Consider the following 115,343-nt stretch of genomic DNA (forward strand, 5'->3'; position numbering starts at 1 on the left):
GCTCGTCGTACGAGTAGTTGTGGATGACGCGGGCGATGAGCTCCTTGCCGGTGCCGCTCTCGCCCGTAATCAGCACGGTGGCGTGGCTGCCCGTCACCTTGCCAATCTCCTTCACCAGCTGCTGCATCAGGGGACTGGTGCCCACGATGTCGCCCAGGCGCACCGCGGCGTTCTCGCGGTTGACCTCGTCCGCGCGGCGCGACAGCTGGCGGTACTCCAGCGCGCGCTCGACGACGAGGTCCAGCGCGGCCGGGTCCGGGAAGGGCTTGTGGATGTAGTCGAACGCTCCGGCCTTCATGGCCCGGATGGTCGTCTCCATGTCGTGGTACGCGGTGACGAGGATGATGCGGGCATCGCCGCACAGCCCCTTCATCTCCTCGATGATCTCCAGGCCCGTGCGGTCCGGGAGCATCATGTCGAGGATGACCACGCTGGGCATGGTCTCCTGGGCCGCGCGCAGGCCCGCCGCGGCGCTGGTGGCGGTGGCCACCTGGTAGCGCGGCTGGTTGTCGTGCTCGATCTCCTCGAAGTGCATCTTCAAGGTCTCGAGGAGCGACACGTCGTCGTCGACGATGAGGAGGGTCTCCATGGCGTCCCTCTCAGGTGGCGAACGTCAGCGTGAACACCATGCCGGGCTCCGCGCTGCCCTCGGCGGCCACGTCTCCCCCTTGCCCCATCATCACCCGGCGCAGGGCCGCCAGCGACAGGCCCGCCCCTCGGGCCAGCCGCGAGCCGAAGGGCTCGAACAGGGTGCCGCTCTCCTCGGGAGGCAGGGCGGCGGCGGGGTCCTTGAGCACCATGAGCACGCGGCCCGGTCCGCCCCGCTTCAGGGCGACCTCCACCGGGCTGTCCTCGGGGCGGCCCATGGCCACGTTGAGCAGCACCTGCGCCAGCACGGGCCGCAGCCGGTTGGGGTCCACGCGCACGCGCGGCAGCTCCGCCTCCTCGTCCACGCGCACCTCGATGCGCCGCTCGGCCAATTCCAGGGCGACCATGCCCTGGGCCTCCTGGAGCACCGAGCGCAGCGCGTGCGCGTCCAGGTTGGGCGTGGTGTCGCGGCCGTACTCGGACAGGAGCCACAGCATGCGCTCCATGGTGCGGATCTCCCGGTTGGCGATGGTCAGCCGCCGCTTGTCCCGGTCCGACAGCGCGGTGTTCCGCGCGAGCGTCTGCACCGCCATCTTCACCGAGGACAGGGGGTTGCGGATCTCATGGCTGAGCGACGAGGACAGCCGGGAGATCTGCACCGGCGGCGCGCCCTCCAGCAGCACGTTGAGGTCCTGGACGCACGCGCAGGCCTCGCCGTCCTCCTGACCCAGCGTGAGCCTCAAGGGCGTGGCGTCCTCGCCGCCCAGGTGCGCGGAGACGAACTCCACGGCGCGGCGGTCCTCACGCGCGACGCGGTCCAACTCGCGGGCGCGCTCCTGGGAGATGCCCAGGGCCACGTGGAGCGGGCGGTCCACGAGTGACTCGGCGGGGTGGTGGAGTATGGCGGCGCAGTCTCCCTGCGCGCGGGTCACCCGCAGGCCTGGAGACCAGGCGAGCAATGCGGCTTGCAGGAGGTGGGCGTTCATTGGTGGGTCCCGAACATAACGAGTAAGGTTCCGCGCTGTCCCCTTATGTCCCTCATCGCGCGTTTCCCGAAGAACCTTGTGTCGGCCCTCCTCTTCCTGTCGGGAGGCACCGCGCTGGTCTACGAGCTGGTCTGGTCCAAGTATCTCGGGAACGTCCTGGGCAACAGTGGTCAGGCGCATGCCGTGGTGCTCGCCACCTTCATGGGCGGCCTGGCGCTGGGTGCATCTGTCTTCGGGCGGACAGCGGACCGGGTGAAGAGCCCGCTGGCCCTCTACGGCGTGCTGGAGCTGGGCGTGGCGCTGTACGCGCTGGCCTTCCCCTACGTCCTCGACGCCCTGGGGGCCCTGTGGCTGGCGGTGGCGCCCAGCGTGCCGGACGGGTGGCGGGTGGGGCCCCGGCTGCTGGTGGCCGCGCTGTCCCTGGTGGTGCCCACGCTGCTGATGGGCGGCACGCTGCCGGCGCTGGTTCGTCATTTCGCGGACAGTCTGTCGGGGGTGCAGCGGGAGCTGGCGCGGCTGTACGCGGTCAACAGCCTGGGCGCGGCGCTGGGCGTGTTCATCGCGGGCACCAGGCTGGTGCCGGTGCTGGGGCTGTCGGCCTCCGCCAAGCTGGCGGCAGGGCTGAACATCCTGTTGGCGGTGGCGGCGCTGCTGCTCGCGCGCAGGCACCCTCCGGCGCTCGCGCCCGGACAGGCGGCGCCGGTGGCGGAAGGGGCCCAGGACGTGGCCTATCCCCGCGTGGCGGTGCGCGCGGCGCTGGTGGGCGTGCTGCTGTCGGGCTTCACGTCCATGCTCTACCAGGTGACGTGGATCCGCCTCTTGTCCATCGTCCTGGGCGCGTCCACGTACGCGTTCACGCTCATCCTGACGGCGTTCATCCTGGGCATCGGCCTGGGCAGCTTCTGGCTGATGACGCGGGCACAGAAGGTGGACTCGCTGCGCGTGTACGGCTTCACGCAGGTCGCGCTGGTGGCGAGCCTCTGCGTCGCGCTGCCCCTGTACGTGCGGCTGCCGCACCTGTTCCGCTCGGCGCAGTGGATGATGACGCGCTCGGTGGACACCTGGCCCTTGTTCCAGTTGCTCACGTTCGGCTTCTGCTGCCTCGTGCTCCTGGTGCCCACGTTCTTCATGGGCGCGGCCTTCCCGGCGGCGGCGCGTGTGGCGACGGCGAAGGTGTCCGAGGTGGGGCGCGAGCTGGGGAGCGTGTACCTGTGGAACACGGTGGGCACCATCACCGGCTCGGCACTGGGCGGGCTGGTGCTGATGCCGTGGTGGGGCATGGAGGGCAACTTCGTGGCGGGCGTGGTGGCGAACCTCGCCGCCGCGGCGCTGGCCTTCCACGCGCTGTCGGGCCGTCCGCAGAGCCCCGTGCGCGCGCTGTGGCCGGTGGGCGCGGCGGCGCTGTTGGCCGTGGTGGTGCTGGGCAGCATGAGCGGCTGGTCCGTGCGGCTGTCGGGCATCGCCTCCATCCGCTCGCACCAGAAGCCGCCGGACAGCTACGCGAAGCTGGTGGCGGACACGGAGAAGAACTTCCAGCCCGTGTTCTACCGGGACGACACCTTCGCGACGGTGCTGGTGGCCGACTACCCGAAGGACCACCTGCGCTTCATGAAGCTCAACGGCAAGATTGACGCCTCCAACGGCAGCGACGTGGAGACGCAGGTGATGGCCGGCCACCTGGGCGCGCTGCTCCACGCGCGCGAGCCGAAGAACGTGCTCCTGGTGGGCGCGGGCGCGGCGATTACGGCGGGCAGCGTGCTGGCGCATCCGGTGGAGCGGCTGGACATGGTGGAGATCGCCCCGGCGGTCATCGACGCCGCGCGCCTGTTCAAGGATGACAACCGCAACGCGGTGGATGACCCGCGCACGCGCGTGCACATCGACGACGCCAAGACGTTCATGGCGCTGGCGGACCGCAAGTACGACCTGGTGGTGAGCGTGCCCTCCAACCCGTGGGTGGCGGGCGTGTCCGGCCTCTTCACGCGGGACTTCTTCCAGACGGTGGACCGGCACCTCACCGACGACGGCGTGCTGGTGCAGTGGATCCACACCTACGAGAGCAACGACGAGCTCATCCGGCTGGTGGTCCGCACCATGCGCGACACCTTCCCGCACGCCACCACGTGGCTGGGGCCGCAGGACCTGGTCATGGTGGCGAGCCGCAAGCCGCTGGCCCTCGACGTCGAGCGGCTGGCCCGGCGCATGGCGCTGCCCGAGGTGCGCAAGGACCTGGAGCGGGTGGGGCTCACGGACGTGTTCTCGCTGCTGTCCAAGCAGGTGCACAGCGAGGAGGGGCAGCTCGCCTTCGCGGGCCCGGGGCCCATCAACACGGACGACCACAACCTGCTCGAGTACGCCTCGCCCATCGCCTTCTTCGTGGCGAACCTGGATGTGCGCGTGAAGGACGAGCGGCGCTCCCCGGACGGAAGCTCACGGCTGTTCATCGAGGACTACCTGCGCCAGCACCCGCCCACCTCCGAGCAGGCGGAGCGGCTCTACCGGAACATGGAGCGCTACCACGCCGCGAATGACCCCCTGGTCCGGGGCGTGGCCTCGCTGTGGCGACAGGTGGCGCCCGACAGCCGCGGGGCAGCCGTGGCCCTGGCCCGCGCCGCCCTGGCCCAGAAGGACTTGTCGCTGGCCGCCTCCCTCCTGGAGCCCGAGGTGCGAAAAGGTGGGCGTGAGCCGGAGCTGATCGCCGCGTACCTGAAGCTCGTGGCCGAACAGGCCTGGGCCACGCGCACGGTCTGGACGCCGGTGGATGCGCGGGAGGCGCTCGCCCTGGGACGGCAGGCCGCCGCCGAGCACCCCCAGGACGAGGAGCTGTCACGGGCGGTGCGGAACCTGTGCGATGCTCTCCCTGCCTCCGCGTGCACCCGGGATTCTCCGCCCGTTGCGGCCCCGGTCGGCCCCTGAGCGGGCCTCCAATTCTCAAGAAGTGAGCTATTCGCCCGGAATCACAGGAGATTACCCCCATCCTCCCGATGACGGATGGAGGTGCAGGTGGGATCTCCTTTAGGGTGCGTTTCAACCCCGAGTAACAGGGTGTCTTTCCCGTCTGAACCCCAGGAGACTTCCATGAAGGCGATCTCGAAGAAGAACCAGCTCCGCAAGGCTCGTGGTCAGGGCATGACCGAGTACATCATCATCGTTGCCCTCATCGCGATCGCCGCCATCGGCGTTGTGACGCTGTTCGGTGACAACATCCGCAAGCTGTTCGGCGCCTCCGCGGCCGCCCTCGCCGGCAACTCCGACGTGGACAACGACGGTCAGTCGTCCAACGTCGCGCTGAACAAGAAGACGATGAAGGACTTCGGCAAGAACAACGCCTACTGAGTCCCTCGGGTCTCGTGAGGAGTTGCCTCGCGGCGCTTCCTCCGAATCATGTGGCGGGTGTCCTCCTCACGGATGGCCCCGCCATGTTTCTTTGTGCGCTTCAGGCTCGGCTGCGGTGCGAGGGGCCTGACGACGCTGACGTCCAGGATGCCCTCCTTGAGCGAGCCCATCTCGGTTGAGTCCGCCACGCTGCGACGTCGGGTGGTGTTGTACCGGACGCTGTCGCTGCTGCTGACGGTGTTCCTGGTGGCGGTGCTGTTCGCGGTGAAGCGCGCGATGACGGTGCCCGAGGACCCGGACGTCGAGGTCTTCGACGTGCCCGCCGTCTTCGAGTCGCTGGCGAAGAAGAACCCCGACGCGGCGGACATCTCGGACACGTTCTTCTTCGCCGACGGCGCGACGGTGCACCTGCACGTCATGGGGCGGGGGCAGGCGTGCCCGCTGCACATCCACCGTCGCACGCACGAGGCCACGGTCATCGTCGCGGGGCAGGCGGAGGTGCAGCAGATCTGGGGGCAGGAGGGGGCGCTGACGGAGCGACGCGGGACGCATCCTCCCGGGGACTTGATTGCCTCCGAGCCCTTCACCGGGCACGCGTGGTTCAACCGCGCGGAGGACCAGATGCTGGGCAACCTGGTGTTCGCCGCGCCGCGCTTCGATGGGAATCTCTACATCGACGCGGAGGACGCGCGGATGCAGCGGGGGCCGGAGCCCTTCACCTTCACTCCATTGCAGGCGCTCGCGGAGCTGGCGGAGGCGGGCGGGGAGGCGGCCATCGTGAAGCTGCCCGCGTTGGAGGGGCGGATGTCCAGCGTGGTGCTCGCGCGGGGGGCGCATTCGCTGGAGGCGACACGGGCGGAGCCGGTCATCGTCTACGTGGCGGAGGGCTCGGGTGTCCTCACCGCGGACGAGGAGAAGCCCGTGAAGGTGGGGCAGTTGTGGGTGCTGCGTCGGGGCGCCTCGGTGCGCGTGACGGAGGGCTCGCCGCTGATGCTCTACGTCTTCCGTCCGCCGATGGACGCTCCCGCGAGCGTGGCGCGCGGCGACTGAAGCAGGGGCTTGCTCGAGGCGCCGGTAGCTTCGTGCACGCCCGGGGTTGACCCTCACGCGACGTGAGGCCTTAGTCATCTCATCCGAGGTGGAGAGAGATGGCCCTTACAGTCAGCCAGGTGGCCCGTCTGGCGAAGGTCAGCGTCCGGGCGTTGCATCACTATGACGACCTGGGCTTGTTGAGTCCCTCGGGGCGCAGCGAGGCCGGTTACCGGCTGTACACGCAGGTGGACCTGCGGCGGTTGCAGCAGGTGCTCTTCTTCCGGGAGCTCGGCTTCCCGTTGGAGGAGATCCGCCGCATCCTGGGCGACCCTCACTTCGACCTCCGCGCGGCCTTGCTCATGCAGCGGCAGTTGCTGTCCGAGCGGGCCTCGCGACTGGACGCCCTCCGGCGCACGGTGGACCAGGCGCTGGAGGCACTCGAGCAGGGGAAGCACATGGACAGCGAGAAGATGTTCGAGGCGTTTGGGGACTTCGACCCGTCGAAGTACGAGGCGGAGGTGAAGGAGCGCTGGGGTGACACCGAGGCGTACCGGGAGTCGTCCCGACGGACCTCGCGCTACAAGAAGGAGGACTGGAGTGCCATCAAGGCGGAGCAGGACGGCCTCCTCGGGGCACTCGCGGAACAGCTCGAAGCGGGGCGCGTGGCGACGGACCCCGAGGTGCTGACGCTGGCGGAGGCGTATCGCCAGTTCATCTCGAAGTGGTTCTACCCATGCTCACACGTGATGCAGCGGGGGCTCGGAGAGATGTACGTGGGGGACTCGCGCTTCACGGAGAACCTGGACCGCGTGAAGCCGGGGCTCGCGCGGTACCTGCGGGATGCCTTCGTGGCGAACGCGGAGCGGCACGGCGTGACGTCATGAGACGCGTCACGCGCGGCGTCTCGCCCTGAGCCACACGAAGCCGAGCCCCGCCCAGCCGAGCAGTGACAGGGCGAGTCCCAGCCGGAAGCTCGTGGGCGCGTAGTCGAAGTGGACGCGGTGGGCGCCGGGAGTCAGGCGCACGGCGCGCAGGGCGTGATTGGCGCGGTGGATGGGGGTGTCCTTCCCGTCCACCGTCGCGCGCCACCCGGGGTAGTAGCTGTCCGAGACGACGAGGTAGCTGTCGTCACACGCGCTGACGTCGAGCTCCAGGTGCTGGGCGGTGCTCTTCTCGATTCGCACGGAGCCTCCGGCGCACTCGGGCTGGTCCAGGGGCTCGCCGGTGGCGAGGAAGGCGATCTCCCGGAAGGGGTGGTCCTCGTCGAGGACGGCCTCCAGGGCTTCTTCGTCGGAGACGACGCGGGCGCGCTGGACGAGGAACGCGCGAGGCAGCGCGGTGCGCGAGCGGGACAGCGTGGTGCCGTCCTCGGCCTGATGGAGCAACTCGAGGTCCTCGAAGGGGGGCGGCCCCTTGCGGATGTAGTGTGTGACGCCCGCGAGGTCGTAGGCGCCGCGCTCTCCCGCGAGGTGGAAGACGTCCGAGCGCAGCGGCTCGGGGGCGCCATAGCCCTCGAGGGCGAGGAGGCGTTCCTCGACGAAGCGGTTGGGGATGAGGCGGTCGAGGCTGCGCTCGATGGTGTTGGTGATGCCGACGCGCGTCGGGTCCTCGGGTCCCTCGATGTCCGCGCTGATGCGTCCCTGGAAGGGCTCGGGCAGGAAGGCGCGCAGGGAGAAGGGCTGCTTCAAGGCCTCCCAGGGCGTGTACCTGGGAACGCCGAGCAACGAGTGCGCGGCCGCGAGCTCCAGCACGGCGAGTGCCGCGAGTCCGTGTCGCACGCGGCGCGGGCGGGCGAAGGACCACGGCAGAAGGAGCACGGTGACCACGGCGAGACCGAGCGCGAAGGGCACCCAGGGGGCACCGGCTTCAGCGGAGGCGCGCATGGGGAGCATGCGGACCACGGGTCCGCTCGCGGCGATGGCACCGCCCATGAGGACGAAGGCCACGGCGGCCTTCACGCGCGAGGGAGGCAGCTTCCGCGCGAGCCGGCCCAGTGCATCCAGCCCGAAGGCCGCGAGCACGGAGAGACAGAAGGCGGTGCCGACGAAGTACTTCGCGGGGTAGCGGAAGAGGGAGAACGGCGGCACGGACTGGAGGACCCAGGCCGCGGGAGGGAAGTGCCGCCCCAGGCTCAGCAGCACCAGGGCGAGTGCTCCGATGAGGAAGGGACGAGCGCGCCGTGGACCGTGGAGCCCACCGACGATGGCGAGCGTGCAGGGCAGGGTGCCCAGGAACAGGTTGAGGATGAACCACTGGTCCTTGCCCCAGTACCTGTCACGAGGCCAGTCCGCGAGCGGCCACACCGACGAGAGCACCTGCGGCCACGACACGGACCACGCGAGTTGCTCCGACCAGCCACCCTGCGCGCGCAGCGAGTTGAGCGCGAACTCGGCCGTGGGCACCAGGACCACGGACGCGAGGATGGCGGAGAGGATGAATCCACCCGCGACGGCCACCACGGCGAGGACTCGGGAGCGGAGACCCCTCCGTGAGGCCCGTGATGAACGTGGCGAGGCGGTGGTGACGTGGAGGGTCTGCTCCGGCTCGGAGGTGGAACTGGATGCGACGTGGGGCGCACTCTCGAACGCGGACGCAACCTGAGAGGCAGAGCCCGGGAGCGGGCCCTGCGCGGCGGGGCGTCCGACAGAGACATCCTCGTCGGATGCTGACGCGACCTGAGATGAGGGGCTCGTGAGGGAACGCTGCGCGGCGGGATGCCCGACCGAGGCCTCACCTTCGGATGCGATCTGCGATGAGGGGCTCGCGAGCGGGCGCTGTGCGGCGGGATGCTCGGCGACGTGAGCCGTACCCTCGGTCGCGGATGCGCCTGTGGGGTGCTGCCCCGTGAGCGCGAGTCTGGCAGCCGATTCTCCCTCGGCCTGGGCCGAGGCTTCGCGGGACGCCACGACATGTTGCGATGACACTGAAGCCACGGAGGGCGCGACGCGTCCCTCAGTTGAGCGAGGCGTCACGCTGCCTTCGTGCTTCGACGGGCCGAGGCTCGCGGCATGAGATGCCGAAGGTGCTGTGCCTGTTCCCCGCGCTCCAGGTGACCTCGTCGCGCCGACGAAACCGGCCACGAGCACCGCGATGATTCCCTGCCACAGCGTGGTCTCCGGCGAGCCGGCGAACAGGGACAGGGTGGAGAAGATGGCGAGGCGGGTCAGCGGCCCGCGTCCGGGCTGGAGCGCGAGGTCATACGCCGCCAGGAGGATGAACCCACTCCAGGCCGCGGCATCCACGACGTTCTGCTGGATGCCCAGGTCCGTCATCATCGGCGACAGACCGAACATGGCGCCCGCGACGAGCGCCGCGGGCCACGAGGCGCGCAGCCTCCTCGCGAGCAGGAACACGCCCACCGCCGCGAGCGCCGCGTGCGCGACGTGCATCACCGTCATCGAGACGATGTGCCCGGAGACGAGCACGGCCACCCACCGTGGCGGATAGAACACCTGCGAGTAGAGCGTCGCGGCGAACGGCTGTCCCAGCCGCATGTACGGCGTCCACAGGGGCAACTCCCCCGTGCGCAGGGACTCGAGCAGGAAGGCGGAGTCGGGGAAGAAGATGCGGAACACGTCGCGGCCCGCGAGCACCTCACCGCGCAGCACGGGGCTGTAGTCGAGCGCGAGCATCGCCACGAGCCCGACGAGGGCGAGCGCGACCTTGCGTCCCTCGAGTCTCCGCGTCGTCATGGCTGGCCCGTCGCGGTGGGACGCTCGCGAATCCACAGGACGTAGTTGCCGTCCCGAGCCTCCTCCCGCCAGCCCCCGAGCACACGGAGGTTGTCGAGCAGGATGTTCCCCGGGTTCTCGATGTCCCAGAGGAGGTAGTCAGGGTCATAGCGAGCCAGCGCGTCCTCCCAGCCGGGCTCGCCCCAGACGAGCTTGTCGTAGTCCTCGTGGATGGACATGGGGAACGGGTCGTTCCGGCTGTCGATGAACACCTTGTAGTCGGCGCCCGCGAAGAACGAGATGGGCCCGCCGATGACGAAGGGGTTGAGGACCTTGCCCGGCGGGTGCTTGCGCAGCGCCTCGAACACCGGGATGGGGATGACGGAGCGCTTCACTCCCTGGTCGAAGGGCAGCGGGTGCTGAGCGTGAATCACGACGAGCCCCAGCAGCGCGAGCGTGGGCCAGAGTCCGCCACCGGCCTTGGCGCTCCATCCGGCCGTCCACGCATCCACCCGACCCCAGAATCGCTTCCAGGCGCTGACCGCCGTGTCCGTGGTCTCGCCCGCGACGCGCGTCAGCGCCGCATGCTCCAGCAGCGCGAGCGCGAGCAGCACGGCCGCGAAGGGCGCATGTCGCTGGACCTTGATGGCGGCGAGCCCCAGCACGAAGGTGGGCAGCAGGATGGCCACCTTGCGGACGCGGGACTGGCCGACCGCGAAGCAGGCCGCGCCGCCGAGCGCGAGATAGGCCCAGCTCGACGCGAGGTCGAGGTTGAGGGGCCGCCACTCGACGATGGTCTGCGTGGAGGCGAGGAGCGAGTGGTGGATGGGGTACAGGTAGATGTTGATGCCATCGGGCCCCAGGCCTGCGGCGAGGAACGCGGCCACGCTGAAGCCGACGGCCTTCAGTGAGCGCCGGAGCGACTCCGGGGTGCGCTCGTCGAGGTACTGGCCCACGGTGGTGGAGCCGAGGAGCGCTGGGCCCAGCAACCAGCTCCCGTGGACATTGGCCCAGATGGCGCCGAGGAAGGGGAAGACCCAGAGGATGCGGTCATTGCCCGCGCGCCACGACTGGATGGCGAGGACCGCGACGGTGAAGAGCAGGTGGCCCAGGTGGTACGGCCGCTCCTGGGGCCAGGTGGGGCCGTAGACGACGAGCAGGGCGGCGAGCGTGGCGACGGCCAGCAGGCCGCGTCGACCCGAGGCGGCGCGCTCGAGGACCTTCCACAGGAGCATGAGGTTGAGCGCGACGAGCCCCGCGACGAGCAGCGCGGGACCCGCGGCGCCGAGCAGGCGGATGAGGCCGACGCAGAGCACGCCGAAGCCCCACTCGTGAGGCACCCAGCCCGCGGTCCCCGTGACGCTGAAGGGGTCCACTCGGGTGAAGCCGTTCTTCAGGACGAACTGGCCCCCGGCGAGGTGGAAGAAGAGGTCGAAGTTCTTGAGCGGCGACATCCCGAGCCGCACGGTGAGCACCAGTGCCGCCAGAGCCGCCGGTCCTGGGAGGAGGAGGGACCGCGTTCTCATGTGGGCCGCAGCCTACAGTGCTCCCGGGCCTCCTGCGAAGGCGCGCTCGATGGAGCCGACCGAGCAAGCTCGATAGCTGCCTGCCGCGGTAGGGCAGCTCCTTCCCAGGGCTATCCAGGTTGGCCGGGCGGCCCTTCGGTTTCATTGGGCGAGTGCATGCAGGAGATTGACGTAGTTGTCTGTCCAGGCTCGTCGACCCAGGAGGTCAGGAGACGACTCCATCGCCTGGAATGGAAGCTCTTGCTCGAGGATGCTCGTGACGGTGCTGTCAGGGCTCATTGCGAACCACAGGCTCGGTGAGCGGCCCGTCGCGAGTTCGTCGGCGGTCAGGGTCTCGTTCTGACTGACGAGTCCCTGGACGCCCAGTTCAGTGCTCAGGCGGGTGAGGACTGGGATGAGGTTGAACAGTCGGCTCGAAACGTGAAAGAGCAGAATCCCCTCTGGCTTCAACTTCCGGAGATAGAGGTCCAGCGCTTCACGGGTCAGCAGGTGTGTTGGGACGAAGTCGCTGGAGAACGCATCAAGGACGATGATGTCGTAGCGAGCATCCTCGGCTTCCTCGATGCGCAAACGCGCATCGCCAGTAATCACGCGGATCTGCGCTTGGCTCGTGTTGAGCAAGCTGAAGTACTGCCGGGCGAGTCGTTCGACTTCTGGGTCGAGTTCATAAAAGTCCCAGGACTCACCGCGCCGGCCGTATGCGGCGAGACTCCCGATGCCAAGTCCCACAACGGCAACCCGACCTCGCCCAATGCGCTCCGCGGCGAGCACGCGACCCACTGGAGAACCGCGGTGATAGTACGAGAGCGGTTCTCCGCGTTCATCCGGGTGGAGGTTCTCGACTCCATGAACGGTGCTGCCGTGCTGAAACAGTCGCAGTGTCCCTGTGTCCTTGACGGTGTAGTGACCATAGAAGGTCCGGGACCCCTCGATTCGCCCTCGAGCAAGCATCCACCCGGAGAGCGTGAGGATTGCGATGATGAAAAGAGCTGCTCCGCCCGAAACGTAGGGCGCGAGTTTGGGGCGAGGCACCCCTTGGGCCTGACGCATCACATCGCGCGCCGCCAGCCCGGCCAGGAGAAGAAGTCCGGCCAGTCCGTGATCCAGATAAGGAAGCGCCAGGGAGCCGAGGGTCAGGGGGACGATCAGTGCAAGTAATAGAGTCCCGGCCAATCCTCCGAGAGAAACGTGCAGGTAGAAGGAGCCCAGAAGGCGAGGGTCGCTTGGGCGGCTCCACACGAGGTTTCCATGCATCAGCAAGCAGCCTACCCACAGCACGGTGCTGTGGAGGACCAGCGACGGTATGGATGTTTGTGCCCGAGCCAGTGCGAAGACGGCCGCGATGACGGCGATGGCCAGACTTCCTACAGCCAGCCGGTTCAGCCCCGCTTCGGTGGGCGGTCGCTTGGAAAAGCAAATAACGAGTGTAAGCAGGTAGAGTGAGAGGGGGAGAATCCACAGCAGCGGGATGGATGCGTCCAGGGTGAGGACGTTCGTGACTGCAAGTAGCAGAGCGTTGGCGCTTGCTGAAAGCAGCATCCAGGTGACTCGTGATGAGCGCGGAGCCTGAAGGCGGGGCTCTGCGTTGGGGGACGTCTCCGCTGTTCTGTCGGTGGGGGCTCCAGTTCGAACCTGCAGGATACAAAGCCACGCCAGGAGGACAAAGCACCCATAGCCGACATACCAGACCAGGAGTTGCACTTCGAGGTCGAGTGCTGGCTCCACCAGGAAGGGAAAGGATAGAAGGGCCAGAAGGGCCCCTGCGTTGGATGTCCCGTAAAGGAAGAACGGATCAGCCCTTGACGGGTGCTCCGTTCTTGTAAACCACCCCTGTGCAACGACGCTTGTTGTTGACAGAGCCAGGAACGGCCATCCCAGGGATATCGTCAGCGTGAGGAGAATGGCCGCGACGGGTGGCAGGTCGAAATGATGCAGTCGGAAAGGAAAGACGACCACCGCGAGCAGCACGAAGATCAGATGCGCCCAGCGATAGCTTCCCTGCTGAACCGCCAGAGTCACTCTGCTTGAGTAGAAGTACCCGAGCACCAGAACGGCTTGATAGAAAACAAGGCAGGTTGTCCAGATGGCCGCGCTGCTGCCGTAAGAGGGGAGGAGCCGCTTGGCGAGGATGAGCTCGACCTGGAAGAGGAGAAAGGAGCCAAGGAAGACCCAGAGGTGAAAAAGAATGCCGATGTAGGTGCGGGCGAAGGATTTCTGGGGAGGAGCTTCCATTGGTTTCCCTGTAAAGTCGGATGGTTCGGTTATCCCAGCGAGGCATCGCGCTGGCAAGTCCCTTACTGCTCCTCGTGTGCGCATTCGATTCGCGTGCTGAGCGGGCGCGTTTCTGCAGGGCGGGGGCAGTGATCCCTGCTTCTCAATAGAAGACTCGATGGGCTGCCTATCCAGGTGTGCCATGCGAACCGCAACCTGCAGGCCGGCCATTCACGGGCGTCGGATGCGTCAGAGGTTTGGAGCGTGAGGGTCGAAACTTACGACTTCATGAATCGCAGAGGAGGCGATGTCCTCTCGCGGTGTGGGTTCTGTTCACCTGATGCATGCGTATCGTGGTGGCAAATATGCGTGACGTGGGAATGCGGGGATTAGTTGACTTGCGTGTGAAGGGAGCGATATGTGAACTATTGGACAAAGATTCGTGAGGTCTTGCCTTGGAGACGCTGTGACGAACCGAATTACTCTGTTGATTGGAGTCATGGCGGTACTGGCCGGGTCGTGTAAGGAGCCATCACCAGAGATGGTGACGCAAGAGGCTCCTATCGAGGAAGTTTTTGGAGAGCATCGCCAGAAGGCGGCCTCCGCGCGCGCCACGGGTCTGGGGGAGGATTGCTCTAGCTCAGGCGAAGCCGGGTGTGTGTCGGGCGTGTGTCTTCATGTCAAGGCGGCGCCAAGTACGGGGTACGTCTGCTCTAAGGGCTGTCGAGCGGAAGCTGAATGTCCGGCGGGATGGAAATGCGGAACGGTCCATCCGCAAGCTGCGACAGGCGTTTGTATTCCTCCCTCGGATTGGATGCCTGTCCTGACCGAAGTGAGAGGGGCGGATAAATGATACTGGGCGCCCTGCTGGCAGTGCTGGTTTCAACGTCTCCCCCTGCGAAAGTGGAGGCGAGGTTCGTGACGTTTGGGAGGTCAGGAGAGTGGGTGGCATTGGAAGTGCATTCGCGGAAGCCCGAGCGGATTGTCCTTCCGCCGCCCTATAGAGCGAGGACGCTGACTCTCTCGACAGATGGGCGGTACGTGGTCTTCACCGCGTATGATGAGACGGCGCGGAACGATTTGATGTATCGCTGGGAGTGGCGCTCGGATACGGCGCCGGTACGAATCGGAAGGGAATTGGGCTTTCACGCTGATCCGGCACTCAGTCCGGATGGCAAGTGGGTCTACTACGCGCACCATCCGCAAATGGGAGGGCCACCGGGGCAGCACCAGCCGCAAGCCAATGCCCAGCTATATCGCGTGAGGATGGACGGGACGGAGGTGCAGGCGATGACGGATGAGGTGGGGTGCCATCTCAGTCCGACGTTTCGGCCAGATGGAGAACTCCTCTACGTGCATACGCTGTGCAGCGTGACGAAGAAGAGTTTGCATTTGATGAAGAACGGAGTGGTGCAGCCGGAAGTCCTCGCGGCGGAAGATTTGAATGAGCCGGCGTTCTCCCCTGATGGGAAACGACTGGTCTTCGTGGCGAGGGATGGGCCGCATGCAGTCCTCAAGGAGTGGACGTCGTTGAAGCGTCCCGCCCGGGTGTTGCACCGCCTGCTGTTGGCGGAGGATTTTCGTGCACGCGCGCAATATGGCGTCGATGGGCGAGAGATATTCTTTCAGGATGAGCAGGCGGTGATGGTGCTGGCGGGTGGGCGTGTGACACGACTCTTTGCGGTGGGGGAAGTGCCTTGAGACAGATTATCCAAGGTGTGTGCGTGGTGGCAGTGGTGATGCCGGCGCTGGCGTTGGCGCAGTTCTGCCCGCAGGACGTCATTCCGCGATGCCAGGATTCGCAAGGCAATCCTAGCGGAGGTGGGGGAGGAGGAGGTGGAGGTGGGAATGGGCCGCCGCCGATGCCGAAGATTGAGGCGCCCGGTTTCCATGGGGACCCGGTGAATGTGTCGGACGGGTACTCGTACCTGCGGGAGCAGGACTTCGAGCTGAAGCTGAGCCAGGGGAGCCTGCCGTTCATCCGGATGTACGTGTCGCCGGCGCGCTCGTATGCGTACTCACGTTTCTCGGAGGGGTTCCTGCCGAGCACAAGCAACAACTACCTCGCGCGGCCGTTTGGAGAGCACCGGAATGGGGGAAGCCTCAACTGGTGGCACAACTTCTACAGCGCCGTCTACAAGTGGTCCGCGTCGGGAGCAGAGGCGGAAATCCGGGACGTGGACGGGTTTCGGAATACGTACCAGTTGAGCAGCAAGGCGGCGGTGTCTGGGCGGTGGTACGTCAACGATAACAACAAGAATGCGGCGGACCGGTTGTGGCAGGACGTGGCGACGGTAGGGACGTGGCCGCAGAAGTTCGTCTATTACCGGGAGGAGAGCGGGAGGTACGAGCATGAGGCGGTGTACGTGCACCCGGACGGGACGGGGGCGCGGCACTACTTCCTCACGCGCATCTTCGACACGGAGTACGCTCCGACGGGGGCAACGGAGATTCCGCGCGCGGTGGTGACGTACGCGGTGCCGGTGACGTCGGGAGGGACGACGCCGGACACGCTGTGCCCGGTGGGAGGCGCGGGGTCGACGCCCGGAGTGCCGTACATCAACACGGTGACGACGCGAGACGGGACGGTGCTGCGCTTCTACTACCAGCGGCTGGTGAATACGCGAGGGCGTACGGAGTGCGTGCTGGACCACATCAACGTGGAGTCGCAGGAGGACGGTGGTGCGACGGAGAAGACGCTGGTGCAGTACCAGTACAAGCCTGCGTCGAATTTCCTGGTGAAGGTGGACTACCCGCAGACGGGGCGGAGCATCGAGTACACGTACCCCGTTTCAGGGAATGCGACGACGACGTTCGAGCGCAAGGAGGGCGGAGCGCTGACGAGTCGACACAGCTACTACTACAACGGGACGGTGGCGACGCGGGACGAGGGGGAGGGGCACGACTTCACCATCAACGACGTGACGAGCAGCAACCCCGGGGTGGCGGATGCGTGCACGCTGGTGCACGGAGGGACGCGTCCGACGCGAGAATTCGTGGACTCGAAGGCGGGGTTGGGGACGGGGGCGAATGGGGCGACGACGATGACGTCGCGCTTCGTGTCGGCGCCGGCGCACTACCAGCACCAGACGTGGCGGCTGAACTCGATGGAGGAGCGATGCGACGGGACGTCCTGCCCCGGCTTCGTGGGTGGGATTCAGAAGTGGGAGTACGAGTGCCCGCTGGCTCCCGGGGACACGTCGACTATTCCGGCGATGCCGAAGGCACACAAGGACCGGCGCAATGCGTGGGAGTTGTACACGCACGCGGCGGTGCCGGACGCGGGAATGATCGAGGGGGACGCTGGGGTGCCGATTCAGCACATGAAGTCGCTGACGAGGCTGGTGGAGGGGGCGCAGGACTCAAGTGGGACGGGGGCGTTGGCGCAGACGGATTTGAAGTACACGCTGGGTAGCACGGGGCGCGCGGCGCCGGCGTACGAGAGGCTTTTGGAGAGGCTGGAGGTACCGAGCGTGCTGGCGCCGGGTGGTGGGGTGGCGCAGACGCAATTCGTCTACGACACGGCGACGAACCGGCTGAAAGCGGAGTTCCGGACGGGGTGGACGCAGGTGTGGAACAACACCGCGGGGGCGTGGCAGGTGGTGAAGAAGCGGGTGGGCCTCTTCCATTACGGAGCGCCGCAGTGCGGAGGGGTGGGCACGGCGGATGCTCAGGGGCGGGAGTTGGAGACGCACGGCCCATGCTTCGTGGATGAGACGGCGGACGTGGCGACGATTACGGGTTGCCCGGTGGGGACGGTATTCCCCGTCGTGAAGTACGAGTACTGGGCGACGACGGAGACGGGGCACAAGCGCAACCAGTTGAAGAAGAAGTCGGTGCTGCCGGGTGGGTGCGGAGGGGCGACGTCATTGGAGACGCAGTACCTGGACTACGACGTTTACGGCAATGCGACGCGAGTGCAGGACTTCAACGGGGTGGTGGTGGAGCGTCAGTACAACCAGAGTCAGTTGACGCGGCAGAGTGTGGTTGCGGGGAGCGTGACGACGACGACGCAGGTGAGCTACGACAACGGGAGGCTGAAGGCGATTCAGCACCCGCAGGGCAACTACGACGTCTTCTGCTACCGGACGGGGACGACGACGGGGATGGGGTGCGTGGGAGGGACGCCGACATACCTGCTGCAGTGGAGGGCGAAGGGGGCGGACGCGAATGGGGCGAGTTGGACGGAGAAGGTGGAGTACGCGTACTGGCCGGACGAGACGGTGAAGACGGAGACGTACCTCTCGTGGACGGGCAGCGCGGCGGAGACGCGGCGGGTGGTGACATTCGCGGCGGACGCGCGCCGAAACCCCACCTACCAGGGGTTGGGCAACCTGCCGTCGCCGGTTGCTGCCACGCGTCTGTTTGACGCGAATGGAAACCTGACGGGGGTGGGCTTTGCCTCGAATGCGGCGCCCGCGGTGTGCGGAGGGCCGGACAGCGCGGGGCAGCCCGTGTCGACTCTCTGCGCTTCGCTGGGGTACGACAGGTTGGACAGGTTGGCGAAGCTGGACGAATTCCCTTCCACGGGGGTGAGTCAGCGCACGTGCTTCTCGTACGACGTGCAAAGCAACGTGACGGCGGTGCGGCAGGGGTGCGCGGTGGGCACGGGGAATGAGTGCGGGAGTTGCACAGCGGAAAGCCCCGCCAGCGAGTATGCCCATGACGACTTCGGCAACCTGGTATGGGCGAAGCTGCCGCACACTCAGGACGGAGTGGGAGGGGCAGGGACGACGCGGTACGCATACAACGCGCTGGGGCTGCTGGTGGAGAAGGCGTCCCCAGAGATGCAAGCGCACGGGGAGAGGGTGTCGCAGGAGTACGACGCGGTGGGCCGGCTGCTGAGGCGCAAGCGCCACTTCATCTCCTCGTCCAGTACGCCGGCGGTGCAAAACCTCTTCGTCCTCTCATACGACGTGACGGACACGGGGGATGCGACGAGCACACCGCCGGTGGATTGCCCGCAGCCTGCGAATACGGGGGGGCGGCTGCGCTACCAGCACGACTCCTTCGGGCGCACTTGGTACCAGTACGACGCGCACGGCCGACTGGCTGGCGAGGTGAGACTGCGCGAGGGGCAGACGGGGTGCGCCTCGGCGGGCCTGAATGACAAGCCGCACACCTTCTACACGTACACGGCCAACGGGAATGTGGACGTCGTCACCTACCCGCATGGCCGGGTGGTGAAGTACGTGTACGGGACGGGGGCGGCGGCGGACAGGGTGCAGGCGGTGGACGTGAGGCTGTGGGGCAGCTCGGGCTTCACGGACACGCGACTCATTCAAGGCGTCGTCTGGGAGCCCTATGGGCAGCTGAGGGGCTACCAGGTGAATCACCCGACGACGAGCAACAGCAGCGCGGTGGAGTACATGCTGGGAGGCAGTGCCGGGGAGGTGCCCACGGCGTGCCCCGCGTCTGCGCCGAGTGTGTCGGGTGGGGATTTGACGGGAAGGCTGAGGGCGCTGCGGGTGTCGACGGGGACGCTGACGCCAGGGGCGGGGAGTGGCGACATCTACAAGCGGACGTACACGTGGAGTGGGGACCAGGTGTCGCAGGTGGACACGTGCGTGCTGGGTGCGACGACGCCACGAGTCGAAACCTACGGGTACGACAGGAGCCTGAGGCTGGTGACGGCGGGGAGGCCGACGGGGAATGTGGCGGCGACGGGAGGTGCGTACACGAGTCGGAGCTACGGGTACGACAGTCGAGGCAACCGCACCAGCATGTCCGCGGACGGGACGGCGTATGCGTACACAATGGCGTCGGCGCCAGCGGTGGACAGGCTGGCGGAGTGGGGGAAGACGGCATCAGGGAGTCTGCTGAGGTATGCGCTGGCGCATGACGCGGACGGGCGGGTGACGTCGCAGCGGTGGGCGCCTGGGGTGAGTGGGACGCCGGTGTATGTGCAAGGGTTCGAGTATGGCGTCGACGAGGGCGCGCAGACTGGCGTCGCGACGGACACCGTCTTCCGGGCCGTCAATCGCAATGGACTCATCTACAACTACTTCTACGACGCGCAGGGGCGGAGGCGACTAAAGGCGTACCCCGGAGGGACGAAGGACGAGTACTTCAACAGCTACGGGCACAAGCTGCTGACGGACCGGGGGAGTGACGGCTTCGCGACGGCGGTGGGGCACTACACGACGGACGACTATGTATGGCTGGGAGGCAAGTCGGTGGCCGTCATCCGCGCGAAATTCAGCAGCGCGTGGGCGCGCCAGGCGGACGGGGTGGGCAGCTGCACGCGCAACGAGGAGGCGGTTGCGTGTGGGGTGTACTTCCCGGTGGTGGACCACCTCGACAAGCCGGTGGTGATGCTGGACGCCTCGAGGCGAGTGGCGGGGGCCGCGGACTATGACCCGTTTGGGCACGTCAACCGGGTGTCGCAAGTGGCGGAGACGGCGCACCCGTACACGAGCGGAAGCAGCGTGAGTCTGGGGACGCTGACGCAGCCGGTGAGTGCGGGAGTGGAGGTGGTGAGGATGCGTGCGCTGTACCACCTGGTGGATACGCAGAGTGGTGCGGCCAGCGTCAGCTTGGTGGATGTGGACACGACGGCGAGCCTGCATTCCACCTCGGAGGTGAGGAAGGGGAATGTCGTGACGCCGTGGGTGCAGCCGGCGAATGGGCGGGTGGAAGTGCGTTTTGCAGCGAGCGGGGCGGCCGCGTCGGGCTACCAGGGCGTGGTGCTGGAGGGGTACGAGTATCAGCGGTACCAGTCTGGAGCGCAGCCCTTCTGGATTCCGCTGCGTTTCCCGGGTCAGTACCACGATGACGAAACGGGATTCGCTGAAAATTGGAATCGTTTCTATAATCCATCGATAGGTGGATACCTCCAGGCAGAGCCGGTCCTTCAGAACCCAGACGTCGTAGCGATGTACGCCCAGCGGGGAGAATCACTGCCCACGTACGCCTACGCACAGAACAACTCCATCAACAAGGTGGATTTGAATGGACGAAATCCGCTCGTCATTCCTGTCGGGATTGGATTGGCCCTTGGGGAAGCCGCAGTTGCGACTGGTTTGATTGCTGGCGGCGTCTACTGCATTGGGACGCAGTGTCTGGGTGATCTCCACTGGCCCTGGGATGACCCTCCGGTTCCAGATGCTCCTCCCAACAATCCATCAACTCCACCGAATGTGTGCGAGATGGGCAAGGGCGGCAAGGGCCGCGTAACGACAACCCCAATCCGTGAAGAGATCGGTATACTCCCAAAGGGAACTGACCTCTGCAAATACCTCAAGGAGAGAGAGAAAGAGGCGCGGCGTGCACGGAATTCGAGCCTAGCGCGGGAGTATCACGCTGCATGGAAGGAGTACTGTCGAGGTCATCGTGGCTAAGCGTGCGCAAGAGAAGTGGTTTTCGGCCCACATCGTCTTGGTGATCGTACCGAAGGTACGTGCCAAACGGGTAGCCGTGGATGTCTGGGAAAACATCGTTCTCGTTAAGGCGGTGAACGCGGCCGCAGCCAAACGAAAGGCAGCCAGTATTGGTCGGCTTCACGTTCGACGAAGCAAGATAGATGCTGATATTGAGTTTCGCGGCGTTCGAGCCGTTGTTGACGTGCTGCCCTCGCTAACCGGCAAAGCCGAGTGGAATGAGATTCTTGAAAGTGGCGCGGAGGTCTCGTGTAATAAGTTGCAGTTCGCTTCATCGCGAGAGTTCTCGAAATTCATGAAAATGATGAAAGCCAAGGTTGAATTGCTTTGGTAGGAAAACAGCCGCCGTCCGATACGAAGAATGAACTCGGTGGTGCAATAGGATCCGAGTCGTATCAGCCCCGAGAACCGAACACTTTCGAGGGCCGATGAGCATCGCAGCTAGGCCCTGTCTGTTGGATGCACGGCTGCCGGTTTGTCCTCCGTAGGGAGGCAAGCCGGCGTGATGCGCTACGAAGTGAACGAGTGACAGTGGAGGGCCTTGCCCCCTCTGCTGCCGCATCAGGGCCAGGGTGGTGCATGGAATGACCACCGGCTCATTCTCAACGAGACCGGTGAAACTCCAACTTCGACCTACTGCGTTGTTGAGTGCTGCTCACTATCTGGAACCACTGTCCGCACGAAATGCGGGAGAGTCACGGAAATGCGCTACTCCCATCCAGGGCCTGCCATCGACTATTGGGCGAGGGCAAGTCCGCGTTGGTGGCCCGGGATTCCCGGATTTACTCCGCTCCCGTCCTCCTGGCCCCATGCTATGACAGATGCCGGACATGGAAGGTCGCCTGCTGCTGAAGAACTGCGCTGTGTTCCGAGCGGATGGTCGGGTCCGCCGTGGCATGGCCGTGGTGGTCGAAGGTGGCGTCATCCGTCGCGTCGCTCCCGACGCGCAGGTGCCGGTGTTGCCGGGTGACTGGGAGGTTGCCTGTCGCGGGCGCCTCGTTGCTCCGGGCCTGGTCGACAGCCACTCGCACCTCGTCAACGGGCAGTTGTTGCCGCCCAATGGCCAGTTCCTCCTCCTGCCGCCTCGCGAGCGACTGGAGCGCATGCGCCGCGTGGCCCGCCTCGTGTCCACCGAGGACGTGGAGGCCCTCACGCGCTTCGCCGCCGCGCGCGCCCTGCGAGATGGCGTCACCCTGGTCGTCGAGCACCTCGCCTGCTCCGATGTCGCCGGGGGGCTCGCCGCCCAGGCCCGCGCCGCCGAGAGCGTCGGCCTGCGGCTGGTCACCAGCCATGCCACCCACAGCATGGACGGCGCCTCCCAAGCGGATGCGTGGCTCGACGCCAACGCGGACTTCGCCCGCCGTCATGCGAAGCACCGCCTCGTGCGCGGCGCGCTCGGCTTCCACGCCTCGTACACCTGCGAGGACGCGCTCCTGTCGCGCATCTCCCGCCTGAGCGCGGAGCTCGACGTCCCCACCGTCTTCCACCTCGCCGAGAACGAGGACGACCTCAGCACCACCTACGCACGACATGGTCAGCGCGTGGTGCCCCGGCTCGACTCGCTCGGGCTGCTCGGCCCCCGCGCCATCGCCGGCTACGCCCGCGCCCTGGACAGCGCCGAGGCCACCCGCCTGGAGCAGACCGAGACCTTCGTGTCCCTCGCGGCGCGGGGCGTGCGCACCCTCGAGCGTGGCACGGACCCGATGGAGGCCATCCTCCTGCGCCTGCACCTGCTCGGCCTGGGCACCGGCGGCCACGGGACGCTCCAGGATGAACTGCTCGCGGCCCTCGTCGGCGTGCTGCGCATCTCCCGCGCGGGGCACCTGCCCGACGTGGACAGCACGCTCGCGCACCTGCTCGTCAGCGGCCCCGCGGAGCTGTGCACGCGCCTGTTCGGTCTTCCCTCGGGCACCGTCGAGGAGGGCAGCCTCGCCGACCTCGTCGTCTACGACTCGATTCCCGCCGCCGATCCCGAGACGGGCTACTCGCCCTATCTCATCGGACAGCTCGCCCGCTCTCCCGTCGCGTGGACCATCGTCGATGGCCGCGTCCGCGTGCGGGAGGGACAGCTGCTCGGCACCGACTACGTGGACCTGTCCCTCGCCGCCACCGAGGCGCTCGAGCGCGTCTGGTCCCGCGCGCGGCTGGGAAGCTGATACAGGGAGGGCCCATGCCCACCCTCGTGGACACACTGCGGACCGCGCAGGCCCGGCGCGGCCCCCTGCTCGATGACCCTCGCACCACCGCCTTCCGCGTCCTGAATGGCGAGGCGGATGGCGTCCCCGACGTCACCGTCGACCGCTTCGGTGGACTCTACGTCGCCAGCCTCTACCGCGACCTCTCCACCTCGGAAGAAGAGGCCCTCCTCGACGCCGCCATGGCCGCGTGGGCCCCGACGAGCCTCTATCTCAAGCGTCGCCCCCGCGAGGCACGCGTCCTGGCCAACGTCGCGAAGGAGACGCTCGCCCCGGAGAGCGCCGCGCGCGGTGAGCCCGTCGAGTCCCTGACGGCACTCGAGAACGGCCTGTCCTTCCTCATCCGCCCTGGTCAGGGACTCTCCGTCGGCCTGTACCTGGACATGCGGGACACCCGCGCGTGGCTCCTGAAGGAAGCGCGCGGCCTCACCGTGCTCAACCTCTTCTCGTACACCTGCGCGTTCGGCGTCGTCGCCACCGCGGCCGGCGCGAAGCGGGCGCTCAACGTGGACGCAAGCCGCCGCGTGCTCGAGTGGGGCGAGGAGAACGCGCGCCTCAACGGACAGTCCGCGGACCGCTATGACTATGTGGCCGGGGACGTCTTCGACTGGCTCAAGCGATTGGCGAAGAAGGGCGAGACGTTCGACCTCGTCATCGCGGACCCTCCGTCCTTCTCGAACACGAAGGAGGCCCGCTTCTCCGCGGCGCGCGACTACGCCCGACTGGCCGAGGCCGCCGCTCGCGTCGTCGCTCCCGGAGGCCGGCTGGTCGCCTGCTGCAACCATGCGGGCCTGCCCCTGAAGCGCTTCGAGACGATGGTGGCCGAGGGCATCGCCCTGGCCGGGCGACAGGGGAGGGGGCTGGGTTCGACGGGGCCTTCTTCCCTCGACTTCCCGAGCCCTCCTGGCCAGGAGCCGGCCTTGAAGGTCCACGTCGTCCAACTTCGTTAGCGCGACGTGCCCTGGCGCGGGTTAAGGTGCAGGGTCCATGTCTCCCGCCGCACCGCAGCAGCGCGAAACCGGTCGCTTCGGCAAGTACCGGCTCATCGACCGCATCGCCGTCGGAGGGATGGCGGAGATCTTCCTCGCGCACCAGGAAGGTGAGGACGGACGCGAGTCGCCCGTCGTCATCAAGCGCATCCGCCCGCACCTGTCCAAGCACGCGGCCTTCGTGAAGATGTTCCTCAACGAGGCCCGGCTCGCCGCCCAGCTCAACCACCCCAACGTCGTGCAGATCCACGACCTGGGCAAGATCGCGGAGAGCTACTTCATCGCCATGGAGTACGTGGCGGGCCGCGACATGCGCCGCGTCGTCCCCAAGGCGGAGGCGCTCGGCATCCCCTTCCCGCTGGTCTACGCGGTGAAGATCGCCTCCTGCGTCTGCGCGGGCCTGCACCACGCGCACACGAAGGCGGACCTCTACGACAACCCGCTCAACATCGTTCACCGGGACGTGTCGCCGGAGAACATCGTCGTCGCCTTCGACGGCTCGGTGAAGATCCTCGACTTCGGCATCGCCAAGGCGGCCAACCAGGTCAGCCAGACGCGCACGGGCGAAATCAAGGGCAAGCTCAGCTACATGAGCCCCGAGCAGTGTCTGGGCAAGGCGCTGGATTGCCGCAGCGACGTGTTCTCGCTCGGCGTCGTGCTCTACGAGTGGCTCACGGGCTTCAAGCTCTTCACGGGCGAGTCCGAGGTCGCCGTGATGCGCAGCATCACCGAGGGGAAGATCTACGCGCCCTCGTACTTCCGCGAGGACCTGCCCGAGCGCGTCGAGGTCATCCTGATGAAGGCGCTCGAGAGGGATCGCGAGCGCCGCTATCAGACGGCGGCGGAGATGCAGAAGGACCTGGACGCGTTCCTGGACGCGTACGACTTCACGCCCACGCCGCTGCACCTGGCCAACTTCATCAAGCAGCTCTTCGAGGAGGAGCTCCAGGAGGAGCAGCGCCGCCAGCGCGCGCGCCAGGCCACCGCGCCCACCTCCGAGGAGGCGCTGGAGCTGTCCGAGGTCGTCGGCGCGCTGGACACCGCTCCGCCGCCCGTGTCCGAGCCTTCCCCCGCCGTCACCGCGCCCCTGACGATTCCGCCGGGAATCGCCGCGCTCGCGCCCGGTGGTCCCGAGGAGTGCACCGAGCCGCGCATGCTGGCCGTGCCGCTCACCGTGGAGCAGTTGGAGGCGCTGGAGGCCGTGGCCCGCCGCAACAACGTGCAGCCGGGCCGCATGGTGGCCGAGCTCCTCGAGTCCTGGCTCAAGTACCGCTGACATGCCTCGGTTGAAGCTGACGCTCGAATACGAGGGCACGCGGTACGTGGGCTGGCAGGTGCAACCCAATGGCCGCTCCCTCCAGGCCGTGCTCGAGGAGTCCCTGGGACGGCTGCTCGGAGAACAGGTGTCCGTGCGCTCCGCCGGACGCACCGATTCGGGCGTGCATGCCACGGGGCAGGTCATCTGCTTCGACACCGAGCGCGCGCTGCCGCTGAAGGCCTATGTGCAGGGCCTCAACAGCCTCCTGCCCGAGGATGTCGCGGTGGTGAGCGCGGTGGAGGCGCCCGAGGGGTTCGACCCGAGGCGCTGGTCCCGGGGCAAGCGTTACCGTTACCGGGTGAACAATCGCCGCACGCGCTCGCCGCTCTTGCGCACGACGCACTGGGAGGTGTTCGCGCCGCTGGACGTGGAGGCGATGCGGAGGGCGTCGGCGCACCTGCTGGGCCGGCATGACTACTCGGCGTTCCGGGCGTCGGACTGCCAGGCGAAGCACGCGGTGCGCGAGGTGCGCCGGCTGTCCGTCGAGGGCGAGCCGGGTGGGGCCATCAGCTTCGTGGTGGAGGGGACGGCCTTCCTGAAGCACATGGTCCGAAACCTCGTCGGGACGCTGGTGGAGGTGGGCAAGGGCCGTCGGTCCGAGGCGTGGGTGGCCGAGGTGCTGGCCTCGCGGGACCGGAAGAAGGCCGGGCCCACCGCGCCGCCCCAGGGGCTGGTGCTGGAGGAGGTCTTCTATGCGGACGGCCCGCCTCCTCGCTCAGCGGGGGGCGAGGCGGACGCGGACGAGGACGAGGGCTGAAGTGGAGTAGGCTGCCGGCCGTGAGCCCCAAGACCAGTGCCCTCGAGCCGTTGCGCGTTCGAATCCGTCGTTTCCAGTTCATCGTGGGACTGGGTTTCATCGCGCTGGTCGCGGGCTCGACGCTGAGTGTGTCGCTGACGCTGCGGCTGAGTCAGCGGGTGCAGTCGCTGTCCTTCGGGCCGCTCAAGATTCTCGTCGCGGTGCTGCTGGAGAACCTGTGGGTGCTCGCGGTGCTGCCGGCGCTCTGCTACGGCGCGGGCCGGGTGATGGAACTGCGGCCGTGGAAGACGGCGGCGGGCGCGGCGGTGTCCGGCGCCACCTTCGTCCTCGCGCTGGGCTTCGTGCAGGGCGGCGCGGATGCGCTGTGGCTGGGCGGCCTGGGCTCGGTGCTGAACGTCTTCGCCTTCGTGGGCGGCGTGGTGCTCAGCGCCCGTGCGCTGAAGCTCGGCCGGGACGCGGCGGCGAAGCAGACGGAGAAGACGCAGGCGAAGTCCGAGGCCCGCAAGTCCGAGTACGACGAGTTCCTCCGTGCGGCGGAGCAGGGCGGCGCCCGGCTGGAGCAGCGCGAGGCGCAGGGGACCTCCGGCGCCGCGACGGCAGCCACCGTGGAGGGCGCTTCGACGGGAGCTGCCTCCGCTCCGAGCACCGAGACGCTGGGCTCCGCTTCCACGAGCGCAGTGGCGACTTCCGGTGTCTCGACTCCCACCGCGGTCGACTCGCTCGGCGCGTCCATCCTCGGGCAGGAGAACGCGCCTGGCGCGGTGACTCCCGTTGCGGCGGATGCCTCGGCCACAGGCGCGGTGGAGGCGCTCAGCGCATCCACGTCGAGCGAGGAGCCGGCCGCTCTGTCTGACGCGGCGACGGCTCCGAGCGCGGTGGAAGCGCTCGGTACCTCGACGGCGAGCGCCGTGACAGTGGGTTCCCTCAGTGATGGGCTTCCCGGGCAGGTGATTCGCCTGCCCGAGCAGTCCTTGTCATCCTCGGCCCCCGCCGCTTCGGATTCGCAGAAGCCCTCCGAGGCCTGAGCAGCCTTCGAAGCGGGGCTGTCCGAGGGACGGCGTGACAGGCCTGTCCCGGTGACTCCCGTGAACGGGGACTCCTCACCCGCCACGACGCCCGGTCCTCCCGGGCCATCGTGACGGGGAGCCCGACTCAGGTCCCGACGGCGCTCGTGGGCGTCGACGGTGCGGCGGGCGAGGAGGTGTGGGCCTCGGCGGCGTCGGCCTGGGCGATGCGCTCGTCCAGCTCCGCGGTGAGCCTCGCGAAGGCCTCCTTGCCGATGGTCGCCGACTGGTACGCCTTGAGCAGCGACTCCTTCTCGACGATGAGCACGCGGCGGATGGCCTCCTGGTGCTCCTCCTCGTGGAAGCGCATCGACTGCTGCTTGAGCTGCGCCAGCTCCGCCTCCATCACGCGCTCCTTCTCCTGGTAGTCCTTCTCGACCTGGCTCACCACGTCGCCGGGAATCTCCCGCGAGCGACGCATCGCCTCGAGCGCGGCCATCGCCGCGTGGATGGCACCCAGTCGACCGCGCGCCAGCTCGTACTGCTCCTGGTACTCGTCCTTGAGGCCCGTGATGCGCAGCTTGCGCAACAGCGGCGCCATGGTGAGGCCCTGGAACACGATGGAGAGCACCACCACGCCGAACGTCATGTTCACGAGCAGCTCGCGGTGCGCGAAGTCCGCCGGAAGGCTGAGCACCAGCACCATGGAGATGGCGCCGCGCAGGCCGGCCCACGTGAGCACCGCGCTCCAGGACCACGGCATGCGCTCCGACGTGAGCTTCAGGATGGCGGACACGCCGTACACCACCACCGCGCGGCCCGCGATGACCGCGAAGTAGGCCGCCAGAATCGGCTTCCACGACGCGAGCAGCGAGGTGAGGTTCACCTCCAGGCCGATGAGCAGGAACACCACCGAGTTGAGCGCGAAGGACCAGTACTCCCAGAAGCTCTCCACCGCGACGCGCGTGGTGGGGCTCATACCCTCGTGCGTGGCCCAGTTGCCGCACAGCATGCCGGCCACCACCGTCGCGATGACGCCCGAGTAGTGGAAGTTCTCCGCGATGACGAACGAGCCGTACGCCGCGATGACGGTGCAGGTGATCTCCACCATCGCGTCATCCACCTTCTTGATGACCCGCGCGGCCACGTAGCCCACCGCGCTGCCCACCACCATGCCCATGCCGGCGACCTTGATGAAGTCCATCACCGCGCCGCCCACCGTGAACTGGCCGCCCATCGCCACCGCCACCACCAGCGTGAACAGCACCACGGCGGTGCCGTCGTTCAGCAGGCTCTCACCCTCCACCAGGATGAGCAGCCGCTTGGGTGCGCCCAGCGACTTGAACAGGCCCACCACCGCAATCGGGTCCGTGGAGACGATGACCGACGCGAACACCATCGCCGGAATCATCCCGAACCCCGTCACCACGTTCATCCCCTCCACCCAGTGCGACAGGATGAACGCCGTCAGGCCCGCCGACGCCGCCACGCCCGGAATCGCCATGGCGTGGATGGTCAGCTTGTTCTTCCAGAACTTGCGGAACTCGAGGTGGAACGCCGCCTCGAACAAGAGGCCCGGCAGGATGATGGCGAAGAGCAGCTCCTTGGTGAGGTGCGGTGGCTCGAACAGATGCACCGCGCCCAACGACAACCCCGCCACCACCAGGGCCACCGTGTAGGGAATCTTGAAATACCGCGCCGCGATGGCCACCGCGGTCGCGACTGCGAAGATGAGGACGAAGGCCAATTCGAAATGCATCGTTCCTTGCCTGGTTTGACGTCAAAACTTCAAAGGAACGGACCATAACCCAGATGCCCCGCGTGGCGGGGCACCCAGGTGCAGATGGCGTGGCGGGTGCCTGTCTACCCGGTCCCCAGCAGGGGCTCGAAGAGGGCGTGAGGGTCCAGCCCCGGAGGCAGGCCGGAGACGCCGCCGTCGTTCACCTCGATGACGGCCCAGCCGCCGTCCTGGAGCATGGCGACGTCGAGGGTGAAGAAGGGTGAGTCGATGCGGCGTCCCAGCGGCTCGAAGGATGAGAAGTCGGGGACCTCGACGTCGAACTCATGCTGAGGCTCGGCGGCGAGCAGGCGGCCGTGGCCGAAGAAGAGGCGGAACTCCAGGTGGGCGGGGCCGGTGGGCGTGCGGCCGTAGACCTTGAGGGGCAGGTACTTGCGCACGACGAGCCCCCGCTCGAAGCGCTCGCCGCGCTCCTCCACGAGGTTCTCGCACGTGCGCGAGAAGTCCTCGAGCGTGGCGCCGGCGGGCACGTGGCAGGCCTCCTCCCAGCGCTCCTTCGCGGACTTCACGTGGTCCTTGAGAATCCACGGCGGAGGGCCGAGCACGCGGGCCGCTTCGCTCCAGGCCTCGCGGGCCACCGTGCCCTCCGTCCAGATGGAGCGCGCGGTGTAGCGCGCGAGGCGCGGGTACCAGAGGGGCAGGTACAGCGCGGCGGCGTACTGCGTGGGCGTGGTGGTGAGCCGGTGGCCGCGCTCGGAGAGGGCCTCGTCGAGCGAGGTGTACTCCTCCTCGGTGAGCATCCAGCCCCGGTAGAGCAGGCGCAGGGGGCCTTGGTGCGGCACGGCCTCGAGCGCCAGCTCGACGTTGCCGTTGAGCAGCGCGGCCAGGTCCACCTGGTACGTGTCGAACCCCAGGGCCTCCGCGGCCTCGGCTTCCACGTCGAAGGTGTCGTGCTGGGAGGGATTGCGACCGAACAGCAGGGCGCGTGCAATGCGAGCCATGGCTAGTTCCCTCCCTGTCGCTTCGAGTCGTCCTCCGCGGCCCCGAGGTCGAGGCTGGCCAGCAGCCCTTCGGGAATCCGTCCGCCGAAGAGGATGTCCAGCGCGTGGCGCGGGGTGGGGGACTCGAGCGGACCCTCGCAGCGGCTGCAAGAGAGGGCCTCACCGACGCAGCGCTCGCACCAGAAGCGCCGGCAGGAGGGGCAGTGTCGGTAGTGGGTGGCGAAGTGCTCCGGCTGGGCCGCGGCCACGGGATTTCCCGCGGGGTCCACCGAGAGCGAGATGACGCGAGGACAGCCTCCAGCACATTCAGCGATGGGCATGCGCGGCCTTTCGTCGAGAGCAGGGAGCAAGGGCGCAACCCGGACGCGGGCACATGGAGTGCCTGACGTGCTGGCGGAAGATTCTCACGCGCGAGCGCACGCACGACTTTCGACGAAGGCTGGAGGCTTCCACGTACGCGACTGCGTGGCACGGTGACTCCTGACAAGCGGCCCGCAACAGCGCCCGCAGCAGCGGGAGGTGGATGTCGCCGTGTCCCCAGGTTCAATGGTCCGCGCGCGCGTGCGGCGTGACAGTGGCACCGGGTCGACCGCGGGCCTCGGGTCCACCCGAAACCCCATTCCTGGAGCATGCATGAGCACGCTGACGCGTCGTCTGGGTGTCTGGCTGTCGAAGAGTCTGTTCTGTGCGGCGCTGGTGGCGCCCGCGGGCGCGGTACTCGCCGCGGAGCCGGTGAGCGTCATCTGTGAGCTGGGGACCTCCACGCGGACGTTCTCCCCCGCGGCGACGATGACGCCCCGGGACATCGACGTGACGACCTCATCGGCCTTCAGCAACTGCCTGACGGTGCTGGGACAGGTCGTCCTCAACGGCAACGTGACGACGGGGCCCTATGAGCGCACCGGGCTGACGTGCTCGAACCCGCTGGCCACGGGGGCCGGTGAGGCCACCATCACCTGGAACACCGGGGAGTTCTCCCGGTTCGACTACACGTCCGTCGACGTCAGCGTCGCGGGCCTGACGACGGTGGTGACGTATGCCGGGACGGTGCTGCACGGGAAGTACTACGGCGCCACCGCGACCTGGACCATCGCCTACACGACGGCGCTGTTGAACCTGGCGTGCATGAACCCCGCGGGCGTGTCCTCGCTGGGCGGCGTCGCCCAGCTCACCATCACCCGCGTGCTCTGAGTCGTGAGGCCGTCGCGCCCGCCACCGGAAGGATTCGGGGCGGGCGCGGGCACTGTCACGGGTAGCAGGCCGCCTGGCGCAGGCCGGTGTCCTCGGGCAGGCCCAGGGACACGTTGAAGTTCTGCACGGCCTGGCCGGCCATGCCCTTCACCAGGTTGTCCAGCGCGGCCATGACGGCGACCGAGCGGCCCTTCGTCGCGACGGAGATGTCGCAGAAGTTGCTGCCGGTGACGGCGGCGATGCGCGGGGTGCCCTCGACGATGCGCACGAACTTCGAGCCCTCGTAATAGCGGCGGAACTTGTCCGTCAGCGACTGCGTCACCACCGCGCCGCCGTGCTCGGGCCACTCGAACTGCACGGTGGCGAAGATGCCGCGCACCATGGGCGCCGAGTGCGGCACGAAGGCCAACCGGTGGCGCTGCGCGCCGTGGGCCACCAGCATGACCTCCACCTCCGCCTCGTGCTGGTGCTCGAGCGGCTTGTACGCGCGGAAGTCGTGCGCGCGGGTGGGGTGGTGCGTGCCCTCGCCCGGCAGCGAGCCGGAGCCGGACGAGCCCGTCACGCCCGACACGGCCAAGAGGCCCAGCCCCGGCGTGGACGCGATGGGCAGCAGGGCCAGCTGCACCGCGGTGGCGAAGCAGCCCGGGTTGGCGATGCGCTTGGCGCCCTTGAGCGCCTCGCGCTTCCACTCGGTGAGGCCGTACGTGAAGGTGCCCAGCAGGTCCGGCGCGGGGTGGGGCTTGCCGTAGGCGCCCGCGTAGCGGCCCGGGTGGTCCAGGCGGAAGTCAGAGGACAGGTCCACCAGCAGCACGCGCTCGGCGAGGCCGACCTCGGCCCACTTCTTCTCCAGGCCGAGGAACTGGGTGGCCAGCTCCCCGTGGCCCAGCGCACTGAAGACGACGGGCTGCTGCGAGTCGGCCAGCCAGCGCCAGTCCGGCTCCGCCTCGAACTTCGCGTCCACCAGTCCGCGCAGGTGCGGGTGCACCTTGTGGATGGGCTCACCGGCGTGGTGCCGGGACACCACGCGGATGCCCGCCACCGCCGGGTGGCCGGAGAGAATCCGCAAGAGCTCGCCGCCGCCGAAGCCGGAGGCGCCCAGGATGTAGATATGTGCCCGCGTCATGACTTCCTCCCCACGCCCAGCTTCGGCGTGAGCTTCTCCAGGATGAGACCACCCAGCGCCGCCGCGTCCGCGCGGGCGTTGCGCGCCGGAACCCCGACAACCTGCTCCACGAAGCGCACGCCCACCGCGTTGTCCGTCGCCGGCCCCGCCAGCACGTCCACCTCGATGCCGTACGTCTCCTTCAGATGCCGCACGCCGCCGGCCGCGCCCACCGGGTCGTTCGCGCACATCACCCACGCGCCCGCCAGGCCCTTGAGCTCCGGGTCCGCGAGAATCGCCTGCACGCCGTACTCACCCATGATGCCGTCGCCCGTCTCCGCGACGATGACGTCCACGTCCGCCGACGCCAGCTCGCTGAACAGCACCCGCGCCACCCGCGCCGCCGTGCGAGGCCCCGTGCACACGATGCCCGCGTCCGTGAAGTCCATCACCACGTCCGCGCCGGAGTCCTGCATGCTCAGCGTGTCGCGCATCAGCGACACCCCCGTGAGCTTCGCGCCGCCCACGCGGTAGCCCGCCTGCGCGAGCTTGCGCACCATGGCGCTGGCCGCGTACGTCTTGCCCGCGTTCATGCACGTGCCCACCACGTAGACGACGGGGCACTTCACCATCGTCCCCGTGCCCTTGAGCGCGCCCGAGGAGATGTGCGCCGGCTGCCCGTTGCGCGACAACAGCTCCGGGAACTCCAGCACCTGGCCCAGCACCTCCGCCTCGAAGGGCATGCCCACGCCGGGGTTGTGCGAGGTGCACTTGCCGATGACGCCGCCCATGTTCAGCACATGCAGCCGCTGGCCCACGGTGACGGACTCCGGCACCACGCCCTCGTAGCCGTGCAGCGCGTTGCGGTGCCCCAGGGCGCCCACCATGATGTCGCCCGCGTGCAGCGTCACGAGCCGGCCGTGGCAGTCCTCCAGCTGGTTGTAGACGCTCTTCTCGCCGTGGATGCGCACGGCGACGACGGCGCCCTCCTCGGCCTTCACCTCGGGCGTCAGGTGCACCGTGCGCCCCAGGCCCAGGTTGCGGGTGACGCTACCGACCTTGTCGACGAAGACCTTCATGTCAGCCTCCCTTCGCCTTGTGCGAGAGCATCTGCGCCACGCCGTACAGCTTGGCGAAGCCAGCGGCCTCCGAGCCCGTCCACAACACGTTCGCCTCTCCGTACGTCGCCACCTTCGCGTCCATCAGCGAGTACGGCGAGCGCACGCCCTCCACCACCAGCGTCCGCGGGTGCAGCACCAGCCGCACCTCGCCCGTCACCCGCTCCTGCGAGGAGGTGAGGAACGCCTCCAGGTCCTTCACGAGCGGGTCGAAGAAGTGACCCTCGTGGAGCAGCGAGCCGTAGAGGTTGCCCACGGTCTCCTTCCAGAAGAGCTGCTTGCCCGACAGCACCAGCTTCTCCAGCTCGCGGTGCGAGGTGATGAGCAGGTGCGCGGCGGGCGCCTCGAAGCCCACGCGGCCCTTGATGCCCAGGATGGTGTCACCCAGGTGCACGCCGCGGCCGATGCCGTACTGCCGGCCCAGCACGTTGAGCGCCTCCACCAGCTCCACCGGGCCCAGCGCCTTGCCGTCCAGCGACGTGGGCACGCCCTTGTCGAAGCCCACCGTCAGCGTGCGGGGCTTCAGGTCCGTGGGAATCTCCCCGGAGGGGAACGCCGCCTCGGGCAGCGCGCTCCACGAGTTGAGCGTCTCGCTGCCGCCCACGGACGTGCCCCACATGCCCTCGTTGACCGAGTAGGAGCCCAGCTTCGGCGGCATGTGGATGCCGCGCTCGGCCAGGAACGACAGCTCCTGCTGACGGCTCAGGCCCAGCGTGCGGATGGGGGTGAGCAGCTCCAGGTCGCCCGCCAGCGAGCGGAACGCCACGTCGAAGCGCACCTGGTCGTTGCCGGCGCCGGTGCTGCCGTGCGCGAGCGCCTGCACGCCCTTCTCGCGCGCCACGCGCACCACCTCCACGGCCTGGCAGGCGCGCTCGGCGGAGACGCTCAGGGGGTAGACCTGGCCGCGCAGCACGTTGCCGGCGATGAGGTAGCGCAGGTAGCCCTCGAAGAGGGTGCCGCGCGCGTCCACCTTGATGTGCTCCACGGCGCCCAGCTTCGCCGACAGGGCCGCGATGTTCGCCAACTGCTCGGGCGGGAAGCCGCCCGTGTCCACCGTGACGGTGGTGACGTTGTAGCCCTGCTCTCGCAGGTACACCGTGCAGAAAGCGGTATCGAGTCCGCCGGAGAAGGCCAGCACCACGTTCTTCTTGCTCATGTCGTCACTCCTCGCGGGGAATCGTCGTCACACATCCCAGACGCGCTCGGCCGCCGTGGCCAGGGCGCGGTGGGTGTCGTCGAGCCAGGCGCGCTGGGCGCCGAGCTCCTCACGGGCCTGGGCCAGTCCCAGGTTGCCGGCGCCACCCAGGTGGGTGGCCGTCAGGGCCTCGCGGTCCGGGTGGAACGTGCCGTCCGCCAGCTCCCGGCCCACCTGCCGGTACGCGTCGCGGAAGGCCTGTCCCCCAGCCACCAGCGTGTACGCATGGTGGGCCGCGTAGAGCGTGTCGTCACAGGCGGCCAGCGCCGCGTCCGCCTTGACCTGGAGCACCGGCACCAGCCGGGACAGCACATCCAAGAGCGAGCGGCTGGAGGACAGCGCCGCCAGGGTGGGGCGCTTGAGCAGCTGGAAGTCACGGTGGTAGCTGGACGGCAGTCCGCTCGCCACGGCCTCCACCTGGTGCAACAGCCCCCGCAGCTCGCGGCACCGGCCGCGCGCCAGCTCCACCACGTCCGGGTTCTTCTTCTGCGGCATGATGGACGAGCCGGTGGTGAAGGCGTCCGGGAGCCCCAGGAAGCCGAACTCGTCCGTGCTGTAGAGCTGCACGTCCCACAGCCACTTCTCCAGCGTGCCCGCCACGCTGCAGGCCCATGTCAGCACCGCGGTCTCGTGGCGACCGCGGCCGTTCTGCGCATCGATGGGACTTCTCTGCACGCGACTGAAACCGAGCAGCGACGCGACGTATTCACGGTCGATGGGCAGGGGCACGCCGAAGCCCGCGGCCGCGCCGAGCGGACACCTGTCCAGCCGGCCCCACACGCCGCGCAGCGCCTCCAGCTCCTCGAGCAGTCCCTCCGCGAAGGCCATGGCCCACATGCCGAAGGTGGAGGGCATGGCGCGACGCAGGTGCGTGTAGCCCGGCAGGGCCACGTGCTGGTTCGCCTGGGCGAAGTCGAGGAACGTCTCGGCGAGCTTCACGGCGCCCGCGCCGAGCGCGAGCACCTCCTCGCGCAGGAACAGGCGCACCGCGAGCAGCACCTGGTCATTGCGCGAGCGCGCCAGGTGGATGCGCTTGCCCGGCTCGCCCACGCGCTCCACCAGCGCCGCCTCCAGCGCGGTGTGGCCGTCCTCCTGCTCGGGGCGGATGGTGAACTGGCCCGCGCGGGCCTCGTCGTGCAGCGTCTTGAGCGCGCGCACGAGCACGCGGGACTCCTCGGCCTTCAGGAGCCCCACCTTGCCCAGCATGCGCGCGTGCGCGGCGCTGCCCAGCGCGTCGTGCGGCGCGAGCGACAGGTCGACGATGGGGTCGTCGCCCACGGTGAAACGGTGGATGACCGCGTCGAGCGCGGCGCCCTTGCCCCACAGGGTGTCAGCCACGGGCCACCTCCTCGAAGTAGCCGCGCAGAAGGCGCGTGTAGAAGGCGGCGCCGGCTTCCAGCTCCGCCCGGGTGATGTACTCGTCCGCCAGGTGGCTTCGCAGCGTGTCCCCTGGGCCCACCTTCACCGCGGGCAGCTCGCCCAGAAACGCCCAGTCGGACGTGGTGCTGGAGCCCACCGGCGCCTCGCCCGACGCCGCAATCGCCGCGCGGACGATGGGCTGATGGTCCGCCGTCGCCTTCGGCAGGTAGCGCGCCGAGTGCACCTTCACCTCGCTCTGGAGCGCCTCGCCCAGCTCCTTCGCCACCTGCGCGTGGTCCATGCTCGGCGTGGTGCGCAGGTCCACGAAGAACTCACATGCGTCGGGCACCTGGTTGCGCGCCAGGCCCCCGGTAATCTGCGTCACCTGCGCCCGCGCCTCACCCAGCAGCGGATGCGACGGGAAGCGCAGCTCCGCGAGCTTCGAGATGTCCCCGGCCGCCATGTGGATGGCGTTGACCGCCTGGGCCTTGTGCGCGTGCGCCACGTGCGCGCTCTTGCCGTGCGCGGTGCAGCGCAAGAGCAGCATGCCTCGCTGGGCCGTGCAGGGCTTCAGGCTCGTCGGCTCGCCCACCACCGCGGCGTCGAGCGGCCCCAGCTCGGGCAGCAGCGTGCCCAGGCCCTGGCCTCCGGTCTCCTCCTCGGCGGTGAAGGCGAAGACGACTTCGCCGCCCTGGGGCGCGCCTTCGGCGAGCAGGGTGCGGGCCGCGACGAGCATCCCCGTCACGCACCCCTTGGCGTCGTTGCTGCCCAGGCCGTACAGGCGGTCCTCGCGCCACTCGGGCGCGTGGGGCGCGTACGTCCACCCGGCACACGGCTTCACCGTGTCCAGGTGCGAGTTGACGAGCAGGCGCCGGGGGCCGCTGCCCACGGAGAACCACACGTTGTGGCCCTTGCGCTGGACGCGCGCACCCCAGCCCTCCGCCCACCCGGACACCGTGTCCGCGATGAGACGCTCGTCACCCGACACGCTGGGGATGGCCACCAGCGCCTGGAGCAGCTCCGCCGTCTTCATCCCGCGTTCCCGGCGGCCGTCTTGGGCGCCTTCTCGCGGACGACCATGGTGCCGCTGCCCTCGTTGGTGAAGACCTCCTCGAGCAGCGCGTTGGGCGCGACGCCGCTGACCAGGTGCACGCTGCCCACCCCGCCCACGAGCGCGTGGCGGATGGCGTGCGCCTTGGGACGCATGCCGCCGGAGATGGCGCCCGTGTTCTCCATGGTCGCCAGGTCCGTCAGGTTCGCCAGCGTCACCAGCGACGTGGGGTCGTTCAGGTCCTTGAGCAGGCCCGGCACCTGGACCAGGAAGAAGAGCTTCTCGGCCGACAGGGCCACCGACAGCGCCGCCGCCACGGTGTCCGCGTTGGTGTTGTACACGGCGCCGTCCACGCCGCCGGAGAGGGGCGCGATGACGGGCACGTAGTCGGCCGAGCGCAGGTGCTCGACGACGCGCGTGTCCACCGCCTCGATGTCACCCACCAGCCCGTAGTCCACGAGCTTGCCCTCGGTGGCGCCGGGCTCGGTCACCATGACGGGAGGACGCTTTCGCGCCTTGATGAGGCCCGCGTCCACGCCGCTCAGTCCCACCGCGGGCACACCCGCCGCCTGCAGGTCCGCGAGCAGGTCCGTGTGCAGCTTGCCGGCGAGCACCATCTTCGCCGCGTCCAGCACCGGCGCGGACGTGACGCGGCGGCCCGCCACCTTCTCCACCGGCAGGTGGAGGGCGTCACAGAGCGTGTCCAGCTCCGGGCCGCCGCCGTGCACGACGACGGGGCGGATGGAGAAGGTCCACAGCAGGGCGATCTGCTCGCACGCGGAGCGGCGCAGGCGCGGGTCGCTCAGCATGGCGCCGCCGAGCTTCACGACGAACGTCTTGCGACGGAACTGCTGCACATAGCGCGCGGCGTTGCGAAGCGCGGAGTACGGGTCGGGCGACAAGGGCACGGGAGACCTCGAAAGGAAGAAGGGTGACGGGCACGCCTCGAAGGGCGCCGCTTTTCAGAGGGACTGCGAGCGCATCCAGTGCAGGAGGGCGCGCTGGACGTGGAAGCGGTTGCCCGCCTCGTCCACCACGCGGCTGCTGGAGTGGTCCAGGACCTCATCGGCGACCTCCACGTTGCGACGCACGGGGAGGCAGTGCAGGAAGGCGGCGTCCTTGGCGGCGCGCGACATGGTGCGCAGCGTGGGCATCCAGCCGGAGTACGACGCGAGCAGCGCCGTGACGTCGTTGGGCGAGAAGGCCGCCGCGGCCGTCGGGCCCCAGGACTTGGCGTAGACGGCGCGGCTGCCGGCGAGCGCCTCGTCCTGCTCGTGGGTGTAGGTGATGCTGCCGCCGGTGGCCTTGGCGTACGCCTCCGCCTCCGCGCGCACCGCCGGGTGCAGCTCGAAGCCGGGCGGGTGGGCCACGCGCACCTCGCAGCCGGCCGCGGCCGCGCTGAGCAGGAACGAGTTGGGCACCGCCTTGGGCAGGGGCTTGATGTGGGGCGCCCACGTCAGCGTCACCGGCAGCTTCTTCGTGGAGCCGAACGTCTCGCGCAGGGTGAGCACGTCCGCCAGGCCCTGGCAGGGGTGCTCGCGCGCGGACTCCATGCTGACCACGGGGACGGTGGCCCACTTGCGGAACGCGTTGATGATGGGGTCGACCTCGTCCTCCTCGTCACCGCCGCCCTGCGAGAAGGTGCGCACGCCCAGCATGTCCACGAAGCGCGACAGGACGGGCGCGGCCTCCTTGAGGTGCTCGGCGCGGTCCAGGTTCATCACCGCGCCCTCGCGGTGCTCGAGCTTCCACACGCCCGCGCCCACGTCCAGGATGATGGCGTTGCCACCCCCGCGCAGCATCACCGCCTCGAACGAGGTGCGCGTGCGCAAGGACGGGTTGAAGAACACCATGCCCAGGATGCTCCCCGGGAAGAGCGCGCCGGGGGCCTTCTTCTTCCAAGCCTCCGCCTGAGAGAGGACGGCCTCCACACCCGCGGGGCCGAGATCCTTGATGTGGGTGACGTGCTTCATGGGCCTGCGCTCCCCGGCCTGGACCGGTGCATAGGTGGATGAATATGCACCTTCATGCGTGCATTTCCGCGAATGGGGCGCGGATATTATGCAGAAGGACGCGGCGCGCAAGAGTATTGTTCCCGCAATCTTTCATGCGGGTTCCTTGCATGGAAATTCACGTGCATGCATGGTGGAAGGAATGAACCTGGACGACGAAATCCTTCGGCTCATCTCGGAGCGGGAGATCAGCGATCAGGCCGTCTTGCAGGAGCTGTTGGAGGCGGAGGGGCAGGCGCCGAGCCAGTCCACGCTGTCGCGGCGGCTCAAGAAGCTGGGCGTGCAGAAGGTGGGCGGGCGCTATCAGCGCGCGTCGCTGACGGAGCCGGTGGCGACGCCGGAGCGGCCGCGCGTGAGCATCGTCGAAGCCCCGCCGAACCTGCTCGTGGTGAAGACGAGCCCCGGCTATGCGCCGGTGCTGGCGCTGGCGTTGGACCGCGAGCCGGAGGTGCCGGGGCTCGCCGGCACGGTGGCCGGTGACGACACCATCTTCGTCGCGGTGACGGACCCGTCCCGCCTGCGAGAGGTCCGCTCCGTCGTGGAGCGCTTGATGCTGCGCAGCGCCTGAGCCTCGAGGGAACGCTGGGTGCAGGGCTGTGCGCGCGGGAGGCTGGCCCTGGGCGAGGCTTGCGCTCGCGTTCCAGGCGATGCAACCTTGGAGGGAGGTTCAGGCAGGGACGACCTAGGACGTCAGACCCCCGTGCTACTTCGTGGGCATGACCATGGAATCGGGGTGGGGCGTCGGGGTTTATCGGAGTGAGGGCACCGTGGAGAAGAAACCGGCCACCTATGCGGACCTGGAGGCGCTCCCCGAGACGGTCATCGGGGAGCTCATCGACGGCGTGCTGCATGCCAGTCCCAGGCCGGCGCTTCGGCATTCGTTGGTGTCATCGCGTCTGAACGGTGAACTGAGCGGTCCCTATGACAAGGGGAGAGGCGGCCCCGGTGGCTGGTTCATCTTGTTCGAGCCGGAGCTCCATCTCTCCGGCGGAAACGTCCTCGTCCCGGACCTCGCTGGATGGCGGCGCGAGCGGATGCCGGGGATTCCCAGCGGGGTCGGCTGCACCGTCGTTCCGGACTGGGTCTGCGAGGTGCTCTCCCCGTCGACCTCGCGGCTGGACCGCTTCGCCAAGCAGCCCATCTATGGTCGTGAAGGCGTGAAGCACCTGTGGCTCATCGATCCGAAGGTCCGGACCCTGGAGGTCTGGCGACTGGAGGGCGCGGGGTACCAGAAAGTCGCCCAGCATGAGGGGCTGGCCAAGGTGCGCGCGGAGCCATTCGAGGCCATCGAACTGGAGCTGGGTTTCCTCTGGGACGAGGGGTAGCGCGGCACGCGGTTACAGGGCGGTTACACCTTTCACCAGGGCTCACTCGTTACTGTCCCAAGCGTGCTCACCAGGGCACCGCCGTACGAAAGGACACACGATGAAACCGGCCCTCAAGCTCCCCATCATCCTCGGCTCGGCCGCGGCGCTCGCGGTCTCCGCGCTCCTGTTGGGCAAGCCGTCCACGGACAATGCTCCCGCCCCCGTTGTCGCGACGCCTCCGGTCGCTCCACCTGCTCCCGTCGCGGTGGTGCCCGCGGCTCCCGTGGCGCCTCCCTCGCCCCAGTTCGTGGACCCGAAGGCGGCGCCGGTCATCCAGATCGCGCTCCTGCTCGACACGAGCGGCAGCATGGACGGGCTCCTGGACCAGGCGCGCACCCAGCTGTGGAACATCGTGAATCGCTTCGTTAAGGCGAAGCGTGGCGGCGTGGCGCCCCGGTTGGAGCTGGCCCTCTACACGTACGGCGACACCACCCCCGGCGCGAGCTCGAGCGAGATCCGCCAGGTGACGCCGTTCACCTCGGACCTGGATGCGCTCTCCGAGCGGCTGTTCGCCCTGCGCACCTCCGGCGGCTCGGAGCACGGTGGCGAGGTCATCCAGGAGGCCACCCGGAAACTGGAGTGGAGCCCGAAGGAGGACTCGATGCGGCTCATCTTCATCGCCGGCAACGAGACCTTCATCCAGGGGCCGGTCGACTACCGGGAGGCCGTGGCCGCCGCGCGCAAGAAGGGCATCACCGTGAACACCATCCACTGCGGTGACTACGAGCAGGGCATCGCGGACCACTGGAAGGATGCGGCCACGCGCGCCGACGGCAGCTACATGAACATCGACCAGAACCAGCGGGTCGTCGAGCTCGCCGCTCCGCAGGACGATGAGATCGCCCGGCTGGGCACCGAGCTGAACAACACCTACGTGGTCTACGGCGGCGCCGAGGCGAAGGAGAGCCAGCAGCGACAGGCCACGCAGGACAAGCTCTCGCGCGGCGTGTCGCTGTCGAACATGGCTTCGCGTGCGATGGCGAAGAGCTCCGGGAACTATTCCAACGAGAGCTGGGACCTGGTGGACGCGGTGAAGAAGAACAAGGTGGACCTGGGCTCCGTCGCGGCGGAGGAGCTGCCCGAGCCCATGCGCAACCTGGACGCGGCGGGGCGCAAGGCGTGGCTCGCGGCCCGGGAGAAGGAGCGTGAGGCGCTCCAGCAGCGCATCCAGCAGCTCGGCAAGGAGCGCCAGCAGTTCCTGGCGGAGGCGCGCAAGAATCAGGCGACGAAGGGGGATGACACGCTGGACGGCGTCATCGGCCAGGTGGTGCAGCGCGAGGCGAGCAAGCGAAGCTTCACCCTGGAGTAGGATGCGTCATGGCCGCGCGCCGAGTGCTCGTCGTCGAGGATGACCCCGCCATCCGGCGCGGAATCGTGGATGCGCTTCGCTTCGAGGGCTACGAGGTCCTCGAGGCGGGCGTGAAGGGAGAGGGCCAGCGCGTGGCCGAGCGCACGCCGGTGGACCTGGTGCTGCTGGACCTGGTCCTCCCCGACGGGGACGGGTTGGACCTGCTGGCGGCCGTGCGCAAGAGCCGGCCCACGCTGCCCGTCATCATCCTCACCGCCCGGGGCCAGGAGGAGGACCGGGTGAAGGGTCTGAAGCTGGGGGCGGACGACTATGTGGTGAAGCCCTTCTCGGTGCGGGAGCTGTTGGCCCGGGTGGGTGCGGTGCTCCGACGCTCGGCCGAGCGTCCCGTGGGGGCCTCCCGCGTGGACTTTCCTGGCGGGCACTTCGTGGTGGAGCGCCGCGAGCTGAGCTTCGATGACGGCACGCGGATGGACCTGTCGGAGCGAGAGGCGGACGCGCTGCGCTACCTGGGGGAGAACCCGGGGCGGGCCATCTCCCGCGAAGAGCTGCTCGAGCGCGTGTGGCACCTGCCCGCGCGCGGACTGCAGACGCGCACGGTGGACATGACGATGGCGCGGCTGCGCGAGAAGCTGCGCGATGACTCCGCCGAGCCCCGTGTCATCCTCACGGTGCGCGGCAAGGGGTATATGTTCTCCCAGCCGGGAGGCGCCCGATGATTCGCTCCTGGCGCGTCTGGGGCGCAGTGCGCGCCTGTACGGTGCGCGGCAAGGGCTACATGTTCTCCCAGTCGGGCGGCACTCGATGATTCGCTCCTGGCTCGCGGTGAGCGCCCGTGCGGCATGCGGCAAGGGCTCCATGCTCTCCCAAATGGGTGGAGCCCGATGATTCGCTCCTGGCGCGTCTGGCTCGCGGTGAGCGCCTGTCTGGCGCTGGCCCTGGCCGGCGTGGTGTGGCTGTCCGTCTTCGCCCTTCGCCTGGACCGCGCGGACCGTCAGGCCCGTCTGAGCGCGGCGCGCGAGGAGAACGTGCGCCTGGCGCTGTGGCGGCTGGACTCGGAGCTGTTGCCGCTGGTGGCCCGGGAGAGCGCGGTGCCCGCGGAAGCGTATGCGGCCGTTGCCCCCGTGCCCGGTGTGCTGGACGCGCGCAACGCCCCGCTCCCCGAGGGGCAGGCGTGGATGGCGTCTCCTTTGCTCGCGGGTCCGCCAGAACATGTCCTGCTCCACTTCCAGGTGGACACCGCCGGGAACGTCACCTCTCCGCAGGTCATCGAGGCGTCGCTGCGCGCCTCGCTCGGAGTGGCCCCGCCCCGCGTGGGGGAGGAGGTCCTGAGGGCGCGCCTGGAGCACGTGTCGCGTCAGCTCGGCGGCCTCCGGCTGCGCGAGGCGCTCGCGGCGCGGGATGCACCCGCCTCGACCGGCAGCCCGTTGTCACGCGTCCAGAGCAAGCTGTCGTCCTCGTTCCAGGAGCTCAAGAACGCCAGCGAGTACGACGCCCGCTCGCGCAGCGCGCGCCAGGCCGCCAGTCAGAATGTCGTGACCTACCAGGCCCAGGAGCCATCGGCGGCCCGCGCCTCCCCCCGCGCGGAGATGCGGGCGCTCTGGGTGGGCGACGCGCTCCTGCTGGGCCGGCTCGTCCGGGTCGATGGCCAGGAGGTCCTCCAGGGCTGCTGGCTGGACTGGCCCGGGTTGAGCCGCTGGCTCCAGGGCCGCGTGGAGGACCTGCTCCCGGGCGCGACCCTGGAGCCCGCACGGGGCGACGTCACGGCGACAGGGGAGGGGAGGCTCCTGGCGGCCCTGCCGGTGCGGCTGGTACCGGGCTCCACTTCGGGCGAGGAGGGCTCCTCGGGCGCCCTCTCGTCCCTGCCGCTCGTGCTCATGGTGGCCTGGAGCGGCGTGGCGCTCGCGGGCGTGGCGGTGGTGGCGCTGCTGGTGGGCGTGATGGCGCTGAGCGAGCGTCGGGGCGCCTTCGTGTCGGCGGTGACGCACGAGCTGCGCACGCCGCTGACGACGTTCCGCATGTACACGGAGATGCTGTCGGCGGGCATGGTCCCGGACGCCGCGCGGCGACAGGAGTACTTCGACATCCTCCACCGCGAGGCGGAGCGGCTCAGCCACCTGGTGGAGAACGTGCTCGCCTATGCCCGCATCGAGCGTGGGCGCGCGCCGGCCCGGTTGGAGCCGGTGGCGGTGGACGCGCTCGTGTCGCGGCTGGAGCCCCGGCTCGCCGAGCGCGCGCTCCAGTCCGGGCTGGTGCTGAGCGTGGACGTGCCCCCGGACGTCACCGTGCTGACGGACCCGTCGGCGGTGGAGCAGGTCCTCTTCAACCTCGTCGACAACGCGTCCAAGTACGCCGCCGGCGCCACCGACCCACGCCTGCACCTGGAGCTGGAGCGGCGGGGCCGCCGGGTGGGGCTGGTGGTGAGGGACCACGGCCCGGGCGTGGACCCCGCCACGGCCCGCAGGCTCTTCGAGCCCTTCTCCAAGTCCGTTCAGGCCGCGGCCCGGTCCGCGCCCGGCGTGGGCCTGGGGCTCGCCCTGTGCCGCCAGCTGGCCCGGAGCATGCGCGGGGAGCTGCGCTACGCCCAGGCCCCCGAGGGCGGCGCCCGCTTCGTGCTCTGGCTACCCACCGCGTAGCCCGCGTCCAGGTCGACCCAGGACCTCGGGGTCGCCCACCCTCCAGGGCGTGGTGGGAAGCCGAGGCGTGCCCACCCCCCATGCGCGGGGCCCCGAACGCTTCCTCGCTGGCACGTGCGCCAGTCGTCTTTGGAAATGTGGATAAGAGCGAATAGTCAGCGAAGTTGGTGATCCTGCGTTGCGCCAGGACGACCATGAGAGCAGCTTGGCCATCCCGGCGGGCAGGGAATTGTCGGTATTCACGAAAACAATTCTTTGTTCTCAAGATTTGCGGGGGATTTCGTTCGACAGGCTAGGCAGGCGTGGCGAAGCGACTCGATGGGATGTGAGACCCAGGAGGACACCATGGGCATGTCGGGGAAGACATCGCTGCTGGAAGGCGCTCGCAACGAAGGAGGAGAGGCCCGGGATGCCCTTCAGGGGGTGGCGTACCAGGAGCTCCGCGAGATGACGCACGCGGCCATGAGCGGAGAGGCCTCGCGGGCCACGCTGCGTCCCATGCTGCTGCTGCGCGACATCTGCGGGCGGTGGGCGGGGGAGTCCGCGGACATGGAGCGACGTCGCCATGTGCTGGGGGTGGGGGCCCAGGCGATGCGTCGGGCGTTGGTGGAGGCGGTGCGGGTGCGCAACGCCCACCGTCGGGACGCGCTGCGTGAGCCGTTGTACCTGCACGACGAGGTGACGGAGTCCCCCGTGGGCGTCGACATCGACGTGCTGGGGTTGGAGCGGGTGCTGGTGGAGCTGGAGTCGTTCAAGCCCCGGCTGGCCCGCCTCGTGGAGCTTCGTTACTTCGCGGGCCTGGGCATCCAGGAGACCGCCGCGGTGCTGGGCGTGGCGCCCGCCACCGTGCGCCGGGACTGGGCCTTCGCGCGTGGCTGGTTGTGCGAAGGCGTGGGGCACTGACGCTCCCCACGTCGTCGTCCTGGTGCGTGTTGCCTCGCAGGCAACGTCCTGGTTCGCCGTGTTGTCTCCGGGTCCTCGCGGGGTGGTCGCGTCGTCACGCGCCCCCGAGTGACACGCGCCGCGGCACAGCACGTGCTCTGGGGTCCGGCGGGCCGTGCCCGAAGCCGGCCCTCACCAAGGACGAAGCTTCATATGAACCAGGGGAAGAAAGTGGGTCTGTTGGGGAGCCCGCTGCGTTGGGCCGGAGTGTCGATGACGCTGTTGTCGGCGCCCGTGAGCCTCGCGGAGGACTGCCCGACGCCGTCGCTGCAGCAGTGCGTGGACGTCGACTACCGCTCGAGCAAGTGCGGCGAGGCCCACGACGGATATTGCCAGCAGATCATCGAGACGGAGTGGAGGGCGCGCTGGGACAACGCGCCCAAGCGCACGGTGCTGTTGCCGGAGGAGTTCGGCAGCGGGACGGCGACGGTGGCCACCCAGCCCGTGTCGCTGGGCACCACGCGCGTGAGCGGCATGGACCAGGGCCTGTCGGGCCAGGTGCTCAAGGGGCAGATTCTCTACCGCAAGAAGCTGGAGAAGCTGACGAAGGCGGAGCTTGCGTACCTGGGGCAGCTGCAGGCCTGGGACAAGAACGGGACGCAGGTGACGTCCTGCCAGGAGTACGTGGACGAGAAGTACTACGACTACAGCCGCTTCGAGCGGCGCTCGGGCGTGCACGGCGACGACTACCGCGCGCTGTTCCAGTCGGCCTACGGTGGCGACGGCATCGCCCACCGCACGCTGTACAGCCGCGACGGCAAGAAGCTGGCGTCCATCTGGGGCGAGACGCGGGTGGCGAAGAACGCGTACTTCGCCTTCACGCCCGGCCCCTACCCGAAGGGCGTCAAGCCCTATGAGTTCACCACCGACGCCGCGCGGCTCGCCAACAACCCGGAGGCCCGGCAGTGGGCGGTGGCCTCGGACTCGTGGCACCAGGAGATGGCCGAGCAGCTCGCGCACATCCCGGATGACGAGCTCACCGTGCGCCAGGAGGAGCAGGAGGGCTTCATCGCGCTGCTCGCCCAGCGCGCGGGCATCTACGCCGACTGGCAGAAGGCGTACGCGCTCTTCCTGAAGAAGGACCGCGACACGAAGGAGCTGAACGCCACCACCGCCGAGCGGCTCTACGCGCTCGACAAGGTCATCGAGGAGCGCCTGGTCCAGGCCGAGGGGCAGGGCTGCCTCGACTCGAAGTACGTGACGTCCTGCGACTGGAGCCCGCGCCGCTACAAGCTGGAGCTGGACGCCGCCATGGGGCCGCGCCGCGCCGCGGACCTGCAGGCGTGCTTGTTCCTGACGGGCAACGACTTCAGCGAGACGAGCTTCGTGCGCAACGCGCACCTGCTCAAGATCTCCACCCTGAAGGAGAAGGACTACACCCTCAACACGACGATGCTGGCCCAGTACGTGCTCGCCTACGGCCAGTACATCCAGGCGCAGCAGGCGCCCACCAACCCGTCCACGGGCCTGGTGCGCCATGGCGGCGAGGCCGGTGACAGTGGCTACGCGGGCGACAGCTTCATGGGCGCCGGCTACGACTACAACGGCGGCTGGGAGGTCACGGCGCCGGGCGCTTCGAGCGCGCGGATGCAGGCGAAGGGCTTCGGCCTGACGGGCCCGTGGTGCGAGTACAACGCGCGCATCTACGGCGAGTTCAACGCCTACGCGAACCTCTTCAGCCCCACCCGCATGGAGGTCATCCACATCGACGGCTCCGCGGGCACCGAGGGCAACGGCATCCGGCTCACCGTGGGGGCCCGCTTCCTGGGGCAGTCCGTCTACACCCACGACCAGACCTACCCGCTGCGCGTCACCTTCGCGCAGACCAAGCCCGTGTACGCGTTCGACGAGGCCCAGACGTCCTACACCTTCATGGTCTGGTACATCCCCGTCACGCTGACGGCGGGCGTGTCCGCGGAGACGGGCGTCAAGTTCGACATCGGCGGCGCCATCACCCGTGACTGCGCGGCGGACCTGCTGGGCGTGGACCTGTTCGGCATCCTCACGCCGTACCTCTCCGTCAATGGCTTCGCGTCGGTGGGCATCGGCCTGCCGAAGGTCCAGGTCGCCGTCCGCGGCACGGTGGTGCTCACCCGCGCCAACCTCCCGCTGGAGACGGACATCGGCATCTACCTGAGCTCGCCCTCGCACCCGACGGACCCGAACACGCTGTTCCTGCGCCTCACCTCGAAGCTGGACATCGAGACGCGCTTCCTCGACGGGCGCATCTCGCTCTTCCTGCAGCTGTTCGACCTGAAGGCCGAGTTCCCCGTGTTCTCGTGGAGCGGCTTCGGCTTGAAGCACAACATCTACACCGAGACCAAGACGGTGCCGCTGGCGCGCATCTTCTAGTCACACGGCGGGGCCGCTCCGGCGCTCACGTGTCGGGGCGGTCCTCCTGGGGCGCCATGGCCTTCCATCGCCATGGCGTCCCGCCCCAGTCCCTTCCTTTCGAGGTCCTTCATGCGTCGCCCGAGGCTCGCCGTCCGTACGGCCGTGCTGTCCACCCTGCTGCTCACCGGCGCTGTGTCCGCCTGGTACTTCACGCGCCTCACCGTCGTCGCGGGCGAGGCCGCCCCGGTCGTCGTGAGCGACTCCCGCCTGCCCCTGTTCCAGTGGGCGCCGGGAGAGGAGCGCATCTATCGGTTCGCCTGGGATGACCTGCAGCGCGTGGAGCTCCCGATGCCCGTCCCGGGGGGCGCGACGTCGTCCGGCGCGGTGGAGGGCACGCTGCACCTGGAGGGCTCGCTCGCCCTGCGCGCGCTCGAGGTCCGCCCGGACGGCACGAGGGTGCGGCTGTCCCTGAAGTCCCTGGAGCGGCACGACGCGGTGCTCTCGGGGCAGCAGCTCTTTCCCGACGCGGCCTCCGTGGCGGCGCAGCTGCCCGAGTCCGCGTCGGCCTGGGTGGAGCTGGACGCGAAGGGCGCGCTCCTGGCGGTGCGCTTCTCGGAGTCGGAGCCCGCCATGTTCCGCCAGCTGGCGCAGACGCTCGCCGCGGAGCTGTTCCCCACCACCCTGCGCGACGCGGCCGAGTGGGACGTCGTCGAGTCCAACCAGACGGGCGAGGTCCAGGCCCGCTTCCAGTTCGACGGGGACTCCGCCCTGACGCGGCGGCGCACGCGCTACGTGACGCTGAACGCCGCGGGGAAGGACCGGCCGTTCCAGCAGGAGCTGCGCTCGCTCACCCGCTTCGAGCGCGCGCCGGATGGCCGGATGGCCGGGGTGTCCCACGACGAGTCGCTGGACGCGACGCGGACGGATGGCGCCCCGCTGATGTCGCGCCGGATGCGCCTTCGCGTGACGTTCTCCGCGCGGAGCATGGCGCCGCTGCTGGCGACGAACGAGGACAAGTCCCTCATCCGCAAGCCCGAGCAGATCGTCTTCGAGGGAGACAAGGAGACGGCGCTCCTGCGCAGCCAGGCGGACGGCATGACGGTGGACGAGGTCCTCCGCGTGCTCGCCGCCGCCACGCGCCCGGAGTCCATCCCGGAGCTGGACCGCTTCGTGCGCCGGGCCATCGCCGCGCTCAAGCTGGAGCCCGGCAGGACGCGGGAGCTCGCGGCGTCCTTCCTGCGTCCGGGCGTGAATCCGGGACTGCGTGAGCTCACCATGGACGTGCTCGCGGGCACGGGGCATGGAGAGGCCCAGGCGCTGATGCGCGAGCTGCTCCAGGCCCCCGTGGCGCGCGAGCACGAGACGTCCTACGGGCTGATGCTGCAGCGCGCGGGCTTCCTCGAGGCGCCCGAGCCGGAGACGGCCCGGATGCTGACCACGCTGCGGGAGCGGGCCCGCGCGGGCAACGACGTGGCCACCCGGCGCGCGTCCGAGTACGCGCTGGGCGGCGTGGTGTCGAAGCTCCCCTCCGGGGACCCCAACGTGGCGACCTACCTGCGCCCGCTCCAGGACTCGCTGCGCGACGCGAAGGACCCGCAGGACCGCATGCACGCGCTGCGCGCGCTGGGCAACACGCGGCAGGAGGCCGTGTTGGATGCGGCGCAGCCCTACCTGCGCGACGACTCCACCGAGGTGCGCGCCGCGGCGGCCGAGTCCCTGCGCGGCGTGCCGCAGGAGGTGGCCACACGCATGCTGCTCGACTCGCTGGTCCAGGAGCCGGAGCGGTTGGTGCAGGCGGCGCTGCTGGATGCGCTGGACGCACGCAGGCTGGACGGGGCGGACCTGGAGCGGCTGCGCGCCTGGGTCGTCTCGGGGGGGATGGTCTCCGGGGTGGAGGCCACGCTGCTCAACCTCATCACCCACCGCATCGAGGGCGGCGGCGCGCCGGTCCTCCAGATGCTCCAGGCGCTCGCGCTGCGCCCGGGCCAGCACTCCTCCACGCGCGCCCGCATCATGTCGCTGATGGCCCAGTCCTCCGCCGAGCTGGGGGGCTGAGTCCCGACGCGGCCTTCACTTCACTCCCACAACACCTCCGAGAACCTCATGACACGCATCCTCAACGGGCTGGGCCTGGTGGTCCTGCTCGGCCTCATCCTGGCGCCAGTCGCCCACGCGGACATCGTGGACGACGTGTGGCGCGGCACGAATGTCCGCCTCAACGCCGCGCGCATCCACGTGCGCGGCAACGACTACGCCACGGGCTACTGGCTCTTGCCCAAGTCGGCGGGCACCCTGAACCTGCACGTCCCGGCGCGCACCTTCGGCGTGAACTCCGACCTGGTGCTGAACCTGTGGGGCTCGCGCAGCGGCAACGTCATCACCTGGACCTTCGACGACACGCTGCCCTCGCCGTACTACCTGGGCGACGCCAACAGCGTCACGCGCGTGCGCGGCACGCTCAAGGCCTTCGCCCGCCAGGTGCGCGGCGCGGATGACCCCTACTGCGAGAGCGCTTCGTGTCCGCACAACGTCGAGCTGGTGCTGACGGGGGGCAGCCAGGTCTGGGTGGACGGCTACACGGACATCGTCTTCAAGTTCTACTGGACGGAGCCGGTGCAGGTGCGTCAGTTCGTCGCCTACGCGGGCGTGCCGCGTCCGCGCCTGGCGGCGCTCCGGGTGCTGACGTCCACCAACCGCTGCCCCTCCTCGAACGCCACGGAGCTGTCGGGTGAGGTCGTCCTGAGCAGCCCCGCGCCCGCGGGCGGAACGCTGGTGGAGCTCTTCAGTGTGGACGCGAGCGTCGGGGTCCTCAACGTGCGCGTGCCCGAGGCCCAGCGCACCGCGCGCTTCGCCATCCGGCTGCCCCCACATTGGGGCGGGCCCACCGTCATCCAGGGCTCCTCGGGCGGCATGCTCCAGTCGCAGCGGGTCGCCCTCAACCGGTGCGTCACCCAGGTGTTCGACTTCAACCGGTGGCGTCAGCTCCCGGAGGTGGCGATTGCCCGCCTCATCACCAACGAGGGCGCGGTCATCGGCCGTCTGGCGAACGACGAATCGGACAGCCTCATCACGAGCAGGTCCACCGTGCAGTCGCTGCGCGAGGCGCTCGGCGTGGACCGCGTCGACGTGAAGGCCGTCAGCGCGAGCGGAGACCTGTTCGGCACCGCGTACTCGTACAAGGGCCTGTCCGCGTTCCGGATGAAGGCGAACGAGGTGAAGGCGGGCGCGCAGCTGTGGGTCGACGGTTACGAGGCCCTGGTGGGCAACGCGCACGGCACGCCGCTGGTGCGCTGGCCCGATGACAAGGACGTCGTCTACGTCGTCGACGAGGTCGGCCCCGCGAAGCGCGAGGCGCTGACGGGGCTCGGCTCGGGGCGCCTGTTCTTCAACGCGCTGGGTGAGTCGGCGGCCGTGGTGCAGACGCAGAGCGGCCCTCGCGCGGCGCTCATCGCCGGCAAGGAGCGTCACATCCTCCTGGAGCTGGAGGCGGACATCGCCGCGCTCAACGACGTGGGCACGGTGCTGGGCACCGCGCGCGTCTCCGGCAAGCACAGCCAGCCCTTCCGGTGGACCCGCGAGAAGGGCGGCGAGCTGCTGCCCCTGCCCGAGGGCGCGCTGTCCGCGAGGGCGGGGGGGCTCAACACCAGCAACTGGGTGGTGGGGACGGCCACGGCGGAGGACAAGTCCCAGCGCGCGTTCATCACCCCGCCGGACGGGGAGAAGAGCTACCCGCTCTCCGAGCTCGCGCCCGAGGAGCTGGAGAAGGCGGGCCTGCGCATCGTGGAGGCCCTGTCCATCTCCGACAACCTCGAGGTGTTGGTCCGCGCCGTGAATGGCGACGGCAAGTCCGTGCACCTGGTGCTCAGTCCGTGAGCGGCGCGGAGCCGGTGCACCCCATGTCCTTCCAAGCAACGAGGAACCCCATCGTGAACCTGAACTCGCCCCTGAGGGGGCTCCTGATGCTGTGCATGGTCGTCATGGCGGGCTGCGGAAGCTGCCAGAGCGGCAACTCCGGATGCGACCCCAGTCAGTATGGAACCAACGGCTGCGCGTGCCGGACGGACTCCGCGAGCTGTGACACGGGCCTGGCCTGCAACAGCGGCACGTGCGTGCCGTGCGGCGGCGAGGGGCAGGATTGCTGTGTCGCCGCCTCCGCCACGTACTGCGGTGGCTCGCTGATGTGCGTGATGGAGTCGGGCGGGGAGAACTGCCGCAACTGCGGCGACGTCGGCGAGGCGTGCTGCAACTCGTCGGGCAGCCAGGTCTGCAACGCCAGCAGCAACTGCGTGGGCGGGACGTGCCAGTCGATTGCCGCCACCGCGTGTGACGCGGGCGGGACGGTGTTCTCCCTGGGCATCCAGAGCAAGCAGTTCTGCGCGGTGCGCGTCGTGGAGGTGCGCGCGACGTCGGCGCAGAAGGCGATGGAGTGTGCCACCGCCAGCGCGCTGTTCGACCCGATGATGGAGGTGCTCACCGACACGCCCAACCTCCCCATCCAGGACATCGAGGTCTGCGTGGAGACGGCGGCGGAGGGCCGGCGCACCACCACCGTCCGGGCCTTCGGCGAGTTCGAGGCCCAGCGCTGCGCGCGCTTCACACGCTGCGGGAACGACGGCTGCCTCTCCGTCCGGCTGGGGGCCTGCCGGTAGCGTGCGAAGGAGAACTGGAGCGAGGCCGCCTTGGGGGGCGACCTCGCTCCCACGGGCCGCGGCGAGGGTCATCGAAGGCCCTCGTCGTGGCCGTGGTTTCAAGGGCTCAGGGCTTGCCCAGCAGCTCCAGCGCGGACGTCGTCAGCGCGGTGACACCCGTGCGCAGCGTGCGCTCGCGGTCCGGGATGAAGCCGGAGGAGTGCAGGGACGGGAGCGGCTCACCCCCTGAGCGGGCCTGGAGGAAGCGCTGCGGCTCCACCGCGCCCAGCCACAGGAGCGCGGCGGGGACTCCGGCGCGGCCGTACTCGGAGAAGTCCTCGCCGCCCATGACGGGCTGGGCCTCTCCGACGTTCTTCTCGCCGAGCACGCGCACCACGGCCTCGGTGAGGCGGCGGGTGAGGGCCGGGTCGTTGTAGGTGGCGGGCGTGCCCTCGGTGACGTCGACCCTGGGCGGCCGCGTGGCGCCGGAGGCCAGGGCCTCCGCCTTGGCGATGCGCTCGATGCCCGCCAGGAGCGCCTTGCGGACCTCGGGCTTGTAGGAGCGCACGGTGAGCTGCAGGCGCACGTCGTCCGGGATGATGTTGTGCTTGGTGCCGCCGTGGATGGAGCCCACCGTCACCACCGCGGGCTCCAGCGGGTGCTTCTCCCGGCTGACCAGCGTCTGGAGCGCGAGCACCGTGCGCGCGGCCATCAGGATGGGGTCCACCGTCGTGTGCGGGTACGCGCCGTGTCCGCCCTTGCCGAAGAGCGTGATGTCCACCGAGTCCACGTGGGCCATGGCGTAGCCGGACACGTACTCCACGCGGCCCGCGGGCGCCGCGGTGGTGTTGTGCAGCGCCACCGCGAAGTCGGGTTTGGGGAAGCGCTTGAAGAGTCCATCCGCGAGCATCTTGCGCGCGCCGGCCCCAATCTCCTCCGCGGGCTGGCCCACCATCATCAGCGTGCCCTTCCACTGGTCCTTCTTGCGCGAAAGCAGCGTCGCCGTGCCCATCCACACCGTCATGTGCACGTCATGCCCGCAGGCATGCATCACCGGCACCGTCTGCCCGTCGCCGCCCTTCACCTGCACCTTGCTGGCGTAGGGCAGGCCCGTCTTCTCCTCCATGGGCAGCGCGTCCAGGTCCGTGCGCAGCATGACCGTGGGCCCGGGGCCGTTGCGCAAGAGCGCCACCACGCCCGTGCCGCCGACGCCCGTGGTGACGTCGAAGCCCAGCTTGCGCAGCCGCTCGGCCAGCTTCGCGGCGGTCTTCTCCTCCTGGAAGGACAGCTCGGGGTGCTGGTGCAGGTCGCGGTACAGCGCGTCCAGGTCCGGATAGAGGCCGTCGAGTCCCCCCAGCACGGGGGACGGCTGCGCACGTGCGGCGGACGCGGTCAGCAGGACGACGAGCACGGCCAGCAGGGAAGGGCGGTTCACCAGGAGGTCTCCGGTCCGTTTCGAGGGCCGGGCTACTACAGCACATCGCGCGAGGCCCCGGCGTCCACGCCCCTTGGTCGCCGGGTCATCCCGGACGCACCGACGCGAGTCGCGCCCGCTCCACGTCCGGCGCGAAGCCCGTGCCGCGCAGGAAGTCGAACCAGCGCTCCAGCACCGTCTCCACCGGCGGCAGCTCCACGCCCATCCGCCGGGCCATCGCGAGTGCGGGCTCCACGGGGTAGCGGGCGGTGTCGAGGAAGTCGAGTGACTCGGTGGCCGCGCCCAGCAGCCGCTCGGGCAGCCAGCGCACCCACGACACGGGCAGCGACAGGCGAGGCGCGCGTCGGCCCGAGCGTCGCGCGGTCCAGCGAATCAGCTCGTGGAACGTGGGCGAGCCCGGGTCCATCAGCGTGTACTCCTGCCCCGCGGCCTCCGGAACCTCCACCACGCCCGCCATGAAGCGCGCCACCGTGTCCACCGCGACCACGGGGACGAAGGTGTCCTTCGAGCCCAGGAGGACGGGCATCTTCCCGGCGTGGACGTGGGCCACGGTGTCGCCGAGCCCCAGGCTCTGCACCGTCGCCCCGGTGCGACTGTCTCCGATGACGGAGGACGGGTGCACGGTGGTGATGGGGACGCCCAAGCTCCCGGCGGTCTCCACCGCCACCTGGTGGGACAGCGCCTTGGAGGCCTCATAGGCGCCGGAGTCCTCGAAGCTCAGCGGGGGGGCGGGGACGATTCGCCCCGAGGCGTCGAGCCGCGGTCCGATGCGATAGCCCCCCACGAGCACGAGCCGGCGCAGCGCGGGCAGCTTCGAGGCCAGCTCCACCACGGCGCGGGTCCCCTCCACGTTGGTGCGCTGGGCCTCCTCGGGCGACAGGTGCCAGGCGAAGCGCGCGCCCAGCTGGAACACGTCCCGCACGCCCTGGAGGGCTTGGGTGTCCGCTGGCGTGAGCCCCAGGCCCGGCGCGTCCAGGTCTCCTTCGAGGAACACGAGCCGCTCGGGTGCGCCTCCGAGCGCCGCCACCCAGTCCCGGTAGGGCTGGCTGCGTCCCTGGGCGTTGCGAGCGAGCACGGCGACGTGTCGCCCGCGCCGCGTCAGCTCCGGCACGAGCCAGCGCCCCAGCAATCCCGTGGCGCCGATGACGAGCGAGTCCGGTGACGAATCCTTCATGATGACGACCTCTGTATCTAGACCAGTCTACATATTCTGGAGTCGCGCCGACGCGGCCCATCCGCGCACGGCGTGGGCCGTGCTCAGTCGAGTGAGAGCAGGCGCTCCAGTTCCTTGGAGAGCTCCTCGATGGGAGCCCGGCTGCGGTGGGCGCGCATGAGCAGCAGCGCGCCCTCGATGGAGGAGAGCACCAGGGCGGCGCGACGGCGCGACTCGGCGGCCGTGAGTCCCTCGGTCCGGAGCCGCTCGGTGAGCAGCTGCTGCCAGGACTGGAGCGCCTCGGCGGCGGCGGCGCGCACCGGCTCCGGCGTGGCGCCGGAGGACAGCACCACGGCGGACACGGGGCAGCCCTTCTCGAAGCCGGAGGCCTCCGCGCGGTCCGCCAGCTGCGCGAGCGCGCGACGCAGCCCGGTGACGAGGCCCTTGGATGAGCCGAGGTGCTCACCGAGCAGCCGCGTCACCTCCGCGGACGAGGCCTGGAGGGCTTCGATGGCGAGCTGCTCCTTGCCCCCCGGGAAGTGGAAGTAGAGCGAGCCCCGAGGCGCCTTGCCGGCCTCGAGCAGCTCGTTGATGCCCGCGCCGGCGTACCCCGAGCGCTCCAGCATCTCCGCCGCGGCGGCAATCATCCGCCGACGAGTGTCCTCTCCCTTGCTCACGACCGGATGAATATACCGGTCGTCATATTCTGTCGAGCCCTTCGACGCCGGGGCTCAGCGGCGGCCCTTGCCCAGGCGGGCGATGAAGAGCACGTGGCGGGGGCCCTTGGTGCCGTGGGCGTGGGGGTGGAGGACCTCCACGGTGAAGCCGCACTTCTCCAGGCGCCGCTCGAAGCCAGGGGCGGGGCCCGCGCTCCAGACGCCGAGCGTGCCCCCGGAGCGCAGGGCGCGCGCCGCGTTGGACAGACCAGGCAAGCCGTAGAGGCCCTGGTTGTCGGGGTGGGTGAGCGCGGTGGGCCCGTTGTCCACGTCGAGCAGGATGGTGTCGAACGTCTGCGGGTTGCGGGCCATGACGCGGCTGACGTCGGCCTCGACCACGGAGACGCGCTGGTCCTCCAGCGGCGCGCGGGCGAGGGGCGACAGGTGGGGCCCGCGGTTCCAGGCGACGACGGTGGAGAGCAGCTCCGCCACGGTGACCTGGACCCCCGGGCCCACGGCGTCCAGCACGGCGCGCACGGTGTAGCCGAAGCCGAGTCCACCGACGAGCACCCGTCCGGTGCCTCGGCTCGCCAGCTCCTCGCAGCCGGCCTTCGCGAGCGCCTCCTCGGAGCCGTGCATGCGGCTGGACATCAGCGTCTGTCCGCGCACGCGCAGGACGAGCTCGTCCCCTCGGCGGACCAGGGTGAGCTCCCCCACGTCCGGGACATTGGCGCTCTCGAGTGTCTCCCAGGGCTTCATGCGCCCGGCTCATCGCCCGGAGCGGGCCCGGGGTCAAGCACTCCGCGCGGCACGCCCGGCCCTCGTGCCTCTGCCTGTGTGCAATGCCCTGTCCCGTCCTCATCCATATCCCCGCGAGGGCGCCAGGTCGCGGCGTCCCACCGGAGGAGGCATCCAGGCCATGAACGAGCGCGAGGCTTACCTGCAGAAGATGGACGCCGAGAAGCAGCGCATCGACGCGCGAATCGCGGAGGTCGAGGCACAGGCCGACATCCGTCAGGCACAGGACGAGGTAAAGGAGCTGAGGGGCGTGAAGCAGCGCCGCGAGGCGTTCCATCGCAAGCTGGAGGAGCTGCGCCAGCGCGGCACCGAGGACTTCGAGCGGGGTAAGCAGGAGCTGCTGCGCGCCTGCGACGACACCCGCAAGTCGCTCGACGACGCGGAGGAGCAGGCGGGCCAGCGCCGCGCGGCCTACGAGCGCAAGCGCGAGGCGGAGCTGCGGCAGTTGGGGGCCCAGTTCGACGGGTACGAGGCGGACATCTCCCGCTCCCGCGCGGAGGACTCGCTGCTCACGAAGGAGGAGCTGCGCTTCCTGCGCTCGTCGTTGTCCAGCACGGGTGAGTCGCTGCGGCGATTGATGAAGGCCCGAGGCGGCGAGTGGGCGAGGCTGCGGGGGGAGTACGAGGCGTCCTGGCGCGAGCTCGTCGAGAACTCGCGCAAGATTCGCGCGGACAGCCCCGATGCGTCGCAGACCCCGCCGTCCCCGTCCTGAGCTCGCGAGGGAACCCAGGACGTCCCATGCGCGTGGAGGACGTGCGCCGGCGTGACGCGGCCCTCATGGCGCGACACCCGGCGCATCCTGTCGGCACTGGAGACGGGCACGGTACATTCCGAGTCTCCCCCGGAGGCATCGAATGGGCGTGTTCGTCGAGCCGTCACAGTCCTCGCGCGAGTCCACCTCCGCGTCCTCGGCGGGAGGTGGCGCCATGGAGGGGGGCTCGTCGCGCACGAAGTCGCTGGGCGCGCTCCAGCAGGCGCTGGACTCCTCCCCGAGGGTGGTGGCGCAGGCGAAGCAGGCGCAGACGCTCCAGCGCCGTGCCTCGCCGCGCAACGACACGGGCCTTCCGGACTCGCTGAAGTCCGGCGTCGAGTCCCTGTCCGGCATGTCGCTGGACGACGTGCGCGTGCACTACAACTCCTCCGCGCCCGCGCAGCTCCAGGCCCTGGCCTACACGCAGGGCTCGGACATCCACGTGGCGCCGGGCCAGGAGAAGCACCTGGCCCACGAGGCGTGGCACGTCGTGCAGCAGAAGCAGGGACGCGTGCGGCCCACGGCCGAGTTGCAGGGCGCCGCGTTCAACGATGACTCTGGCCTGGAGCACGAGGCCGACGCCATGTCCGCGCGGGCCGCGAGGCTCCCGGCGGAGTCCACGCATGACGTCGCGACCGCGCAGCTCAAGGCGGCTCCGAGCACCGGCTCATCAGGGGCGAGCCTCCCCATCCAGCGGGTCGCGGTGCAGCTTGGCGCGAGTGCCGCGGGGCGCATCAACCAGGTGAACGTGGGCGGGCGCGCCGGCTCGTTGTGGCCCACGGAGCGCCACCACACCACGCCGTGGCAGACGTACCTCGACACCCTCGACCGCGCCCTGCTCGGCCGGACGCCTGCCACCGCCATCAACAACATGAACACCCTGGACAACCACCTGCACCAGCTACCGGGCTGGGACCTGGTCGACAGCCTCACGGACGACAGGCAGGAAGCCCTCCGGGAGGAGATCGACCTGCTGGCCGCCCATCGCGATGCCGCCAACAACGCGGCTCCAGGGACGATGGCCCAGGGATTCTCGCTCCAGGCGTATGTCCAGCAGTGGCTGGTCGTCCGCAGCAAGCTCCCCCTGTCTCAAGCCAACTTCGGAGGCGGCGCGGGCAATGTCGCGAACGACGCCGCCGTCGCCCGAGCGGGTAACGCGGCCGATGGTGGTGGCGTCACCAACGACGAACTCCGGGACGCGCTGTTCAGCCTCTTCGACTTCGACACCGTCCAGAACCTGCATACGAACGAGGACGGAGAGAACGACGAGGGCGAGTACGCCGCCCTGGGGCTCGACCCCGACCAGACGAACGAGAACCTGGACGAGCTGCGCGCCATGCTCTTCGAGCAGCACGCCCGCTCCGTCCGGTTGGCCTATCCGGTGGCCTTCGGAAGGCTCTACGCGAACGTCGACGCGATGGTGGCCGCCATGGAGGCGCACTGGGGCGTCGGCGACGAGTCCGAGGCCGAGGAGTCGGAGGACTCCGAGATGACGGAGACCTCCGACTCCGATTGAGCCCCATCCATGAAGAAGCCCCCCGCCCATCCACGAAGGACGGGGCAGGGGGCTCCGAGTGCTTCCGCGGCCGTGTCTACGCCGTGCGCTTCACGTTCTTCGACGCGTCCACCAGCACCTTGGCGAAGGTGAGCCCGTTGGGGCCCGCGTCGGCCTGGATGGTGTCGCCCGGCGCGAAGTCGCCGTTGAGGACCTTGATGGCGAGCGGGTCCAGCAGGTTCTTCTGCACGGCGCGCTTGAGCGGACGGGCGCCGTACGTCGGGTCGTACCCGCGCTCCGCGAGCAGCTCCCGGGCCGCGTCCGTCAGCTCCAGCGTGAGGCGCTTGTCCGCCAGCAGCTTGCCCAGCTTCGCCAGCTGCAGGTCGACGATGCGGTAGATGTCCTTCTTGCGCAGCGGCTCGAAGATGACGATTTCGTCCACGCGGTTGAGGAACTCCGGACGGAAGTGCGCGCGCAGCGCGTCCAGCACCTCGTCGCGCGTCTTCTCGTCCAGCTCGTCCTTGCCCGCCATGCCCGCCTGGATGTCCGCGGAGCCCAGGTTGGACGTCATGATGAGCACCGCGTTCTTGAAGTCCACGGTGCGACCCTGGCTGTCCGTCAGCCGGCCCTCGTCGAGAATCTGGAGCAGGATGTTGAAGACATCCGGGTGCGCCTTCTCGATCTCGTCGAAGAGCACCACGGTGTACGGCCGGCGGCGCACCGCCTCCGTGAGCTGTCCGCCCTCCTCGTAACCGACGTAGCCCGGGGGCGCGCCGACGAGCCGCGCCACCGCGTGCTTCTCCATGTACTCGGACATGTCGATGCGGACCATGGCCGAGTCATCGTCGAAGAGGAACTCCGCCAGCGCCTTGGCCGTCTCCGTCTTGCCCACGCCCGTGGGGCCCAGGAAGATGAACGAGCCGATGGGCCGGTTGGGGTCCTGCAACCCGCTGCGCGCCCGGCGCACGGCGTTGGACACGGCCTCGATCGGGCTCCTCTGACCAATCACCCGGTTCGCCAGCCGCTCCTCCATGTGGACCAGCTTCTGGACCTCGCCCTCCATCAGCCGGGAGACGGGGATGCCCGTCCACTTGGCCACCACGGACGCGATGTCCTCCGAGTCCACCTCCTCCTTGAGGAACTTGTGGTTCTTCTGCAGCTCCATGAGCTTGGTGTTCTGCGTCTGGAGCTCCTTCTCCAGGGACGGCAGCACGCCGAACTTCAGCTCCGCGGCGCGGTTCAAATCACCCTGGCGCTCGGCCGCGAGCTGGTCGTTCTTCACCTTCTCCAGCTTCTCCTTCAGCGTCCGGATGCCCGCAATGGCGCCCTTCTCCGCGTCCCAGTGCGCCTTGAGCCCGTCGAAGCGCTCGCGCAGGTTGGCCAGCTCCCGCTCGATGGTGGCCAGACGCTCCTGCGAGTGCAGGTCCGTCTCCTTGCGCAGGCCCTCCTTCTCGATCTGGAGCTGCGTCATCTTCCGGCGCATGTCGTCCAGCTCGGTGGGCATGGAGTCGATTTCGATGCGCAGGCGGCTGCCGGCCTCGTCGACCAGGTCGATGGCCTTGTCCGGCAGGAAGCGGTCCGCGATGTAGCGGTGGCTGAGCGTGGCGGCGGCCACCAGCGCGCTGTCCTGGATGCGCACGCCGTGGTGCACCTCGTAGCGCTCCTTGAGGCCCCGCAGGATGCTGATGGTGTCGTGCACGCTGGGCTCGCCCACGTACACGGGCTGGAAGCGGCGCTCCAGCGCGGCGTCCTTCTCGATGTGCTTGCGGTACTCGTCCAGCGTCGTCGCGCCGATGCAGTGCAGCTCGCCGCGCGACAGCGCCGGCTTGAGCATGTTGCCCGCGTCCATCGCGCCCTCGGCCTTGCCCGCGCCGACAATCGTGTGGATTTCGTCGATGAAGAGGATGACCTGGCCCGCGGAGTCGGAGACCTCCTTGAGCACCGCCTTGAGCCGCTCCTCGAACTCACCGCGGTACTTGGCGCCCGCCACCATGGCACCCAGGTCCAGCGTGATGAGCTGCTTGTTCTTCAGGCCCTCCGGCACGTCGCCGTCGACGATGCGCCGCGCCAGGCCCTCCGCGATGGCCGTCTTGCCCACGCCCGGCTCGCCGATGAGCACCGGGTTGTTCTTGCTGCGCCGGCTGAGCACCTGGACACAGCGGCGGATCTCCTCGTCGCGGCCGATGACCGGATCCAACTTGCCCGCGCGCGCGGCCTCCGTCAGGTCGCGCCCGTACTTCTCCAGCGCCTGATACGTGGACTCCGCGTCCTGGCTCGTCACGCGGCCGGAGCCCCGGACCTCCTTGAGGCTCGACAGCACGCGCTCGCGCGTGACGCCCGAGGCCTTCATGATTTCGCCGACGGTGCCCTTGTCCTGCGTGAGCGCCAGCAGCAGGTGCTCGGAGGAGATGAACTCGTCCTTGAGCGCCTTGGCCTCGTCGTCGGCCTTGTCGAAGGTCTTCAGCAGGCGCTGGCCGAGCATCGCGCTCTCACCGCCCTGCATCCGCGGCAGCTTGCCGAGCGCCTCGCCCAGACGGGACGCGAACAGCTTCACGTCCGCGCCAATCTTGCGAAGCAGCGGGTCGACGAGGCCGTCCTTCTGACCCAACAGCGCGGCGGCCAGGTGCTCCGGCTCGTACTGGGGATTGTCGGCGCGGCGGGCCAGCGTCTGGCCCTCTTGGATGGCTTCCTGGGCCTTCACCGTGAACTTATCGAGTCGCATACACTCAACGTAAGAGTCGCGGAGGCCTTGGCAAGTTGGTGCGGTGCGTCACGAGTCGTGCCCGGGGCTGCGCCGGAAGCGGAATACTTTGGACTCCTGGTAGCGGCTGGCTTTTCGAGGTGCCTGGGTTGCCACGAGGGACGTGGCTCGGTTATAGGCGGCGCGCACCCGCGGGGGGCTGAACCTGGAAGCGCACGGCGGCTATCTCATTCGACTCGAAAGCTTCGGCGGGCTGGAGTTGCTCCGGCAGGCCCGCGAGGCGCTGCAGCTGGACGGCGCGTCGGGCGCCACCGGGCTGCAGGTGTCGGTCAACCGTCGCCGCAAGGTGGTCCGGCTGGCCTACGTGGCGCCCTTCACCCAGGGCCGGCCCGGCGCCCACTGGTACGCGGCGCACCATGCGCTGCCCCGGCTGCTGTCCCGCGCGGCCAACACCACCGTGCACGCGTACGTGTACGACCCGGACGAGGGCGAGGAGGTCATCGCCTACGGCAACGGTCGGCGCGTGGGCGGCGAGCGGGTGGTCTACGACAACGTGGACCTGCCGGAGGGCCGTCCGGAGGATTTGGACGAGGCCGCCTTCCTGCACATGCAGTCACGCTGGCCCATGGGGCACCTGGCGCACGTCTTCGGGCTGTCGCGGCAGGCGCTCCTGAAGCTGCCCGTGACGGGGCAGGTGCTGGGGCTGGAGGACTCCACCGCGGACGTGGAGGCGGTGCTGGAGTCCCTGCTACCGGGCTCCGTGGCGCCCCACGCCCACTGAAGGACGGCTAGCCGTCGACGGCGCCGTCCTGGGTGACGAGCGCCTGGCGCACGGACTCGCTGCGGAAGAACTGGCCAATCACGGCGAAGGTCCCCGCGATGAGCGTGGTGCCCGCCACAGTCATGCCCAGGGCGAGCCAGGGAGCCACGGTGGTGACGGCCTCGGCGGCGGAGGGGTCCTGATACTCGGGGCGCTGGGCGAGCGTCTGGGCCAGGGTGACGCCCACGCGTCGAGCCACCACGGCCCACTGGGCGCCGTCGATGGTGCGCAGCACCGCCACCGTGACGGCGGCGCGGCCGAGCATCCGGCCCATGGCGCCCCGGGGCAGGTCTCCGGGGCGGAGCATGCGCAGGGCGGACACGAAGACGAAGGCACACGCCACGGCGAGCACGCCCATCAGCGCGGCACGCGGCTCACGCATGGGCTCGAGCGCCTGGTACTGCGTCTCCAGCAGGTGCTGGAGCACGGCCGGGTCATTGCCGAGGAGGAGCGGCGGGCCCTTCTCCAGGTGCTGGGAGCGCACCTCGTAGAAGTGCGCCAGCTCCGTGGCCTCGTTCAGGGATGCCCAGCCCGTCAACGCGGCGAGGATGCAGGCCACCAGCGCCGCGAAGCGGATGTGCCCGGGCAGCGAGCCCGAGCGGGGAGCAGACACCGTCACCGCTTGCTTGCCTCCACGAAGCGCAGTCGCAAGTCGGCGAGCAACCCGTCGAAGAGCTTCTCCTCTTCGGCCGTCAGGTTGCCCCGCGTCTTCAGCCGCAGCATCGACAACAGGTCCAGGTTCTGCCGGGCCAGCGGCAGGTCCTTCGTCGTCTGGCCCGTTTCGGGGTTCGGCGCATCACCCAGGTAGATGAGCACCGCGGTGCCCAGCCCCATGATGAACGTGGTGAAGCCGATGGGCTCCTCGGACGCGGAGCGCGCTTCCCCCCGCATGACGAAGGTCTCGCCGCGCTTCTCGTCCGCGGGGCTCATGGATTGTTCGGCTCGTCTTCGGAGGAGGCGACGGCGGCCAGGTCGGCCTCGTCATTGTTGGTGACGGGGGCCTCGTCGTCCGCCTCGTCGGCCTCATCGGACTCGTCCACGTCGTCCGTCTCGTCCTCGTCGTCGTAGTCGTCCTCCACGTCGTCGAGCATGAAGGTCTCCACCGGGACGGACTTGTCCGCCACATCAGGCAGGCTCTCGAGGTAGCGCTTGTGCGCCTTCTCGTCCAACTGGCCCGAGCGCAGGTACCGCTCCGCGGTGCGCTTATCGAGGTGCTTGGGGTCCACCGTGTCCGCCATGTTTCAAATCCTCAGAATTGCTTGGAAAACAGCGCGCCACCTTATAGCAGAGGGGCCGCCTGTCAACGCCGCCGTCCCGTCTTCCCAGTGCCGATGAACGTCCCGCCCCGTCCGCTGCTTCCCCCCGGCCTCTATCTGTTGTGCGACGACACCGTGTTGCCGGGCATTCCGCTGGTGGCCAAGGCGGAGCGCCTGCTGGCGGGCGGCGCGCGGGTGGTGCAGCTGCGGATGAAGCGCACGCCCGTCCGCGAGGCGCTGGAGGTGGCGCGGACGGTGGTGTCGCTGTGCCGGAGCGCGGGCGCGGTGTGCCTGCTCAATGACCGGGTGGACCTGGCGCTGTTGTCGGACGCGCACGGGGTGCACGTGGGGGATGAGGACCTGCCAGCCCGGGATGCGCGGGCGCTGTTGGGGCCCGGCCGGCTGGTGGGCGTCACGGTGCGGGATGAGCGCGGCGCGCGGGAGGCGCTGGAGGCGGGCGCGGACTACGTGGGCGTGGGGCCGGTCTTCGGCACGACGACGAAGGCAGTGCCGGCGCCGGTGCTGGGGTTGGAGGGGCTTTCGCGCGTGGTGAAGGGCAGCGCGTTGCCGGTGGTGGGGATTGGCGGCGTGGGGCTCGCCAACGTGGCGAGCGTGGCGGCGACGGGCGCGCATGGCGCGGCGGTGGTGTCGGACGCGCTGCTCGCCCAGGACATCGCCGAGCGGGTGCGGCTGCTCGCGGGCGCGTTTGAACGAGGCCGTGTGGGGGGGTAGGTTCGTCCGACGGACTCCCCCATGAACAATCATCCGCGACACCATGGTCAGCCGCCCCGGCGGCCCAACATCGGCATCACCCCGGACTGGAGCCAGCCCGAGGACCAGCCCTTCGCGAGGTACGAGCTGAAGGTGCCCTACGCGGAGGCGGTGCTGCGCGCCGGAGGGCTTCCCTTCGTGTTGCCGTACGCGGACGACCCCACGTGTGTGGAGGCGTATCTGGACCGGGTGTCGGGGCTGCTCGTCACCGGCGGCGCGTTCGACATCCCGCCCGAGGCGTACGGCGAGACGGCGCGCGAGGGACTGGGCGCGCTCAAGGAGGGGCGCACCGCGTTCGAGGCCGCGCTGATGCGTGGGGCGCTCAAGCGGAACATGCCCGTGCTGGGCATCTGCGGCGGCATGCAGCTGCTCAACGTGGTGCTGGGCGGCACGTTGTTCCAGGACATCGGCCGCGAGGTGCAGGGCGCGCGCGAGCATGAGCAGAAGCACGACCGCACCCAGCCGCAGCACCCGGTGGACGTGCGCAGCGGCTCGCTGTTGGCGGAGGCCGTGGGCCATGGCCAGCTGATGGTGAACTCCACGCACCATCAGGCGGTGCGCACGGCGGGCAAGGACGTGAGCATCTGCGCGATGGCGCCGGACGGCGTGGTGGAGGCCATCGAGTCCACCACCCACGCGTTCGCCGTGGGCGTGCAGTGGCACCCCGAGTACATGTCCACGACGATTCCCGTGCACGTGGGGCTGTACAAGACCTTCGTGCAGAAGGCGCGTGAGCATCGGCGATGAGCCCGAGGGTGGTGCTGCTCGCGGGGCTGGAGCCGACGGGGCGGGCGGGGCTGCTGGCGGACGTGGCCGCGGTGCGCGCGCTGGGTGGGCAGCCCGTCGCGGTGCCGCTGGCGCAGACGGCGCAGGGGCGGCGGACGTTCTCCTGGACGGCGTCTCCTCCGCGCGTGGTGACCGCGCAGCTCACCGCCGCGCGCGAGCTGGGGGAGGTGCACGCGGTGAAGTGGGGGATGGTGCCGGGGCTGCCGCAGCTGGAGGCCGCGAGCCGCGCACTGAAGAGCGCGAAGGCGTGGTGGGTGGTGGACCCGGTGGTCTTCACGTCACGGGGGCAGCGACTGTCGCGCCTGTCCGCGCGGCGCTACCTGGCGCTCGCGGGGCCGCGGGTGGTGCTCACGCCGAACCTCGATGAGGCGGGGTGGCTTCTGGGGCGGCCCGTGCCAGAGGACGTGGCGGGTGCGCGCGCGGCGGCGACGGAGCTGCTCTCGCATGGTTTCGGCGGAGTGCTGGTGAAGGGCGGGCATCTGCCCGACACGGGGGCGCTGGCGGACGTGCTGGCCACGCCTGATGGCGTGCTCGAGGTGAAGGGCCAGCGGCTCGCGCGCTCCCCGGAGAAGCGCGGGACGGGGTGCCGGCTGGCGTCGGCGCTGGCCACGGAGCTGGGACGCGGCCAGTCGCTCGAGGCGGCCACGCGCACCGCGCGCAAGCTGGTGATCCGCTACCTGAAGACAGGCCGCGAGTAGGGCTCCACGGGTCGCGCTGGTTGCGGCGGAGCACTGGCGGCGTCGAGGTGAGGTCGGGCCGCGAGTAGGGCTCCACAGGTCGCGCTGGTTGTGGCAGAGCACTGGCAGCGTCGAGGTGAAGCCGGACCGCGAGCAAGTGCATTCCTCGGGGCCGCGCTGGCTGCGGCAGCGCACTGCCGACGTCGAGGCGCGTGCGGCGGCGTCGAGGTGAAGCCGGACCGCGAGCAGGCGCACGCCTCGGGGCCGCGCTGGCTGCGGCAGCGCCCTGCCGGCGTCGAGGCGCGTGCGGCGGCGTCGAGGTGAAGCCAGACTGCGCGTAGGTTCGCTCTTCGGGGCCGCGCTGGCTGCGGCAGCGCACTGCCGGCGCCGAGGCGCGTGCGGTAGCGTCGCGGTGAAGCCGGACCGCGAGCAGGCCCACTCCTCGGGGCCGCGCTGGCTGCGGCAGCGCACTGCCGGCATCGAGGCGCGTGCGGCAGCGTCGAGGTGAAGCCGGACCGCGAGCAGGCCAACTCCTCGGGGCCGCGCTGGCTGCGGCAGCGCCCTGCCGGCGTCGAGGCACGTGCGGCAGCGTCGAGGTGAAGCCGGACCGTGCGTAGGGTCGCTCCTCGGACCGCGCTGGCTGCGGTGCGCGGCCCAGGGCGTCATCACGCACTCACTGGCTGCGCGACTCGCGCAGCGGCGCCGAGCCCCGCGGCGCCATGCGCCGTCGTGAGTGCGGCTCCGCCCGAGGTCCGGGCGTGGACCTACTCGCCGCGGCTGCGGCTCTCGAAGCGGGTGTACTCGGCGAGGAACACCAGCGGGATTTCGCCGATGGGGCCGTTGCGCTGCTTGGCGATGATGAGCTCGACGGGGATGACGGTGGTGGCGCCCGTGGACGGGGGCGGAGCCTCGCCGCCTTCCTCCACCTCTTCACGGTGGATGAACATCACCACGTCGGCGTCCTGCTCGATGGAGCCGGACTCACGCAGGTCCGACAGCATGGGCTTGCCGCCCTTGCGCTCCTCGACCTTACGGCTGAGCTGACTGAGGGCGATGATGGGCACCTCCAGCTCCTTGGCCAGCTGCTTGAGGGCACGGGAGATTTCGGCGACCTCCAACTGACGGCTCTCCACCTTGCCCTTCTGATGCATGAGCTGGAGGTAGTCGATGATGAGGAGCGACAGGCGCGGGTCCTTCTGCTTCACGCGCCGCGCCTTCGCGCGCAAGTCGAACGGCGACAGACCGCCGGAGTCGTCGATGTAGATGGGCGCGTTGTAGAGCGCGCCTGCCATCTCCTGGAACTTCTCCTCGTCATGCGGAGAGAGCCGGCCGCCACGCAGCTTCTTCATGTCCACCCGCGCGGTGGACGCGAGCAGACGCATGAGCAACTGGTCGGCGGGCATTTCCAGACTGAAGATGCCGACGGCCTTGTTGTCCTTGAGCGCCGCGTGCACCGCCATGTTCATGGCGAACGACGTCTTGCCGACACCCGGACGGGCCGCGAGGATGATGAGCTCGCCGGCGTGCAGGCCCGTGAGCTGGTTGTCCAGGTCGATGTAGCCGGTCGACAGGCCGGTGATGCCCGTCGCCGCCGACTTCATCTTGTCGAGCAGGTCGAGCGTCTGCTCCATCAGCTCGCTGACCGGACGCAGATCTCCTTCGCGCTTCTTCTCCGCGAGGAGGAACACCTTGCGCTCGGCCTCGTCGAGCAGCACCTCCAGCTCGCCCGTCTCCTGGCTGGCGAGCTCTTGAATCTCCCGGCCCACGTTCGCGAGCCGGCGCCGCAGCGCCTGGTCCTTGACGATGTTCGCGTACTGGACGGCGTTGGAGGCCAGGGGGACGACCTGGTCCAGCCGCATCAGGTACGCGGGCCCCCCCACGGCGACGAGCTGCCCGAGGACCTTCAGCTCCTCCGCCAGCGTCAGGTGGTCGACCTGCTTGCTCTGGCCGTCCAGGCGGATCATCGCCGCGAAGATCTGGGCGTGCGCCGGGCTGGAGAAGTCGTCCGCGTGGACGACTTCGCCCACCGCGGCGATGAGTGAGTTGTCGGCGAGCACGGACCCTAGGACCGCGCGCTCGGCGGCGAGGTCCTCGTGGACCTTTCGCCCATCTCTGACGTCGAGGGAGTTCTCCATGGCTGCCCGCCCACTCTACAGGCGGCTCTGACATCCCCCTATTTTTCCGCCACAGACCTGTAGCAACGGGTGGGCACAAGGCGTCCTCCACCCCACCAGGTCACCCCTCCAAGCCCCAGCGCCGCAGGAAGGCTTCACGCCACGTGCGGCTGAGGACCACCGTCGTGCCGTTCTTCAGCACGAGGATGCCGTCGCCGTGCGTCCAGGGCTCCAGCCGGGCCACGGCCTCCAGGTTGATGATGTCGCCCCGGTGGATGCGCACGAAGCGCTCCGGGTCCAGGCGCTCCTCCAGGGCGCGGAGGCTCTGGCGGACCAGGTGCTCGCCGCCGGCCGTGTGGACGCGCACGTACTTGTCCTCGGAGGACAGGCGCCACACCTCCTCCAGGCGCAGCGGCACCCAGGCCTCGCCGGACTTCACCACCAGCCGCTCCAGCGCGCGTCGGGGGGCCGCGGTGGCCACCTCGCGCAGCAGCGCCTGGAGTCGCTCGGCTTCGCCCCCACCGCCGAGGAGCTGGGCGTGGGCCTTGTCCAGGGCGCGGGTGAAGCGCTCGCCGTCGTAGGGCTTGAGCAGGTAGTCCACCGCGTGGGCCTCGAAGGCCCGGAGCGCGAAGTGGTCATAGGCCGTGGAGAAGATGACGGCGGGGCCCGGCTCGGCGCCGAGTGCATCGAGCACCTCGAAGCCCGTCAGCCCCGGCATCTGCACGTCGAGCACGACGAGGTCCGGCCGGAGCGCCTCGATGCGCTCCAGCGCCTGCGTTCCATCCTCCGCCTCGCCCACCAGCGTGAAGCGCGTCTCGTGCTCGAGCAGGCGCTTCACCTTCGCGCGGGCGGGCGCCTCGTCATCCACCACGAGCAGTCGGAAGGTCGTCATGGCGTGAGGCTCCGTCCCTTCGTCCGGGCGCGGCTCGCGGCATCCGTCGGCACGCCGCGAGACGACTCCCTCGCCTCGCGGGAACCTGCGCCTCGTCGACCACCCATGCGGGTCCTCATGGCATGCCGCTCCGGGGCAGCGTGAGCGCCACGCTCGCGCCGCCCTCGGGCCCGCGTCCCCGCTCCAGTCGGGCCCGTCCACCGTGCAGCAGCGCCAGCGCCTGCTCCAGGTGGGAGAGCCCCACGCCCGGCCCCGAGGCCGGTGAGCTCTCGCCGAAGCCTCGCCCGGTGTCCTCCACCTCCAGGCGCAAGTCACCACCGCTCTCGCGAGCGCGGATTCGCACCTCCAGCGGCTCGCGGCGGTCCTGGTTGTGCTTCACCGCGTTCTCCACCAGCGTCTGCAGGGCGAAGCAGGGCACCCGCGCCGAATCGAGGGCCGGCGCCACGCTCCAGCTCACCCTCAAGCGGTCCCCGAAGCGCGCGGACAGCAGCGCGATGAAGCGCTGCGCATGGGCCCGCTCCTCCGCCAGCGTCCACGTGGGCTCGGCCCGCTCCAGGCTCGCGCGCAGCAGCTGCCCCAAATCACTCAGCAGCCGGTCCGTGCGCGCCAAGTCCTCGTACATGACGGAGCTGATGGTGTGCAGCGAGTTGAAGAGGAAGTGCGGATGGAGCTGGCCGGTGAGGGACTGGAGCTGGGCGGAACGCAGCTCGCCTTCCAGCTCCGCCGCGCGCAGGGCCCGAGCCTGTCGCTCACGCCACGAGGCCAGCAGGATGACGAAGGCCGCCGTCAGTCCGTAGACGAGCACGTCCTTCACCATCTCCATCGGCAGCCGGAAGCCCAGCGGTCCGTAGTCGTACCGCCCCCAGCCGAGCAACACGTAGAGCGGATGGCGCGAGCCCATCATGAAGAGGATGTGCGCCGTCGTGTAGAGCGCGAAGCACACCGTGTGCAGCCCCACGAAGCGGACCCAGCCCGATGCGCGGGGCGACGGCGCATTGAGCGCCGCGAACAGGATGACGGGCGCCGCGAGCCACCCGGAGAGCGCTCCGGTGATCTCCCACAAGTAGGCCCGTGACGCGGGCAGGGAGGTGAGCCCGTTGGCCAACTGGTCCAGCCGCACCGCGGTGCCATACGACAGGCCGATGAGCAGGCTGAGGCCCAGCGTCACGAGCACCGGACGGACACGGAGGTGTGGCCAGCGCCAGGCGGGCTTCACGAGGGTGGGGGCGTCCATGAGGTCCTCGTCACGCAGTATGCCCCGGAGCCGCCGCACCCGGTGCGTGCACCCGGAGTGACGCACGGGCCTTCAGCCCGAAGAGCGGCCTCAGCCAGGGCAGGCGAGCGACTCCCTCGCTCAAGCCCCAGGAGAGCAGGAAGGACACCACGAGGACGCAGCCGAACAACGCCCACGGCCCCACCGGCAACCTCAAGAGCGCGAAGCCCACCACGATGATGACCGTCTGGTGGACGATGTAGAACGGGTAGGAGAGTTCCTGCGCGTGCCGCAGCCACGGGCGCGAGGTGGTGATGGAGCGCCGCGCCCAGCCCAGCGCCGTGAGGATGAACAGCCACTGCGAGGCCACCCGGCCCAGCGTCTCCGGAACGCGCGGGTACTCGTTCGGAGGCACCATCACCGCGAAGAGCACGGCCGACAGCCCCAGCAGCGCCCACCTGCGCTCCACCAGCGCGTCCCACAGGCGCGGCGTCCGCCCCATCAGGTGGCCCACCAGGAACAACAGTCCGTAGTGGCCGAAGGTCAATGGGTCATCGAACAGGCCGTGCGTCACCGGATGCCCGTGCAGCAGCACGTCGTTGAGCGCCAGTGGCACCACCAGCCACAGCACGTTCAGGCCCCGGCACAGCCACGCCTCCAGCCGCTCCACCCACGCGCGGGCGCGCGTGCTGCCCAGCCACGCGAACAGCGGCAGCGCCAGCATGCAGTAGACGAAGAGGTAGACGACGAACCACAGGTGATGCCAGCTCAGGCTGCCGCCTCGAGGGTAGGGCACGAGCTGGAACACGGAGGGGTAGAAGTCCGCGTAGCTCCCCTGGAAATGCCCCTGGAGCACGCGCTCCACGTAGATCTGCGGCGGGACGACGACGAGCATCCCGAAGAGCACCGGCACCAGCAGCCGACGCACCCGGTCCGCCGCGAAGGCCCCCGTCGAGCGACGCCGCAGCGCCAGCGCCGTGCCGATGCCCGAGATGACCATCAACAGCGGCATGCGCACCAGGTGGAGCACCTCCATCGTCGGCTCCAACACCGGCAGCGCGACGGGCGACTTCACGTGCCAGTCCCACCTGTTGAACATCATTCCCGTGTGGAACAGGTGCAGCACGAGGATGGCCACGACGCGCAGCCAGTCCAGGTCCGGGTGATGGGCTTCGGAAGACGTCGTCGGTGCGGGCGTGCTCATGGGCGAGCCTCCTGTCCCCACCGGGATACGCACCCCGCGCTGGCCCCTCCACGCGTCTGTCGTGGGACGGACCGGCGACGGCGCCAGCCGGACAGGGCAGGGGGCCGGAAATGAAAAGGCCGCCCGGGTTGCCCCGGACGGCCTCTTCGATGCGACGAGGGTGAAGGCGACGCGCCGTTACTCGGCGGCGACCTCGACCTTGATCTTCGCCGTCACCTCGCGGTGCAGGCGCAGCTCCACCTCGTAGTTGCCGAGCGTCTTGATGGGCTCGGGCAGGTGGATGGCGCGGCGGTCCACCGTCTGGCCCTGGGCCGCGACGGCCTCCGCGATGTCCAGCGCCGTGACGGAGCCGAACAGCTTGTCCTGCTCGCCCACCTTGCGCTTGATGGTGACCTTGATGGAGCCGACCTTCTTCGCCTGCTCCTCCGCGGCGCCCTTCAGCTTGGCGTTGCGGGCGGTGATGACCGCCTTCTCGTGCTCGAGCTGACGGAGGTTCTGCTCGCTGGCCAGAACCGCCTTCTTGCGCGGCAGGAGGTAGTTGCGGCCGAAGCCGTCCTTCACGGTGACGAGCTCCCCGGACTTGCCGAGGTTCTCGATGTCCTCACGCAGAATGACCTTCATGTTCAGTCTCCTGTGCGGACCGGCGCTCAGCCGACCACCGCGTTGTAGGGGAGCAGCGCGATGCCACGGGCGCGCTTGATGGCCGTCGCCACCTCGCGCTGGTGCTTCGCGCAGTTGCCGGAGATGCGGCGGGGGATGATCTTGCCGCGCTCGGTGACGAAGTACTTCAGCGTCGCCTGGTCCTTGAAGTCCACCGAAGCGTCCTTCTCCGCGCAGAAGCGGCAGACCTTCTTGCGACCGAAGCCACGGCCACCGCCGCGCTTCTCGTCGTCACCACCCATGCCGCCGCCGCGATCACCGCGGTCGCCACCACGGTCCCCGCGGTCGCCACCACGGTCACCCCGCGGCCCACCGCCGCCGAAGCCGCCACTGCGGCCGCCCGACGACGCGCCCGTCTTGCTGTCCGTACCGTTGCTCATGAAATTTCTCGTTTCCTGGATAGGGCCCTAGAGAATGTCCCGGGTGGCGCTCAGGCCTCCTCGGACGACTCCTCCTCCGACTCGCCAACGGCCTCCTCGCCGCCATCGCCGCGGAAACCACCCTCGCGGTCGGCGGGAGCCCCAGGACGCGTCTCCTCCACGTCGCCAGCCAGCTTCAGGTCCTCGAGGACCGGGCGCGTGTCGGGGTCCACCTCATCCGCCTTCTTCACGGAGATGTAGCGGGTGACCTCATCCAGGTTCTTCAGGTTGCGCTCGATCTCCGCCACCAGCTTCGAGCCGCCCAGGTAGCTGGCGTGCACGTAGATGGCGCGGGGCTGCTTGGCCACGGGGAACAGGGTCTTCTTCTTGCCCCACACCGTGAAGCGGAGGACCTTGCCACCCTCGCGGTCGACGATGCCACGGACGCGCTCCTTGAGCTTGTCCACGTTGTCGTCCGTCAGGTCCGGCTTGACCAGGAAGATGGTCTCGTACTCACGAAGCCGCTTGGCGGCCTGCGTCTCTGCCATGTTTTCTCTCCCCTTGGGGTCGAGTGCCCCTCGGACCATCCGAGGAGCGGGGAAACGGCGAGCGGCCTGGAGGGCCACCACCGGGGACGGGAAACCGCGCGCCCGTCACCTTCGCGCTACGTCCCGTGCAGAACACGGGAAGCTGGAAAAGAACATCCCGCCAGAGCAGCCTCCAGCGAGTGAACGGGCCTTCTAGGAGGCGTCCCAGGGCAAGTCAAGCACCCGGAAAGCCAGCCCGGCCGCTTCCCGGGTGGATCAGGCCTTCCGGTTGAACCGGTTCATGGCCACCGACAGCCCCTCCCGCACCCAGCACTCCGTCATGTCCAGCGCCCGGGGGATGAGGTCCTCCAGCTGGCGGCGCTCCCCGTCGTCGAAATTGGACAGGACGTAGCCGGCCACCCGCTCGCGGGCGTTGGGGCCCTCCGGCTTGTCGATGCCGAAGCGCAGCCGGATGAAGGCCTCCGAGCCCAGGCTCGAGACGATGCTCTTGAGCCCGTTGTGGCCCCCCGAGCCGCCGCCCGCCTTGAGCTGCAGCCGCCCCATGGGCAGGTCCAGCTCGTCGTGGATGACGAGCACGTCCTCGGGCGGGACTTTGTAGAACCGCGCCGCCTCGGCCACCGAGCGGCCCGACAGGTTCATGAACGTCTGGGGCTCCACGAAGAGCACGCGCTCGCCCGCGAGCGTCCCCTGGCCCACCCTGGCGGCGAACTTCTCCTGGTTCAGCTCGGCGCGGGCGCGCGACAGCATCGCCTCCACCACCATGAACCCGATGTTGTGCCGGTGCCGCTCGTACTCGCGCCCCGGGTTGCCCAGCCCGCAGATGAGCTTCATGGGAACTCCAAAAAGAAACGGGGCCCGCCTCCGACGAGGCCGGCCCCGTGTCCAGGGTACACCGGAAGAGGACTACTTCTTCGCGGGAGCCTTGGCCGCCGCCGCGGGGGCCGCCTTGTCGCCGGCCTTCGCCGCCGCCGGAGCCGCCGCGGGAGCCGCCGCCGCCGCCGGAGCCGCCTCGGCAGACTCGGGCGCGCTCAGCACGGCCAGGGTGTAGTTGACGTTCGTCTTGATGGAGACGCCCGTGGGCAGCTTCACGTCGTTGACGTGCAGCGCCTCGGCGATCTTCATCGCCGTCACGTCCACCTCGATGCGCTCCGGGATGGCGTTCGGCAGCGCCCACACCTCGAGCTCGCGGCGGGCCTGGGTGAGCAGACCACCGTCCGCCACGCCCTGCGCCTTGCCCGTCAGCACGAGCGGCACGTTCACCTTCACCTGCTCGTTCTCACGCACGCCGATGAAGTCCACGTGCAGGATCTCACGCGTGACGGGGTCCATCTGGTAGTCCTTCAGGAGGACCTGCTGGTCGCCACCGGCCAGCTTCAGCTGGATGAGCGTGTTGAACTTGTGCGGCGTGTTGATGGCCGCCTTCACGCTCTTGGGGTCCACGGCGATGTGCACCGGCTTCTCCAGGTGCTTGCCGTACACCACGGCGGGGACCAGACCCTGGCCGCGCAGACGGCGGGCAAAGCCCTTGCCGGAACCTTCACGCGCCTTCGCCTCGAGGGTGCTCTTGTCGGTGGACATGGAAATACCTTTATTGGGGGATGCAACGACGGTTGCCAACAACCCCCGGCGCCCTCGGCATCCCGCCCCATTGGCGGGCCCCGAAGACGGCGCCCATGGAAAGAGGCCGTTGGAGGAGGCCGGACATGCCAGCCCCCCGACATGGAGTCAAGTCGCCCGACGGCCGGGCGACGGTCTCCTCACACGAACAGCGAGCTGAGCGAGTCGGCCCGGTGGATGCGGGCGATGGCTTCCCCGAAGAGGCGCTCGGTGGTGAGCACGCGGATCTTCGAGCAGGCCAGGGCCGCGGGCGACAGCGGCACCGTGTCAGTGAACACCACCTCCTCCAGCACCGAGTCCTGGATGCGCTGGATGGCGGGGCCGGAGAGGATGGGGTGCACCGCGTAGGCGACCACGCGGCGGGCGCCCTTGGCCTTGAGCGCCGCGGCCGCCTGGGTGAGCGTGCCGGCGGTGTCCACCATGTCGTCCACCAGCACCGCGTCCTTGCCCGTGACGTCGCCGATGAGGTTCATCACCTCGGAGGCGTTGGGGCGCGGGCGGCGCTTGTCGATGATGGCCAGGCCCGTGTTCAGCCGCTTGGAGTAGGCGCGCGCGCGCTCGACGCCGCCGGCGTCCGGCGACACGATGACGAGCTCCTGCGACTCCGGGAAGCGCTTGCGCAGGTCCTCCAGGAACACCGGCGAGCCGTACAGGTGGTCCGAGGGGATGTTGAAGAAGCCCTGGATCTGCCCGGCGTGCATGTCCATGGACACCACGCGCTCGGCGCCCGCGACCTCCAGCAGGTCCGCGATGAGCTTGGCGGTGATCGGCGTGCGCGGCGCCACCTTGCGGTCCTGGCGTGCGTACCCGTAGTACGGAATCACCGCCGTGATGGAGCCCGCGCTCGCCCGCTTCAGGGCGTCGCACATGATGAGCATCTCCATCAGGTGGTCGTTGGCCGGCGGGCACGTGGACTGGAAGATGAAGACGTCGTGACCGCGGACGTTCTCTCCAATCTCGACGTGGATCTCACCGTCGGAGAAGCGACCTACCTCGGCCTTGCCGAGCGGACGCTTGAGGTACTCGCAGATTCGGTGAGCCAGGCCGGGATTCGAGCTCCCGGCGAAGATCTTGAAGTCGCGCGGCTGCATGATGGAGCCGCTGACTAACCTGGACACGCGCCGATGTGAAGGCCGTTAGTCTAGATCCGCTGGCATCGGACCGAGCATCCCGGCTTGCGCCTGATGGAGGTGCCGCTCGTACTCCATGAGGATGACGCGCTCCATCTGACTGCGCGTATCCGCGTTGAGCGGGTGGGCTATATCCTTGTACGTCCCATCTTTCCGCTTCTTCGCCGGCATCGCGATGAACAGCCCCGAGGAGCCGTGGATGACCTTCAAGTCGCGAATGACGAAGCAGTGATCCAGGGTGATGGTGACGTACGCCTTGAGCTTGTCCTCTTCGACCGGAAACACCCGGACGTCGGTGATGTTCATGGTCCCCCCCCGAACCCGAAAGGTCGGAGCTGGCGGGAAGCCTGGGACATCCCGGGTGCAAAATGCAAGTGTATGGTGATGGCTTCGTGTTGCGATTGTTCCACTCGCTCACAGTCCGACAGGCGCGAGCGGGACTACCCGAGGGCTCCCGGCCAGTGCAGGACCAGGTGGGTCAGAAAAGCCAGATGGTAGACCACGATGATGCCGTACACGACGGCGCCCGCCCGGATGGCGACGCGGCTGGCCCTCAGCCGGCGGTGCAGGCACAAGAGCCACAGGCCCGCGTTCACGATGAGCAGCTTGGAGAACATGAAGAACATCGGTGACTGCTCGTAGGCCAGGCGCATGAGCGGGTTGAGCTCCTCCGCCACGCCCAGCTGCAGGAACAGCAGCGTGAACAGCCCGTCCATCAGGTTGAGCATCAGCAGCGCCACCGACGCCGGTGACGCATAGAAGGAAGCCCGACCACCCTGGATTGCGCCCTGAACCTGCTCCACCGTCGTCGTCGCCACGCCCCACCTCCCCGCCCACGCCTGCGTCCGGACCACTCCCTTTCAAGCGGCTTGCCAGCGCTCGAAGGCGGCGTGGAGGGGCAGGCGGGCGGACGGGCGGGGAGGACGTGGCGGGCCGTGTCACGGCACGCGGATGGCGGTTGACTCCAGCGGGGGGGTGACAGACTATCCGCGCCCCTCCGCCCCCAGGCCAGGCGAGCTAACTTGCACCAATTCCCCAAAGATATCGGGTGGATAGAGGTCATCTGCGGTTCGATGTTCTCCGGTAAGACGGAGGAGTTGATCCGCCGCGTCCAGCGTGCCGTGTACGGCAAGCAGAAGGTGCAGGTGTTCAAGCCCCGCATCGACAACCGGTACGACGAGACGTCGGTCGTCAGCCACTCCAAGCTCCGGGTGACGTCCACGCCGGTGGAGCGGGCTGAAGAGATTTTTTACCGGTTGGCGCCCGACACGCAGGTGGTGGGCATCGACGAGGTGCAGTTCTTCGGCACCGAAGTGGTCGCGGTGGTGGAGGCGCTCGCCAACAAGGGCCTGCGGGTCATCTGCGCGGGGCTGGACCAGGACTACCAGGGGCGCCCGTTCGAGCCGATGCCGCAGTTGATGGCCGTCGCGGAGTACGTGACGAAGGAGCTGGCCATCTGCGTGGTGTGTGGGAATCCGGCCAATCGCTCCCAACGCATCGTGTCCAGTGGTGAGCGGGTGGTGGTGGGCGCCGCGGGCGCGTACGAGCCGCGCTGCCGCAAGTGTCACGTGCCGGAGCCCTCCGAGGGCACGCCGCCGCAGACGCTGGAGTTGTTCGACTGACAGCAGCGTGGGCGCCCGGAGGGGCGCGGGCGCGAGAGGAACCGACCGGATGCGCGACACCCTGTACGCGAACGTGCCCTTCAAGCTGAACGAGATGACCCACCACTATGGACCCAACGTCCACCTGGTGGGCAATCCGTTCCTGCTCTCCCAGCTGGCCACCCTGTGCGCCAAGGGCGTCATCCAGCCGCAGATCAACCGGCTGGTGGAGACGCTCTACATCGACCTGGTGAAGACGGTGGTGAACGCGGAGTTCCCCCGGAAGATGGTGAGCCTGCCCACCCGGATGATCGACTCCACGCCGCAGGGGCTCTACCAGGGCGAGGTCATCGACCCCCAAGTGCGGGTGGTGACGGTGAACATCGCGCGGGCGGGCACGCTGCCGTCGCAGGTGACGTACGACCTGCTCAACGCGACGGTGGACCCGACGGTGGTGCGTCAGGACCACATCATCATGAGCCGGATGATCGACGCGGCCGAGGCCGTGGTGGGCTCGCAGATCGGCGGCGCGAAGATTGGCGGGGACGTGGATGACGCGTTCGTGCTCTTCCCGGACCCGATGGGCGCCACGGGCGGCAGCCTGTCCACGGCCATCACGCTTTACAAAGACAAGGTGCCCGGCACACCCCGGCGCATCATCACCCTGAACCTCATCGTCACGCCGGAGTACCTGCGGCGCATGACGACGGACCACCCGGACGTCATCATCTACGCGCTCCGGCTGGACCGGGGGCTGTCCCCGCCGGAGGTGTTCGGCACGGCGCCGGGCGCGCTCTGGGAGAAGGAGCGGGGCCTGGATGACAGGCAGTACATCGTCCCCGGAGGCGGCGGCTTCGGGGAGATCATGAACAACGCCTACGTGTAGCGCGGAGGAGACCTTGGCGTTCTACGAGCAGGAAGTCGGCGTCCTGATTCCCGAGGACAAGCTGCAGGCGCGCGTGAAGGAACTGGGTGCCGAAATCACCCGGGACTACGCGGGCAAGGAGCTCACCCTCGTCTGTGTGTTGAAGGGCTCCACGTTCTTCGCCATGGACCTGGCGCGCGCGGTGGATCTCCCGCTCACGCTGGAGTTCCTGGGCGTGTCCAGCTACCAGGGCGGAACGGAGACGACGGGCGAGGTGCGCATCACCACCGACGTCAGCAAGCCGATGGCGGGCAAGCACCTGCTCATCATCGAGGACATCATCGACACGGGGCTCACCATGAGCTTCCTGTTGGAGAACCTCCGCGCGCGGCACCCGGCGTCGCTGAAGCTGTGCTCGCTGCTGGAGAAGCCGTCGCGGGCGCGCACGAAGATCGACATCGACTACAAGGGCTTCGTCATCGACGACCTCTTCGTCGTCGGCTACGGCCTGGACTTCGCGGAGAAGCTGCGAAACGTGCCGTTCATCGGCGTGATGAAGGGCAAGTAGGCTCGGCAGGACCCGGCCGTGTGGGAGGAGGCCCGTCCTCCCGCCGGCTCGAGGGTGGCGGCGCCTCGGGCGCTCCGCGTGACAACTGGTCTCCGAGCATGGAGCGGGGTGGCGCTTTGTCACCGGAGCGTGCGTGCACAGCGTCCCGGTTGGGACTGCTGGCGCCGCGAGGCGCCGGGCGCGAGTGTCCGTGTCCGGCAGGAGCGCGGCGAGAGAGGATTCGCATGCGTTCGCCGACGGACAGAAGGACCCCGGCTGCGGTGTCAGCCGGGGTGAATGAGGGGATGCGGAAGTACCTGGCCGAGTTCATCGGGACGTTCGTCCTGGTGCTCGGCGGCGTGGGAGCGGCCGTGCTGGCGGGGGACCGCATCGGTTTCCTGGGCGTGTCGTTCGCCTTCGGGCTGTCCTTGCTGGCCATGGTGTATGCGATTGGCCCCATCTCCGGCTGCCACGTGAATCCGGCGGTGACGGTGGGGCTGACGCTGGCGGGCAAGTTCGAGACCAAGCACATCCTGGGCTATGTGGTGGCGCAGTGCCTGGGCGCGGTGCTGGCGGCGGGCGTGGTGCTGCTCATCGCCAAGGGCGTGCCCGGGGGCTACCAGGCGTCGGTGGCGGGGCTGGGCTCCAACGGGTACGGCATCGCGTCCCCGGAAGGGTATGGCGCGGGGGCGGCGTTCCTGGCGGAGGTGGCGCTGACGTTCCTGCTGGTGCTGACGGTGCTGGGGGCGACGGACGCGCGGGCGCCGGTGGGCTTCGCGGGGCTGGCGATTGGCCTGGTGCTGACGCTCATCCACCTGGTGGGAATCCCCGTGACGAACACCTCCGTGAACCCCGCGCGCAGCCTGGGGCCCGCGGTGTTCGCGGGCGGGCAGGCGCTCAGCCAGCTGTGGATGTTCATCATCGCGCCGCTGTTGGGCGGTGGGCTCGCGGCGGCGGTGTACCGCTCCGTGTTCGCGCCGGCCGCGGAGATTTCGGCGCGCACGGCGGAGCGCTCGCTGGACGCCGAGCGGGCGGAGCGCATCGCGCAGGACCGGAGCCGCACGCGCTCGCCGGTGTGAGCCCGGAGTCGCGGTGCGCGTCAGCGCGTCGCTGAGTCAAGGGCCCGTCGCCGGGAGGTTCACGGTGGCGGGCCTTGCTCGTTGGGGGAGTGGCTCGCGCTCCAGGCGCCTTCAGCGGAGGAGCGCGGCGCCCAGCAGGTAGACGACGTAGCAGGCCCAGGGCAGCGCGAAGGCCATCATCAGCAGGTTGAGGCTCGCGGCCCAGACGGGCACGCGCTCGCGCTGGTTGCGCCACGGGAGCATGACGAGCGAGCCGCCCGCGAGCACGGGCAGCGGCAGCAGGTTGGCGGCGGCCACCTTGGCGCTGAGCAGGCCCCAGGCGCGCAGGAGCTCTCCGTCGCGCAGCACGGCGACGAAGCGCTCGATTCGCTCCGGGAGGAGCGAGACCTGGAAGGGCAGGGCGAAGCCGGTGACGAAGTGGCGCAGGCCCTCACCAGGGCCCAGGCAGGCCATGGCGACTCCGACGAGCACGGCCCACGGCAGCACGATGGCGGCCGCGTGCAGCGCGACGGGCAGCTGGCGCAGGCGGTTGTCGGCCGGCGCCTTCGAGGACGCCGCGTCCTGCGTCGGGTCCTCGAAGCTCACCGCGCTGCCGAAGGGGACCAGGGGCCGCAGCGCCCACTGGATGCCACCGAGTGACAGGGTGAAGAGCCGCGGGCCGACGCCCAGCTTCACCAGCGTGGGCCGGACGCCGAATGAGCTGGCCACGGCCGCCTGACTCAGCGCCCACAGCGCGTTGACGGTGAAGAAGAGCATCCAGAGCCAGAAGAGCAGGGCGGCGCGGTCCATGGTGTGCCCCCTTTCTATCACGTGACACCCGGGGGATTCACCGCGGGCGCGCTCCGCCGATGGACACCCGCCCGTGCTTCGTCGACGTGCCGCCGATGTCTCGGATTGCGTCCGGAGGTGATGCGTGGCGGCCATGCTGGTGCAGGGGCTGGCGCGCGCTCGGGGTCTCCTCAGGGGCGGCAGCAGGCGCTTGCTGAGGTAGGCATGGAGGTCGGAGTCGAATGACTCGGTGATGACGCCCTGTCCCGGCAGCTCGATGCGAGTCTGGTTGTCCCAGGCGTCGTGGTCATAAGTATAGGACTACCAGGTGTCGCCGCTCGTCCAGCGCGCGTGGGTCTTCAAGTCCCACGGGGGCGCGTCATGGGTCATCCGCTCCCAGCTTTGGGCGATGGCCAAGCGCGGCTCGAGGCCCTGTGTGCCTGGAGGCACCGTCAGCTCGATGGAGCAGGCGGCGCAGCCGCCGGGGTCGATGAGCTTTCCAGTGCTGACGGCCATGGTCACCTCTTCGCGGAGCAGGGCTTCGCCGACGACAGCGACGTGTCGGGACACGGTGTCGTGCGCCATCCGCTGGATGGTGATGGATGTCTTCTGTTTGAGCTGTCTCTTGTGGGGGGATTGAGGGTTCAGCGCAAGTCGAGCCGAAGTGGCCTTTCGGGACCGCCGTACGTGATGGGGGTCTTCTGTCTCTCGACCACGTCGTGCCCGCGGGGGCGTGGCATCGCGACGTCAAAGACAACCGCCCGGGTGGGGTCTGTTTCGACGTGCCCGGAGGTCTCGGGTCGTTTCGGGATGCGAGGCGCCAGGAGGTGCGCCGTCAGCCTCTACCGAGACGCCTTCCCACGAAGAGCGACGGGCCCGGTCGTGCTCGGGCCCGTCGTCGAGACGACTCAGAACGTCGCGTCGAGCACGACGTCGCCCGCGGCGCCCACGCCCACGGCGACCTGGTAGGCGGACACGCGGCGCTCGAAGAAGTTGGTGAGCTCCTGCACGTCCTGCAGGTCCATGAAGGACAGCGGGTTCTTCGTCTTGAACACCGGGGAGAGGCCCAGCATCTGCAGCCGCTGGTCCGCCGTGTACTCCAGGTAGCCCCGCATCTCCTGCACGGACAGGCCCGCGACGCCGCCGCTCAGGAGGTCCTGCGCGAACTGCGTCTCGCACTCCACCGCCTCGCGAATCATCGCCTCCACGTCGCGCTCCATCTTCGCGTCGAAGAGGTCCGGCTCCTCCTTGCGGGCCACCTGGATGCACTCGAAGGCGAACGCCATGTGCGCGCTCTCGTCGCGGAACACCCAGTTCGTCCCCGCCGCGAGCCCGTTGAGCAGGCCCTTGCTGCGCAGGAAGTACACGTACGCGAAGGCCGCGAAGAAGAAGAGCCCCTCGATGCAGCCCGCGAAGCAGATGAGGTTCAAGAGGAACCGCCGCCGGTCCTCCTTCGTCTTCAGCGCGTCCACGTCGTGGATGCTGTCCATCCACTTCATGCAGAACTGCGCCTTGCGCTGGATGGAGGGGATGTTGTCGATGGCCGCGAACGCCTTGGCGCGCTCACCCGGGTCCGGCACGTACGTGTCCAGGAGCGTCAGGTAGAACTGGACGTGCAGCGCCTCCTCGTAGAGCTGACGCGACAGGTACATCCGCGCCTCGGGCGCGTTGAGGTGCTTGTACAGGTTCAGCACCAGGTTGTTGCCGACGATGCTGTCGCCCGTCGCGAAGAAGGCCACCAGCCGGTGGATGAGGTGTCGCTCCGCGTCCGTCATCTTCGAGCGGAGGTCCACCAGGTCCGTGGAGAAATCCACCTCCTCCACGGTCCAGGTGTTCTTGATGGCATTCCGGTACATCTCGAAGAAAACCGGATACGCCATGGGACGCAGCGTCAGGTTCAGGCCGGGTTCGAGCAGCATGGGCGCGATCCATACCATGCAGGCTGCTGCGTGGATCCTCCGCGACCACCGATTCCCGCGGCGGTCGCACGCCTGACAACTCTTGCTTACGTGCGCCTTCATGCGGGTTCCGCACCGTGCGTGACACACCCGCACAAAACAAAACGAGCACGCGTGAGAACGCGTGCTCGCCAGGACGAAAAGTCTGTGAATCAGGACCTCTTTACTGGCACGCCTCGCAGGCCTCGGGGTTCTCCAGCGAGCACGCCACGGCCTCCGCGTCCGTCACCTTGGCGGCCTTGGCCTCGGGGGCGGGCGTGACGGGCGCCGTCGCGGTGGCGCCGTTGCCGGCGATGGTCGCCTTGGCGATGCGCGTGGCCGGACGCGAGCGCAGGTAGTACGTCGTCTTCAGCCCCTTCTGCCACGCGTAGAAGTACATCGAGGAGAGCTTGCCGATGTTCGGCGTCTCCACGAAGAGGTTGAGCGACTGGCTCTGGTCGATGAAGGCGCCGCGGTCGGCCGCCATGTCGATGAGCGAGCGCATGGGCAGCTCCCACGCCGTGCGGTAGACGGCGCGCAGGTTCTCCGGCAGCTCCGTCAGGTCCTGCACGCTGCCCTCGGCCAGCTTGATGCGGTTGCGCACCGACTCGTTCCACAGCCCCAGCGCCTGGAGGTCGCGCACCAGGTAGCGGTTCACCTGCAGGAAGTCACCGGAGAGCGTCTCGCGCTTGAACAGGTTGGACACCTGCGGCTCGATGCACTCGTAGCAGCCCGCGATGGACGCAATCGTCGCCGTGGGCGCAATGGCAATCATCAGCGAGTTGCGCAGGCCGTGCTTCAGGACGCGCGCCCGCAGGGCCTCCCACCGCGCCGGGTCCTCCGGCGTCACGCCCCAGCTCTCGAACTGGAACTCCCCCTTCGCCGCCCGCGTCTCCGGGAAGGACGGGTGCGCGCCGAACTGCTCGGCCAGCTCGCACGAGGTGGTCAGCGCCGCGAAGTAGATCTCCTCGGAGATCTTCCTCGACAGGGCCCGCGCCTCGGGGGCGTCGAACGGCAGCTTCAGCTGGAAGAAGACGTCCTGCAGGCCCATCAGCCCCAGGCCCACCGGGCGCCAGCGGCGGTTGGAGTCCGCCGCCGTGGGGATGGGGTAGTAGTTCAGGTCGATGACCCGGTCCAACTGCTTGAGCGCGAGCTGGGCGTTGGCGCGCAGCCGCTCGAAGTCGAACTTCCCGTCCACCACCATGCGGCCCAGGTTCAGCGAGCCCAGGTTGCACACCGCCGTCTCACCCTGGCTCGTCACCTCCAGGATTTCGGTGCACAGGTTGGACAGGTGGATGACGTTCTCCGGACGGCCCGTCTGGTTGCTCTTGCGGTTGCAGATGTCCTTGAAGGTCATCCAGCCGTTGCCCGTCTGGGCGAGCGTCTTCATCATCCGCGCGTACAGGTCCCGCGCCTTCACCTTGCGCATCGCCAGGCCCGCGCCTTCCGCCTCCACGTAGGCCTTCTCGAACTCCGCGCCGTACAGGTCCGTCAGGTGCGGGACCACCTTCGGGTCGAAGAGGCTCCAGTCGCCCTCCGTCTCCACCCGCTTCATGAACAGGTCCGGCACCCAGTTGGACAGGTTCAGGTTGTGGGTGCGGCGGGCGTCGTCGCCGGTGTTGTCGCGCAGCTCGAGGAAGTCCTCGATGTCGGCGTGCCACGTCTCCAGGTACACGCAGCACGCGCCCTTGCGCTTGCCGCCCTGGTTCACCGCGGCCACGGACGCGTCCAGCGTCTTGAGCCAGGGGACGATGCCGTTGGAGTGGCCGTTGGTGGAGCGGATGAGCGAGCCGCGCGCGCGCACGCGGTGGTAGCCCACGCCGATGCCGCCGGAGAACTTGGACAGCATCGCGATGTCCGAGTACTTCCGGTAGATGGCGTCCAGGTCGTCCGCCGGCGAGTCCAACAGGAAGCAGCTGGAGAGCTGCTCGTGGCGCGTGCCGGAGTTGAACAGGGTGGGGGAGCTGGGCAGGTACTCCAGCGAGCTGAACAGCCGGTACAGCTCGATGGCCTCGCGCGCGTTGTCGCCGCTGAGCGCGCACGCCACGCGCAGGAAGAACTCCTGCGGCGTCTCCAGCACCTCGCGCGTCTGCGGGTTCTTCAGGAGGTAGCGGTCGTAGACGGTGCGCAGGCCGAAGTACTCGAACAGGTCATTGCGCGACGGGTCGATGGCCGCGTTGAGCTTGCGCGCGTTGGCCTGGACGAACTGCAGCAGGCGGTCCGCGATGAGGCCGTGCTTGTGGCCCGCCGCCACCGACTGGCTGAAGGAGTGGATGTCCTGGTTGCTGACCTCCTTCTGGATGAAGGTGGCGAGCAGCCGCGCGGACAGGCGCGCGTACTCGGGCTCCTCGACGATGAGCGCGGCGGCGGTCTGGATGGACAGGCTGTCCAGCTCGCGCGTGGTGGCGCCGTCATAGAGGCCGGAGATGGTCTTCGTGGCCACGCGCATCACGTCCACGCGCGACAGCCCCACGCAGCTCTTGCCCACCGCGCGGACAATCTTGTTCAGGTCCACCGGCTCGGCGGTGCCGTTGCGCTTGCGCACGCGCATGGTGGTGGGGGCGAACTCGCTCTGCGTGGGCTCGGGGGCCGCGACGGGTGCCGCACTCGCGCTCGGTCCGGATTGGCCGGGGGTGGCGGGAGGGACAGGCATGGGCGCGGAGGCGGGCTTCACGGGCGTCTCGAAGTTCACGAGCGGCTCACTCCAAAATGGCGATGGCGTGGCCACAGGGACAAGCGGAGAGCTTGCCCTGGGAGGGGTTTCCCGGGCCACGAAAACAACTGCACGGATGTGTAGGGAACAAGGCCCGCTCTACCGCAGCGGACCTACGGTCTCAAGGCGACCGGAGGGCACAGGCGACATACGGGGTAGATTGCTGTGTGTAAAGAAACCACAACCCCTCCCTGAGCCCTTTGGGACGCCACCGGAATGGTGGGGCGTCGTCGACCGGGCACAAGGTATGGGGGGCACCCGTTGGTGTCAACGCGAGATCTAGTGCTTGGGTAGGTCCGTCCCTTGCAATCTATGATCGATCTCCAACGGTCTCCGTCACGTTCTCCTCACAACACTGAGTCCCAGGTCCGGAGACGCTCCGTACGAAGCGCCCCGAATCGGACCTGGGAGGACGGATGTTGCGCGCCCCTCTCAGGGAGTCGTCCCCGAGTCCACGCCCGAATCGACCGGCGGCGTGGGCGAGGCCCCCTCGGGAGCCCCCTCCGGCGAGGTCGGTGTGGGTGCGGGTGGGGGTGACTGGACGGGCTGGGCGGGAGGCGCCTCCTGGGGCCCGCTGAGGGTGTGGACGGCGCGGCGGAGGGCCTCCTCGAGCTCCCGGGCGGGCGGGGTGACGACGGTGAGCATCTGGTGGGCGCTGCGCGCGTGGCGCGTCTGGCTCTCGGCGGCGAGCTTGAGCTGGACCAGGGCGTCGCTGACCAGCTTGCGCGCGTCCTCGAGCTTCTGGCGGGCCTGGAAGAAGGCCACCTCGGTCATGAGCTTCTGGAGGGTGAGGCGCTGCTCCTCGGTGACGCCGGAGAGCTTCTCGGCCCGGCGCAGGTAGTACAGGCCCTGCTCCACCTTGGCGGGCTCCTCGGAGTTGATGCGCGGGCGGGCCAGGGACTCCAGGAGGGGGAAGAGGGCCCGGTCCAGCTCGTCGCGCTCGGTGTACTTATTCATCGTCAGCGCCATCACGTCCTGTCCTTCCAGGGGGATGGGGGCGTAGGCGTCCGCGAGCCGGGGGTCGCCGGGGCGGTAGGGGACGGCGCCCATGGGGGCCATGCGGCCCTTCATCACGACGAGCTGCCCGTCCACGGGGGCCAGGGTGAAGGTGCGCGCGTTGAGCTGGGACAGGAGGAAGACGACCACGCCTCCGAGTCCAATAATCAGGAAAAACACGAGCAACCGCGTGAAGGTCCGCCGTGCGCGATAGCCAAAGCCCTGCTGTGCCGCTCCGTTCATGTCGCCTGCTCTCCTGACGTCCGGGCGCCGGGGCCACCGTGTGGCCTGGCGCTTTCCTTGGGGCGCGGAGGCCCACGGCTATACTCCTACCCCCGAACACACCCATGCATCACACATTCCGTCGCATGGGGCCCAGTGAACTGCTGCCCCGCTACATCTTCGCCGAGAGCCTCTTCGCGCGCCGCCGGGTGCTGGAGGTCGACGCGGTGGCCTCCACCGGAGGCGAGAGCGCGCGTTTCCTGCTGGAGCGTGGCGCGCGCGCGGTGGTGGCGTGCGACGCGGACGTGAAGGCGGTGTCGGCGGCGCAGAAGGCGCACGGTGGGCCCACGCTGCGCTACCGCGCCAACATCTACGACGACTTCGAGCCGGGCAGCTTCGACGTGGTGATGGTGGCGGACCTGGCCCCGTACGTCCGGGCCCCGGAGCTGCTCGCGGAGCTGGCGCGGCTGGTGGCGAAGCAGGGCTTCCTGGTGGGCGGCCTGCGCAACATCGCGGGCCTGGCGCTGCCGCAGCTGCTGGAGGCCGAGGAGGGCTCGCCGCCGCCGACGTACGGGCTGCTCCTGGATGCGCTCAACGTGCACTTCCCCCAGGTGGAGGTGGCCACGCAGTCGCCGGTGCTGGGGTACCAGCTGGCGTTCGAGAAGGGGGATGGGCTGCAGGTGGATGGCTCGCTGGTGCAGACCAGCGAGGCGGCGTACTTCGTGGTGGTGGCGGGGCTGGAGCCGGCGCGGGTGGTGGACCCCACGTGGGTGCAGCTGCCGCCGGAGCCTTTGGCCTTCACGCGGGGCAAGCTGGATGAGGTGGTCGCCCGCGCGAAGTCCTGGGAGGAGCGCAGCGGGCGGTTGAAGGAGTCGCTGACGCGGCTTCGCACCGAGCTGACGGCGCGCGAGGAGGAGGTCGCCTCGCTCAAGCCGGTGTTGGAGGAGGCGCGCGAGGAGGTGGCCCGGCTCACCGCGCAGCTGGAGCAGGCGCGGGGCACACCGGAGTCGCAGCGCGAGCGCGATGACCTGGCCGGGAAGCTGCGTCGGCGGGAGCTGGAGCTCCAGGTCGCGCACGAGCGGCTGGGGGACGCGGACCGTCGGCTGACGGCGCAGCGGTTGGAGGTGGAGGCGGCGCAGCGGGCGCAGGCGGAGGCCGGTGTCCAGCTGCTCGCGGGGCAGGAGACGCTCCGGCTGGAGCGCGCGCGGCGTGAGGAGCAGGCCGCGTCCCTGGAGGAGGCTCGGGAGCGGCTGACGGCGGCGTACACGCAGGTGCGTGAGCTGCAGGATGAGCTGACCACGCTGCGCATCGACCGGGAGAAGGACCGGTTGGTGGCGGAGCGCGCCGGGGAGCAGGTGGAGGACCGGCGTCGCGCCGCGGAGGCCGCGCGGGAGCGGGAGCTGCGCATCGCCGAGCAGTACTCGGCGGCCCTGGCGGCGGTGGAGCACCTGAAGATTGGGACGGCTCGGGCCGAGGAGGCCGCGCGCGAGGCGGCGGCGGCCCTGTCCTTGAAGGAAGCGGAGCTGGCGCGCGCGACGCGGGAGCTGACGGAGGCGTCGCTGCGGGCGGCGTCGGCCGAGGGCTCGCGGCGGGACGCGGAGGCCCGGCTGGAGGCGCTCCAGGCCGAGGGGCGCGGGCAGGAGACGGAGCTCGTCGCCGCGCAGGCGCGCGAGGCCCGGCTGACGCGCGAGCTGGCGGCGCTCACCGAGCGCGAGGCCCTGGCCCGGGCGACGTCCCAGAAGCTGGAGGAGTCGCTTCACGAGGCCCGCGTGCGCATCTCCGGATTGGAGGAGGAGCGCGCCCGGGTCGAGGCGGGGCTTGCCGGGACGTTGGAGGCGGAGCGTGCCCAGCTCCAGGCGCGGCTGTCGGCGCTGGAGGGGGAGCTCCAGGTCGAGCGGGGCAGGGTGGAGGTGCTGGGGGAGGAGGCTCGCACCGAGGCCGCCATCCGCGCGGAGACCGAGGCTCGCAAGCGGGAGCTGGAGGACGAGCGTCAGGCGCTGGTGCGGCGGGTGGTGGAGCTGGAGGCGGAGGTCTCCTCGCTCAGTCGTTCCCGTCGTGAGGAGTCGGCGCGGGCGGAGGAGCTGGAGGCGACGCTGCAGGCCGCGCAGGCGGACCTGGAGACGGCGCGGGAGGAGCGGGACTCCACGGCGGCGCTGGCCGCGCGGGTGGGCGGCGAGCTGGACCAGGAGCGCGAGGCTCGCGCCGCGGTCGAGGACGCGCTGCGGGTGTCTCGCGGCAAGCTGGAGAGCGCGACGCAGCGGCTCGTGGAGGCCGAGGCCACGCTGGCGCGGACCCGTGAGGCGCTGGACGCGGAGGTGGAGCGGCGGGCGACGCTGGAGGCTTCGCTGGCGGAGGTCCAGGCGACGCTCGAGGCCGAGCGGGAGGGACGGTTGAAGTCGGGCTCCGCGTTGGAGGTGCTGCGCGCGGAGCTGGAGACGGAGAAGGGGCGCCGGGAGTCTTCGGAAGCGGCGCTCGCGGAGGCCGAGGCGGGGTTGAGCGAGGCGCGACAGGCGCTCGCGCAGAGCCGCGAGGCGTTGGACGCGGAGGCGGAGCGGCGCGCGCGGTGGGAGGCTGCGCTCGGGGATGTGCAGGTCCAGCTCCAGGAGGAGCTCCAGCGGAGGACCCGGGCCGAGGAGTCCCTGGCGGAGGCCCAGGGGCGACTCCAGGGCGAGGGCCAGCAGCGCACCCACGTCGAGGGCACGCTGGCGGAGGCCCAGGCTCGACTCCAGGAGGAGTCCGAGCGGCGCGGGCAGGTCGAGGCGATGCTCGCGGAGCTTCGCGTCGAGCTGTCGCGCGAGAGCGACGCGAAGGCGCGGGTCGAGGCGAGCCTCCAGGAGGAGCGGTCTCGGGTCGAGGCGGCGGAGACACGTCTGCGCCTGGAGGGCGAGGACAAGGCGCGAGTCGCGGAGTTGCTCGCCGAGGCTCGGGACCGCGCTCAGAAGGAGGCGGAGGACCGGGCCCGTGTCGAGGCTTCGCTCGTCGAGGCGGAGGCTCGTGCTTCTGAGGTCGAGGCGGAGCTCGCCGAGACGATGGCACGCGTCCAGCGGGAGGCGGATGCGAAGGCTCGCATCGAGGCGTCGCTCGCGGAGGCGGAGGAGCGCGCTCGGAAGGGTGGCGAGGACAAGGCCCGGGTCGAGGAGTCGCTCGCCGACGTGGCCGCGCGGGTTCGACGCGAGGCCGAGGACCGGGCTCGTATCGAGGTGGCGCTCGCCGAGGCGGAAGCTCGGGCTCTGAAGGAGGCGGAGGAGCGGGCTCGTGTCGAGGTTGCGCTCTCCGAGGTCGAGGCCCGTGCCCTGAATGAGGCCGAGGCGCGGGCCCGTGTCGAGATTGCGCTCTCCGAGGTCGAGGCTCGGGCTCTGAAGGAGGCGGAGGAGCGGGCTCGTGTCGAGGCTGCGCTCTCCGAGGTCGAGGCCCGCGCGCTGAATGAGGTCGAGGCGCGGGCCCGTGTCGAGGCGGCGCTCTCTGAGGTCGAGGCCCGTGCTCTGAAGTCGGCTGAGGACCGGGCTCGCGTCGAGGCGGCGCTCTCCGAGGTCGAGGCCCGCGCTCAGCGGGCGGCCGAAGAGCGGGCGCAGGCCGGGGCTGCGCTCGCCGAGGCGGAAGCTCGTGCTCAGAAGGAGGCAGAAGACAGAGCCCGCGTCGAAGCCACGCTCGCCGAAGTCGAGGCTCGTGCTCGAAAGGAGTCCGACGAGAAGGCTCGTGCCGAGGCGGAGCTCGAGGCGGCGCTGGCCCGCATCGCCGAAATCGAGGCGCTGAAGGCCCGCGCGGACGAGGCGCTGTCCGCGGCGCGGCTCCAACTCGAGTCGGAAGTCGAGCAGCGCACCCGGGAGTCTGCGTCGCTGGTGCAGGCTCGCGAGGCGTTGGAACAAAGTGAACTCCAGTCCCAGGCCTCATTGGCGGAGGCTCGCCGGTTGCTCACGGCGGAGCGAGAGGCTCGCGAGGCGCTGGTCTCCGAGCTGTCCTCGGAGCGAGAGGCGCTGGCCGCCGCCCGCGCGGAGCTGGAGACCGAACGTCAGGAGCGCAGTGACGGTGAGGCCGGGCTCGCGCGCGTCCACGAACGACTCGATGCCGAGCAGCGCGCTCGCGCCGAAGTGGATGCGACGTTGGCTCGCACCCGGGACTCGCTGTCCGCCGAGGAGACGGCTCGCGCCGAGCTGGAGGCCTCGTTGGCCCAGGTCCGTGCGGCCCTCGCGACCGAGCAGGAAGGTGGACAGGCGACTCGCGCGGAGCTGACTCGTGAGCGTGAGGCCCTGGCGCAAGTCCGCGCGGAGCTGGCGGAGCTCACGAGCCGTGAGCAGTCGCTGCGCGAGTCGGTGGAGCGCCTGGAGACGGATCGCGCCCAGGTCGAAGCCTCGACCCTGGCGCAGCGCGAGGCCCTGGAGGCCCGGCTGTCCTCGCTCGAGACGTCCCTGGGCGAGTCCGAGGCCGCGAAGCGCGCCGTGGATGCCCAGCTCTCCGAGCGGGATTGGACGCTGCAAGAGCTGCAGACCCAGATGGCGCGTCTGCGGGAGCAGGTGCGCGAAGGCGAGGCCCAGGCCTCGAAGCTCGCCGAGGCCGCCACCGCGCGCGAGGCGGAGCTGGAGAAGACCGAGAACACCCTGGAGGCCACCCGTCAGGAGGTGCTGGACCTTCGCGGTGAGCTGACCCATCTGATGGCCGCGCGCCAGGAGGTGATGCGCCTGGGGATGGAGCTCCAGCGCGCCATGGCCGCGCTGCATGAGCGTGGGGCGCATCTCGCGCGTCTCGACGCGGAGTTGGTGGACGCGCGCGAGCGACTGGTGGCCCAGCGCGAGAACGCCGAGCTGCTCATGGTGCAGCTCGAGACGGCACGGCGCTTCGCGGGCAAGGCCACCGCGATGGAGAGCACGCTCGAGAGCGAGCGCGCCTCGCTGGAGGCGACCCGCGCCGAGCTGGCGCGAGTCACCGAGACGGCTCGGACGGAGCAGGAGCGCGCCGCGACGCTGGAGACCCGCCTGCGCGAGACCACCGAGGCGCTGGAGCAGGCGCGCGCGGACTGGGATGCCCGGCTCGTCGACCTCACCGCGCACCTGGAGACGCACCAGACGGCGCGGAGCACCCTGGACGCGCGACTCGCGGACACCACCGCGCAGCTCGACACCGAGCGCGCGGAGCGCACCGCGCTGGATGCCCGGCTCTCCGAGACCACTACACTGCTCGATGCCGAGCGAACCGAGCGGAGCGCGCTGGATGCCCGGCTCACCGAGACCACTTCGCGGCTCGATACCGAGCGGACGGAGCGGAACACCCTGGAGGCCCGACTCTTGGAGGTCGCGTCCCAGCTCGACACCGAGCGCGCGGGCCGCGTCGTATTGGAGTCGCGGCTCGCCGAGCTGGAGTCCAGCACCGCCAGCCTGCGCGAGGAGCGCGATGCCCGGCTCGCGGAGAAGGCCGCCCTCGAGGCCCGCCTGACCGAGGCCACCACCGGCTTCGAGTCCCGCCGCGCCGAGCTCGAAGCACGTCTCTCCGAGCTGGAGTCCGCCGCCACCCAGAGCGCCGCCTCCCTCCAGTCCCTCCAGGAGCGCGCAGCCCGCGCCGAGGCCGAGCGCGAGCGCCTCCAGTCCGACCTGACCGTGGCCCGCGCCGCGCGCGTCCGCCTGGAAGGCCGCATCACCGCCATGGAGACCGCGTCCACCGACGCCGTCCGCATGCTCGACACCGAGCGCGCCGAGCGCACCCGCCTCTCCGAGTCCCTCGACGAGGCCCGCCGCCAGCTCCAGCAGAAGGACGGCTCCACGTCCGACCGTCTCGCCACCCTGCGCACGGAGCTGACGCGCCTCCAGGACCAGGCCCAGGCCCTCACCGCCGAGAAGCAGGAGCTCCTCAAGGACCGCTACGAGCGTGAGCGCCTGGAGTCGCTCGTGAAGGACCAGCAGGCGCGCCTGTCCTCCATCGAGGCCGAGCGCAACGAGCTGCTCGCCGCCACCGAGGCGCTCAAGGCCTCCTCCCAGCCCGAGGCCGTCCTGGAGATGGCCGCGGAGATGGAGCACCTCCAGTCCCTGGTGGACTCGCTCCAGACCCAGCTCGAGGCCCAGGAGACGGAGCTGGCCACCCTGCGCCGCCAGACGGCGCGGACCGGCGCCAACCCCGTCCAGGACATCTACGAGCGCGCCAACGCCGAGCTCAAGGCCGTCAAGAGCGAGCTGTCCCGGCGCACGGGCGTGGTGCACACGCCCCCGGGCGGCATCCCCGTCCGCACGCCCACCATCCCCCAGGTCAAGCCGCCACGCACCGCCGTGCCCGCGCTCGACATGCCCGACCCCTCGCCGCCGAAAAAGGCGGACGAGCGCGAGTGACGTTCCGCGACTAGGATTGCGCTCGTGGACGCACGCGAGCGCATCTTCAAGTACCAGGGTCTGGGCAATGACTTCGTCGTCCTGGACCGTCGCCGGTCCGGGGTGGACATCGACGCCGACACGTCACGCTGGATGTGCGACCGCCGCCTGGGCATCGGCGCGGACGGTGTGCTCTCGCTCCTGCCCTCCGAGCACGGCCTGGCTCGCATGGTCGTCCACAACGCTGACGGCAGCATCGCGGAGATGTGCGGCAACGGCCTGCGCTGCGCGGTGAAGTACCTGGTCGACCACTCCCCGGAGACGCCCGCGCGCATCGACGTGGAGACGGGCGCCGGAGTGCTCACCTGCATGCCCGGCTACGGAGACGGCGGGGTGGTCTCAGTGGACATTTCCATGGGGCCGGCACGGCTCGTCGCCCCGAACCTCCCGTCGGGCGCCACGGGGCGTCCGTTCCTGGACACGCCCCTGCCCGGACACCCCGAGCTGCGCGCGTCCGCGGTGAGCATGGGCAACCCGCACCTGGTCCTGCTCGACAGACCGCTGGAGGACGCGCCGAGGCTGGGGCCCGAGCTGGAGCGGCATCCCTCCTTCCAGGACCGCACCAACGTGGAGTTCGTCCGGGTGGAGCCGGATGGCCTCACCGTCGTGGTGTGGGAGCGGGGCTGTGGCCTCACCCAGGCGTGTGGCACCGGGGCGTGCGCGTCCGCGGTGGCGGCGGTGCTGGCCGGACGCCTGCCCCCCGAGACCTGGCTGCGAGTCACCCTGCCAGGAGGCGACCTGGGCATCCGCGTGCCCGCCGACCTGTCCGACATCCGCCTCCGGGGACCGGTCGCCTTCGTCTTCGAGGGCGTTGTCGGGCTTGCTGGGGGCCGGTAACCTCCGACCTCCCCCTTCGCACCCGGGTCAGACAGCGCGTGGCCGGTCCCATTCTCGTCGTCGACGACGACCTGTTCTTCCGCCAGCTCGCCAGCGACATGCTGGCCCGTCATGGGCACCGCGTCGTCTCCGTGGAGAACGGCACGGCTGCGCTCGAGGAAGCGGCCCGCACGCCCTTCGACCTGGTCATCACCGACGTGGTGATGCCAGGCGTGGACGGCTTCGCGCTCACCGCGCGCCTGCGCGAGAGGGACCCGGACCAGGAGGTCATCCTGGTCAGCCAGCGCACCGACATCAAGGGCTCGGAGATGGCGCTGCGCTCGGGCGCGGCGGACTGTCTGGCCAAGCCCGTGGACGAGGCGGACCTGGTGCTCGCGGTGGACCGCGCCCTGGAGCGCGCCGCCCTGCGCAAGGAGCGGGCCCAGCTGCGCGACGAGAACATGGAGTTCGCGCGCTTCCACAACCTGCACCAGCGCTGCCTGGAGCTCATCTCCCAGTCGGATCTGGAGTGGCTGCAGGAGCGCATCATCTCGGAGCTGTCGGTGGTGTGCGACGCGCAGAGCGCCGCGCTGTGGGTGCTGGATGACCGGGGTGACCTGGTGCTGCGCGCGTACCGGGGCCTGCTCGACAAGCAGTTCCTCGCCGAGCGCATGAGCCCCGAGGGGCCGCTGGCCAGCCGGCTCAAGGACGCACAGCCCTGGTTCGCGCGGGATGAGCGCTCGGCGGTGTTGTACGTGCCGCTGATGGCCACGGGGGAAATCGTGGGCCTGGCGCAGCTGTCCGACCCGCTGGCCGGGGACTTCCGTCAGGAGCACTCCCGCGACGCGCGCGTGCTGGCGGACTTCGCCGCGGTGGGCGTGAAGAACGGCCGCCGGATGATGGCGCTGCAGCGGCTGGGCCTGAGGGACCGCGAGACGGCGGCCTACAACCTCAGCTACTTCACCGACTACGCGTCCAAGGAGATCTACAAGGCCCGGCGCTACGGCCGCACCTTCTCGCTGCTGACGTTCTCCATCGACAACCTGCCGCTGGTGCGGGTGCGGCAGGGGGCGGCGGACGCGAAGAAGGCGGTGCGCGGCATCATCAAGGCGCTCAGCAAGATCATCCGCGACTCGGACGTCATCGCGAAGGCGAGCGACCAGGAGTTCTACCTGCTGCTGCCGGAGACGGACTTCTTCGGGGCCATGATGTTCGTGCGCCGCGCGGTGGCGGCGGTGCGCGAGGAGCCCGAGGTCCAGGACGTGGAGCAGCGGCTGCCCCTGGCGCTGGTGGGCGGCGCGAGCACCTTCCCCAAGGACGGGGAGGACTTCGACGAGCTGGTGCACCGCTGCCGGCGCCGCATGGACGAGCGCCGCGCGTCGCTGCAGCGGCGGCTGATGCTGGACGGGCTGCCGTTCTGGGACGAGGTGGACCTGCTGCTCGGCACGCCCAACAGCCCCAAGCTGCCGGTGGACGAGCGCGCCGAGCCCAGCCGCCGGGGCAAGGTGGCGGACGTGCTCTTCGACGAGCTGCAGGCGGAAATCGCCCGCGAGCTGATGAGAGACCCGGGCTCGCGCGGCCTGCTGTACGTGGGCGGGCCGGAGATCCGCTCGGACCTGCCCATCGCCGCGGGCCTGGAGTCGGCGCCTCCTGACTTGTCCTCGCGGATCTACCTCTTGGGCCGGCGCATGGATTTGGAGTCGCACCCCGCGCTGACGCCCGTGTTCCTGGAGGGCGACGAGCGGGTGGCGCGGCACGAGTTCATCCTCTGGCTGTCGGAGAGCGCGGCGTACGCGCTCATCCAGCGGCGGGGACGCGGGGCGACGTGGGGCTTCCACACCTCGGACACCGCGGTGGTGGACGGGCTCATCTCCAAGCTGCAGGCCGAATACGACCTGCAGCCCTACTGATACGAAGCGGAGCGTCGTCGTGGCCCAGGTGCGCAAGATCCTCATCGCCGACCCCGACCTCGAGTCCGTGCGCGCGCTGTCCCGCGCGCTGCGCACCAAGGGCTATCAGGTGCACTACGCGCCGGATGGCTCGCGGGCGCTGGAGGTGGCGGTGCTGCGCCACCCGGACCTCACGCTGTTCGACGAGCACTGTCGGCTGCTGGAGGCGCGCACCTTCATCCAGATTCTTCGCACCAACCCGCGCACCGAGGACATCCCCGTCGTCCTCACCACGTCCAGCTTCGACGGCGACCGCTACCGCGGCCTGCGCGACGGCTACCTTCGAAAGCCCTTCAACCTGGACGAGGTGCTCAGCCGCATCGAGCACATCTTCCGGCGCAACGAGGCGGCCAAGGACCTCAAGGTCGAGCAGCAGGAGATCGAAGGCTCGCTCAGCCAGCTGAGCATCCCGGACCTGATGCAGCTGCTCGGCATGAACCGGCGCAGCGGCAAGCTGTCGCTGGAGCGCGGCAACGAGCGCGGGGAGATCCACGTGGTGGAGGGCCGCCCCGTCAACTCGAAGCTGGGCCGCGTGGAAGGGGAGAAGGCCCTGTTCCGCCTGCTGGCCTGGGGCGACGGCACCTTCACCTTCTCGCCGGGCGCGAACGCCGCGAAGGCGCGCATCAACCGCGCCATGGACGACGCGCTGCTGGAGGGCATGCGCCAGTCGGACGAGGTGAACCGGCTCTTGCCGGGCCTGCCTCCGCGTCACACGCGGCTGATGCTCGCGCCGGACCTGGCGCTGCAGCAGGACCAGCACCCGGTGACGGCGCAGGTGGTGGACCTGCTGCGCCAGCCCCGGGCCCTGGGCGAGGTGCTGGACCTGGCGCCCGCCACGGACCTGGAAGTGCTGGGCGTGCTGTCCACGCTGATGCAGCGGGGCGTGGCGAAGCTGGCGGACGCGGCGGGCACGGACGCGAACGCGGGCGAGCTCTTGGGCGCCGCCGAGGTGCACGCGCTGCGCGGCCGCATCCTGCGCACCAAGGCGCCGGCGAAGGTGGCCACCGCCAAGATCTTCGTGTGCGGCAGCGGCGCGGCGGCGGCGCGGCGAATCATGGCGCGCGTGCCGGGGCTGGAGGCCCTGTCCGCGGAGCCCACCGCGGTGAAGAGCGGCTTCGGCACGCTGGGGCGGCTGGTGCTCAGCGAGGTGCTGCGGCTGGACTTCTGCGTGCTGCCTCCCGCCGAGGCCGCGCGGCCCCTGTGGCGGCCCTTCAGCGCGGGCGCCGTGGGCGCGCTGCTCCTGGACGTGTCCGAGCCCGCGGTGGGCCTGGCGCACTACCTGGCGTGGGAGGCGCGCATGCCCGTCGTCGTCGTGGGGCTGGACGTGCCCCAGAGCCTCCAGGGCTCTCCGGCCGGCGCGCTGAGCGTGGTGGACGATTTGGGCGAGGCGCTGCGGGCGCTGCTGGTCCAGGCCCTCAACCCGGCGCCCATGTTGCCGGGCGTGCCCCAGGTCCAGCGCGCGAGCGCCTCCGCGGGGTAGCGGGGGACGTCAGGCGGCGGGCTCGAGCTCGATGCCGAGCGCCTCGTTCGCGAAGCGGAACATCCGGGCGCGCAGCTGCTCCAGCGCCTCGAGCGCGTGCCGGCCGGCGCGGTCGGCCGCGTCCTCCAGGCGCTCCTTGCACTGGAGGTCCGCGCACAGGCTGATGCCCACGCGGCGCTTGTTGTTCACGTCGGTGGTGAGCAGGGTCACCTCGCTCGACGCGCCGGAGTGGTGGCACCACTCGCACATGCGGGTGACGTTCTCCCCGCCCATCGAGTCGCGTCGGAAGATGATGCCGATGGGCTGCCGGCTGCCGGGCGCGGAGAAGATGAGGTACACGCGCAGGCCGGACGTCTCGGTCCAGGCCAGGTAGTCGCGGACGAACAGGGGGAAGGAGAGGCCCGGCGGCATCTCCATGACGCGCAGGTCTCTGGGGCGGAAGGACTCGATGAGGTCCCGGTCGGACTCGAATCGGAACACGGCTGCTCCTTGGCGTACGTCTGGACCTAACAGGCAGCGGTTGCTGATTCTACCCGAACCCACCAGGAAGCCAGGCCCCGCTCCGGCCCCAGGCCTGGCGGGTGGCCGCCCCTCGGGCGTGCGGGGGCGCTGACACCGTGCGCGAGTCCACACCCCGGCGGGAATGAAAGAGGCACTGCGTCATGGCCGTCCGGCGAGCGCATGCGTCGCGGGCTGACTCACGCGTGACATGGCGATGAGACAAGCAGGGTCATCGACTCCGGCGTGTTCGCGCCGGCCACACCCCTGTCAGGAGCCCTCCGTCCATGGACCGCGCCGCGCCGCTCTCGAGCAAGGAGCTCATCGCAAGGACCCGTCCCTTCGCCACGCAGGACGTGGCGCGCTCGGGATGGAACGTGGTGGCCACCTATGCCGCGCTCGCGGCGGCGGTGACGCTGGCGGTGGCCGCGCCCTGGTGGCCCCTCAAGGTGGTGGGCGCGGCGCTGGAGGCGCTCGTCCTCATCCGCGCGTTCATCCTCTTCCACGACGCGATGCACGGCGCGCTCTTGCCGACGTCGAAGTGGGCGAAGGTGCTGTTCCACGTGCAGGGCATCCTGACGCTCACGCCCGCGCGCATCTGGAACGACACGCACAACCACCACCACGCGAACACGGCGCGCATCGCCGCGGACTCCGCGGGCACCTTCGTCACGTGGACCACCGAGCAGTGGCGTCAGGCCTCCGGCTGGCAGCGGCTGGGCTACCGCGTGGAGCGCCATCCGGTGACCATCCTCCTGGGCTACTTCACGGCGTTCCTCTACAGCCTGTGCCTGGTGCCCTTCGTGAAGGACCCGAAGCGCTACTGGACGTCGGGGCTGGCGCTCTTCGTCCACCTCGCGCTGTCGGTGGCCCTGTGCGTCTTCTTCGGGCCGGCGGTGTACCTGCTCGCCTTCCTGGTGCCGCTGGTGCTCGCGTACGCGCTGGGCACGTACCTGTTCTATTCGCAGCACAACTTCGACCAGGTGAACCTGCTGCCGGAGTCCGACTGGACGCACGCGGACGCGGCGCTGGAGGCCTCCAGCTACCTGCGCTGCGGCAAGGTGATGGCGTGGTTCACCGGCAACATCGGCTACCACCACGTGCACCACCTCAACCCGCGCATCCCGTTCTACCGGCTGCCGGAGGCGATGGCCGCCATCCCCGAGCTGCAGGCGCCCCACGTCACCACGCTGAGCCCGCGCGACATCCTCGGCTGCCTGCGGCTGAACCTGTGGGACCCGGCGCTGGGGCGGATGGTGCGCTACCGCGACGCGTGGAGGCCGGCCATCGCGCCCGTCGCGACGCGCGAGCACGTGTCCGGCCCCCTCGCGTCAGCGTGACGCGGAGGAGCCGGTGAGCGGAGGTTGTCCCGTGGGCGGGGCGAGCGGCCCGGTGCGCGGCACGGGCTCGCCGAGCACCTGCGCGACCTCCTCGCCGGTGGGCCCCGCGTTCCACTGCCCCGTGCGTCCCATCACCCGCTCGCCCACGGGCTGTGTCTTGCTCACGAGCGTGGCCTCCTGGTCCGGCGGCACCAGGAAGCGGCTGACGTCGGGGCTCACGAAGTCGCTCGACGCCACGAAGGTCCACGGGCGCCTGACCTGCTGCCCGGGCACGGGTTGGGGCTGCCAGCCGATGTGGCCGTCCCCCCAGCGCCAGTCCACCCAGGAGGGCGCCCACTCGTCGTCGGGCCACCACACCCAGCCGTGCGCGGGCGTCACGAACCAGCGGCCGTAGTGGAAGGCCGCCCAGCCCCACTCCAAGTCGGTGTCGAACGTCCAGCCCCAGTCGCTCAGGCGCCACTGTCCGAAGCTGGCGTAGGGCACGAAGTCGCGGCCGACCTGCTCTTCGTACGGCTTCCAGACCCAGCCCACCTCGGGGAGCTCGAACCAGTCGCCGTAGGGGGACAGCAGGTCGCGGTAGATGGACACGCTGCTGCTCAGCGTGGTGGAGCTGCCCTTCACCTGCGGACCGAACTGCTCGCTCCCCGTCGCGCAGCCGACCACGGCCAGCAGCGCGCCCGCGCCGCCCGCGCGCAGCCAGCGCCAGGATGGTTTCCATGTCCGCATCGCCAGCCCCTCCCGTGGGTGGATGTCACCCCGTCTCGCGTGTGCCCTTGGGTTCAACGCGGTGAGCCTCGTGGGTGATGCCCCGGGCGCCGGACGCTGCAATGGCTCCGCCCCCTGGTTGGATTCCGGCCGGGCAGGCGGGGCAGACTGGCGGCCGTGCGCCCGAGACTCCTTGCCCTCCTGTCCGCGCTGAGCCCGTCGGTGGCCCTGGCCGGCATGCCGAACTTCCTGCTCACGGAGCTCGCCGAGCAGCGGCTGGAGGCCATCTCCTTCTTCATCGCCGTCTTCCTGCTGGTGTCCGCGGGCGTGTGGGCGCTGTGGAACCGGCTGAGGCGCGACGTGCCCAGGCTGCCGAGGCTCGGCTACGGCGCGGCGCTCGCGCTGGTGTTCCTGGTGGGGCTGGCCCTCCAGCTCGTCCTGTCGATGATTGCCGGCGGACGCGAGCTGATGACGCCGGGGGCCTGGGAGAAGACGGGCGCCACGTACCAGCTCACGCAGGCGAAGCTCCCCGCCGACACGGAGCTGGTGTCACAGGCTCGACGCCAGCGACTGGAGGAGCTGCGCACGGCGCTGTGGGCGCATGCCCAGGCGAATGGCGGCGCCTTCCCGTTGAACGACCTGGGCACGGAGCTGCCGGCCGCGCGCTGGAAGGTGCTGGGGGACTCCGGGCTGCACTTCATCTACGTGGGAGGACAGAAGGCGGACGCGCCCTCCGCGCCGCTGGCGTACGAGCCGGGCCTGTTCGGCAAGGAGCGCTGGGTGCTCTTCACGGATGGAGACATCCGACGGATGCCCATCGGGGACATCCACCGCGCGCTGGTGCTGGGAGGTGCGCCATGAGGCCGCTCAAGAAGGTGCTGCTGGGGACCTTCCTCCTGACGATGGTGTTCTTCCTCTTCATCGGTCAGTCCTGGGTGCTGCAGGTGCCCTTCCTGCTCGCCTTCGGGTGGCTGGACTTCCTCAAGAGCGTGGGCCCGTCGGTGACGTTCCGGTGGGGCGCCATCGGCGAGGCGCTGCTCGTGGCGGGGATTCTCGCGGTGGGCTCGCACCTGTTCCTGCGGTGGCTGTGGCGTCAGCTCCAGCCGGAGGCAAGCGCGTGGCGCGTGCGCTGGAGCGTGTCGCTGCTGCTGCTCCTGGTGCTGTTCTTCGGCGCGACGATGGCGTCGGTGGGCATCGGCCACCACGTGGGCTGGTTGATGGCGGGACGCGAGGCCCTGGTGCGCAGCAACTGGCCGCGCTGGAGGATGGAGAGCGCGTGGAACTCGCGGGGCCTGTGCCACGCGGCGGTGGCGCGGCTGGAGGCGGGGACGCCCCTCGCGGACATTCCCAGGTATCTGCTCCAGGACCCGGAGACGCGCGCGCCCTCGGAGAACCACTACGTGGTGTCGCGCGTGGAGCCCGGCGGTGAGACCGGGTTCATGGTGTTCGCGAGAGATCCGCTGGCGCTCAAGAGCGATGGGGGCGTGCGCTGCTCGAAGTCACAGCGGCCCGATGAGATGGAGTCCCTGGATGCGGAGGCCGTCGCCCGGTGGCTCGCCGGCGCCGAGCCGGTGGTGGGCGCCACGCCCTGACGCCCGTGCTGTCGTCGTCGAACGCGGTTCAACCGAAGGAGCCGAGCATGTCCTCTCGTCGCGCGTCGTATCCGTGGGTCGTCGCCGTGTTGTTGTCCTTCGCCTTCGTCGCGGGAGCCGAACCTACCGAGGAGCAGGCCCTGGCTTGTGACGAGGAGACCGGGGCCTCGCTGCTCACGTGCGGGCGCGCCCGTTGCGGCGACGACTGGGTTTGCGCGTGGAACTGCCCCGAGGCCCTCACGGCGGTCTGCGAGAACAACTACTGCGTGTACACGTACCCGGACCCGGGCGGCGGTGGAGGCGGAGGTGGGCCCACGCCCCAGGTGTGCCCCGGCATGCGCTGCGGGGGGGACTGGAACTGCGTCTGCGAGGGGCTCCAGGGGACGTGCGGTACGAACGGGTACTGCACCTTCTGACGCGAAGGGTTGCCAGTGAGCACTTGGCAGCCGGCGGGTCGTGACTAGCTTCCCGCGCACCATTCGACGCCGGGGCGGACGTCCCGGTGTCGTCACGATAGGAGACGACGGTGCAGAAGCTGCTTCTGGTCGCGGTGCTGGGTGCCATGACGTTCGGCGTGGGATGCCACCGCAACACGCGTGAGAGCGCGAAGAACGATGCCGAGCGCGCCGCGGAGAAGACCGAGGACGCCGCCGAGGACGCGGGCGACGCGGTCAAGGACGCCGCCGAGGAGGCGGGCGACAAGATCGAGGACGCCACCGACAACTAAGGTCGGGTGGCGGGGACCCAGGCCTTCCCGGACGCCGCACCGCGTCGGTTCGCGAGCGCGACTTCGGGAAGGTCATGGGTTGCCGACGGTGTGGGGCATGACCGAATAATCAGCCCCATGGGAACGCTCACGCTCAGCGCCTCGGCGCACCTGTGGGAGCAGTTCCTCGTCGGGGCGCTCGACGAGGACGGGGGCGCTGTTCCGGAGCCGCCCCCCATCCTCTCCCGCTGGCAGCGCTCCCGGGCGCTCGGGGCCCCGAGTACGGGGCTGCCGGACGAGGGACCCAGCGTCGGGGGACTCGCGCTCGTGGAGCGGCGGGCCCGGCTGGAGCCGGTGTGGCACGAGGTCCGGGACATGCTGGACGTGCTCGCCGCCGCGCCGCTGCCCTCGGGGCGGGTGGCGCTGCTGGCGGACCGGGAAGGCGTCATCCTCGCCACGCGCAGCTCGGGCGGAGACTTCGCGGGCCATGCGGACTACGTGCGCCTGGTGGCGGGGGCCTGCTGGGACGAGGTGTCCCGCGGAACGAACGCCATCGGCACGGCGCTGGCGGAGTCCTCGGCGGTGGCCGTGGTGGGACCGGCGCACTATGCGCAGCGGCACCATGGGCTCGTCTGCTACGCGGCGCCGGTGAGAGACCCGTTCGGCGAGGTGCTCGGCGTGCTGGACGTCACGGGCCCGGCGGGTGGCGCGGACCCGCTGGTGCTGGTGGCCGTGGCGAGCATCGCGCACTCGGCGGAGGCGCGGCTGCGCGAGGTCGCCTGGGCGCGGGTGGCGGCGGCGGCGCGCGGTGGGCTGGAGGCGCGGCTGGCTCGCGAGGATGGGCCGGTGCTGCTCGTCGAGTCACCGGGGCGGGTGCGGCGGCTCAATGGGGCGGCGCGCGCGCTGTTCGGCGTGGAGTCGTCTTCCGAGGAGGTGTCACCGGGGCGGGTGCTCGGGCTGTCGTGGCGGACGTTGAAGGACGCGGCGCTGCGCGGGCAGGTCCTGGAGGCGAGCCACCGTGACACGGGCGCGAGCTGGCGCGTGCATCCGGAGGCGGTGGGGGAGGGGGATGGGGAGTCGGCGCTCGCGGTGCTGGTGCGGCTGGAGCCTCGACTGACGCGGGCGCAGGCGCGGACGACTCGGGCCTCCGTGGATGCCCGCTTCGAGAAGGATGTCTGGTCCGAGTTGAAGGGCAGCGACGCCGCGCATCGCGCGACGCTGCGAGAGGCGGCCCGGTTCGCGCCCACGTCGGTGCCGGTGTTGTTGCTGTCGGAGACGGGCACGGGCAAGGAGCTGCTCGCGCGCGCGGTGCATGCGGCGAGCGCGGTGGCCTCCGGGCCGTTCGTGGCGGTCAACTGTGGCGCCCTGTCCGCCGCGCTGCTGGAGAGCGAGCTGTTCGGCCATGCTCCCGGCGCGTTCACGGGGGCGCGCTCGCAAGGCGCGGAGGGGAAGCTGGCGGCGGCGGATGGCGGGACGTTGTTCCTGGATGAGCTGGCGGAGATGCCCGCGGCGCTGCAGGTGATGTTGCTGCGCGTGCTGGAGGACGGTGGGTACTCGCGCGTCGGGGAGTCGCGCGTGAGGCACTCGCGCTTCCGGCTTGTCTGCGCGACGTGTCGGGACCTGGAGGCGGCGGTGCGCTCGGGAGCGTTCCGGCAGGACCTGTACTACCGGCTCCAGGGGGCGCTCCTGCGCTTGCCTCCGCTGCGCGAGCGGGAGGACCTGCCGGAGCTGGCGCAGGTGCTGCTGCGTCAGCTCGCGAGCGAGGGAGGCCATCCTCCGAGCACGTTGTCCGCGGCGGCGCTCGCGAGGCTGTGCGCGCACCGGTGGCCGGGGAACGTGCGGGAGCTGAAGACGGTGTTGCGCCTGGCGCTGGTCCGCGCGGATGGGGCGCCCGTCATCGATGTGGCCGCGTTGCCGCCGGAGCTGGGGCGCGCGCCCGTGCCCGTGGAGGCCGGGCCCGCATCGCGCTCAGCGCTGGGATTCGCTCCCGCGTCGCCGATGGATGTCGCGCATGGCTTCGAATCGCGCTCCGATGCAGGGTGGGCGTCGACGTCGCCACGCCATGGCGAGTCTGACTGCACAGCGCGCTCCGAGGCGGAGCGGGCGCCGATGTCGCCCCGCCAGGACGAGCCTGGCTTCGCATCGTGCTCCGAGGCGGTGCGGGCACCGAGGTCGCCCCGCCAGGACGAGCCTGGCTTCGCATCGCGCTCCGAGGCGGTGCGGGCGCCGATGTCGCCCCGCCAGGACGAGCCTGGCTTCGCATCGCGCACCGAGCCGGGGCGTGCTCCCGCGACGCCGATGCAGGGCGAGCCTCGGCACGCATCGCGCTCCGCGCCAGGGCGTGTGCCGGGAGCCGAGCCCTTCGCGGCTTCACGCGCCGAGCCCGCAGGCCCCACGGGGCTTCGCGAGGTGGAGGCGAACGCCATCCTCGAGGCCTTGTCGCGCAGCGGTGGGAACGTGGCGCGCGCGGCTCGGCTGCTCGGGATTGCCCGCAGCACGCTCTACCGCATGGTGGAGCGCTTCGGACTGGTGCTGCCGCCACGCTCATGAGCGCCACGGTCGCGGTCATCCACCGCACATCTTGACGCCCGACGGGCCTGCCGCTCACAGCCACTTCAGAACATTCCAGCGAGGCGTGGGACACCCTGCGCGCGACACTGTCGCGGGATGCGCCACGTGTGTCCGCGGGGAGTGTCGCATCGCGGGACACGACGCGGCGCGACGTCGGCGGTGCGGGTGAGTGGCACGGGTGCTGCTCTGGGGCGGAGCGCTTCCACCCGCAGCCCCACCCGCAAGGAGAGCGTCCATGATCTACGCCGCCCCCAACCAGCCCGGCTCGAAGGTGAAGTTCAAGTCCCGCTACCAGAACTTCATCGGCGGTCGGTGGGTCGAGCCGAAGCGTGGCCAGTATTTCGAGAACATCACGCCCGTGACGGGCCAGGTCTTCTGTGAGGTCGCCCGCTCCACGGCGGAGGACATCGAGCTGGCGCTGGACGCCGCGCACGCCGCACGGGTGTCCTGGGGCCGCACGTCGCCCACGGCGCGCGCCAACATCCTGCTGAAGATCGCCGACCGGATGGAGCAGAACCTGGAAATGCTCGCGGTGGCGGAGTCCTGGGACAACGGCAAGCCGGTCCGCGAGACGCTCGCCGCGGACCTGCCGCTGGCCATCGACCACTTCCGCTACTTCGCCGGCTGCATCCGCGCGCAGGAGGGCACGGTGGGCGAGCTGGACCACGACACGGTGGCCTACCACTTCCACGAGCCCCTGGGCGTGGTGGGGCAGATCATCCCCTGGAACTTCCCCATCCTGATGGCGGCGTGGAAGGTGGCGCCGGCGCTGGCGGCGGGCAACTGCGTGGTGCTCAAGCCCGCGGAGCAGACGCCCGTGGGCATCCTGGTGCTCACCGAGCTCATCCAGGACCTCCTGCCCGAGGGCGTCTTCAACGTCGTCAACGGCTTCGGCATCGAGGCGGGCAAGCCGCTGGCCAGCAGCCCCCGCGTGGCCAAGGTGGCCTTCACGGGTGAGACGACGACGGGCCGGCTCATCCTCCAGTACGCGAGCGAGAACCTCATCCCGGTGACGCTGGAGCTGGGCGGCAAGAGCCCGAACATCTTCTTCGACGACGTGATGGCGCACGACGACGACTTCCTGGACAAGGCGATGGAGGGCTTCTCCATGTTCGCGCTGAACCAGGGCGAGGTCTGCACGTGCCCGTCGCGCGCGCTGGTGGGCGAGAAGATCTACTCGCAGTTCATCGAGCGCGCGCTGGAGCGCGTGAAGAAGGTTCGCCCGGGCAACCCGCTGGACACCGACACGAAGCTGGGCGCGCAGGCGTCGAACGACCAGCTGGAGAAGATCCTCGGCTACATCGACATCGGCAAGAAGGAGGGCGCCAAGGTGCTCACCGGCGGCGAGCGCGTGAGCCTGCCCGGCGACCTCAAGGACGGCTACTACGTGGCGCCCACGGTGTTCCAGGGCCACAACAAGATGCGCGTCTTCCAGGAGGAGATCTTCGGACCGGTGGTGAGCGTCACCACGTTCAAGGACTTCGACGACGCGATGCGCATCGCCAACGACACGCTGTACGGCCTGGGCGCGGGTGTGTGGACGCGCGACACGAACACGGCCTACCGCGCGGGGCGCACCATCGAGGCGGGGCGCGTGTGGACCAACTGCTACCACCTGTACCCGGCGCACGCGGCGTTCGGCGGCTACAAGCAGTCGGGCATCGGCCGGGAGACGCACCGCAAGATGCTGGACCACTACCAGCAGACCAAGAACCTGCTCGTCAGCTACAGCCCGAAGGCGATGGGGTTCTTCTGATGAGTGACACCCGTGCCGGGCCCGGCGCGGGTGGGCAGGCGGACTCCACGGTGGCCCGGGTGGCGGTGACGCCCGAGGCCGCCGCGGTCATCCGCTCCCTGCGTGCCACGCATGGGCCGCTGATGTTCCACCAGTCCGGCGGCTGCTGCGACGGCAGCGCGCCCATGTGCTACCCGCTCAAGGAGTTCCGCATCGGTCAGCGGGACGTCTTCCTGGGAGAGGTCGAGGGCTGCCCCGTCTACATCGGCGGCGCGCAGTTCGAGCTCTGGCAGCACACCCACCTGACGCTGGACGTGGTGCCGGGGCGGGGCGCGGGCTTCAGCGTCGAGTCCCCGCTGGGCGTCCGCTTCCTCACGCGAAGCCGCGTCTTCACGGACGAGGAATACGAGCGCATGAAGCACGAGCCTCCGCCGAGGCGCGGACCTCCGGAGTGAGCACCGTGCTCCGGGCCTGATGCCGGGCCCGGAGCGTATTCACAGACATCGGGCGGCGCCGGGTCGCCCCGCACCCGACCGTAACCCGTCATGTCACAGCACGGGCAATGGCAATCATCCCCCTCGAAATAGACTCACGCGGTGTCGCGAATACACCATTTACACTGCGTGCAAGTACTTATACACAGAGCCCGCCTCCAACCCAGGAGGCAACTCACTATGAGGGGGAAGTCATGACGCTGTGCAAGACTCTGGGAGTCGTGGGAGTGGTGTCTCTGCTGGTGGTCGGCTGCGGTGGGGAGTACACGCCGGAAGAGGCTGCCCAGGACGCGCAGATGGGAGAAACGACGCAGGCCGTGGAGAGCGCGTTCATCGCGGGGGGGCAGACGCGTGACTTCTCGACCTGGCTGTTCGGTGTGACGCCGTTCTATGTGCGGAACATGTCCTCGACGCGGTCCACGCGCTTCAACGCGTACTGCGGCGGCAACAACATCTCCATCCTCCTGGCGCCGAATCAGGTCTATCCCACGAGCCTGAACTGCGCCTGGCCCGGCGCGCGTCTGTATGTCCAGAACCAGGGCCTCAGCCCGACGCTGGACCAGATCTACGTCGAGACGCACTGAGTCGAGGCGCGCCCTTCCCGGGTGTGCTCGGAGAGCCTCCGCGAGGGGGCTCTCTTTTTCGTCGTTCAGCCGTGATGACCCGACACGCAGACTCGGCCCTCCCCGTGGGCGCTCGCCCGGGGCTGCGCTTTGCCGTGAAAGCCATGGGTCGCCATATTATGCTCATCATATGGTGGTCGAAGGGTTCTCGTCACACGGGAGTCGGGTCATGCAGATGAAGAATGCGGTTGCCCTGGTTACTGGCGCCAATCGTGGGTTGGGGCGTGCGTTCGCGCAGGCGCTGTTGGAGCGGGGGGCTCGCAAGGTGTACGCGGCGGCGCGGGAGCCTTCGAGCGTGGACATCCCGGGCGTGGTCCCGGTCCGCCTGGACGTCACCCGGCCCGAACAACTGGAGGCGCTGGTCCGCGAGGCGGGCGACGTGTCGCTGCTCATCAACAACGCGGGCATCCTGAAGGGCACGAGCCTGCTGGGGCAGGACGCGCTGGCCGCCGCTCGGGCCGAGCTGGAGACGAACTACCTGGGCCCGCTGGCGACGAGCAGCGCCTTCGCGCCCGTGTTGGCGAGGAACGGCGGTGGTGCCATCCTCAACGTGCTCTCGGTGCTCAGCTGGGTGGCCTTCCCGGGGTCGGCCAGCTACAGCGCCTCGAAGGCCGCCGCGTGGGCGCTGACCAACGGGCTTCGCAAGGAGCTGGCCGCGCAGAAGACGCAGGTGGTGGCCCTGCATGTCGGGTACATGGACACGGACATGGCCCACAAGGTCACCGCGCCGAAGTCGAGCCCCGCGGACGTGGTGCGCCAGACGCTGGATGCCATCGAGGCCGGCCAGGACGAGGTGCTCGCCGACGAGGTGAGCCGCAACGTCAAGCAGGGGCTGTCCGCGGGCGTCTATCTCCAGCGTTGATGGAAGAAGGGGGCGCAGCCGCCATCGGGTCCCGCGCTCAGCTCCTTCGAGGTCCGGGCCCTGGGCGCGCGCGGGCTGGTGGGGGCTGGCGCGGACCAGGTCCAGGTTCTGTAGGGGTGGAATCGCTCAGGGTGTCATCGGCACCCCTCGTCGCGACAGATTCTTTCAATCCGTGAAACAGGCGCGAGGGGGCGGCCTGTGACTGGGGCGCCACCGGGGCGGGGGCGCGAAGTGTGGTACGAGGAGCCTGGATTTTTGAAACCGGAGGCTCGCTTTGACGTTGGTTCGGGTGTGTTTGACTTCGCTGCTGGTCCTGATGGTCGCCTGCGGTGATGGTGATTCGGATCCAGTGGTGGTGGTTCCTGATGCCGGGCACAACGCGCCGGACTCAGGCAACGGGACACCCGACTCGGGGGGAGGAGCGCCGGACTCGGGAGGCGACCTTCCCGACGCGGGGGGGGAGACGCCGGATGCCGGCGGTGAACTTCCAGACGCGGGCGGCGAAATCCCCGACGCGGGCGGCGAGCTTCCGGACGCGGGGGGAGAAATCCCCGACGCGGGTGGCGAAATCCCCGACGCCGGTGGTGAGCTCCCCGACGCGGGCGTGACGCCGGATGCCGGCAACGAGCCCGCCGACGCGGGCAACGAGACGCCCGACGCGGGTGGTGAGCTTCCCGACGCGGGCAACGAGACGCCCGACGCGGGTGGAGACGCCGGCCCGGGCAACGAGACGCCCGATGCCGGGACGCCCGACGCCGGTAACGAGCCGTCGGACGCCGGAACGCCCGACGCGGGCGGCGAGACGCCCGACGCCGGTGGCGGCACTCCGGACGCGGGTGGCGAGCCGCCCTTGGTGAGCGTCATCGCGAACTGGGGCTTCGAGGCCTGGTCCGGCTCGCTGCCCGACGCGTGGCTCGGCAGCAAGTCGAACCTCGCCGGCAGCGACGTGCAGAAGGTGACGAGCGGCGCGTTCGAGGGCTCGAACGCGGCCCGTCTGACGAATGCCTCGTCCACGCACCGCCGCTTCACCACCGCGGCGATGACGCTGCCCGCGGGCCGCTACACCTGCACCTACCAGGTGCGTGGCACCGGTGAGGTCCGCAACGCCTTCTTCGACGACGACTACTCCAGCTACACCGGCTACACCTCCGTCGACACCGCCACGTGGCGGCAGCTGACGTACACGTTCAACCTCGCCGGCGACGTCTTCGACACCTTCGAGCTCATCTTCAGCATCCGCAACACCAGCGGTGAGCACCTGACCCTCGACGACGTGCGCTGCACGCGCGCCCCCCAGCCGTGTGACACCGTGACGTGCGAGCCCTGGGCGAAGTGCGACAACACCACCGTGACGTGCGAGCCGCTCGCGGGCCGCTGCTACGACACCGTCGACTGCGACGAGTGGCAGGCCTGCGACGCCAACAACACCTGCGTGACGGCCGAGGACCGCTGCGTCCGCCACGCCGACTGCGCCGGCACGCCCGAGACCCCCGTCTGCCAGCTCTCCACGCACCAGTGCATCCCGGGCGACCCGTGCGCGGGCGTCACGTGCTCCAACCCCGCGACCACCTGCAACCCGACCTCCGGCGTGTGCGAGCTGGCCCCCGGCGCCTGCTTCACCACGTACGACTGCGTGGGCGCGCTGCCCGCGTGTGACTCGGCCACCCGGCGCTGCGTGCCCGCGGACCACGCCTCGAACATCATCCGCAACGGCGGCTTCGAGAGCTGGAACGTCTACTCCATCCCCTACCAGGGCAATCACCTCATCCCCGACTACTGGTACGGCCTGGACAACGGCATCGCGGACCCGGGCACGGAGATTCGCGCCTCGCGCCTGCAGCCCTACACGGCCGCGGTGCACGGCGGCACGACGGCGCTCCAGTTCGTCGTCCCCATCCAGGTGGCCGAGCGCTTCTCCCTGGAGAAGTTCAACGTCCCCAGCGGCAACTACTCCTGCTCGTACCGGGTGAGGGGCCACGGCACCCTGCGCCACCGCGTCTACTCGAGCGCCGGCTGGAGCCCGCAGACGGACTTCATCCTGGTGGACAGCGATGCCTGGCAGCCGGTGTTCTTCAAGTTCACCGGCAACGTGCGCGACTGGCGCCTGTTCTTCTACCCGAGCCGCAGCGAGGCCGATCGCGACCACCTCCAGGTCGACGACGTCGTCTGCACGAAGGACTAGCCCGCACTACGTAGAATCCACGATTCGCCGGACGGGGCCGCGCAGCTCAGGCGGCCTCGTCCAGTATCTCCAGCGCCTCGCGGACGCCGGGCAGGGCGGAGAGCAGCTCCAGCTCGGCCGTCTGGAGGACGGAGACGCGCTTGCCGCTGACGCGCTCCATCGTCAGCTCGATGCGGTGCTCTCCCTCCGGGTTGACGCGACGGAAGATGCGCGCCCTCCGCCCCTCCGCCCGGCAGGCGAGGATGTCCTTCTGCAGGCTGCGCAGCCGCCGGAACACCTTCAGCGCCAGACGCCCCTCGGGGGTGTCGAACGTGTGGAAGTGCCGGTTGCGCGACAGCGGCTTGCTGGGGTCATGGAGCCTCTCCACGAGGCGCCGAACGAATGGGTCCATCGACGAGGGAGGATAACATCCGGTACCCTCCGGCTCAGCGATGCCCTGGAGAAAACGAAACCTGCCGTGGACGCTGGCGCTCCTCCTCCCGCTTGCCTGCAAGGAGCCCGAGGCCGCGGCCGTCCAGAACCGTGCTCAACAAGCCCAGAGCGCCCTGGGCGAGGCCCGCGTCCAGCTGGCCAGTGGACAGCCCGCCGCCGCGCTCAACGCCCTCAAGCGCGCCGCCACCGCCGCGCCCGACAGCGCCGAGCCCTTCCTGCTGATGGCCGAAGCCCACCGCATGAACAACAACATGGGCGCGGCCATCATGTCCCTCAAGCAGGCCGAGGCCCTCATCCCCGGCACGGACCCGTCCATCCAGAAGCAGCTCTCCGAGCTGTACCGGAGCAACGGCAACACCCAGGAGGCCCTGGCCATCCTCGTGACGCTGCGAGACTCGGGCCTCCTCCAGGAGCAGGACATCCTGGACCTGGCGCGCTTCCAGGCCCGCGAGGGGCAGATCGACGAGGCCTTCACCACGCTGAACAGCGTGCTGCGCGACAGCCCGGACGACCCCGAGGCCAAGGCGGTGGAGGCGGAGGTCCTCCTCATGAAGGGCGACGAGCTGCTCGCCGCCAACCTCATGGACCGGCTGCTCCAGCAGAACCCCTCGCACACCGCCGCGCGCCTGCTTCGCGCCCGCTACTTCCTGGTCAGCGGCGTGCCGCAGATGGCGGAGGCCGACCTGCAGGCCGTGGAGGGCAAGGACGCCCAGCGCGCGGACGTCGTCACCCTGAGGGCCCGCGCGCTGCTCGCGCAAGGGCGCGCCAAGGACGCCGAGGCCGCGCTCAAGGCGCTGGTCGACGCCGAGCCGCAGAACGCCGAGGCCCTGGCGTGGATGGCGGAGACGGTGCTCGCGCAGGGCCGCCGCGCGGACGCGCTGGCGCTGGTGGACCGCGCGCTCACGTTCCGTCCCCGGCTGGCCCGGGGCCTCTACGTGCGAGGCCGCGCGCAGGAGGAGGCCAAGGACATGAAGGGCGCGGAGGAGAGCTACCGCTTCGCCCTCAGCGCCGAGCCGCGCTTCGCGCCCGTGCACTCCCGGCTGTGGCGGCTGTACCTCCAGACGGACCGCAAGGTGGATGCGTTCTCGTCGCTGGAGCGCATGCTCAACCTGGGCGAGGCCTCCCTGGAAGAGAAGGTCGCCCTGGCCCGGCTCTCCGCCCAGCTCCAGACGCAGATGCCCCGGGCCATGAAGCTCATCGACGAGGCGCTCCAGAAGGAGCCCGACAACGCCGAGTACCAGGAGGTGAAGAAGTCCCTGGTCTCGATGGCGCCGAAGCCGAAGAAGAAGCCCTCCGGCCCCGTCATCATCCGCGGCGGCCGCTGACGGCGGCGCCGGGGCTCAGGGGAGTCCCGGGGCCTCGGCCACCACGCGCTCCAGCGCCTTGAGGCCCTTGCGCTGGCCCACCGCCACCACCGTCAGGTTGTCGCGGCGGAAGTAGCGCTGGGCCACCTCGCGCACCTTCGCGGCGGACTGCGAGTCCACCAGGTCCGCGCGGTGGTCGAAGGTCTCCGGCGTGCGGAACAGCTCCGTGCCGCCGAACCACCCGGCCAGCTCCCCCGGCGAGTCCTGGGAGAACTCCAGCAGCATCCGGTGGCGGCGCTTGGCGCGGCTCAGCTCCTCCTCGCCAATCTCCGTGTCGCACAGCTGGGCAATCACCCGCAGGGACTCCTCCACCACCTGCGAGGCCTTCTCCGGGGCGCTCGCGGCCTCCACCTCGAACAGGCCCGCGTCGTGGTAGCCGTCCAGCGAGGCGTGGACCGAGTACGCCAGGCCCCGCTTCTCCACGATTTCGAACGGCAGCCGCGAGGACAGGCCGTCATCCAGCACGCGACGCAGAATCTGGAGCGCGGGGTAGTCCTCGTGCTGCTCCGGCACGGCGCGGAAGTTGAGGCGGAACTCCGTCTGCGACTCGTCGTGGGTGACGAAGTGGAGCAGCGGCCCGGGCGCGCCGCGGGGCGGCGGCGTCTCGGAGCTGGCGGGGCCGCGCGGCAGGTGGGCGAAGGCGCGCTCGGCCAGCTCCAGCACCTCTTCGCGGCGCACGCGGCCCGCGGCCGTGACGACCAGGTTGCCGGTGACGTAGTGCTGGGCGAAGTGCTCCAGCACCTGCGCGTGCTTCAGCGCGGAGACGGAGTCGCGCGTGCCGGCGATCTTCTGCGCCAGCGGGTGCTGGGGGAAGAGCAGGTGCTTGGACAGGTTGTCCAGGTCGATGTCCCGGCCCTTCTCGTCCACCTCGTCGAGCATCTCCTCGAGGATGATCTGCCGCTCCACCTCCATGTCCGTGAGGCGGGGGCGGGTGAGCATGTCGCCCAGGATGTCCATGCCCACGCGCAGGTGCGCCGGGTGCAGGGGCGTGTAGTAGTAGCCGTGATCCCGGGTGGTGACGCCGTTGAGGTTGCCGCCGACCTCCTCCACGGCCGCGTTCATCCGCACCGTGTCCGGCCAGCTCTCGCTGCCCCGGAAGAACAGGTGTTCCAGGTAGTGGCTGACGCCGTTGTTGGCGGGCGTCTCGTGCCGGCTGCCGGTGCGGACGTAGATGGCGAGCAGGGCGGTGTGGAGGTGGGGCGTCTCGACGGTGACGACGCGCAGCCCGGAGGGCAGCACGTCCCGATACGGTGTGAAGCTCATGCGCGAGGAAGCCTTAACACGAAGGCCGTCCCCTGGCCGGGAATACTCTGGCAGGAGAGCGAGCCCCCGTGGGCCTGGAGGATTTGCTGACTCACCGCGAGCCCCAGGCCGGTGCCGCCCTCCTTGGTGGTGAAGAACGGCTCGAACAGGTGCTGTCGCACCTCCTCCGTCATCCCCTGGCCGGTGTCCTTGACGGTCACCTCCACGTCCTGCTCCACGGGGCGGGTGGCGATGGTGAGCTGGCCGCCGTGGGGCATCGCCTCGCGGCTGTTGCGCAAGAGATTGAGGAACACCTGGCGCAGCTGCCCCTCGTCGGCGAGCACCGGGGGCGTGGTAGGGGCGAACTCGCGCACCACCTCCACCCCCGCGCGCGTCAGCTCCTCGCGGGAGAAGTCCAGCACGCCGTCCAGCACCGCCGTCACGTCGCGCGGGTCCAGGTCCGGCCGCTGGGGGCGGGCCATGCGCAGGTAGTGCTCGGTGACGTCCGCCAGCCGGTCCACTTCCCGCGTGACGGCGGAGAGCAAATCTCTCACCTCGCCGGACTCGTCGGGGGTGGGGAAGGTGGCGCGCTCCACCGCGTCCCCCAAGAGCTCCACGTTGAGGCCGATGGAGGACAGGGGGTTTCGCACCTCGTGGACGATCTGCGCGGAGACGCGGCCCACGGCGGCGAGCTGCTCGGCGCGCATCAGGGCCTCCGCCTGCGCCTTGATCTGCGCCTCGCGGGCCTGGAGTGAGCGGGCCATCTGGTCGAACTCGCGCGCGAGCACGGCCACCTCGTCGTGTCCGCGCACGCCCAGCTGCGCGCTGTAGTCGCCCTTGCCGATGCGCGAGACGCCCTCGATGAGCGTGCGCACGGGGCGCAGCGTGCGGGCCGACCACGCCGTGGCGCCCAGGCCCAGGAGGATGGCGGCCACCGAGAGGCTGATGATGGCGATGCCCGTCTGGCGCTCGCGCTCCTCGGCGCCGTCCACGCGCTCGCGGATGCGGTTGGACAACGACAGGCGCAAGAGCCGCAGCTCGCGGCCGATGGCGTCCTCCATGGTGAGCACGTCCGCGGTGGCGCGGTCCACCGCGGCCTTGTCTGGCGCCTGGGTGCTGAACGCGTCGAACACGCTCTCCGCCGCGCGGCCGTACTCCTGGTAGCGCGAGTCCAGCTCCGCGAGCCGGGCCTCCAGTTCACCGATGAAGGGAATCTCGCTCTCGGGGGCCATCTCCCGAAGCTGCGTGGCGCGCTCGCGCGTGGCGGCCAGGCGCTGGGAGATGAAGGCCGTGGGCACGTAGACGCGGGCCAGCCGGATGATGGCGCGGCGGATCTCCGCGCTGTCCTCCTCCAGCATGCGCGCGGTGTGGCGCTGCTGGTTGGCGTGGTTCATCTCCATCTCCGCCGCGTCCTGGGAGAGCTGGAGGTAGCCCTGGCTCACCAGCCGTATCTCCAGCCGGTTGCGGTGCAGCTCGGCCACGCTGAACAGCGACACCAGGCCGAAGGTGACGAGCACCACCGCGTAGCCCAGGAAGATGCGGGTGGCGAGGGAGAGCTTCATGCGCGCGTGGACCGTGCACGGGTCCTGGCGCCATCGCTACGCAACCCGGACCCCGGGCGCAAGCAATGCCGTCCTCCCGCTCGCCCTCCCGTGGGGCGGGCCGCCATCCAGACCTCCGGAGTCATGGCGCGAAAGGATAGCCCGGCCCCGGGGTGGGTGGGGGGCGGGGACGTTTCTGTAAGTCGGTTGCAATCAGCCGCCGGGGTCCGCCGTAAGGCCCTACGGGCCTTGCCCCCTCGCTCGTCCACCCAGGAATCTTGATGAATTCCTCCCTCTCCCTGGGCGCCTTGCTGGCGCTCTTCTCCCTGTCCCCCACGGCCCGGGCCGCCGAGCCGGCCGCGCCCCCGAAGCCCCCCGCCCAGGCCCCCGCGGCCGACGCGGCGGAGAAGCTGATGGGCATCTGGTCGGCGGACCCCGTCTATGGGCCCGAGGTCCAGGGCGAGCTGACGGTGTTCCGCGAGGGCACCACGTGGCGCGCGCGAATCTCGGGCTACGAGGCCACGGGCCAGGTGGAGAAGGGCGCGCTGACGCTGGCCTTGCCGGGCGGACAGGGGACGTTCCGGGCCACGGTGGCGGCGGATGGCCAGGAGCTCAGGGGCCACTGGGTGCAGCCGCGCGTCATGGTGGGTGGCGTGCGGTACGCGACGCCGGTGGAGCTGCGCTCACTGCGGAAGGGCGTGTGGCGCGGGACGGTGAAGCCGTGGGCGGACCGCTTCACGCTGTACCTGGTCGTCTACAAGAAGCCGGATGGCGCCATCGCCGCGTACCTGAGGGACCCGGAGAAGGGCTTCGGAAGGCAGTTCGCGCTGAACGTCTCCGTGCAGGGCAGCGCCGTGAAGCTGGTGGACCCGCGCGGGCCGACGACGTTCGAGGGCACGCTGGATGAGAACTCGGGCCGGCTGTCCGTGCCCATCTTCTTCCTGGGGAACCTCCAGTTCACCCGTCGCGAGCGGGACCAGGCGGTGGGCCTGTATCCGCGCACGCCCGCGCCGGGGGCGTACGTCTACCGTCCGCCCGTGGCCGAGCAGGACGGCTGGGCGACGGCGTCCCTGTCTGACGTGGGCATGGACGCGGCACCCATCCAGGCGTTGATGCAGCGGCTCC

95 protein-coding genes (2 of these 95 only partly in view) are annotated in these 115,343 nt (G+C 69.7%); 50 read left to right on the forward strand and 45 right to left on the reverse strand.

What is annotated here, in order from left to right; translation table 11 throughout:
* Positions 1 to 589: the 5' portion of a sigma-54 dependent transcriptional regulator gene (locus K8625_RS23655; RefSeq protein WP_223745514.1), read on the reverse strand. Its footprint begins 863 nt before the window's first position; only the first 589 of its 1,452 coding nucleotides appear in the window; its start codon is at positions 587 to 589; its stop codon lies beyond the left edge, outside the window.
* 10 nt (positions 590 to 599) lie between these two features.
* Positions 600 to 1,574 (reverse strand): sensor histidine kinase KdpD, encoded by a 975-nt coding sequence (locus K8625_RS23660; protein WP_223745515.1) that lies wholly within the window; start codon positions 1,572 to 1,574, stop codon positions 600 to 602.
* 45 nt (positions 1,575 to 1,619) lie between these two features.
* On the opposite strand from K8625_RS23660, the gene K8625_RS23665 reads away from it, so the two are divergent.
* From K8625_RS23665 to K8625_RS23680, 4 genes are all read left to right on the forward strand, one after another.
* Complete coding sequence (locus K8625_RS23665; RefSeq protein ID WP_370641959.1) at positions 1,620 to 4,490, forward strand: fused MFS/spermidine synthase; 2,871 nt, start codon at positions 1,620 to 1,622, stop codon at positions 4,488 to 4,490.
* A 162-nt stretch (positions 4,491 to 4,652) separates the two neighbouring features.
* A complete protein-coding gene (locus K8625_RS23670; RefSeq protein ID WP_046715176.1) occupies positions 4,653 to 4,910 on the forward strand; it encodes a hypothetical protein in 258 nt (85 codons plus the stop codon).
* A gap of 156 nt (positions 4,911 to 5,066) precedes the next feature.
* Positions 5,067 to 5,960, forward strand: coding sequence for a cupin domain-containing protein (locus tag K8625_RS23675; protein WP_223783988.1), 894 nt, complete (start codon positions 5,067 to 5,069; stop codon positions 5,958 to 5,960).
* A 98-nt stretch (positions 5,961 to 6,058) separates the two neighbouring features.
* Positions 6,059 to 6,826: a MerR family transcriptional regulator gene (locus K8625_RS23680; protein ID WP_223783989.1), complete on the forward strand. Its 768-nt coding sequence runs from the start codon at positions 6,059 to 6,061 to the stop codon at positions 6,824 to 6,826.
* Between the two features lie 6 nt (positions 6,827 to 6,832).
* Here the strand turns inward: K8625_RS23680 and K8625_RS23685 are convergent, their stop codons facing one another.
* From K8625_RS23685 to K8625_RS23695, 3 genes are all read right to left on the reverse strand, one after another.
* Positions 6,833 to 9,634, reverse strand: a complete 2,802-nt coding sequence (locus tag K8625_RS23685) for a YfhO family protein (protein WP_223783990.1) — start codon at positions 9,632 to 9,634, stop codon at positions 6,833 to 6,835.
* On the reverse strand, positions 9,631 to 11,139 hold the full coding sequence (locus K8625_RS23690; protein WP_223783991.1) for a hypothetical protein: 1,509 nt from the start codon (positions 11,137 to 11,139) through the stop codon (positions 9,631 to 9,633). The genes K8625_RS23685 and K8625_RS23690 overlap by 4 nt, the downstream gene beginning before the upstream one ends.
* 141 nt (positions 11,140 to 11,280) lie before the next feature.
* Positions 11,281 to 13,371, reverse strand: a complete 2,091-nt coding sequence (locus tag K8625_RS23695) for a spermidine synthase (protein WP_223783992.1) — start codon at positions 13,369 to 13,371, stop codon at positions 11,281 to 11,283.
* 1,020 nt (positions 13,372 to 14,391) lie between these two features.
* Between K8625_RS23695 and K8625_RS23700 the strand changes: the two genes are divergently transcribed.
* The 8 genes from K8625_RS23700 to K8625_RS23735 all read left to right on the forward strand — a co-directional run bounded on the left by K8625_RS23700 (position 14,392) and on the right by K8625_RS23735 (position 27,013).
* Positions 14,392 to 15,051: a hypothetical protein gene (locus tag K8625_RS23700; RefSeq protein ID WP_223783993.1), complete on the forward strand. Its 660-nt coding sequence runs from the start codon at positions 14,392 to 14,394 to the stop codon at positions 15,049 to 15,051.
* Between the two features lie 161 nt (positions 15,052 to 15,212).
* On the forward strand, positions 15,213 to 20,690 hold the full coding sequence (locus K8625_RS23705; protein ID WP_223783994.1) for an RHS repeat protein: 5,478 nt from the start codon (positions 15,213 to 15,215) through the stop codon (positions 20,688 to 20,690).
* The gene (locus K8625_RS23710) at positions 20,683 to 21,063 is read left to right on the forward strand and encodes a hypothetical protein (protein ID WP_223783995.1); all 381 of its coding nucleotides are present in this window, start codon (positions 20,683 to 20,685) and stop codon (positions 21,061 to 21,063) included. Before K8625_RS23705 ends, K8625_RS23710 begins: the two co-directional genes overlap by 8 nt.
* 496 nt (positions 21,064 to 21,559) lie before the next feature.
* Positions 21,560 to 22,885, forward strand: a complete 1,326-nt coding sequence (locus K8625_RS23715; RefSeq protein ID WP_223783996.1) for an amidohydrolase family protein — start codon at positions 21,560 to 21,562, stop codon at positions 22,883 to 22,885.
* A gap of 14 nt (positions 22,886 to 22,899) precedes the next feature.
* On the forward strand, positions 22,900 to 23,874 hold the full coding sequence (locus tag K8625_RS23720) for a class I SAM-dependent rRNA methyltransferase (protein WP_223783997.1): 975 nt from the start codon (positions 22,900 to 22,902) through the stop codon (positions 23,872 to 23,874).
* Positions 23,875 to 23,911: 37 nt separating this feature from the next.
* Positions 23,912 to 25,189: a serine/threonine-protein kinase gene (locus K8625_RS23725; protein WP_223783998.1), complete on the forward strand. Its 1,278-nt coding sequence runs from the start codon at positions 23,912 to 23,914 to the stop codon at positions 25,187 to 25,189.
* Between the two features lies 1 nt (position 25,190).
* Positions 25,191 to 25,988, forward strand: coding sequence for a tRNA pseudouridine(38-40) synthase TruA (gene truA, locus K8625_RS23730; RefSeq protein ID WP_141323710.1), 798 nt, complete (start codon positions 25,191 to 25,193; stop codon positions 25,986 to 25,988).
* Between the two features lie 20 nt (positions 25,989 to 26,008).
* The gene (locus tag K8625_RS23735) at positions 26,009 to 27,013 is read left to right on the forward strand and encodes a hypothetical protein (protein WP_223783999.1); all 1,005 of its coding nucleotides are present in this window, start codon (positions 26,009 to 26,011) and stop codon (positions 27,011 to 27,013) included.
* A gap of 127 nt (positions 27,014 to 27,140) precedes the next feature.
* Here K8625_RS23735 and K8625_RS23740 read toward each other — a convergent pair whose 3' ends face one another.
* The 3 genes from K8625_RS23740 to K8625_RS23750 form a co-directional block, all read right to left on the reverse strand.
* Complete coding sequence (locus tag K8625_RS23740) at positions 27,141 to 28,751, reverse strand: Na+/H+ antiporter (RefSeq protein WP_223745526.1); 1,611 nt, start codon at positions 28,749 to 28,751, stop codon at positions 27,141 to 27,143.
* 104 nt (positions 28,752 to 28,855) lie between these two features.
* Positions 28,856 to 29,731: an ATP-grasp domain-containing protein gene (locus K8625_RS23745; RefSeq protein ID WP_223784000.1), complete on the reverse strand. Its 876-nt coding sequence runs from the start codon at positions 29,729 to 29,731 to the stop codon at positions 28,856 to 28,858.
* A 2-nt stretch (positions 29,732 to 29,733) separates the two neighbouring features.
* On the reverse strand, positions 29,734 to 30,051 hold the full coding sequence (locus K8625_RS23750) for a hypothetical protein (RefSeq protein ID WP_223784001.1): 318 nt from the start codon (positions 30,049 to 30,051) through the stop codon (positions 29,734 to 29,736).
* Positions 30,052 to 30,364: 313 nt separating this feature from the next.
* On the opposite strand from K8625_RS23750, the gene K8625_RS23755 reads away from it, so the two are divergent.
* The gene (locus K8625_RS23755) at positions 30,365 to 30,922 is read left to right on the forward strand and encodes a hypothetical protein (RefSeq protein WP_223745529.1); all 558 of its coding nucleotides are present in this window, start codon (positions 30,365 to 30,367) and stop codon (positions 30,920 to 30,922) included.
* Between the two features lie 55 nt (positions 30,923 to 30,977).
* On the opposite strand, the gene argC is transcribed toward K8625_RS23755, so the two are convergent.
* From argC to K8625_RS23790, 7 genes are read right to left on the reverse strand one after another with little or no spacing between them, the layout of a single operon-like run.
* Positions 30,978 to 32,045 (reverse strand): N-acetyl-gamma-glutamyl-phosphate reductase, encoded by a 1,068-nt coding sequence (gene argC, locus K8625_RS23760; RefSeq protein ID WP_046715162.1) that lies wholly within the window; start codon positions 32,043 to 32,045, stop codon positions 30,978 to 30,980.
* Positions 32,042 to 33,103 carry a hypothetical protein gene (locus K8625_RS23765; RefSeq protein WP_223784002.1) on the reverse strand — a complete coding sequence of 354 codons (1,062 nt, stop codon included), beginning with the start codon at positions 33,101 to 33,103 and terminating at the stop codon, positions 32,042 to 32,044. Before K8625_RS23765 ends, argC begins: the two co-directional genes overlap by 4 nt.
* Position 33,104: 1 nt before the next feature.
* Positions 33,105 to 34,298 carry an argininosuccinate synthase gene (argG, locus tag K8625_RS23770; RefSeq protein ID WP_223784003.1) on the reverse strand — a complete coding sequence of 398 codons (1,194 nt, stop codon included), beginning with the start codon at positions 34,296 to 34,298 and terminating at the stop codon, positions 33,105 to 33,107.
* Positions 34,299 to 34,325: 27 nt separating this feature from the next.
* On the reverse strand, positions 34,326 to 35,675 hold the full coding sequence (argH, locus tag K8625_RS23775) for an argininosuccinate lyase (RefSeq protein WP_223784004.1): 1,350 nt from the start codon (positions 35,673 to 35,675) through the stop codon (positions 34,326 to 34,328).
* Positions 35,668 to 36,729: a M20/M25/M40 family metallo-hydrolase gene (locus tag K8625_RS23780; protein ID WP_223784005.1), complete on the reverse strand. Its 1,062-nt coding sequence runs from the start codon at positions 36,727 to 36,729 to the stop codon at positions 35,668 to 35,670. The genes argH and K8625_RS23780 overlap by 8 nt, the downstream gene beginning before the upstream one ends.
* Positions 36,726 to 37,655 carry an acetylglutamate kinase gene (argB, locus tag K8625_RS23785; protein ID WP_141323719.1) on the reverse strand — a complete coding sequence of 310 codons (930 nt, stop codon included), beginning with the start codon at positions 37,653 to 37,655 and terminating at the stop codon, positions 36,726 to 36,728. The genes K8625_RS23780 and argB overlap by 4 nt, the downstream gene beginning before the upstream one ends.
* A gap of 54 nt (positions 37,656 to 37,709) precedes the next feature.
* A complete protein-coding gene (locus K8625_RS23790; protein WP_046715156.1) occupies positions 37,710 to 38,720 on the reverse strand; it encodes an N-acetylornithine carbamoyltransferase in 1,011 nt (336 codons plus the stop codon).
* A 169-nt stretch (positions 38,721 to 38,889) separates the two neighbouring features.
* Here K8625_RS23790 and K8625_RS23795 point away from each other — a divergent pair, with 169 nt between their 5' ends.
* From K8625_RS23795 to K8625_RS23840, 10 genes are all read left to right on the forward strand, one after another.
* Positions 38,890 to 39,327 (forward strand): arginine repressor, encoded by a 438-nt coding sequence (locus tag K8625_RS23795; protein WP_082165339.1) that lies wholly within the window; start codon positions 38,890 to 38,892, stop codon positions 39,325 to 39,327.
* A gap of 199 nt (positions 39,328 to 39,526) precedes the next feature.
* The gene (locus tag K8625_RS23800) at positions 39,527 to 40,084 is read left to right on the forward strand and encodes a Uma2 family endonuclease (protein ID WP_223784006.1); all 558 of its coding nucleotides are present in this window, start codon (positions 39,527 to 39,529) and stop codon (positions 40,082 to 40,084) included.
* A gap of 100 nt (positions 40,085 to 40,184) precedes the next feature.
* The gene (locus K8625_RS23805) at positions 40,185 to 41,435 is read left to right on the forward strand and encodes a VWA domain-containing protein (RefSeq protein WP_223784007.1); all 1,251 of its coding nucleotides are present in this window, start codon (positions 40,185 to 40,187) and stop codon (positions 41,433 to 41,435) included.
* A gap of 8 nt (positions 41,436 to 41,443) precedes the next feature.
* The gene (locus tag K8625_RS23810; protein ID WP_141323723.1) at positions 41,444 to 42,151 is read left to right on the forward strand and encodes a response regulator transcription factor; all 708 of its coding nucleotides are present in this window, start codon (positions 41,444 to 41,446) and stop codon (positions 42,149 to 42,151) included.
* A gap of 165 nt (positions 42,152 to 42,316) precedes the next feature.
* The gene (locus tag K8625_RS23815; protein WP_223784008.1) at positions 42,317 to 44,068 is read left to right on the forward strand and encodes a HAMP domain-containing sensor histidine kinase; all 1,752 of its coding nucleotides are present in this window, start codon (positions 42,317 to 42,319) and stop codon (positions 44,066 to 44,068) included.
* Positions 44,069 to 44,419: 351 nt separating this feature from the next.
* Complete coding sequence (locus K8625_RS23820) at positions 44,420 to 44,971, forward strand: ECF-type sigma factor (RefSeq protein WP_223745538.1); 552 nt, start codon at positions 44,420 to 44,422, stop codon at positions 44,969 to 44,971.
* Positions 44,972 to 45,223: 252 nt separating this feature from the next.
* Positions 45,224 to 47,362, forward strand: coding sequence for a hypothetical protein (locus K8625_RS23825; protein ID WP_223784009.1), 2,139 nt, complete (start codon positions 45,224 to 45,226; stop codon positions 47,360 to 47,362).
* A 111-nt stretch (positions 47,363 to 47,473) separates the two neighbouring features.
* Positions 47,474 to 49,399, forward strand: a complete 1,926-nt coding sequence (locus K8625_RS23830) for a HEAT repeat domain-containing protein (RefSeq protein WP_223784010.1) — start codon at positions 47,474 to 47,476, stop codon at positions 49,397 to 49,399.
* A gap of 48 nt (positions 49,400 to 49,447) precedes the next feature.
* The gene (locus K8625_RS23835) at positions 49,448 to 51,217 is read left to right on the forward strand and encodes a hypothetical protein (RefSeq protein ID WP_223784011.1); all 1,770 of its coding nucleotides are present in this window, start codon (positions 49,448 to 49,450) and stop codon (positions 51,215 to 51,217) included.
* Between the two features lie 53 nt (positions 51,218 to 51,270).
* Positions 51,271 to 51,993 carry a hypothetical protein gene (locus tag K8625_RS23840; protein ID WP_223784012.1) on the forward strand — a complete coding sequence of 241 codons (723 nt, stop codon included), beginning with the start codon at positions 51,271 to 51,273 and terminating at the stop codon, positions 51,991 to 51,993.
* 106 nt (positions 51,994 to 52,099) lie between these two features.
* On the opposite strand, the gene K8625_RS23845 is transcribed toward K8625_RS23840, so the two are convergent.
* From K8625_RS23845 to K8625_RS23860, 4 genes are all read right to left on the reverse strand, one after another.
* A complete protein-coding gene (locus K8625_RS23845; protein ID WP_370640300.1) occupies positions 52,100 to 53,407 on the reverse strand; it encodes an amidohydrolase in 1,308 nt (435 codons plus the stop codon).
* Between the two features lie 85 nt (positions 53,408 to 53,492).
* Positions 53,493 to 54,581 (reverse strand): SDR family oxidoreductase, encoded by a 1,089-nt coding sequence (locus K8625_RS23850; protein WP_223784013.1) that lies wholly within the window; start codon positions 54,579 to 54,581, stop codon positions 53,493 to 53,495.
* An 83-nt stretch (positions 54,582 to 54,664) separates the two neighbouring features.
* On the reverse strand, positions 54,665 to 55,207 hold the full coding sequence (locus tag K8625_RS23855) for a TetR/AcrR family transcriptional regulator (RefSeq protein ID WP_223784014.1): 543 nt from the start codon (positions 55,205 to 55,207) through the stop codon (positions 54,665 to 54,667).
* Between the two features lie 84 nt (positions 55,208 to 55,291).
* Positions 55,292 to 55,975 carry a spermidine synthase gene (locus tag K8625_RS23860; RefSeq protein ID WP_223784015.1) on the reverse strand — a complete coding sequence of 228 codons (684 nt, stop codon included), beginning with the start codon at positions 55,973 to 55,975 and terminating at the stop codon, positions 55,292 to 55,294.
* A gap of 160 nt (positions 55,976 to 56,135) precedes the next feature.
* Between K8625_RS23860 and K8625_RS23865 the strand changes: the two genes are divergently transcribed.
* Both K8625_RS23865 and K8625_RS23870 read left to right on the forward strand, forming a co-directional pair.
* The gene (locus tag K8625_RS23865; protein WP_223745546.1) at positions 56,136 to 56,726 is read left to right on the forward strand and encodes a hypothetical protein; all 591 of its coding nucleotides are present in this window, start codon (positions 56,136 to 56,138) and stop codon (positions 56,724 to 56,726) included.
* Between the two features lie 142 nt (positions 56,727 to 56,868).
* On the forward strand, positions 56,869 to 58,281 hold the full coding sequence (locus K8625_RS23870; protein ID WP_223784016.1) for a DUF4157 domain-containing protein: 1,413 nt from the start codon (positions 56,869 to 56,871) through the stop codon (positions 58,279 to 58,281).
* Between the two features lie 76 nt (positions 58,282 to 58,357).
* Here the strand turns inward: K8625_RS23870 and clpB are convergent, their stop codons facing one another.
* Positions 58,358 to 60,982, reverse strand: coding sequence for an ATP-dependent chaperone ClpB (gene clpB / locus K8625_RS23875; protein ID WP_223745548.1), 2,625 nt, complete (start codon positions 60,980 to 60,982; stop codon positions 58,358 to 58,360).
* Between the two features lie 238 nt (positions 60,983 to 61,220).
* Between clpB and K8625_RS23880 the strand changes: the two genes are divergently transcribed.
* Positions 61,221 to 61,742, forward strand: coding sequence for a hypothetical protein (locus K8625_RS23880; RefSeq protein ID WP_141325143.1), 522 nt, complete (start codon positions 61,221 to 61,223; stop codon positions 61,740 to 61,742).
* A gap of 7 nt (positions 61,743 to 61,749) precedes the next feature.
* Here the strand turns inward: K8625_RS23880 and K8625_RS23885 are convergent, their stop codons facing one another.
* From K8625_RS23885 to K8625_RS23895, 3 genes are read right to left on the reverse strand one after another with little or no spacing between them, the layout of a single operon-like run.
* Positions 61,750 to 62,400 carry a hypothetical protein gene (locus K8625_RS23885; protein ID WP_223745549.1) on the reverse strand — a complete coding sequence of 217 codons (651 nt, stop codon included), beginning with the start codon at positions 62,398 to 62,400 and terminating at the stop codon, positions 61,750 to 61,752.
* Positions 62,397 to 62,711, reverse strand: coding sequence for a DUF1844 domain-containing protein (locus tag K8625_RS23890; protein ID WP_223745550.1), 315 nt, complete (start codon positions 62,709 to 62,711; stop codon positions 62,397 to 62,399). Before K8625_RS23890 ends, K8625_RS23885 begins: the two co-directional genes overlap by 4 nt.
* On the reverse strand, positions 62,708 to 63,019 hold the full coding sequence (locus K8625_RS23895; protein ID WP_223745551.1) for an RNA polymerase subunit sigma: 312 nt from the start codon (positions 63,017 to 63,019) through the stop codon (positions 62,708 to 62,710). Before K8625_RS23895 ends, K8625_RS23890 begins: the two co-directional genes overlap by 4 nt.
* 93 nt (positions 63,020 to 63,112) lie before the next feature.
* On the opposite strand from K8625_RS23895, the gene thiE reads away from it, so the two are divergent.
* The 3 genes from thiE to K8625_RS23910 are packed head-to-tail and all read left to right on the forward strand — an operon-like array spanning position 63,113 to position 65,292.
* Positions 63,113 to 63,769 (forward strand): thiamine phosphate synthase, encoded by a 657-nt coding sequence (thiE, locus tag K8625_RS23900; protein WP_141325146.1) that lies wholly within the window; start codon positions 63,113 to 63,115, stop codon positions 63,767 to 63,769.
* A 21-nt stretch (positions 63,770 to 63,790) separates the two neighbouring features.
* Positions 63,791 to 64,555, forward strand: a complete 765-nt coding sequence (locus tag K8625_RS23905) for a gamma-glutamyl-gamma-aminobutyrate hydrolase family protein (RefSeq protein ID WP_223745552.1) — start codon at positions 63,791 to 63,793, stop codon at positions 64,553 to 64,555.
* Positions 64,552 to 65,292 (forward strand): bifunctional hydroxymethylpyrimidine kinase/phosphomethylpyrimidine kinase, encoded by a 741-nt coding sequence (locus tag K8625_RS23910; protein WP_141325147.1) that lies wholly within the window; start codon positions 64,552 to 64,554, stop codon positions 65,290 to 65,292. The genes K8625_RS23905 and K8625_RS23910 overlap by 4 nt, the downstream gene beginning before the upstream one ends.
* Before the next feature lie 743 nt (positions 65,293 to 66,035).
* On the opposite strand, the gene dnaB is transcribed toward K8625_RS23910, so the two are convergent.
* From dnaB to K8625_RS23970, 12 genes are all read right to left on the reverse strand, one after another.
* Complete coding sequence (gene dnaB / locus K8625_RS23915) at positions 66,036 to 67,406, reverse strand: replicative DNA helicase (RefSeq protein WP_046715141.1); 1,371 nt, start codon at positions 67,404 to 67,406, stop codon at positions 66,036 to 66,038.
* Positions 67,407 to 67,506: 100 nt separating this feature from the next.
* Entirely contained in the window at positions 67,507 to 68,277 is a 771-nt protein-coding gene (locus K8625_RS23920) for a LytTR family DNA-binding domain-containing protein (RefSeq protein WP_223745554.1), read from the reverse strand.
* 115 nt (positions 68,278 to 68,392) lie between these two features.
* On the reverse strand, positions 68,393 to 69,511 hold the full coding sequence (locus K8625_RS23925) for a sensor histidine kinase (protein ID WP_223745555.1): 1,119 nt from the start codon (positions 69,509 to 69,511) through the stop codon (positions 68,393 to 68,395).
* Positions 69,512 to 69,521: 10 nt separating this feature from the next.
* A complete protein-coding gene (locus K8625_RS23930) occupies positions 69,522 to 70,694 on the reverse strand; it encodes an acyltransferase (protein ID WP_223745556.1) in 1,173 nt (390 codons plus the stop codon).
* Between the two features lie 177 nt (positions 70,695 to 70,871).
* Positions 70,872 to 71,315 carry a 50S ribosomal protein L9 gene (rplI, locus tag K8625_RS23935; RefSeq protein ID WP_046715138.1) on the reverse strand — a complete coding sequence of 148 codons (444 nt, stop codon included), beginning with the start codon at positions 71,313 to 71,315 and terminating at the stop codon, positions 70,872 to 70,874.
* A 26-nt stretch (positions 71,316 to 71,341) separates the two neighbouring features.
* A complete protein-coding gene (gene rpsR / locus K8625_RS23940) occupies positions 71,342 to 71,734 on the reverse strand; it encodes a 30S ribosomal protein S18 (RefSeq protein WP_046715137.1) in 393 nt (130 codons plus the stop codon).
* Positions 71,735 to 71,784: 50 nt separating this feature from the next.
* Positions 71,785 to 72,261, reverse strand: coding sequence for a 30S ribosomal protein S6 (gene rpsF / locus K8625_RS23945; protein ID WP_046715136.1), 477 nt, complete (start codon positions 72,259 to 72,261; stop codon positions 71,785 to 71,787).
* Between the two features lie 255 nt (positions 72,262 to 72,516).
* The gene (gene pth / locus K8625_RS23950) at positions 72,517 to 73,092 is read right to left on the reverse strand and encodes an aminoacyl-tRNA hydrolase (protein ID WP_223745557.1); all 576 of its coding nucleotides are present in this window, start codon (positions 73,090 to 73,092) and stop codon (positions 72,517 to 72,519) included.
* Between the two features lie 72 nt (positions 73,093 to 73,164).
* A complete protein-coding gene (locus tag K8625_RS23955) occupies positions 73,165 to 73,839 on the reverse strand; it encodes a 50S ribosomal protein L25/general stress protein Ctc (RefSeq protein WP_223745558.1) in 675 nt (224 codons plus the stop codon).
* 179 nt (positions 73,840 to 74,018) lie between these two features.
* Positions 74,019 to 74,969, reverse strand: a complete 951-nt coding sequence (locus tag K8625_RS23960; RefSeq protein WP_046715133.1) for a ribose-phosphate pyrophosphokinase — start codon at positions 74,967 to 74,969, stop codon at positions 74,019 to 74,021.
* Positions 74,970 to 75,014: 45 nt separating this feature from the next.
* Positions 75,015 to 75,314 carry a septation regulator SpoVG gene (spoVG, locus tag K8625_RS23965; protein ID WP_046715132.1) on the reverse strand — a complete coding sequence of 100 codons (300 nt, stop codon included), beginning with the start codon at positions 75,312 to 75,314 and terminating at the stop codon, positions 75,015 to 75,017.
* Between the two features lie 134 nt (positions 75,315 to 75,448).
* Positions 75,449 to 75,826 (reverse strand): DUF5658 family protein, encoded by a 378-nt coding sequence (locus tag K8625_RS23970; RefSeq protein WP_174816712.1) that lies wholly within the window; start codon positions 75,824 to 75,826, stop codon positions 75,449 to 75,451.
* Positions 75,827 to 76,030: 204 nt separating this feature from the next.
* Here K8625_RS23970 and K8625_RS23975 point away from each other — a divergent pair, with 204 nt between their 5' ends.
* The 4 genes from K8625_RS23975 (at position 76,031) to aqpZ (ending at position 79,100) form a co-directional block, all read left to right on the forward strand.
* The gene (locus K8625_RS23975; RefSeq protein WP_046715130.1) at positions 76,031 to 76,630 is read left to right on the forward strand and encodes a thymidine kinase; all 600 of its coding nucleotides are present in this window, start codon (positions 76,031 to 76,033) and stop codon (positions 76,628 to 76,630) included.
* A gap of 49 nt (positions 76,631 to 76,679) precedes the next feature.
* Positions 76,680 to 77,495: a uracil phosphoribosyltransferase gene (locus tag K8625_RS23980; RefSeq protein ID WP_046715129.1), complete on the forward strand. Its 816-nt coding sequence runs from the start codon at positions 76,680 to 76,682 to the stop codon at positions 77,493 to 77,495.
* A gap of 13 nt (positions 77,496 to 77,508) precedes the next feature.
* Entirely contained in the window at positions 77,509 to 78,042 is a 534-nt protein-coding gene (hpt, locus tag K8625_RS23985) for a hypoxanthine phosphoribosyltransferase (RefSeq protein WP_223745560.1), read from the forward strand.
* A gap of 224 nt (positions 78,043 to 78,266) precedes the next feature.
* Positions 78,267 to 79,100, forward strand: a complete 834-nt coding sequence (aqpZ, locus tag K8625_RS23990; protein ID WP_370640301.1) for an aquaporin Z — start codon at positions 78,267 to 78,269, stop codon at positions 79,098 to 79,100.
* Positions 79,101 to 79,211: 111 nt separating this feature from the next.
* Here the strand turns inward: aqpZ and K8625_RS23995 are convergent, their stop codons facing one another.
* The 5 genes from K8625_RS23995 to K8625_RS24015 all read right to left on the reverse strand — a co-directional run bounded on the left by K8625_RS23995 (position 79,212) and on the right by K8625_RS24015 (position 85,757).
* Entirely contained in the window at positions 79,212 to 79,889 is a 678-nt protein-coding gene (locus tag K8625_RS23995; protein ID WP_223745562.1) for a site-2 protease family protein, read from the reverse strand.
* Positions 79,890 to 80,189: 300 nt separating this feature from the next.
* Entirely contained in the window at positions 80,190 to 80,384 is a 195-nt protein-coding gene (locus K8625_RS24000; protein ID WP_223745563.1) for a hypothetical protein, read from the reverse strand.
* A 392-nt stretch (positions 80,385 to 80,776) separates the two neighbouring features.
* On the reverse strand, positions 80,777 to 81,787 hold the full coding sequence (locus tag K8625_RS24005; protein ID WP_223745564.1) for a ribonucleotide-diphosphate reductase subunit beta: 1,011 nt from the start codon (positions 81,785 to 81,787) through the stop codon (positions 80,777 to 80,779).
* Positions 81,788 to 81,989: 202 nt separating this feature from the next.
* Positions 81,990 to 84,497: a ribonucleoside-diphosphate reductase subunit alpha gene (locus K8625_RS24010; RefSeq protein ID WP_223745565.1), complete on the reverse strand. Its 2,508-nt coding sequence runs from the start codon at positions 84,495 to 84,497 to the stop codon at positions 81,990 to 81,992.
* 453 nt (positions 84,498 to 84,950) lie between these two features.
* Positions 84,951 to 85,757: an IF-2 protein gene (locus K8625_RS24015; protein WP_223784017.1), complete on the reverse strand. Its 807-nt coding sequence runs from the start codon at positions 85,755 to 85,757 to the stop codon at positions 84,951 to 84,953.
* 104 nt (positions 85,758 to 85,861) lie between these two features.
* On the opposite strand from K8625_RS24015, the gene K8625_RS24020 reads away from it, so the two are divergent.
* From K8625_RS24020 to K8625_RS24035, 4 genes are read left to right on the forward strand one after another with little or no spacing between them, the layout of a single operon-like run.
* A complete protein-coding gene (locus K8625_RS24020) occupies positions 85,862 to 92,047 on the forward strand; it encodes a methyltransferase domain-containing protein (protein ID WP_223784018.1) in 6,186 nt (2,061 codons plus the stop codon).
* Between the two features lie 24 nt (positions 92,048 to 92,071).
* Entirely contained in the window at positions 92,072 to 92,923 is an 852-nt protein-coding gene (dapF, locus tag K8625_RS24025; protein ID WP_223745568.1) for a diaminopimelate epimerase, read from the forward strand.
* Between the two features lie 38 nt (positions 92,924 to 92,961).
* Positions 92,962 to 94,812, forward strand: coding sequence for a response regulator (locus K8625_RS44525; RefSeq protein ID WP_223784019.1), 1,851 nt, complete (start codon positions 92,962 to 92,964; stop codon positions 94,810 to 94,812).
* Between the two features lie 19 nt (positions 94,813 to 94,831).
* On the forward strand, positions 94,832 to 96,331 hold the full coding sequence (locus tag K8625_RS24035; RefSeq protein WP_223745570.1) for a DUF4388 domain-containing protein: 1,500 nt from the start codon (positions 94,832 to 94,834) through the stop codon (positions 96,329 to 96,331).
* Positions 96,332 to 96,340: 9 nt separating this feature from the next.
* Here the strand turns inward: K8625_RS24035 and K8625_RS24040 are convergent, their stop codons facing one another.
* Positions 96,341 to 96,811 carry an FBP domain-containing protein gene (locus K8625_RS24040; protein ID WP_223784020.1) on the reverse strand — a complete coding sequence of 157 codons (471 nt, stop codon included), beginning with the start codon at positions 96,809 to 96,811 and terminating at the stop codon, positions 96,341 to 96,343.
* Positions 96,812 to 97,116: 305 nt separating this feature from the next.
* Between K8625_RS24040 and K8625_RS24045 the strand changes: the two genes are divergently transcribed.
* Entirely contained in the window at positions 97,117 to 98,169 is a 1,053-nt protein-coding gene (locus K8625_RS24045; RefSeq protein WP_223784021.1) for a fatty acid desaturase, read from the forward strand.
* On the opposite strand, the gene K8625_RS24050 is transcribed toward K8625_RS24045, so the two are convergent.
* Complete coding sequence (locus tag K8625_RS24050; protein WP_223784022.1) at positions 98,161 to 98,895, reverse strand: DUF6600 domain-containing protein; 735 nt, start codon at positions 98,893 to 98,895, stop codon at positions 98,161 to 98,163. The two genes, K8625_RS24045 and K8625_RS24050, sit on opposite strands and share 9 nt — an antisense overlap.
* Positions 98,896 to 99,051: 156 nt before the next feature.
* Between K8625_RS24050 and K8625_RS24055 the strand changes: the two genes are divergently transcribed.
* The 10 genes from K8625_RS24055 (at position 99,052) to K8625_RS24100 (ending at position 109,639) form a co-directional block, all read left to right on the forward strand.
* Positions 99,052 to 99,735, forward strand: coding sequence for a hypothetical protein (locus tag K8625_RS24055; protein WP_223784023.1), 684 nt, complete (start codon positions 99,052 to 99,054; stop codon positions 99,733 to 99,735).
* Complete coding sequence (locus K8625_RS24060) at positions 99,732 to 100,466, forward strand: hypothetical protein (protein ID WP_223784024.1); 735 nt, start codon at positions 99,732 to 99,734, stop codon at positions 100,464 to 100,466. Before K8625_RS24055 ends, K8625_RS24060 begins: the two co-directional genes overlap by 4 nt.
* Before the next feature lie 47 nt (positions 100,467 to 100,513).
* A complete protein-coding gene (locus tag K8625_RS24065; protein WP_223784025.1) occupies positions 100,514 to 100,882 on the forward strand; it encodes a hypothetical protein in 369 nt (122 codons plus the stop codon).
* 110 nt (positions 100,883 to 100,992) lie between these two features.
* A complete protein-coding gene (locus K8625_RS24070; protein WP_046715108.1) occupies positions 100,993 to 101,193 on the forward strand; it encodes a hypothetical protein in 201 nt (66 codons plus the stop codon).
* 117 nt (positions 101,194 to 101,310) lie between these two features.
* Positions 101,311 to 103,722, forward strand: coding sequence for a sigma-54-dependent Fis family transcriptional regulator (locus K8625_RS24075; protein WP_223784026.1), 2,412 nt, complete (start codon positions 101,311 to 101,313; stop codon positions 103,720 to 103,722).
* 256 nt (positions 103,723 to 103,978) lie between these two features.
* Positions 103,979 to 105,499 (forward strand): aldehyde dehydrogenase, encoded by a 1,521-nt coding sequence (gene adh, locus K8625_RS24080; RefSeq protein ID WP_223784027.1) that lies wholly within the window; start codon positions 103,979 to 103,981, stop codon positions 105,497 to 105,499.
* Entirely contained in the window at positions 105,499 to 105,933 is a 435-nt protein-coding gene (locus tag K8625_RS24085; protein ID WP_223745578.1) for a DUF779 domain-containing protein, read from the forward strand. The genes adh and K8625_RS24085 overlap by 1 nt, the downstream gene beginning before the upstream one ends.
* A 233-nt stretch (positions 105,934 to 106,166) precedes the next feature.
* Entirely contained in the window at positions 106,167 to 106,556 is a 390-nt protein-coding gene (locus K8625_RS24090) for a hypothetical protein (protein ID WP_141326956.1), read from the forward strand.
* A gap of 208 nt (positions 106,557 to 106,764) precedes the next feature.
* Complete coding sequence (locus tag K8625_RS24095) at positions 106,765 to 107,457, forward strand: SDR family oxidoreductase (protein WP_141326959.1); 693 nt, start codon at positions 106,765 to 106,767, stop codon at positions 107,455 to 107,457.
* A gap of 289 nt (positions 107,458 to 107,746) precedes the next feature.
* Positions 107,747 to 109,639 carry an invertase recombinase-like protein gene (locus K8625_RS24100; protein WP_223784028.1) on the forward strand — a complete coding sequence of 631 codons (1,893 nt, stop codon included), beginning with the start codon at positions 107,747 to 107,749 and terminating at the stop codon, positions 109,637 to 109,639.
* Between the two features lie 46 nt (positions 109,640 to 109,685).
* Here the strand turns inward: K8625_RS24100 and K8625_RS24105 are convergent, their stop codons facing one another.
* Positions 109,686 to 110,030, reverse strand: coding sequence for a hypothetical protein (locus tag K8625_RS24105; protein ID WP_046715102.1), 345 nt, complete (start codon positions 110,028 to 110,030; stop codon positions 109,686 to 109,688).
* A gap of 40 nt (positions 110,031 to 110,070) precedes the next feature.
* Between K8625_RS24105 and K8625_RS24110 the strand changes: the two genes are divergently transcribed.
* The gene (locus K8625_RS24110) at positions 110,071 to 111,396 is read left to right on the forward strand and encodes a lipopolysaccharide assembly protein LapB (protein WP_223784029.1); all 1,326 of its coding nucleotides are present in this window, start codon (positions 110,071 to 110,073) and stop codon (positions 111,394 to 111,396) included.
* 15 nt (positions 111,397 to 111,411) lie between these two features.
* Here K8625_RS24110 and K8625_RS24115 read toward each other — a convergent pair whose 3' ends face one another.
* Both K8625_RS24115 and K8625_RS24120 read right to left on the reverse strand, forming a co-directional pair.
* Positions 111,412 to 112,698 carry a pitrilysin family protein gene (locus K8625_RS24115; protein WP_141326964.1) on the reverse strand — a complete coding sequence of 429 codons (1,287 nt, stop codon included), beginning with the start codon at positions 112,696 to 112,698 and terminating at the stop codon, positions 111,412 to 111,414.
* On the reverse strand, positions 112,695 to 114,239 hold the full coding sequence (locus tag K8625_RS24120) for a HAMP domain-containing sensor histidine kinase (RefSeq protein WP_223745583.1): 1,545 nt from the start codon (positions 114,237 to 114,239) through the stop codon (positions 112,695 to 112,697). The genes K8625_RS24115 and K8625_RS24120 overlap by 4 nt, the downstream gene beginning before the upstream one ends.
* Before the next feature lie 260 nt (positions 114,240 to 114,499).
* Between K8625_RS24120 and K8625_RS24125 the strand changes: the two genes are divergently transcribed.
* Positions 114,500 to 115,343, forward strand: partial view of a serine hydrolase gene (locus K8625_RS24125; protein WP_223784030.1) — the 5' portion only. Its footprint extends 944 nt past the window's final position; only the first 844 of its 1,788 coding nucleotides appear in the window; the start codon lies at positions 114,500 to 114,502; its stop codon lies off the right edge, out of view.

Origin of the sequence: Myxococcus sp. AS-1-15 (genome assembly GCF_020037055.1) — a bacterium.
Classification (GTDB): domain Bacteria; phylum Myxococcota; class Myxococcia; order Myxococcales; family Myxococcaceae; genus Myxococcus; species Myxococcus fulvus.

Excerpts from the sequence above, each read along its gene's own strand:
- K8625_RS23660 (WP_223745515.1), bottom strand. The coding sequence starts at position 1,574 with ATGAACGCCCACCTCCTGCAAGCCGCATTGCTCGCCTGGTCTCCAGGC.
- K8625_RS23665 (WP_370641959.1), top strand. The coding sequence starts at position 1,620 with ATGTCCCTCATCGCGCGTTTCCCGAAGAACCTTGTGTCGGCCCTCCTC.
- K8625_RS23670 (WP_046715176.1), top strand. The coding sequence starts at position 4,653 with ATGAAGGCGATCTCGAAGAAGAACCAGCTCCGCAAGGCTCGTGGTCAG.
- K8625_RS23680 (WP_223783989.1), top strand. The coding sequence starts at position 6,059 with ATGGCCCTTACAGTCAGCCAGGTGGCCCGTCTGGCGAAGGTCAGCGTC.
- K8625_RS23685 (WP_223783990.1), bottom strand. The coding sequence starts at position 9,634 with ATGACGACGCGGAGACTCGAGGGACGCAAGGTCGCGCTCGCCCTCGTC.
- K8625_RS23690 (WP_223783991.1), bottom strand. The coding sequence starts at position 11,139 with ATGAGAACGCGGTCCCTCCTCCTCCCAGGACCGGCGGCTCTGGCGGCA.
- K8625_RS23695 (WP_223783992.1), bottom strand. The coding sequence starts at position 13,371 with ATGGAAGCTCCTCCCCAGAAATCCTTCGCCCGCACCTACATCGGCATT.
- K8625_RS23705 (WP_223783994.1), top strand. The coding sequence starts at position 15,213 with ATGCCGAAGATTGAGGCGCCCGGTTTCCATGGGGACCCGGTGAATGTG.
- K8625_RS23715 (WP_223783996.1), top strand. The coding sequence starts at position 21,560 with ATGGAAGGTCGCCTGCTGCTGAAGAACTGCGCTGTGTTCCGAGCGGAT.
- K8625_RS23720 (WP_223783997.1), top strand. The coding sequence starts at position 22,900 with ATGCCCACCCTCGTGGACACACTGCGGACCGCGCAGGCCCGGCGCGGC.
- K8625_RS23725 (WP_223783998.1), top strand. The coding sequence starts at position 23,912 with ATGTCTCCCGCCGCACCGCAGCAGCGCGAAACCGGTCGCTTCGGCAAG.
- truA (WP_141323710.1), top strand. The coding sequence starts at position 25,191 with ATGCCTCGGTTGAAGCTGACGCTCGAATACGAGGGCACGCGGTACGTG.
- K8625_RS23740 (WP_223745526.1), bottom strand. The coding sequence starts at position 28,751 with ATGCATTTCGAATTGGCCTTCGTCCTCATCTTCGCAGTCGCGACCGCG.
- K8625_RS23745 (WP_223784000.1), bottom strand. The coding sequence starts at position 29,731 with ATGGCTCGCATTGCACGCGCCCTGCTGTTCGGTCGCAATCCCTCCCAG.
- K8625_RS23750 (WP_223784001.1), bottom strand. The coding sequence starts at position 30,051 with ATGCCCATCGCTGAATGTGCTGGAGGCTGTCCTCGCGTCATCTCGCTC.
- K8625_RS23755 (WP_223745529.1), top strand. The coding sequence starts at position 30,365 with ATGAGCACGCTGACGCGTCGTCTGGGTGTCTGGCTGTCGAAGAGTCTG.
- argC (WP_046715162.1), bottom strand. The coding sequence starts at position 32,045 with ATGACGCGGGCACATATCTACATCCTGGGCGCCTCCGGCTTCGGCGGC.
- K8625_RS23765 (WP_223784002.1), bottom strand. The coding sequence starts at position 33,103 with ATGAAGGTCTTCGTCGACAAGGTCGGTAGCGTCACCCGCAACCTGGGC.
- argG (WP_223784003.1), bottom strand. The coding sequence starts at position 34,298 with ATGAGCAAGAAGAACGTGGTGCTGGCCTTCTCCGGCGGACTCGATACC.
- K8625_RS23780 (WP_223784005.1), bottom strand. The coding sequence starts at position 36,729 with ATGAAGACGGCGGAGCTGCTCCAGGCGCTGGTGGCCATCCCCAGCGTG.
- K8625_RS23790 (WP_046715156.1), bottom strand. The coding sequence starts at position 38,720 with ATGAAGCACGTCACCCACATCAAGGATCTCGGCCCCGCGGGTGTGGAG.
- K8625_RS23795 (WP_082165339.1), top strand. The coding sequence starts at position 38,890 with ATGGTGGAAGGAATGAACCTGGACGACGAAATCCTTCGGCTCATCTCG.
- K8625_RS23805 (WP_223784007.1), top strand. The coding sequence starts at position 40,185 with ATGAAACCGGCCCTCAAGCTCCCCATCATCCTCGGCTCGGCCGCGGCG.
- K8625_RS23810 (WP_141323723.1), top strand. The coding sequence starts at position 41,444 with ATGGCCGCGCGCCGAGTGCTCGTCGTCGAGGATGACCCCGCCATCCGG.
- K8625_RS23815 (WP_223784008.1), top strand. The coding sequence starts at position 42,317 with ATGATTCGCTCCTGGCGCGTCTGGCTCGCGGTGAGCGCCTGTCTGGCG.
- K8625_RS23820 (WP_223745538.1), top strand. The coding sequence starts at position 44,420 with ATGTCGGGGAAGACATCGCTGCTGGAAGGCGCTCGCAACGAAGGAGGA.
- K8625_RS23825 (WP_223784009.1), top strand. The coding sequence starts at position 45,224 with ATGACGCTGTTGTCGGCGCCCGTGAGCCTCGCGGAGGACTGCCCGACG.
- K8625_RS23830 (WP_223784010.1), top strand. The coding sequence starts at position 47,474 with ATGCGTCGCCCGAGGCTCGCCGTCCGTACGGCCGTGCTGTCCACCCTG.
- K8625_RS23835 (WP_223784011.1), top strand. The coding sequence starts at position 49,448 with ATGACACGCATCCTCAACGGGCTGGGCCTGGTGGTCCTGCTCGGCCTC.
- K8625_RS23850 (WP_223784013.1), bottom strand. The coding sequence starts at position 54,581 with ATGAAGGATTCGTCACCGGACTCGCTCGTCATCGGCGCCACGGGATTG.
- K8625_RS23855 (WP_223784014.1), bottom strand. The coding sequence starts at position 55,207 with ATGATTGCCGCCGCGGCGGAGATGCTGGAGCGCTCGGGGTACGCCGGC.
- K8625_RS23860 (WP_223784015.1), bottom strand. The coding sequence starts at position 55,975 with ATGAAGCCCTGGGAGACACTCGAGAGCGCCAATGTCCCGGACGTGGGG.
- K8625_RS23865 (WP_223745546.1), top strand. The coding sequence starts at position 56,136 with ATGAACGAGCGCGAGGCTTACCTGCAGAAGATGGACGCCGAGAAGCAG.
- K8625_RS23870 (WP_223784016.1), top strand. The coding sequence starts at position 56,869 with ATGGGCGTGTTCGTCGAGCCGTCACAGTCCTCGCGCGAGTCCACCTCC.
- clpB (WP_223745548.1), bottom strand. The coding sequence starts at position 60,982 with ATGCGACTCGATAAGTTCACGGTGAAGGCCCAGGAAGCCATCCAAGAG.
- K8625_RS23890 (WP_223745550.1), bottom strand. The coding sequence starts at position 62,711 with ATGAGCCCCGCGGACGAGAAGCGCGGCGAGACCTTCGTCATGCGGGGG.
- K8625_RS23895 (WP_223745551.1), bottom strand. The coding sequence starts at position 63,019 with ATGGCGGACACGGTGGACCCCAAGCACCTCGATAAGCGCACCGCGGAG.
- thiE (WP_141325146.1), top strand. The coding sequence starts at position 63,113 with ATGAACGTCCCGCCCCGTCCGCTGCTTCCCCCCGGCCTCTATCTGTTG.
- K8625_RS23905 (WP_223745552.1), top strand. The coding sequence starts at position 63,791 with ATGAACAATCATCCGCGACACCATGGTCAGCCGCCCCGGCGGCCCAAC.
- K8625_RS23910 (WP_141325147.1), top strand. The coding sequence starts at position 64,552 with ATGAGCCCGAGGGTGGTGCTGCTCGCGGGGCTGGAGCCGACGGGGCGG.
- dnaB (WP_046715141.1), bottom strand. The coding sequence starts at position 67,406 with ATGGAGAACTCCCTCGACGTCAGAGATGGGCGAAAGGTCCACGAGGAC.
- K8625_RS23920 (WP_223745554.1), bottom strand. The coding sequence starts at position 68,277 with ATGACGACCTTCCGACTGCTCGTGGTGGATGACGAGGCGCCCGCCCGC.
- K8625_RS23925 (WP_223745555.1), bottom strand. The coding sequence starts at position 69,511 with ATGGACGCCCCCACCCTCGTGAAGCCCGCCTGGCGCTGGCCACACCTC.
- K8625_RS23930 (WP_223745556.1), bottom strand. The coding sequence starts at position 70,694 with ATGAGCACGCCCGCACCGACGACGTCTTCCGAAGCCCATCACCCGGAC.
- rplI (WP_046715138.1), bottom strand. The coding sequence starts at position 71,315 with ATGAAGGTCATTCTGCGTGAGGACATCGAGAACCTCGGCAAGTCCGGG.
- rpsR (WP_046715137.1), bottom strand. The coding sequence starts at position 71,734 with ATGAGCAACGGTACGGACAGCAAGACGGGCGCGTCGTCGGGCGGCCGC.
- rpsF (WP_046715136.1), bottom strand. The coding sequence starts at position 72,261 with ATGGCAGAGACGCAGGCCGCCAAGCGGCTTCGTGAGTACGAGACCATC.
- pth (WP_223745557.1), bottom strand. The coding sequence starts at position 73,092 with ATGAAGCTCATCTGCGGGCTGGGCAACCCGGGGCGCGAGTACGAGCGG.
- K8625_RS23955 (WP_223745558.1), bottom strand. The coding sequence starts at position 73,839 with ATGTCCACCGACAAGAGCACCCTCGAGGCGAAGGCGCGTGAAGGTTCC.
- K8625_RS23960 (WP_046715133.1), bottom strand. The coding sequence starts at position 74,969 with ATGCAGCCGCGCGACTTCAAGATCTTCGCCGGGAGCTCGAATCCCGGC.
- spoVG (WP_046715132.1), bottom strand. The coding sequence starts at position 75,314 with ATGAACATCACCGACGTCCGGGTGTTTCCGGTCGAAGAGGACAAGCTC.
- K8625_RS23980 (WP_046715129.1), top strand. The coding sequence starts at position 76,680 with ATGCGCGACACCCTGTACGCGAACGTGCCCTTCAAGCTGAACGAGATG.
- aqpZ (WP_370640301.1), top strand. The coding sequence starts at position 78,267 with ATGCGTTCGCCGACGGACAGAAGGACCCCGGCTGCGGTGTCAGCCGGG.
- K8625_RS23995 (WP_223745562.1), bottom strand. The coding sequence starts at position 79,889 with ATGGACCGCGCCGCCCTGCTCTTCTGGCTCTGGATGCTCTTCTTCACC.
- K8625_RS24000 (WP_223745563.1), bottom strand. The coding sequence starts at position 80,384 with ATGGCCGTCAGCACTGGAAAGCTCATCGACCCCGGCGGCTGCGCCGCC.
- K8625_RS24005 (WP_223745564.1), bottom strand. The coding sequence starts at position 81,787 with ATGCTGCTCGAACCCGGCCTGAACCTGACGCTGCGTCCCATGGCGTAT.
- K8625_RS24015 (WP_223784017.1), bottom strand. The coding sequence starts at position 85,757 with ATGAACGGAGCGGCACAGCAGGGCTTTGGCTATCGCGCACGGCGGACC.
- K8625_RS24020 (WP_223784018.1), top strand. The coding sequence starts at position 85,862 with ATGCATCACACATTCCGTCGCATGGGGCCCAGTGAACTGCTGCCCCGC.
- K8625_RS24045 (WP_223784021.1), top strand. The coding sequence starts at position 97,117 with ATGGACCGCGCCGCGCCGCTCTCGAGCAAGGAGCTCATCGCAAGGACC.
- K8625_RS24050 (WP_223784022.1), bottom strand. The coding sequence starts at position 98,895 with ATGCGGACATGGAAACCATCCTGGCGCTGGCTGCGCGCGGGCGGCGCG.
- K8625_RS24060 (WP_223784024.1), top strand. The coding sequence starts at position 99,732 with ATGAGGCCGCTCAAGAAGGTGCTGCTGGGGACCTTCCTCCTGACGATG.
- K8625_RS24065 (WP_223784025.1), top strand. The coding sequence starts at position 100,514 with ATGTCCTCTCGTCGCGCGTCGTATCCGTGGGTCGTCGCCGTGTTGTTG.
- K8625_RS24075 (WP_223784026.1), top strand. The coding sequence starts at position 101,311 with ATGGGAACGCTCACGCTCAGCGCCTCGGCGCACCTGTGGGAGCAGTTC.
- adh (WP_223784027.1), top strand. The coding sequence starts at position 103,979 with ATGATCTACGCCGCCCCCAACCAGCCCGGCTCGAAGGTGAAGTTCAAG.
- K8625_RS24085 (WP_223745578.1), top strand. The coding sequence starts at position 105,499 with ATGAGTGACACCCGTGCCGGGCCCGGCGCGGGTGGGCAGGCGGACTCC.
- K8625_RS24090 (WP_141326956.1), top strand. The coding sequence starts at position 106,167 with ATGACGCTGTGCAAGACTCTGGGAGTCGTGGGAGTGGTGTCTCTGCTG.
- K8625_RS24095 (WP_141326959.1), top strand. The coding sequence starts at position 106,765 with ATGCAGATGAAGAATGCGGTTGCCCTGGTTACTGGCGCCAATCGTGGG.
- K8625_RS24105 (WP_046715102.1), bottom strand. The coding sequence starts at position 110,030 with ATGGACCCATTCGTTCGGCGCCTCGTGGAGAGGCTCCATGACCCCAGC.
- K8625_RS24110 (WP_223784029.1), top strand. The coding sequence starts at position 110,071 with ATGCCCTGGAGAAAACGAAACCTGCCGTGGACGCTGGCGCTCCTCCTC.
- K8625_RS24115 (WP_141326964.1), bottom strand. The coding sequence starts at position 112,698 with ATGAGCTTCACACCGTATCGGGACGTGCTGCCCTCCGGGCTGCGCGTC.
- K8625_RS24120 (WP_223745583.1), bottom strand. The coding sequence starts at position 114,239 with ATGAAGCTCTCCCTCGCCACCCGCATCTTCCTGGGCTACGCGGTGGTG.